Raw genomic sequence first — 90,048 nt, 5'->3', positions numbered from 1 at the left:
GTCGGACAGTGTGCGTTAGAAAACAGAGAAATACATCTAGAACAAGTCCCCGATAATTACATTAAGATAACTTCAGGACTGGGCGCAGCTTCACCTAAAAATATACTTATTCTACCCGTTAAATTTAACGACCAGGTCCTAGGCGTAATAGAACTGGCCTCGTTGGACGAATTCAGCCCCAGTCACAAGGAATTCCTGCACCGGGTTTTAAACATAATGGGCATCACCATCAACCGTATTGCCAATCATATGCAGGTAGAAAAATTACTCAAGGAATCCCAGATATACACTGAGGAACTGCAAACCCAATCCGAAGAACTACAGCTTCAACAGGAAGAATTAAAAACCTTTAACGAAAAGCTAGAAGAGCAGTATAAAGAATCTAAACAAAAAACGGTTGAGCTGGAAAAAGCCAAACTTTCTCTTGAAGAACAAGCACGTCAATTGGCATTAAGCTCCCAGTATAAAACAGATTTTCTTTCCAATATGTCGCATGAACTGCGCACACCACTGAACAGTCTTTTGGTGCTGGCTCAAATACTGGCTGAGAATAGTGCTGGTAACCTAACGGCTAAACAAGTTGAGTATGCGGAAACAATTATGTCCTCCGGCAAGGATCTCTTAAATTTAATTAACGACATTTTGGATTTATCTAAGGTAGAGTCGGGTAAAATGGAAGTTCACCCGACTGAGGTACCTCTAAACGCTATAGAAGACTTTGCCAAACGCAACTTTCTTCCATTAGCCCAAACGAAAAAAATAGACTTTTCCGTACAGCTAGCCGACGACCTGCCGGAGGTTATCTACACTGACGAACAAAGACTACGTCAAATACTTAAGAACTTATTATCGAACGCTTTTAAATTCACGGAAAAAGGCAGTGTTCTGCTGCAAATCAAAAAAGCGACGATGCCAGCTACCGCAACTCCTATGCTGGCTATATCGGTTACCGATACGGGTATTGGCATTCCAGAAGAAAAATATAACATTATATTTGAGGAATTTCAGCAGGCAGATGGAACCACTAACCGCAAGTATGGTGGTACTGGCCTGGGTTTATCAATCTCAAAAACAATTGCCGAGCTGCTCGGAGGTTTTATCAGATTGGAAAGCCAGGAAGGTAAAGGCAGCACTTTTACTTTATTCATACCGCTAGTAGCTTTTGACACCATGAAAGAAATTATAATAAGCGAGGCAGCAGCAGGCACGGAAGAAGAATTAAGTGATGATATAAATCAGCCGGAACTAGATCATCCTCAGGGTCCGCTGGAAGGGCGGAAAATATTAATAGTGGATGATGACCCGCGAAATGTTTTTGCCCTAACTGCTCTGCTGGAAAACCATAAGATGGATGTATTATTTGCTGTCGATGGTAAAGACGGCATTAAAACCTTGCTGGAAAACCCGGATATTGACCTGGTGCTAATGGATATAATGCTGCCCGAAATGGACGGCTATGAGGCGATGAGACGTATCCGGCAAATGCCTCAATATCAAGCCTTGCCCATTATAGCTCTGACGGCCAAGGCTATGAAGTACGATCGGGAAAAATGTATTAATGCCGGAGCATCCGACTATATCAGTAAACCGGTAAACTTAAAGCAACTTCTGTCCTTGATTAAGGTTTGGTTATATAAATAGGTGGTTTATTTTAAACCCTGAATGGGGGTAATATAATTACTCGTTGCGAAAGACTCCTAGCGTTTTCCCCAATGCTATTGGAGACTGCGGGTGGGCACTGCTGGTTTTGATTGTGTTTATATTATCTGCTCTTTTCTAAATAACTCAATTTCTTCTGATGAATAACCCAAATGGGCAAGAATCTCATTTGTATGTTCTCCAATTTTAGGAAAAATAGATTTAAACTCACCGGGTGTATCTGAAAATTTTATCGGCAGGCCTGCCAGGACCATGTCCTTCCCGGAGTCTTCGAAATCGGGCAACTTAATGATCATTTCTCTGTTTAACACCTGTGGATGCTTGCTTACCTCATCTAAGTTAAGTACCGGGGTCAGACAAATATCAGCGTCTGCAAATATTTGTATCCATTCAGCCTGGGTTTTGCTTTTCATAACTTCTCTAATGCCGTTGATCATTTCTTCCTGGTAAGCCGGCTCCAACTGAATGGGTATATATTGGGGCTTGTTGATGCGTTGGCAGAACTCCCGCCAGAATTTTCCTTCAATCGCCCCTAAACTTAAGTATCTATGATCGCTGGTTTCATAAACCTGGTAACAAGCAAAACCGCCGGTTAAAAAGCCTGCTCCTCGCTTAGGAAGCGTTCCCCAACCGGACCAATCCGCTAGAGTATAGGGTAGCAGGCTTATAAGCCCGTCCAGCATAGAAATGTCACAGTACTGTCCCCGACCGGTGTTCTGACGCTGGTACAAGGCCATAAGAATCGCAATGGCTGCATACAGAGCTCCACTCATACCACCCAACTGAACCGCAGAAAGAGCCGGTATGCTGTTTGAGGTCCCTGTCAAATCGGCAATACCGGCTAAACTAACGATATTTATGTCATGGGCGGCGTTTTTATTTATCGGACCAGTCCCGCCATAACCACTTAGGGCGCAATAAATCAGACGTTCGTTTACCGGTCTGAGATCTTCATAAGCTAACCCCAACTTTTCCATCATACCTGGTCGATAATTATGTACTAATACATCACTGTAGGCCACCAGTCTGCGCAAGATGTCTTTACTTGCTAACTTTCTCAAATCCAGTGTAATACTCTTTTTATTCCTATTAACAACATAAAATCTAGCTGACTGTTCCTTAATAAAGGGCTGCATCCAGCGCCCCCTATCTCCACCACGATTTTCAACCTTGATAACTTCTGCTCCATAATCCGCTAGTAACTGAGTGCAAAAAGGACCAGGCAGTACCATCGACAAATCCAATATTTTAATACCCTCTAAAGGTAAACCCACCAAATCCCCTCCCTTTTTTGATGTTAAGTGAATATGCTAAGCTAAGAATATTGCTCCGGTATTTGTTTGAAGTTGAACATATCATAATATATATTATCAATATCAATATTACTTAACAACAGCCTATAGAGAAATTAAAATCCTCAGCATTTTTCTCATGTATCAATCTAGTTATTATTTATAAAGAGAAAAAAACAATTATAACCTAAAGAAATAGGGGATTGTGCTATTGAAATACTTGCCTTTAGCCTTACTTTGGATCGCCTGGGCAACATTACACAGCCTAATGGTTTCTCATTGGGTTACCCACCTGGTCAAAAAAAAATTTGGCCATAATTATGATTACTATCGTATTCTCTATAATGCAGTTGCTCTGACCACCTTTATTCCCCTTTGGGCTTTCTCGGAAAGTCTGGATAGCAAGTTAATTATTGTCTTTAATCCGCCCTGGCATATCCTGCAAGATGCTTTGCTGGCCTTTTCTTCAATTATTTTGATTTGGTCATTTAGACAATTTGATTTCCTTGAGTTTTTGGGTTTAAGGCAATTTATGCCTAAATGCAACTGCCAGGTAAAATTACCAGCGCCGGCTATAATTACTAAAGGTCCTTACAGGTTGGTGAGACACCCCGTATATTTTGGGTTATTAATTTTTATTTGGAGCCTGGACGCTACCCGGGCAGAATTCATAACCCGTATTATATTAAGTATTTATATTTTAATTGGCTGTCTATTAGAAGAGCACAAGCTGGTGGATGAGTTAGGAACTGCCTACCAGGAGTATCAAAAACGGGTGCCCATGCTAATTCCCTTTTTAAATAGGTTTTGGCCATCGCTATGGAGCAGGTAAAGGTACATACTTAGCCTCGGCCTTGTGCCGGGTTTTTTTCATTTCAAAATTATTCACACCACACCACAAATCAACATAGTGCTACGTATAAAAACCTAGGGGGTGTATTTGCATGGACCTGCTAGCCTTAATAGGATTTGTAACATTGCTGGGTATAATTGGATTGTTCATCATCGCATATCACTATGACAATAACGTATAGTATTGAGTCCCGTGAATGAGAGGATGAATACTTTGACTGTCACAAAAGATAAAATTGCTGGACACTTTAGAAAATATAGTAAATTTATAAGCGCAATTAACCTAGGTAGTTCCCGGTTAAACGAGGATGAAACACTAATTATCCAAAAGTTAGAAGCAGAAAATAAAAGACTAAGAGAGGAAATAGAAAAAATTAAAAAATCATCAAAAGCCTTAGAAACCTTCTTTAACCAAATACCCTCCCCAGTTTGTATCCTGGATAAAAATTATAATTTTGTCCGTGTAAACGAAGCATATGCAAAAGAATTTTCTTACAACATTTCTGAACTTTCAGGTAATAATTATTTTGATTATTACCCTTTCATCACTAAAGAAATTTTTGATGACGTTGTAAGTACAAAAAAAACTTATCAAGCAATGGGAAAACCTTTCTTAACTCCAGACCATCCTCAAAGAAGGCTTACTTATTGGAATTGGACACTTCCACCTGTGCTTGATGCATAGACTATAATGAACGTGATGAATTTATTGAAGCAATCGCCCGAAAAGGTTATATAAAAAATTTCGAAGCCAAATTTTATGAAAAATCAAGAGAAATAAAGACGGTTTTGTTGCCAGCAGCTATCATAATATGGAACAATGCAAAATGTATACTTGTAATAGTTAATGATATTACAGAATTAAGACACTACCAACATGAAATGGCACGTTTAGACCGTTTGAACCTGGTAGGACAAATGGCGGCAGAAATTGGACATGAAATTCGCAATCCGATGACGATTGTCAGAGGGTTCCTGCAATTGCTCGGGGGCAAGGAAAGGTATGCTCTAGATAAGGAATACATGGATTTATTGATAGAGGAACTGGACAGAGTTAACTCGATTATCGCGGAGTTTCTATCATTGGCAAAAGATAAGACTGTGAAATTGGAAAGTCAATGTTTAAACAAGATAATAAGGACTTTCTTTCCTTTGCTCCAGGCTGATGCTTTGAAACAAGAAAAAAATATTGAAATGGAGCTTGGTGATATTCCCCCTATAGTTATTGATAAAAACGAGATAATCTAACTTATCCATAACCTTGTCCGTAATGGTCTTGAGGCAATGTAGCCGGGTGGACTTTTATCCATTAAAACCTACAAGAATAATGACGGTATAGTTCTGGCTGTGCAAGACCAGAGTACAGGGATACCACCAGAAGTACTGGATAAAATAGGCAAACCATTCTTTACAACCAAAGATAACGGTACTGGCCTGGGACTGGTTGTTTGCTACAGCATCGCACAGAGACATTATGCCAAGATCAATATTAAAACTGGTCCCACAGGTACAACGTTTTTTGTAATATTTAATACATAAGAAAAAATCGGCAACAACGCTCTTAAAAGAATTGCAATATTATGCCTTTCTTCCGACCACTTGGTTTATCATGTCGGATTCGGTTAGCCTGGCAGGTAATTAATTAGCCTTGTTTTTGATCGGAGGCTAATTTTTTTCGTATTAAATTATAACCGGTGACAAACTGCTGCCCTGACCTGGTGTTATCCTTTAATCAAGCCAAGAAACAGACAAATATATGGGAAAGGATGTGCACTCATGAAGAGAGAACAAATTATAGGCGGTATCCTGGGAGTGATCACGGGAGATGCCCTGGGCTTACCGGTGCAGTTTTTATCCCGGCAGGATGTTCAGAAAAACCCGATTAAAGAAATGACCGGTTACGGGACCTTTAATACACCCCCAGGGACCTGGTCGGACGATTCATCCCTGACCCTGTGTCTGGTTGAAACCCTGAGCAGCCAAGGCTACGATTTAACTGCCATCGGGCAAAACTTTGTTCGCTGGTTTGCAGCAGGCCATTGGACTCCCTTTGGGCGGGCCTTTGATATCGGTGGGGCTACCTGGGAGGCCATGGAGAACCTGAGCTCAGGGGTGGAGCCCCTACTGGCCGGGCCGGCTGGTGAGAGAAACAACGGTAACGGCTCTCTGATGCGAATTTTGCCCGCAGCCATTTATTTTGCCGGCGAGGAGGACAGTGAGCTGGTGCAAAAAATCTGCGCCATTTCCCGTATTACTCATGGTCACCCCCGCAGCCAGCTGGCCTGCTGCCTGTATGCCTTGCTGGTCAAGGAACTGCTTAACGGTAAGTCGCCTGTCGCTGCTTATGCTGCGCTACAGCAAAAAGCAGCCACAATCTTCCCTGGCAAGGCTTTAGCCGGGGAGTTGCCCCATTTTGAACGTGTACTCGCCGGCACACTGCCGGTTGAGCCGGAAGAGAGGATTAAATCTAGCGGTTATGTTGTAGATACGCTGGAAGCGGCGATTTGGTGCCTTCTCAACGAGTCAAGCTTCGCGGCTACCCTGCTAACAGCGGTGAATCTGGGTGAAGACACTGATACCGTCGGAGCTGTAACCGGCGGCCTGGCTGGCGTATATTACGGGTTAACATGTATCCCGGATGTATGGCTTAAGGCGATTATCCATATCGACGAAATCAAATCCTTATGCGCTCAGTTTGTGAGCAGCATCAAGCGGGTTCATTAACACCGGGAGCCTAATCCTCCGGCAGGTGCTCATCGCTAAAATAGATGAAAAAGATATGTAGTCCTGGTATAATAAGCTGCATAACATATCATGGCAATCACAGCAATTGCCTACTAATAACTTTAGAAAGAGTGATGCCTGCATGTTCAGCAAGGAAAGCCTGTTAAAGTCCGCCACCACCTGTGGCTTACTGGAGGAGGAAAATCCCCATTTTATCCCGGAAACCTTGGGGGTGCTAAAAAACCTGGCCGATGCGGCTTCAGAAACGATCTATGAGCACCCTGATGATAACGGTTTATCCATTCAGGTGATCCAAAATGCCTTCCATTATGTTTTTGCCAAGAGCGTTGAGATCTATTTTCTCTGGCAGGCCGCAGATGGTAAAGATGTAACCTTGTTATTCTCCGAAGCCGACCTGTTAAACGGCAGAACCGGGGCGTCGGTTCCGCCAAACGCGGCCGACTTTATGAATACTGCGATGGGTATGTGCACGGGGATGTTCAACGCATTTCAAGAGTGGCTGAAAACCAACCAGGACTTGTTCCAGGGCGGGTTCCTCGACCTTTATGACGAGTTAAACGAGGCCTTGAACTGGTCGGCCAGAATTGGCCTTTCCTACGCAATGACCCATTTTCACGGCGATAGGTAAATATTGGGGCCGGCTTGGTTGCTTTTACCACCTTTTACCTCTTTATTACTCATATACCGCCAGTACCCGCCTGGCAAAAGCGCAGATGTCCTCTCTCAACCAGTCCGGCTCCAGCACTTCCACCATATTGCCCCACTGGATGATCCAGGTGGTAAGCTCCTTGATACCGCAAACCTCAAAGGATATGACCACGGCACCATCGGGTGCTTCGGCTTCGACAGCCTGGGAAGGATGGTAAATCAGGTTTTTTACCCGGTGAGCCACGGACGGGTCAAACCTCAGCCTGACCCGGCAAACATCTCCATCGTTGATTACTCCCCAACTGTGGGCCATAAAATCTCTCAAGGAAAAACTAGTGGGATACTGGTAGTAATCCGAGGTGTAGGGGAATATATCGTTGATTTGGTCCACCCGGAATACCCGCAGATCCTTTCTAGTCAGGCAATAAGCCACTAAATACCAGTTGTGCCGCTTACAGATTAACCCGTAAGGTTCCACCACCCGTTCAGTGTTCTGCCGGCTGTGGCTGACGTAATACCATAGCTTAACCCGGTAACAATCCCGCAAAGCCTGCACCAGCTTGGCAAAAATCTCGCCGACCCTTGCCGGGTCCGCCAGCTGTTCCTCCACCAGGTGGATGCGCTCCTGCAGCTGCTCCACCGGCAGGCTCCGGGGCGCGTACTTATACTTAAACAGCGTACCCAGCAGCGCGTCCTTGATCTCATTGGTGTGGCCGGCCAGAGCGGAACCCTTTTGCTGCAGAAGGCTGAGTAAAATAATCAGCGCTTTTTCCGGGCTGATCGATGGTAAGTAACCGACATCCAGGCGGTACAGGCCTTGCCCGGAGTTGCTCTTTTCCGGCCTGAGTAGAGGGACGCCCATGCTATTTTCAATTTCATCCAGGTAGCGCAGAATACTCCGCCTGGTTACCTGACAGGCCTCGGCCATATCGGACAGGGTTATGCCGCCATACGGGCTCCTTTTGTTGAGCAGTTCAAGCAATTTGGCCATGCGCAGTGCTTTAGTATTATCAGCGCTGGACATAAAATAACCCCCTTGTAGATGGAGTTAACACCTCTAAATGGGGATACGACCAAATCTTTACTTTTCCTTCTTTGTTGTAGTTTTTTCGCAGAAAATATCGCTCTTGTCACCCGCTGGACCTCACCGCATTTAAGCTAGATCTATTATAATAACGATAATTAATTTATATCAAACTGTTTCCGATTAACGATGCCTGGCTACACATACAAAGGAGGCGGGTGCAATGATAAAAAAATACGGGTTCCTGCCGTGAAAAACAGTGTTTATGCCGAGGAAAGAGGTCCTTACCATGCTGAACACTTTAGAATATCTGCCACGTTTGCGGTGAGTATGAGAATACGCACATCTGGTATTTGTATCAGGGCGCTCCCTAAGCTGCGCTAAAACGCTGCTTCACCAATTTGTTGCTGTCGGATAACAGTTAAAAAAAAGCTGTCCAAGCTGTTATTAAAATGGCATAATTATAGAAAAGATCCAGCAACATAACAATTGGAGGAGACTAATGCAATTATCAGCTAATGGCCAAAAGGTATTTGATGCTAGATACGCCGGTAAAGACGAAAACGGCCAGATCAACGAAACCTTTCCCCAAGCTGTCCACAGGTTAGCGACTACAGCCTCTATTGTGGAACAGGACCAGCACTACTGGACAACTAAATTCACCGACGTGATCGGCAATTTATTATTTGTACCCAGCACCCCCATCTGGGCTAATGTTGGCAAGACAGACAGGCCCTGGCAACCGGGGGCATGTTTTGTACTCGCCGTGGAGGATAGCCTGCATTCGATGTACGACGTGCTGCATCAGACAGCCATGATCTTCAAATCCGGCGGCGGTACGGGCTACAATTTTTCCAGCATCAGGCCCAAGGGTGACCTGGTACACTCCACCAAAGGCCAGGCCAGCGGGGTGGTGGAATTGATCAGGCTTTATAACGCTTCGGCCAATATGGTGATGCAGGGTGGGGTACGCCGGGGCGCTTCCCTGGGTATCCTGAATATTGATCACCCGGAAATTAAAGATTTCATCAATGCCAAACTAAACGGCGATTTAACTAATTTTAATTTATCCGTGGGCGTGATAGATGCCTTTATGGATGCTTTAAATCAGGGGGCGGCCTGGGAGCTTAAATTCAACGGCAAGGTCTATGAAACTATCGCTGCCACAGAACTCTGGGATATGCTGATCTGGGCCGCCCATGCCTGCGGTGACCCCGGGATTATTTTTCTGGACCAGATCCAGCGGGCTAACCCGGTACCGGGTAAGGTGATGAATGCCACCAATCCCTGCGGTGAGCAGCCTCTTTATCCCGGTGAATCCTGCCTGCTGGGCAGTGTTAACCTGGCGAAAATGGTTAAGGCCGGCGCAGTAGACTGGGATTTGCTGCGTGACACGGTAAGTTTAGCGGTTAAATTCTTAGATAACCTCATCGATGTAGCGGAATACCCCTTACCGTTAGTTGATCAAAACACCAAGTCGACCCGCAAAATAGGCCTGGGTTTCACCGGCCTGGCTGATGCCCTAATTATGGCGAATTTAGCCTACGACAGCCCGGAAGGACGCTCCTTTGCCGGCGAGCTAACCCGGTTTATCCAGCAAACGGCCCATGAGACTTCCCGAGAATTGGCCGAGGAAAAGGGTTGTTTCCCGGACTGGGAAAACAGCATCTATTATCCCCACGAAAAACGCCGCAATGCTGCCTGTATTACCATCGCGCCTACGGGCAGCGTAACCGCCATGGCGGGCTGCGAGGGATACGGCGTCGAGCCAATTTTTGCCGTGGCTTATACCAAGCAAACTAAAGTAGCCGGTGATTTTGAGGTGTTTTCCCCGTTATTTTTGGAAGCGTGCCAGAGAAGGGGCGTGACCGCAGATGTGTTAACCGAGGTAGCCCAAAGGGGAACCTGCCAGGGGGTAACCGGTATCCCCCGGGACATCCAGCAGATCTTCAAGGGTGCCCAGGATATTGCGCCGCGGGATCATATTAAAATGCAGGTAGCCGTGCAAAAAAATACTGACAATGCTGTATCAAAGACCATCAACTTACCCAACAGCGCTACGGTCAACGATATCGACAAAAGCTACCGTTTAGCATATCAGCTGGGCTTAAAAGGGATCACAGTGTTCAGGGATGGCTGCAAGGAAGGGGTAATTACCGTTGGCGAAGGGAAGCCCCGGACAGCCGCCAGCGTCACCAGAGGTGAGATCATCCCAAGACCCCAGAACACCATCGGTAAAACCTACCGGCTGGATACCGGCTGCGGAAAATTATATTTAACGGTGAACTGGGATAACAACGGTAACATCATCGAAACCTTTATCACCACCGGCTCAGACGGCGGGTGCCTCGTGTACACTGAAGCAACCTCCCGGCTAATCAGCCTGGCGATTCGCGGTGGCATATCGGTGGATAAAATAATCGAACAGTTGCAAAGCACCCACCCCTGCCCGAACTACATGATGGCTCGGGGTAAAGGCAAGCAGTTATCACCCGGCAAATCCTGCGCAGGGGCTATTGCCAAACAGTTAACCGCTATATTAAGGGAGGAAGGACTGGCTCATGAACAACCGCCGGTCCAGTTTGAGCCATCAGGCCAGCTATGCGAAGTATGCGGCACCGTTATGCTGCCGGTGGAGGGCTGTTATAGCTGCCCTGAGTGCGGCAATAGCCACTGCTAATTTATGCACAGACACCTGGCAAAAAGGGAGCAGGCGGGTTCCGTAAAAGAATACCCGCCTGTTATTTAACACCTGCATTTCAACCTGCTTTGGCAGTTGACCAACCATACCTCTTGTAGTTAGCTAAGGGATAGCTGTTGGGTTAGCTGTTGAGATACAATCGTTATAGATGCCCAAGGGTGCTTGTTTTAAGGCTAACATTACGCTTAATTTTAACCACTCTGATAGCGCCTTCTTTTCTCCGGTCTGGAAACTCTCGGCATTGTTATGATATAAACAACAGATATCTTTTCTTGTATGCTTATTTATTAGTTTTCTGTATTTCCAAATAGGTTATGTTTGATACTTGCAGTCAGTAATTGTCAAACCAATTGATGCATAAATTTTTTGATAATTGCGTATTAATTGACAAATAGTTTTTAGGGGCTCATCTCGATATCAACTCCTCCTCATTGCCTGTAGTTTAATCGACTACAGGTTTTTTTATGGGAGTTGCAATCTACCGCAAAAGTTCGAATAAACCTCATGGTTTTACTTGAAGTTTCCTTATGAAAATTATAAGCCTTAACTACAGTTTTAGGCTATTGCCAACGAAAGCAATACCCTTTGCAGCATTGGCTCCTGAGTCCGATCAGTAGCTAGTAGCTTTTAAAGGAAATAATGCGCATTTAGCGAATTAAGATATGAACATACTATACCGCCATCTTAGTAACTGCTAACTATTTCTTATGGTAAAAAACCAACCAGGGGTTGGGTTAATGATGAAAGAGGAATAGAGCTATGATCAAACTTCTTCATCTAGCGGACCTGCACCAGGGCTGGGAGCCAAAGTATTTGCCTGAGGACAAAAAACAGCTCCGCAGGCGGGAGCGGGACCGGCTGCTGGAGAAAGCGGTGGACTACGCCCTGGCACCCGGCCATGACATTCAGGGGTTGCTCATTGTGGGGGATTTGTTTGAAAAATTTAAGCCGGAGTACGCCCTGGTGCGGGAGACAATGCGGCAACTGGGTCGCCTAACCACCCGGGGTCTGCTAGTGGTCACGGTTCCGGGCAACCACGATGAGATTACCTACCGGGAATCAGTTTACCGCACCCAGGGTGACTCCTGGCCTGGCCTGCTGGTGACCAATCCCCTGCCGGAACACTGCCTGAGCTGGCCGCTCCAGGGCACCACCGTACATATTTACTCCCTGGCTTACACCGGCGGCCTCACCAAAGTTGATGCCCTAACGGCTTTTCCCCGGTTCCCCGAGCCGGGCTTTCATATTGGCGCCTTTCACGGCTCACTGGACTGGGAGGGACTTGGCGACCGTAGCCTGCCCCTTACTTCAACCAGCCTGGCCGGTGCCGGTTATCACTACCTGGCGCTGGGCCACTACCACCAGTTCAGCAGCCGAGCCGTTGGCGATGGCCTGGCGGTATACCCAGGCGCAGTGGAATTCAAAAGTTTCAGTGACACGGGCACAGGTCACTTCACCGTCGTTTGCTGGGACGGTCGCCAGGTCACCCTGGAAAAACCACCGGTATCCCTCAGAAAATGGCAGAAGGTTACGTTGGATATCTCCCTGTGCGCCGATTACACGGCTCTAAAAAAGCAGTGCCTGGGCTACGCTGACACGGAAAAAATACTTCAGCTAACCTTGACCGGCACCCCCAGGTTCCACATCCCGGAGGAGCAACTGCTGGAGGAGCTGGCCGAATCCTTTTTCCACCTGGAATTAAGCAACGGAATCCAGTATTTCTCGGCTAATTTCCTGGACGCTATAGCCAGCGAACCCACAATTCGTGGCCTGTTTGCCAGGCACATTCGAGCCAAGCTGGCCACCGCCGACGACGCCCGCCGTCGCACTGTATTGGAGCAGGCGCTGCTGCAAGGCCTGTCAGCACTGGATGAAGGAAGCTAATAGCAAAGTCCAAACCTTACCTTGACTTTAACGGATATATACATTAATCTGTTATTGTCGAAATAAGCAAGATAATTTTTTTTAAGTTAAAACATTCTCCGAGTCTGTAACACCTGTAAACATATATCGTTTTGGTGTACAGACCGGCAGGGTATATCGGGAAACTGGTATGCCTCCCTTGTGGAAAGGAGAACTGAGTCTTATTTGGAGGCTTAAAGCTTTGTCCTTTTAGCATGGGGACAAAGCTTTTATTTTTATTTCGTAGCTAGCAATCAGCGAGTCTGCTGCCTAAGACTTGATGATATAGTTACTAACCAACGGGTACAAAAGGAGGGCTTTATCATGTTTTGTACATAAAGAAGCAAAGTTCTTTGGCGGTGATTATCATTGCTCCTATCCTGATCGTTTGAAAGGAGGTCTTTAAGATTCTATATATATCTGATGCTACCATCGATCAATACATTAAAGAAGACGTACCCTACCTTGACTTAACTACTTATACCCTCGATTTAGCCGGGAAAAAAGGTAAAATTGAATTCATTTGCCGGGAGGAAGCAGTTATTTGCGGTACGGAAGAAGTGCTGAGAATCTTTAGAAAGCTTAATATTTTACCTTCAAGGCATATATCTTCAGGGACAAAGGTCCAACCGCAAACCAGCATTTTAGCAGCCGAAGGCAATGCGGAGGATTTGCACATGGCCTGGAAAGTAGCCATGAATATCTTAGAGTATTCGTCAGGCATTGCTACCAGGACCAATAAAATTCTAACCAAAGCCAGACAAGCTAATCCTCACGTGGAAATTCTTACGACCCGCAAAATTTTTCCTGGAACCAAGGAACTGGCCATCAAGGCGGTGCTGGCCGGTGGTGGACTACCTCACCGGCTGGGTTTGTCGGAAACTGTTTTAATCTTTAAGCAGCATCTGAATTTTATCGGCGGTATTGAAGGGTTGATACCCAGGTTAAGTGAACTCAAGACAAAATTAAACGAGAAGAAAATAATTGTCGAAGTTGAAACAATAGAAGAAGCTTTACTGCTCTGTCAGGCGGGATTAGACGGGCTGCAATTTGATAAAGTGGCCCTGCCGGCATTAAATAAGGCAGTTGAATTAATTAGAGCCAAAAATAACCGTATCGTATTGCTGGCTGCGGGTGGTATCAATGAACAAAACGCTGTATTATATGCCGGAACAGGTGTCGATGGCTTAGTTACCACCTCGGTGTACTTTGGTAAGCCGGTTGATATAGGTACTATAATCGAACAAGTTTAAGCGTAGCAAGCTTGTTGCAGAAAAAGATGGAGGTTGCTCAATGTCCAGATTATTAAAAATAGTAAGTTTAATTATGCTTGTGGCTCTGGTGTTTTTCAGCGGCGGATGTTCATCTTCAGAAAAACCAGAGGATAGAGCCACTAAGGCCAATAATTTAGCCAATACAGGCAACAGTGTAAAAGAAAGTATTACTGTTTACTCCGGCGCTGGTTTGCGCAAGCCTATTGAGGAACTGGGCAAGATGTTTCAGGAAAAGACCGGCGTCGAGGTGCAATTCACTTATGGTGGAACTGCTCAATTAATCAGCCAAATTCTCATGGTCGAAAAAGGAGACGTTTTTTTGCCGGGTGACATCGAGGAGTTAAAGCCTTTGCGGGAAAAAGACATAATTGCGCATGAAAAATCAGTAGTCTTCCACATTCCAATTTTAGCCGTGCCTCAAGGTAACCCAGCCAATATAAAATCTCTCGTTGATCTTACCCAACCAGGAGTAAAAGTTGTTTTAGGCGATCCGGAGGCTAACCCGATCGGGAAACTTGCAAATAAAGTACTGAAAGATAAAGGCCTATTTGCACAAATAGAACCAAATGTTGTCGCCAGGGCAATGACCGTTAATGAAATGTTTGCCTATATTGCCATGCAACAAGTAGATGCTTCTATTATCTGGGAAGACAATTTAATAGGTAATGAAAAAATTGAAATGGTGCCAACTGAAGAGTTTAAGAACTATGTCAAAGAAGTGCCGGCTGTTTCTCTGCAATATTCAGAGCATCCCCAGCTAGCCGAGCAATTTGTAGATTATGTTGCCTCTAAAGATGGCATAAAAGTTTGGCAAAAATGGGGGTTCAAGCCGACTGCGGAGGTTAAGTAATGGCTAAAAAAAGATGGTGGCAAGAAAAGTTTAATTTACTAACAGCCTCCTTTACTTACTTAGTATCTTTCTTTATTTTAACTGCTATATTTACAGTAGTTATAAAAGGCTTTAACAGTATAGGGAAAGTCATCTTTACTCCTGAGATTCAGTTCGCTATAAAACTTAGCCTGTACACCTCGCTGATTTCCACGGCTGTTTGTATCCTGATCGCCATACCGGTTGCTTATTCCTTGGCCAGGGCAGATATACCATTTAAATCTATGCTTAACACGGTTCTCGATCTTCCCTTAGCACTGCCGCCCGTTGTATCCGGTGTTTGCCTGCTGCTGGTTTTTGGTGCAACGGAATTTGGCTCCTGGCTTGATGATATGGGTCTAAGTTTCGTCTTTACAGTAAATGGGATCATTATTGCTCAGATTTTTGTTAACTTGCCTTTTATGATTAGAGTATTAAAATCTACTATTCTGGCAGTGAACCCGCGTTTGGATTTTATTGCCCGCACTTTAGGCTGCACCCCAACCCAGGCTTTTATTAAAGTAACCCTGCCGCTCTCAAAAAACGGCATTATTGCCGGTACTATCATCACCTGGGCCCGTGCCCTGGGGGAATTTGGCGCAGCTTTGATGCTGGCAGGGGCAACCCGTTTTAAAACGGAGACTCTGCCTATTTCACTGTTTTTAAATATGTCTACCGGTGATTTGGATGCTGCTATGGCTGCCGCTAATATATTGATTATTATTTCGGTAGTATCCTTATTTATCTTTAATAAATTCGGTGGAGACTTTATCGGCGGCTCTCGCGCAAGTTAAAAAAACAATCCGGTTAATTGGAGGTAACTATGATTGCATTAAAGAATGTTTCCATCTCCCTTGGAGATTTTTCTTTAAAAGATGTAAGTTTGGAAATACCGGCAGGTGAATTTTTTACCATTTTAGGACCCACCGGTACCGGAAAAACAGTAATTTTAGAGTTAATTGCCGGGTTATATCAACCGGATAATGGTCGTATTTTAATAGATAATAAGGATGCCGCCCAAATAACACCTGAAAAAAGAGGGATTGGTTTTGTTTACCAGGACTACGCCCTGTTCCCACACCTAAACGTCTATAAAAATATTGCCTTTGGTTTACAATTAAGGAAACTCCCTAAAGAGGAAATTCAAAAGGCAGTTGGGGAACTAACAGATATGCTTGGTATCACACATCTCTGTCATCGTTATCCCGGTACGCTCAGCGGCGGGGAACAACAGAGAGTATCCCTGGCCAGGGCTTTGGTTTTAAAACCAAAGATTCTATTGATGGATGAACCTTTAAGCGCCCTGGATCCAAACACTAAAAAGCTGTTATGTCAAGAGTTAAAAAGAATCCACGCCACTTATCAATGTACGGTAGTGAACGTTACCCATGATTTTAATGAGGCCAGCCTGTTATCTACCCTGGTCGGCATTATTTTAGATGGCCAGGTGCGGCAGGTTGGCAGCCCGGACGTGGTTTTTACTCACCCTATTGATCCCAAAGTAACGAGCTTCCTGGGCATTGCTCCGAAGGTTACATATGCTTAGTCGCTAATGTCGACCATATAAGAGGATTATTCCGGAACATTATAGAATGATTGCATAAAGACCTCGAAGCAGATACACCCAGTGTCAGACGCAGGAGCAGGTATTGCCGCGCTAGAAGGAATGTGGGTTGATGGTCGGAAACACAGTGGTGTTTGAAAAACTAATCTTACAGGGTTTTGGTCCCTACCGGGAAGCCACCACCTTTACCTTTACCCAGGGCATCAATGGGTATATTGCCGCCAATGAAACAGGTAAGACCACCATGATGGCTGGCCTGCTGGCCACCATCTTTGGCCTGAGCCACAGCCGCCGCGGCTCCGCTTTAAACCTGGACAAGTTACGCAACTGGGATCAGCCGGCTGCCTGCCGCGGTGAGTTATTATTGTCCTCCGCTAGCCAAAGGTACCATCTGCTGCGCGATTTTGACAATCATCATGTCGCTCTCTGGGAGCTGCAGGACGATCAAGGCCAGCGCCGGCTGGTAGTGGAAGGACAGCATAACCCGGAGGCCCGCAGGCCCCTGCGCGGTTATGAAGAGGCAGTGCACCGGATCCTTGGCATCAGCAACCAGGAGCTTTTTGAAGCGACCTTCTTTGTCGGCCAGCCCATGCCGGAGGTAAGCCGGATCAGTACCGACCTCCAAGGCTTGCTGGCGGGAGGTAAGAGCGCTTCTTTTCAGGGAGCACTAGCCATTCTGCTGGCCAAGCTAAAAAAACTGACCAAGTACACCGGTCCCAACAAGCTTGGGGTCACGGCCAGAAACATGAGCAAAGACGGTGTCCTGGAACAGCTTGCGGGAGAAATCCAGGTTTTAGAAGAGCAAATTTATGCCGCCCGGCATGCCGCCGACAGCTTGATTGATACCCAGCTTAAAATTCGGGCAGTAGAGGAAGAGAGCAGCCAAGCCAGACAAGCACTGGAACAAAATAACCGTGCCCTACAGGCCTGGTCGGGCTGGCAGCTGCTGGCCGGCCAGTACGCCGCGGCGGCAAAGGAACGGGCAAGTTTAGAGTCTGCAATTGTGGAAGTAAATAAATTAATTAGTGAACTGGCTGGGCTAGATAAAGTATTGCAGGAGCAGTACCCAGAGTTTTCCCAGACTGGCCCGGAGGTGGCGGAAGGGTTAGAGCAGCTGGTTTACCTCAACCGGGAAATTGGTCAAGCTACGGCGGCATACGGCCATTGGCAGAACAGCCGACAGCAGCAACTAAAGCGACAGGCTGAGCTTACTGCCTCAATCACTAAATACCAAAGCTGGGACCAGCTTGGTGCTGACCCGGCAGAAAAAATCAGAGTGACCCGGCGCACCGCAACAGCTTGTTTAAAGAGTTGGACCAGCTTGCAGGCTGACCGCCAAAAATTAGCCGCACTGAATCAGCGGCTGGCGGACCGCTACAGAATTTTTGGTGCCGCATCAGATAGCGAACTGGCTACGATCAGCCAACTCAACCAAACCCAGGCCACGCTGTCTGCTGAAATACTTAAAGCTGAGCAGGCTTATAAATATGCAGCCCAGAAAATCGAAAAATGGAAGGATGCCCAAAGAGAACATCTCGCTAGTTTCGCTGATCTGCAAGAGCTGCCGCCCGGGGCTGCCGAAGCTGCAGCAGCTAAATGGCAGCTCCTCAAACAACAGCGTAAGCTGGACCAACAGCTGCGGGAACTTAGTACGTCCACCCAGGTGCCAATGGGAGCATGCCTGGTCGGTGGGGCGGTCCTGGCTACAACGGTCTTTTTCCTGCTGGGTACAGACAACCCGGCCATACTGGTGGTGGGACTGGTACTAGCTTTCCTGATGGGCATGGCAGGAGTAGGATTGTTTTATGAGCAAGCCAACGCAGGACTTACCGGCAAGCATCAAGCTGTGCAGCATGAGCTGGCTAGACTGCAGGAGCAGTTGGAAGAATATGATCATCAGCTGGGCACTTTTGCCCGGGCAGATGACCTGGGGCTTGCCCAGTTAATAGAGCGTTATAAACAGTATGCAGAGTCGGAACGCCGATTAAAGACCATCCAGGAGGAACTATTGGGCATAGACCTGGATACTCTGGAACAGCAGTGGCTGGCAAAGAAAGCAGCCCTGGCAGGCTTCCAATCCGCCATCAAGAAATTCACTGACGCCTATGGGGATGTTCAGACCGCCTACCACGAATGGAAAGATTTAGTCAAAGAACAGCAGCGGTTGGCCACGACTACCGATCAATTCGCTCAAGCCACCTTCGGCTGCCGGGCAGCAAACGCCGAGTTAGCAGAGTTGAATGATGCCGGCAACGATGAGCAATGGCGAGAGCTGGCGGCTGTGCTACAAATCCTACAAGAAAAAAAACCTGCCGGGGGTATTAAAACTATCGGGGACTTGATTAACCGGCTGGGTGAACTTGCCGACACCTGGTGGCAAGCACGGGAAGCTGAAACCAAGCAGCTGGTTATATTAAGGAAGGAACAAGAAACGCTGCAGCACCAGCTGATTACTACCGAAAAACTTATCGAGGTGGAAAAAGGAAAAATAACCCGGTTGCAGCAAGAGCAGCAAGATTGGGAGAAAAGCTTGCGCACGGTACTGCAAGCCAATGGGAACAGCCCCGAGCGGGCCATTAAGCAGTATAATAAGCGCCGGCAGCTAGTAAGGTGCCGGGAGGATACCTACACCAAGCTGGCCACGCTGCTGCACAATTATCAGGCCGCCGACATAAACCAGCTAATGGCTAAATACCAACTGGCCAGTGACCAGGTAACCAGCCGAATGCTGCAATGGCAGCAACACAGCGACCGTTTTCCCGGGCTGCCGGCGCCGGCCGAGGCCGGTGACCAAGGCTTAGTTCAGCAAAAGCTACTGGAAACAGAAGCTGCCATACAGGCCATCGATAACCAGATCGGTGTTTTAGACACCCGGCGTTCCGAGCTCTACCGACGACTGGCCCGGTTAGAGGGGATAAACCCGGTAAATATAGCTGCCGCTGAGGTGGACCTGCAAGCCTTGAAAACCGAGCAGGACCGCCTGTTGCTGCAGGCCGAGGCTTTGGCCATAGCCCACCAGGAGCTGAGGGCGGCGATTGTTGAATACCAACAGACCTACCAGCAGCGATTAGAGGAAAAAGCCACCGTTTACTGCCAGGAGATCTCCGGCGTGCTGGACCGGCAACTGGTGCTGGACGAGCAGCTCAATCCGGGCATCAAGGAAGGCGGACGCCCGGTTGCCCTGGAAAGCCTGAGCAAAGGTGCCCGAGACCAGGTTTACCTATCACTGCGCTTCGCCATTGCAGATTTGTTGGCAGAGGAGGTAAAACTGCCCCTGATCTTTGATGACCCCTTCACCAGTACCGACTCAGTTAGGTTGGCCAGAATTCAAGGCATCCTGGCCAGCCAGGCAGCGGTACGTCAATTTTTTATCCTGGCTCATGATTCACAATACGCCAGCTGGGGCCAGAACATTGAGATCACTTGACTGAAGCCGTTCGGCGCACTATACAACAGTTAATCAGGGCTGCTTTTTTCAGCAGCCCGTCTATCCTATAATCCTATTTAAATCTGGAATCCTGGTTAATCAACTCAATTAGTTTAACCAAATTAGCACCATTTTCTAAAAGCATATTTTTTTCCTTTTCACTCAACTCAGAAGATTGGTTTTTGACCGATTGAATTGATAAATCGATAAATTTAAGCCATTCATTTAAATAGGTGTCATAGTCATATATACCATGGTCATTAAAATTCTGTTTAATTTCACTCAAACGCTGCCTGGCACTATCAAAAGCATTAACATCGTGTTTGTTAAACCCGGATTCCATTTCATGTAACATGTTTTCAAAATTCTCCAAAACAATTACCTTAGATAATAAACTGCCTTGCTGGTTGATGATGGACTGCTTTCCAATGTAAGCGTTTTTACCATCCCAGTTAACTGGTACCTTTAGGCACTCGGAAACAAACCTGACCGGAATGTATACTCTGCTGTCATAGTTTTTGGGTGCAACGTCCAATTCGACAACCTCATTGCCCACTACTGCCCGGTTATTCTTAACTGATAATACAATGATCGTTTCACCAGTGATGGTGATTGAGCCTGTTGCAGCATCCCAATTTACCGTCGAGCCAAGGTTTTCCGAGACCACCCTAACCGGGACCAGTGTTCTGCCATCAACCAGTTTGCTATCCACAGCCATGCCGTTAACAAAAGTAGCAGCACTGGCAATAGAGCCAAAAGCCAACAGCATCATTAAAGCCAATATAACTGTGAATTTACTTTTTATGTTCATCGCCTCCAATAAATCTTCTTATACATTCAGCTTGCGCTAAATTAAAGCTCGCTTAAATCCCCAAGGTATCCCTCCTAGTAATTTTATCTTTTGTTCCTAAAGCCACCTGCCGAGATTTCCAACCTATAGACCTGCTTACGGTATTTCATGTTCGTCGCGAGACGGAGCATTTGTTTTCGCAGTTAACCGAATTAATTGCTCTAGCTTCTCGATGATCTCCCGTTCATTTTGCGCCTTTTCCTTCATAAAGTTAACTGCGGTTAGCAAAAAATATATGCCTAAACCAAACAGCAGTAATGAACCGGCAACGTATAATAAAACCAAGATCATGGTACCACCGGACATCCAACCACCCACCATCTTAATACCCCCTTCAGAATCAATGTTATAGTAATTTTAAACAACCTACTATGGTATTCCTGCATGGGTAAATTATTCTGAAAATATAGTAACCTGCAGCAGGCTCCCTAAACAAGCCATAATCTTAGCTAGCCGACCTTTCGCCCCCAAATTCCACGCATATTCATTGGAAAAATAACGTATAATTGTGTTAATATATTATTGAGCACAATTTTGTACACAGGTGAGAGATATGAATATCATACGGGTAGGAGACAAGGTTTTAAACACCGACCGGATCCACCGAATGGTGGATCAAATACTGCAGCTGAGGCATGAAGGGCTTTCCCAGCAGGAAGTAGCCGACCGGTTAGGTGTTGACCGGACTCTCGTCTCGCGTTTGGAAGGTCTGGGGGAAATTCGCAAAGGTCCTCAGGTGGCGGTAATCGGTTTTCCGCTGGCCAATGCCAGGGAATTAACCGAAGTGGCCCAGGCCGGAGGTGTGGATTTCATCCTCCTCATGACCGAAGAAGAACGCTGTAACTTCGTGCAGGAACAAAACGGGGCTGCTTTAATCAACTATATCATGGATGTATTTTCTCAAATTAAGAGCTACGACTCGGTCATTTTCATCGGTTCGGATATGCGCATTAAGATGGTGGAAGCCATTCTTGGACCTAAGATAATTGGCTGGGAGATTGGGATTTCACCCATTAAAAAAGACTGTTGGATTGACCCTGAACAATTACACAAGCTTATCCTGCATTTAAAGAACGCCGGTTAATTACTTTTTTCATTAAACTGCTTACACTTTTTTCGATGACTGTTGGTAAGGAAAGCATAGTTTGTCTTAGTTTTGAAATCAAAAGATAAAGAGGTATTCATAATGCATAACTTTTCTAGGTACGTCAACCCTCATCTGGGCGATCTGCTGGAACAGGTACATTTAGACAAAACCTATATCCGAGGGGAAGGGCATTATCTGTTTGATTCAGAAGGCAAACGCTATCTTGATTTTATTGCCGCCTACGGGGCACTGCCCTTTGGCTACAATCCCCCGGAAATATGGCAGGCTATTGACGAAGTCCGGACCAGCGCAGAACCAAGCTTTATCCAGCCCTCTGTTCTGGAGGCTGCCGGTGAGTTGGCCAGGCGTCTAATTGAATTGGCTCCTGAAGGTCTGCAGTATGTCACTTTTACCAACAGTGGAGCCGAAACAGTGGAAGCCGCTATCAAGATGGCCCGCTCAGCCACCGGCAGACCGGGCATTTTAAGCACCACCAACAGCTTTCACGGCAAAACCCTGGGCGCCCTTTCGGCCACCGGTCGGGAATACTACCAGCTGCCCTTTGGTGCGCCGGTGGAGGGTTTTAAAAGCATACCATACAACGATCTGGCCGCACTGGAACAAGAACTGGAGAACAACAACGGTCGCTACGCTGCTTTGCTCCTAGAACCGATCCAGGGTGAGGGCGGCATTGTCGTACCCAGCTCGGGCTATTTAGTCCAAGCTAGGGAGTTATGCCGACAGCACGGAGTGCTGTTTGTGCTGGATGAAATCCAAACCGGACTTGGCCGCACCGGCAGGCTTTTTGCCTGCGAAGAGGAAAACCTTTGCCCGGATATGCTGCTGCTGGCCAAAGCGCTAGGCGGTGGCATCTTCCCCATCGGAGCCTGCCTCAGCACAGCAGAGGCCTACAGTAAAGATTTCGCCGAGCGGCACTCTTCAACCTTTGCCGCCAACACCCTTGGTTGCCGTATTGGTCTCAAAGTATTGGATATTTTAGTCAGGAACGACCAGTCAATGATTCGGCGGGTGCAGGACAACGGCCGCCGCCTGCGGGAAGCCCTGGAAATGCTGCTACAGCGTTATCCCCGGGTAATAAAAAGCATTCGCGGCCGCGGTTACATGCTAGGCGTTGAATTCGATCTATCCAGAGCCGACTTTCCCAGTAGCTATTTAAGCGTGCTTTCCTATCAAGATAATCTTACACCGCTAATCGCCAGTTACCTGTTAAATGTAGAAGGGTTACGGGTTGCACCAACGCTCAACGGCAACAAGGTGATCCGACTGGAGCCTTCTCTGACCGTTACCTGGGAGGAATGCCAGGTCGTCCTTCAGGCTTTGGAAAAGGTGAGCAACGTGCTGGATAAGGGCAATACCCCTGAGCTGCTGCGCCCGATAATTGGCCTGGGCAATCAGCCCATCATCCACAAGCCCCGGGAGGAAATGTACCCCTGGGATCGCTACCAGCCCACCGGTCACTCTGAGGAAGGCCGGTTTGCCTTTATCATACACCCGCTAGACTTATACCAGTACCCACTGTTCGATCCCAGCCTCAAGGGCATTGCTAGCGACGCGCTGCAGAAGTTGGCCGAGCTTGGCAGCCAGCAAATGAAACCTTTTGTTATGGGCCGGACCGCGGTGGTTTCCCGGGCTGGTCGACGTGCTTACGGCGAGTTTATCTGCCTACCCCACACGGCCAAGGAAATGCTGGAGCTTAATACTGAAGTAATTAACCAGGAACTGGAGAAAGCTCTGGAGTTAGCCCAACAGCGGGGGGCATGCATTGCGGGACTGGGAGCCTATACCTCGGTAGTATCCCGGGGCGGCCTGCTGCTGCAGGGCAAAGTCCTGCCCCTGACCACTGGCAACAGCTACACCGTGGTGGCAGGGGTGGAGGCTATAAAACTGGCTGCCCGGCGTTTTAAAATGGACCTCAGCCAGTGTTCCGCCGCGATCATCGGCGCTACCGGGGCTATTGGCCGCACCCTGGCCATATTGCTGTCCGAAGAAATGCAGAACATCATCCTGGTTGGCAATGCCCGCCATCCCCAGGCCAGCACCCGCCGCCTCCGCCAGGCCGGGGCATATTGCTGCATGCACCTGGCCGAACAGGCCAGCCGCGGCTGGCAACCGGCGCCGGACAGCTTTGGTGCCAACCTGCTGCTAATGGACCTGCCACCGCTGGGCACCCCGGTGGATAACTGGCTTCCGGTGGTCGCGGAACTGGAGCAGCAAGGACGGCTGGTTATCACTACCGACATTGCCCAGGCGCTGCCCAGAGCTCAGGTAGTGTTGACTGCCACCAGCAGCGTGGATGAGCTGGTTAACCCCAGGTGGCTGGCCAACGGGGCCATTGTCTGCGATATATCCAAACCCTCCAATGTTAGCCCCACCGTTCGGCAAATTAGGCCTGACGTACTTGTGATTGACGGCGGGGTGGTAGCCGTACCCGGCCGCCCGACCCTGGGGTGGAATTTTGGTTTTGAACAAGGCCTGGGCTACGCCTGCATGGCCGAAACCATGATGCTGGCCCTGGAGCATCATTATCAAGATATAAGCCTGGGCTCAGACCTATCCCTGGATAACATGATGTACTTCAGGGAGCTGGCGGTCAAGCATGGTTTCGAACTCGCCCAGCTGAGGAGCTTCGAGCAGCCCCTCAGCGAGCAGGAATGGGAGCGGGTAGCAAAAGCCCGCAGGCAAAAAGACCACCTCATTAACATTGCGCGTTAATTTAATATTACCGGCTAAGCATCCAAAGCGGCTGTCCACCTATCCGGTAAAGAGTTGCACGGCCGCTTTTTTCATATTGAGCAGGGTAGTGAGTAACTTGGATATTAAAACAATTTTACATAGTCAGCGTGAGTATTTCCTAAGTGGGAGCACTAGACCGATATCCTTCCGCCTTGCCAGGCTTAAGGATTTAAAGCAGACCATTATCCGCCGCGAACAAGAAATTATCCAGGCACTGAAAAAGGATTTAAATAAAGCGACTTTTGAAGCTTACGCCACAGAAATAGGCCTGACCCTTGAAGAATTAAAATATACCATTAGACATCTCCCCGCCTGGGCTAAACCCCACAAAGTAAAAACAGGGATGGCAAATTTCCCGGCGAAAAGCTACATTATCCCTGAACCGTATGGTATTGCCCTGATCATGTCACCCTGGAATTATCCTTTTAATCTTGCTCTTACCCCCCTCATTGGTGCCATAGCCGCGGGTAATTGCTCCATTATCAAGCCTTCCGCTTACGCCCCGCACACCTCATCGGTGGTAGCTCAAATCATCGGGGACTGTTTTGCTGAGAAATTTGTAGCCGTGGTGGAGGGGGGGAGGCAGACGAATCAAGACCTGCTCAGCGAAAAATTTGATTATATTTTTTTTACCGGAAGTGTAGCGGTTGGAAAAACCGTAATGCGAGCTGCAGCTGAACACCTTACGCCCGTGACTCTTGAGCTGGGGGGGAAAAGCCCGTGTATTGTGGACCGGGATGTAAATATTGACCTGGCGGCCAGGAGGATTACCTGGGGCAAGTTTTTAAATGCAGGTCAGACCTGTGTGGCTCCCGACTTTCTCCTGGTACACAAGAGCATCAAAGATGAACTGTTATACCGCATAAAAAAATACATTACTATTTTTTATGGCCGAAACCCCTGCAGCAACACCGATTACCCCAAAATAATCAACCAGCGTCATTTTAACCGTTTGCTGAATTTGCTTAAACGGGGTGACATAGTAACCGGCGGTCAATATAGCAAAGATAAACTCGTTATCGAACCGACCGTTATTGAGCACATCACCTGGGAGGATCCCGTCATGCAGGAAGAGGTCTTTGGGCCAATCCTGCCGGTGCTGGAATATGAAAATCTAGCAGAAGTTATTGCTGAGCTCAGCCGTCAGCCAAGCCCCCTGGCATTATATTTTTTTTCCACCAATCGAAAAAATCAACAAAGGGTCGTAGAAAACCTGTCCTATGGGGGCGGATGTATCAACGATACCGTTATGCATCTGGCGACTCCTTATCTGCCTTTTGGCGGTGTCGGCAACAGCGGTATGGGAGCCTACCACGGCAAAACCAGCTTTGATACCTTTTCCCACACCAAAAGCATCCTTAACAAATCATACTTATTAGATATTAAACTCAGATACCCTCCTTACAATAAAAACAAGCTAACCATACTGAAACATATTTAATACTGACGAGTAAAAAGGAATAGCCGGTAAAGCTATTCCTTTCCAATCATATTAGCAACCATCCCGGCCAAACTCAGCGAGGAGGTCAAGCCCGGCGATTCGATACCAATTAAGTTGATTAAGCCGGCCAGTCCATGCTCCACCTCATGCCGCACCACAAAATCCCGCACCGGATCCCCGGGCCCCTGGATTTTAGGCCTGATGCCGGCTATTTCTGGCTGCAGGTCAGCCAAATCGATAAAGGGCAGGTAAGATTTAATCGCCCGATAAAATTCACTGGCATGTTCCTCATCAACACTGTAATCCAAATCCTGCACATAAAAGGCGCTGGGCCCAAACCTCAGCCGGCCGTCCAAGGCTTTGGTGGCGTGAATACCCAAGCCCTTTAATTCCTTAAGCGGCGGTGGATAAATTAGCCTGCTCACCAGACCGGACTTGGCATTGGATACACCGAAATATTCCCCTTTACAGGGATAGATGCGGTACCCGGCCTGCTCAACATCCAACCCCAGCCAGGAAGGGATTTTATCTGCCCATAAACCTGCACTATTAATTAACCAATCACAATAAATCCAGTCACTTTGGCCATCGGGACCACGGTATGTTAACCGGTAACCGGCGCCACTCCGTTCCACCATTGTCACTGCATGACGATAGGCAAACATCGTCCCCTGACAGCGGGCCTGGTATTCCAGGCGATACATCAGTGCGTGGGAGTCAATTACGCCTGTCGATGGTGACAAAATTGCAGCTACCGCTGCAACATGCGGTTCCAGCTGCCTGACTTGGCCTGCCTCCAGTAGCTCGAGGTCGGTAACCCCATTTGCCAGCCCCTGGTTTAAAATTGACTCCAGTACCGGTACTTCCTCAGCCGTCCGGGCAATGATTAATTTACCTAAACGCTTATGTGGAACACCCCATACCTTACAGAACTGATATAGAAGCCGGTTGCCCTCCACGCATAACCTAGCCTTGAGACTACCGTCAGGATAGTACATCCCGGCATGAATAACCTCGCTGTTCCGACTCGAGGTTTCCATGCCAAACTTGTGGTGCCGCTCCATCACTACGATAGCTTGCCCAGTCAAACTGTTAGACAATTCCGCAGCCACCGCCAGACCCACCACACCGGCACCTATAATTACTATATCCACTCGATGCATGTTAATTATCCTTTCCGGGGTACAAGTTTTATACAATAAATTGTAGCATACCGGGCAGCGATATAAACAGGTTGGCTGTTAAACAAAAAGAACGGAAAGCCTGAAGTAATCATTTTAGTAATACAGCAGCCGAACGAGAAGCCAAGCGTATACATATTAAACTAAACCTGTATACGCTTATTCAGCCTTAAGCGTTTGATAAAAAATGACCTCATAAAAAAATATAAAAATTTTCTCAATTATTTTATTATTTGGAGGATATATAAAATTCACGTAGAATATAATAATTAAGAAGCTACAGGGATAAAACCCGGAAATTTTTATTTGTTAGGCTTTTCCTGGTTGTAACCTTAGCTCTTAGCTGAATTCCATAACTACCTCCTCTCCTCCCGGCTGGAAAGCCGGATTTTTTTGTCTGCGAAGCAATACGGGTATTTACTAAAATTTCTGTATTTCATAACCTTATATGTTTACCAGATTGAAAACAAGGTAACGTTGGCTTAAATATTTACGGCAAAAGTTGACAAAAAAATCCTCAGGCAGTTGGGCGTGAGGTTTTGTTGAATTACAAAAAAGCCTGCTGAGGACGCCTGAACCGGACAAAAAAAGTAGTCCCCGAAGGACTAGTGTCCACCTTAATGACCGCGTTGTACCTTGCAGCAATACTGTAGCAAACCGCCAGCCCCAGACCTGTCCCTTGATCCTTGGTGGTAAAAAAAGGTGTGCCCAACTTCTCCAAGGAACCGGGTTCGATGCCTGTACCCTGATCCTGCACGCCCAGGACAACCTCTTGGCCTTCCAAATATGTTTTTATAGTTAAATTGCCGCCGGGGGACATAGCTTCCAGGCCATTGCGAACCAAGTTTAAGATCAGCTGGCGCATTTCTTTTTCATTAAGGTATAAGTCCGGTATATCCGTGAGCTCCAGGTTAGTATATTTCTCGCTGTTCGCAGCGTCGGCCTGCATCAACGGTAGCAAGGTTTCAATAATCGTATTGAGATTCAGTTTCTCAACATCAACAGCTTTATTTTTAGCCAGGTAAAGAAATTCTGTAATAATGGAATTGGCCGAATCCAATTCCTTGATCATCAGCTCCAGGTAGTCCCTGAATTCCATAAAAGAGTCTTTACTTTGAAATACCTGCAGAAAACCGCGTACTGTGGTCATTGGATTTCTAATTTCGTGAGCAATACCGGCAGCCATTTCCCCAATCAAGTTCAGCTGCTCCAGACGAACCATTTCTTTTTCCATTTGTTTGCGCGCTTCCTCCGCCCGCTTGCGCTCCGTCATTTCCTGTTTCAGCTTTTCATTGGCTTGAATAAGATCGGTAGTACGCTCTGTCACTAGCTCTTCCAGTTGGGCACGGTGTTTTCTCAGCTCATACTCGATTTGTTTGCGCTCGGTAATGTCGATGCCGGTACAGATGATGTACTCCACCAAACCCTGGTTATCAAAAAGGATGGTATTAGACCAGGCAATCACCCTCCGGTCACCATTTCTATTGACCAGGCATGCCTCATGTTCAACAGACTCCTTACTGGTTTTTAAAACCTCAAAGACACGCTGAAACACTGCCACCTCTTCCGAAACAAGCAATAAATTCCAGATATGTACACCTATTACCTCGTGGTCTGAGTAACCGGTAATTTTTTCGCAGGCGCGGTTAAACTTAATAATTCTACCCTCGCTGTCAGTGACCAGAACCAGTGCACCAGCGGTATTCACCACGGCAGAGGCAAACTTTTTTTCATTTTCCAGTAAAACCTCTTTTTGTTCGCGAATCCGCAGTTCACGTCGCAACAGGAAATATAATAACAAGCCAGTACCGCTCACATAAACCCAACCTTTATAAGTTTGCATTACCGTAAGTTGTTTTATATCGCTGGCCAGCAGATAGAGCAGCAAGCTGTCGGAAAATGCAACCCAAATAATGCCAATCATAACATAGACTAAGCTTATTCTTATCGCCGGCTTTATAATTAGCTTCATATCCATTAACCCCGCCTTTTTTGAGTGTATCAAAAACCGGTGTCCGGCTACCTCAGGGTGTAAAAAAATATATCCTTTTTTATTTTTTCATTAAACACATATACACAAATTTCCTTCAGGAAATATATCGAAGATTGTCTATTAAGAAAAATTTTTCCATGGAAATACTTAACACATAAATAGTATCACGGGCTACCCAATATTGATGACATTTTTATAACAAAATGCTATTTTATTGTTGACTAATGTTGTAATTTGTCGTATTATACATGTAAACTCATTTTTATTTCCTCAATCTCATGTGCCCTTTTACTGGCAGCTATATGGCTAGGTAAAAGTGGTATTTTTTTTAATAACCTTTTTAACATACCAGGCATAATAAGTATTATATCCCCTAACTTTTTATTGCAGAAACTATCTCCTTTGCTTACTGGCTGCTCAGGCCAGTTTTTTTTGTGCCTCCCTTTGTGTACGACCATCCTTCCCGTACTGCACCGGTTAAAAAGTCACTATATTAAACAGGGGGTTCGACCATTCTTTGTGTTATCCCATTTATACAAGTTTATTTAAGAAGGCTATTTCATGCTCACTACGTTTGCCAAACTTGTAGCCCAACTGGTGGAAGGAATTTTTACCGGCTAATTGTGCATTAACCTGGCTAAAGAGACTCATGCCATGAGAAAGGCTGTTTGATGTAACCCCATATATGTCTACGGAAAATCCCGCAAGGATATTGTTTTCGCAAAATATGTTGATCACGAAACATTAGAAGCCCACAGACAGGCTCCTCACGTAAGACCGCTGCAGAAGCAAATTGTGTAAGAAAAAAGTACTGATCTCCTGTACGAAGAAATAATCGTCCAACTGCTCAAAGAACTTGTTATTAGGTTAAGAAAAGAGGTTGCTCAGCGTGCAAATTAATCCGCTGTTTTTATCCACCGGTATTGTCAGTTTGCTTAACGGTGACGTCCAGAGTGCCCTGGCCTTTATCGGCCACACTTTCCCGGTTATGCCCCAATGGCCGCAATTGCCCAGGCACACCGCGTTTGAGGAATTAATCTGCCTTTGTAGCTGCAGACCTAGAGCAAATAATTAACAGGCCATTTTTGCCCCGCTGTGGTACCGGCAGTATAACCGTTGCTAAGGGAGAAACCGTCTATAAGCTAAGCAATACCGTCTGCCAGGAATTGAACCATAAATATTCCTTGCCAGGCTGATATATGTCAGGATATAATAACCGTGCCACTAAGACCAATAAACCTTAAGGGGTGGTTAAAATGCCTGTAAGCGATGAGTCGGTCAAAATTGAATTTACCGCACAGGCCAGAGCCTATATTCTCGAACGAGGCGACAGCGTAACTGTGGAAATAGAAACAACTTACATTTGAGCCAGCTGCAACCGGGAGCCTGTCGTGTTTACAGGCCTACCGCGTGTTCCCGAGAAATATGATCAAGTGCTGGCTGACGACATTAAGGTTTACATTGCGCAGGATGCCAATATTGCCCCGGAAGGGTTGAAAATATCTTTGGGTAACTGGAGGGGATTCCCCACTCTGGAGGTAAAGGGGCTGCTTACTTACTAAGCTCATGTTAACTAAGGTACCGGACTTTTACCGGTACCTTTCGTTTAGCCTTGTATTTCATATAGCTGTTGATACCGGCTCTTAGCAAGCTCTTGCTGCCGAGCACCCTGGCCACATTTCGGCTTCAATAGAGAACAGTGATTAGAACAACCATCGCAAAAAATATTGGCGAGAAAATCATTAAAAGTAACCCCATCACCATCGTCACCTGTGCCTGCTGAAACGCCATTATCCTGACCTGTCTCAGCCGGATACTCAGCTACGGGAACACGGCCACCCGGTATGCGGTTGGCATAGCTTTCCCGGGGGTAAGCATAGTAATAACGGTGACCATGTTCGTGACGCTGCAGGAGAGGTTCCCTGACTATCCTGACTTGCTCAGCATCCTCGGTTGAGCTTACAGCAATTTGAGCATATAGAAAGCCTGCCACCAATATCAGGACTCCCACACCTACCATCACCATGACAAATTTTGGTATTTTCAGGGCAGTGCCCAGTTTACCCACAGCATGTACAATAAAGCGCCAGTGCAGGGCAAAATGAACGCCAAATAGCCCGAGACAGAAGTACGCTACCTATTTATGCACGATCACTAAGTTACGATTCATATCCGCTGAATACGAGACAAACAGCACCCGCGAGATTTCAATTCCCGTCCATAGAATTCCCGTCCATAGATGGTTATAACACAAATGAATGAAACGGTATTCAATACATAACACAGCTTAGTCTTGGTCTTATAAGCCAGGGTAAACAGGTTCCGAGTAGTTTTTTTCACCCACGACCAATTCAGCAGCACATGCATTGTAAACAAGAAACCAATGCTTAAGCCTAGAATTTCATGCCACGCCATACCGGTACGCTGAGGCTCGATTAAGATCAGAAATAAAGCTGCAAGACCGACATCAAGCATAAATTTAGTCAAGTTTTATCAGGCATATGATTCAATTCCTTTCTGTTAATCGTGATGCAGCTAGTATAACTTGTTTAGCGAAATTTATCTAAAAGCCGTTTAAGGTTAATTTCAGGTTTCTTAATCATTAGCTAAGTGTTTTTTTCGCCAAACTGAGCAAACTAGCCAAAAAGGAGGTATTTTACTTGTTCTATGATAAATATAACCTGCGCCAAAATGCTGATTTAGCCATGCTAACCCTTGCGACTATAGCTTTAACCGCCCCGTTTATCTATTATGCTAAAGATATTGCCGATTCGCTCCGGGTTATTGCTGGGAGGAAATAGGAGCATGACGACAATGGCCGTCTTAACCGACGGCTATTTCTTATTCAAATACCGTAAATTTTATGCTGCTGCAAAGGATTCTCATGTTAGATTTAGAATATTTCTATGCATAACGCGGACATAACAATTAGCTCAGATGATGAATATAAGGGGGGTACATGTGTAATGCGGAACAATATCCTGGAAAAATTAGAAGCCATTGAAAAGCTGGTCAGAGAAGTGAGGCAAGAACTTTTACTGAACAGCAATCTGATGCTTGACTCCGCCCCTGTACGTGATGAAATACTCGCCCATACCATATCTTTCTTCCTTGATAACGAAGTGGAAGTAGAGTACAACCTGGATGACATGGAGCTTAAGGAGCTCAAGGAACTAGCGGAGGAATTAGAGATTGACCTGCCCAGGGATGTTCAAAAAGAGGAAGTAATATTTGCCATTATGGAATTGTACAAAGCACAAACCTCAGCCAAGTAATTTACTTTTCTTCAACCTTAAATACCCCACCCTTAAATTTTGCCCCGGCCTGATGTCTGATAGTTCTATCTGGGCAAGGTAAAACAAGAAATTAGGTGATAGCATTCACATAATATGCCGCTACTGCCTTTGCTTTGATTAATCACGATAAGGTAGTATATTCAGGCAATGGTTGGATATTTAGCGTTTTATATAGACGGTCGTAAGCATTTATCTCCAACTCCACAGCATATTTTTTTGTTATTAATTGACGGGCCTGGTTACCCATAGCATATCGAAGAGAAGGATTTTGTATTAATTTTAAAGCCGCTGCCGCCAGCTCTGCTGGAGAATTAATATAGTAGCCCTGGATGCCGTTCATGATAATATCCAGGTTACCGGGGACAGCTGTTAAAATACAAGGTTTCCCCAAATACATGGCTTCAAGAGCTCCCTGAGGCTGTCCCTCCGCATGGGAAGTATTAAGAACAATATCTGCGATCTGCAGAATGCCCTTCATTTTTTGGTGCGGTATTTCACCAAAATAATGAGCCCAGTTTAATGTGCTCAGGCGCGATTTTAGATGTGCTGTATAATTAACATCGATGGCAGCCCCCACGATGAGCAAACGTAAATGAGGATATTGTTGGTAAACAATTTCAAGACCATCCAGAGCTAAATCAATATTTTTTATTGGCCTTAAACCACTGGGCAATACAAATACTGTCTCATACAAAGATAAACCCAGTTGATGTCGTGTAACCAACGGTGCCGAAGGCAGTTCAACACCCTGGGGAATAACCACCTGGCGGGACTGTAGGCGGGGTTCTATGGCTGTGATCTGCTTTCCCAGATGGGGATTAAAGACAACTATCTTGCTCGCTAGAAACATAGTCTCTAGTGTTTGCTTGCTAAGGGGGCCCAATAAATCGCAATTAATATCGGTACCGGTGGTGGTTAATAGTATCGGAATATTTTTTATTAGTGGATGATTTACTACCCTTGAAAATTGCCGTGCATGATACCCGTGAACTAGGCTATAACAATTAATGTCAAAGCAGCAATCAAGCTGAAATTCCCAATCCGGCTCATCCATAGAGATTAAATCTATCGCATAGCCCTTACGTCTAAGACCGGTAAATAGCCGGGTTGCCGTTACGCTATTGCCGCGCTGGCTATGTAAATAGGGAGTGACCATTAATATGCGGTCCATTTTTAATAAACTCCTGTCATTAAAAGTGAAAACATCTCAGTTCGGCTTTCAATACCTGGATACACTCACAGTATTGCCCTTTACCACCCATAATCCCTCGATGTAATTAAGAGCCCTTATGGCTTCATCAAATTGGATATCTTCAAGCTGGGAAGCATGTAATCGCAAAGCATTTATTTTTTTGTTCTATATAGTGCGTTATATCTTCTGCATAAGACACATTCTGCAATGGGGTCCATATTCTCATAAGCCAGTATGATTTTAACTTCCCAGGGCAGACCCTGACACTCTTGAAATCATAGTTAGAGTAGGTGAGACTCCCCGCTTCACCTGATGTCATATAAACGGTAATTACTGTATGACCCTGCTAACATGTTTTGCAATACTTCCGCCGCACCCTAATAAATCATCATCTGGATGAGGTGCAAATACATTATTTTTTCATACAAGCCTTCTCAGAAAATATTATCAGTAGTATTTTAATACTTCCAGCTTTTATTTGAAATTATAGCAATATTTTTACAAGTCATTGTTAAATGGGTTCAAGATTACCTCTGATGGTCACGACCTAATTCTGTTTTATTATAAACGCTAAGGCCAAGTTATAAGGGTTTAGTTCGCACATTTTCTGGTTGGCGGTTGGAAGCTTAGCTGGAGTTAATATGACCAGTACTCTAAACGTTAACCGTAAATTTAATCCCTTGCATAAACTTTCCTATACCTAAGATATATTATAAGATATATTATTTAAATGAATAATGATCAGCTTCGTTAATTACTTTTGCTTTAACTGTTCAATATTATAGTTCTTACAACGGCTATTGCTTTTTATTATGATGATTAATTTGCACAAGGTAAATGCATCAACGGCATGGAGTAAGAATAATAGGAGTGTTTGATGAGTGAAGAAAGGCAGGCAGATTATGTATTGGATTATAGGGATTTTTATTTTTCTCATCCTGGGGATTCTGATCTGGTTCTCGATTCCTTACTCACCAATGAAAGCAGAATTTGCGCAATTGCATAACCAACAAAACTCAAAAATGCAGATTCAAAATCAGGTTTTTAAGCAAGAAGATATCGCTGACCTTCCTATGCCCGTGCAAAGGTATTTTGAGGTTTGTGGGTTTATAGGGCAACCCAAAATGTCCAACATGAAAATCTCGCATAATGATGTTGACTTCATTCTATCCTCGAGCATGCCTAAATTAAAAATTAAGTGCACACAGTTTAACTCGGCAGAAAAACCGGAAAGAGTCGCTCTAATTGATACACATCTGTACGGGATCCCCTTTGAAGGGATTGATGCCTATCAAGCCGGCGTTGGTTCCATGAAAGGAGTCATCGCCAAGGGAGTCACTTTATTTAACCAAACTGGTGCAGCGATGAACAAATCCAGCCTCGTCAATTGCCTGGCCGAGAGTCTTTTTATGCCTAACTTCGTTTTACAAGACTTTGTAAGTTGGGAAAGTATTGATGAAAACCACGTCAAGGGTACAATTGCATATTATGGATTATATGCCAGTGGCATATTTACCTTTGATAAAAATGGTTTTCTTGAGACTTTTACTACCGATGACCGGTTATATGTCGATACCAACGGCAATGTGAAGCAGGTTAAATGGTCGGCAATCTGCGGTGATTACCGGGAGGTCAACGGCATTAAACAACCAAAATCTTTACAAGCAGTCTGGCATTTGGTAGAGGGGGACCTTGTTTACTTTGACGGGCACGATACCTTTATTCAATACAATGTGGCTGAATGAGACCAATGCTTGAATATCATAAGCACGAAACGGTTCTGTTTAGGTTGAAACACAATGTCATATAATTATTCCTCGCTTATTTTTTGCCACTGGTTGAATAGGCCGGTTTTCTCAACATTGAAAACATATAAACAATCTCCGTTTAATATGAGGAAAGTGAAAATGACTAAATAATTTAGTATATTTTAGTGATACTGGTATCAATCCCCTTTTGTACTTAATAGTATGGTAATAGTTCAAAAGGAGGAGATTTTTATGTCTAAACCATCAGATCAACATCAACCAAACACATATCCCGACGCACAAGCACGCCTTCATGTACATGATTATTCCGGAAAAACCAGCTGCGATGAAGGACATAGCCATTTGCACCCGGGTGTTTCCGGACCACCAATCCCATACGGCCAAAGCCACATTCATGAAGTAAGAGGATTAACAACTTTTGACTTTCATCATCACCATGCTTACTTCGCTTACACAGGCCCGGAGATTGAGTTGTCGACTGGATATCATACACATTATATTTCTTTTAGGACCAGTCGGAATTTTGGCCATGATCACCAGGTAGAAAGTTTTGTTCAAGTAACGCCTGAAGAAACGATAACACATCCTGAGCCCTACGATAAAAAGCCATAATTGAACAGGAGTAAATACCCGGGCAACCCCGGGTTTTATTTTTGCATGGGAATGTTAACCCAAAAATATATCGGTTAAACTAGTTAGAAACTGCTTATAATATAAGATACTGACTAATAAATTAATGATGGCGCTCAAATTTGTTACTTATATATTGGCAACGAAAAACAAAAAACTTCCGAAACCTCGGAAGTCCTATCATTACTGGCGGGAGTGTGTGAGAATCGAACTCACCAGGGACGGGATCGCCGCCCCACTAACTGGTTTTGAAGACCAGGGGCACCACCAGGCACCATCCACCCCCGTAACTGATTTTGCGATAATAAGTATTATAACAAAGTTAATTTAATTAAACAAGGTTAAGTATAAACAATTCTGATTGCTTTTACTAGAAAAATATAATAATCTATTAAATGTAATCTGGTGCGTTATGTATTATTTGCGCCTGTGCTCGTTTTTCTTAACCTCGTTACTTTTTACCCTGGTAACAATGTGGAGCAAAAAACCGGCTTATTATCGTCAAAGAAGGAAAATTGTTCTACTTCGTCGAAGGGTTAAGTTGGTATAGCCTTCTTTCACAAATAAGTAGGTGATCAAAACTAAATGATATTTGATTTCTTCAGCGAAATAAGAAACGAATTAAGCGTTGTGGAAGAAGAGCTCATTAAAGCTGTTCGTTCTTCCGACCCGTTATTAACGGAAACCGCTACCCACTTAATTAAGGCAGGGGGCAAACGCCTGCGGCCTGCTTTTTGTCTGCTGGGCGGCAAATTTGCTAACTTTGAGCTGAACAGAATAGTCCCTCTGGCAGTGGCCTTAGAGTTAATTCACATGGCTACCCTGGTACACGATGATGTAGTGGACGCTTCATTAACCAGGAGAGGACAGCCCACGGTTAAAGCGCAGTTGGGGAACCGCATATCCACCCACATTGGCGATTACTTACTGGGCAAATCCTTAATCCTCATTTCACTGTATGATGACCCTTTGATCCCCAGGGTACTGGCCGAAACCAGCGTTAAAATGAGTGAAGGGGAAATCCTCCAGATTGCCACCACTTATGATCTGGACCAAAATATCAAGGACTATTTTTATCGCATTAACCGCAAAACCGCCCTGCTGATTTCCGCGTCCTGCCAGTTGGGAGCAGTAGCCTGTGGCGCTCCGCGGCAACTGCACCAGACCCTGCGGCGTTTCGGTCATTATATAGGCATGGCCTTTCAAATTACCGACGATATTCTGGACATGACTGCCGAGCAAACCAAATTAGGCAAGCCGGTAGGAGGCGATTTAAGACAGGGCATTATCACGCTGCCGGCCATTTATGCCTTAAGAAAAGGCAGCGTACGAAACCGATTACAGGAAATTATTAGCAAAACCGATAAGAGTGATCAGGAAATCCATGAAGCCATTGACCTGATTATCGGGTGCGGTGGTATTGATTATGCAGACGCTATCTCCGACAAGTATATTGCTAAAGCCAAAAAGGAATTAGCAGGGCTGCCTGATGTGCCCGTAAAAAAGACAATGCAAATTATTGCCGAATTCATTGGTATTCGGAGTTTTTAATCCGAAAACAGTATGGTTTAGTGTTAAGTAAAGATTCACCTGGAGCGTATATATATATATGGAACTTTACCCTATCTTCCTCAAGCTTCAAGATAAAAAATGTCTGGTGGTGGGCGGCGGTAAAGTAGCTGAGCGCAAGGTGCAAGCCCTGGCCCGCTGCGGCGCCCAAATTCATGTGGTCAGTCCCCAGTTAACCATAGGTCTGCAAAATATGGCCGAACGCGGCTTGATTAACCATCGTTGCGGTTATTATCAAACCGGTGACTTAATCAATACTTTCCTGGTGATCAGCGCCACGAACGATGATACTGTCAACCATGCCGTGGCCGGCGATTGTCTGAAGCGCAATATTCTAGTTAACGTAGTGGATGACCCGCCACGATGTAATTTTTTTGTCCCCTCCGTAGTGCACCGGCGTTCTCTCAAGCTGGCGATTTCCACTGGAGGCAACAGTCCCCGGCTGGCAAAAATGATCCGCCGCAGCCTGGAGCTGGAATTTGGGCCGGCTTTCGCTGAATTTAACGACTATCTCGGCTCGGTACGCAAACAGGTTCATGCACAGGTGGCGGATCCCGTCCAAAGAGAGCAGATCTTGAAGAATTTAGTGGACGAAACTACATATATATTAGTTAAACAGGGGAAGCTTGAGCAGGCAAAGGAGCGGGTCAACCATGTTTGTCATTTCGATCGGTGTCAATCATAAAACTGCTCCGGTGGAAATCAGAGAAAAACTTTCTTTTTCAGACAATGCCCTCCCGGACGCCCTGGCCAGGCTGCTTAACTACCCGGTTGTTTTGGGCTGCGTAATTATTTCCACCTGCAACCGCACGGAAATATATGCACATGTCACCGATGTGGAAAGCGGTCTAGAAACTATCCGCATGTTTTTGCAACGTAAGTCGGGTGTAGAGCCGGCTTTGATTAAAAAGTACACTTATACATCCGCTCAGCATAAAACCGCCCGGCAACTGTTCAGGGTGGCGGCAGGCCTAGATTCCATGCTACTGGGCGAAACCCAGATTCTAGGCCAGGTAAGAACAGCTTTCCAGCTAGCGCAGAAATTTCAAGCCACCGATAAAGTAATTAATACATTATTTAGACATGCCCTTACGGTGGGCAAGCGAGCCCGTACCGAAACGGGCATCGACCGACATGCCGTTTCCATCAGTTATGCTGCGGTGGAACTGGCCAAAAAAATTTTTCAGGACCTTACCGGTCGCTCGGTGCTGATTATCGGGGCCGGCAAGATGGGTGAATTAACCGCCAGGCACCTGGTAGCCAACGGCGTTTCCGGAGTGATTGTATCCAATCGCTCCTACCACCAAGCCGCTTACCTGGCCGGCCAGTTCGGCGGCCGGGCGATAAAATTCAAAGAACTGCCGCATTACCTGAAGGCGGCCGATATTGTAATCAGCTGTACCGCCGCTACCCACTATGTAGTTCGGGCGCCTGAAGTGCAAAAGCTGCTGGTCCACAAACCCGGCAAAGCCATTATGTTCATTGACATAGCGGTACCCCGGGATATTGACCCGGAAGTGGGCAGCCTGCCAGGTGTTAAGCTTTACGATATCGACGACTTGCAAAATGTGGTGGACAATAACCTCATGGAACGCAAACGGGCTGCTCTCCTGGCGGACGCCATCATCGACGACAAGGTGGAGGAGTTTGCCCGCTGGCAAGGGGAACAGTATGTCGTGCCTACTATTACCGCGCTGAAAAAACAGGGCGAGGCCGTTAAACAGCAGGAACTGGACCGGGCTCTGGGTAAACTTGGTGCTTTATCTGTACATGACCGCAAAGTTATTGAGACCATGGCCAATACCATTGTTAGCCAACTGTTGCACACACCCATTACAAAGCTAAAGGAATTTGCCATGACAGGGAAAGGTCCGGTTTACCAGGAGGCTGTGGAAAGATTATTCGACCTGGAAGACCTGGAGCAGGCAGGCAGGCCGGCAATCCCGCAGCCGTTGCAGGCAAAGGAGCAGCCCAAGGCAGCAGGCCGGCATTAATTATTTAAATTAAGTTTGTTCAGTATCGGGTGCGGGCTTAACAATCAGCCACACCCGAAATTTTATTAACTATCTACCTGTAGGTATCGGAGGCTGTTATGGTTAACCAAGTCATAATTGGGTCCCGGGACAGCGACCTTGCCATGTGGCAGGCCTCCTGGGTGGCGGAGGCGCTTCAACAGGCTTACCCGGACCGCAGTTTTCAAATTAAAGGCATCAAAACAAAAGGCGACAACATTTTAGATGTAGCGTTGGCTAAAATCGGAGACAAAGGCCTGTTTACTAAAGAACTGGAGGCAGCGCTATTAAACGGCACAATTCATATGGCTGTGCACAGCATGAAGGACCTGCCCACCCAGCTGCCCGAGGGTCTGGATATTGGCGCAGTTTGCGAACGGGAATACCCGGGTGATGTTTTAATCTCCCGCAATAACCTGCAGCTGGCGGATTTAAAAAAGGGAGCCCGTGTCGGTACCAGTAGCCTGCGGCGCCGCGCCCAGCTGCTGCATTACCGGCCGGACCTGCAAATGGTGGATATCCGCGGCAACTTAAATACCCGGCTGCGCAAATTCAAGGAGCTGGAGCTTGATGCCCTGGTGCTTGCTTATGCCGGTATCAAGCGCCTGGGTTTCGAAGAACTGATTACCCAGTTAATTCCCTTTGACATATGCCTCCCGGCTGTGGGACAGGGTTCACTGGGTGTGGAGCTAACCAGCACGGACACCGCCACCCGTGCTATGCTCGCCCACCTGGACCACCGCCCTTCTCGGACCGCCATTGCAGCGGAGCGGGCTTTTATGCAGAGACTGGAAGGGGGCTGCCAAGTTCCCATCGGCGCTTACAGCCAGGTTGAGGGTGAGTTGCTTACCCTGACCGGGACAGTGTTTGATCTGCACGGCCAAACTATGCTGCGTCACAGCATAACAGGATCGGCGGTCAATGCCAAGCAGTTAGGCATCCGGCTGGCAGAAGTACTGATCGACCACGGGGCGGAAAAGATATTACATCAGGCCAGACAGGAGTTCGGAAGATATGACAAATAACAAGGGAACCGTATACTTAATCGGTGCCGGCCCGGGCGATCCGGGACTGCTTACGGTTAAAGGGCTGGAGTGCCTTAAAAAGGCTGACGTAATTGTCTATGACCGGCTGGCCGGGCGACGGCTACTCAAACAGCGCCGCCCGGACTCCGAATGCATTTATGTCGGTAAATTACCCGATCGGCATACTCTGAAGCAGGGGGAAATCAACCGGCTGCTTGTAGATAAAGCCCGGCAAGGCCTAACCGTAGCGCGCTTAAAGGGTGGCGATCCCTTTGTTTTTGGCCGGGGCGGCGAGGAGGCCGAAGCGCTAGCCCGCCACGGGATCCCCTTTGAAATAGTTCCCGGGGTCACCTCAGCCATTGCTGTACCGGCTTACGCGGGCATTCCGGTGACCCACCGGGACTTTACCTCCACCTTGGCCATTATCACTGGCAACGAAGACCCCGGCAAGGAAACCTCCAGTATCCAGTGGTCAAAAATCGCCACCGGGGTGGGCACCTTAATATTTTTAATGGGCATGAGCAATTTACCAAACATCACCCAAAAGTTAATTGAGCACGGCAGGGCTCCTGAAACCCCGGCAGCACTGATCCACTGGGGCACCCGCCCGGAACAAAAAACCCTGGTAGGACGTCTGAACAATATCGCCCGCCTTGCAAGTGAGCAAAATTTCAAAAACCCAGCCATTATCATCGTGGGTGAAGTGGTACAGCTACGAGATAAATTGAGTTGGTTTGAAAATAAGCCTCTATTCGGCAAAAGGGTACTGATCACCCGCTCCCGTGAGCAGGCCAGCAGCTTAGCCGGGGTAATTGAGGGATTGGGCGGTGAGCCGGTGGAGTTTCCCACCATCGCCATCGTTCCGCCCGAAGACAACTCGCCCTTGGAACAGGCCATAGCCCGCTTATCCTCATATAACTGGCTTATTTTTACCAGCGTCAATGGGGTATCCCACTTCTTTGATACCCTGCGCCGGTTAAACAAAGATATCCGCGTTTTAGCAGGCCTTAAAATTTGTGCTATTGGACCTCAAACAGGTCAAGCGCTGCAAAAAATGGCCCTGCAAGTGACATACATACCCACGGAATTCCGGGCCGAGGCCATTGTCGAGGGGCTGCAGGAGCAATTAACGACAGGCGACCGGGTATTGTTGCCCCGGGCAGATATAGCCAGAAAAATACTGCCCGAGGCGCTGATCAGTCTGGGCGCCCGAGTGGATGAAGTAACAGCCTACCGCACTGTGCTCGGTACCGGCGATGCCGCGGCCATCCGTGACTCTATGGCTAAAGGGGCTATTGATTTAATCACCTTTACCAGTTCCTCCACGGTGCGCAATTTTGTCTCTTTGCTGGATACAGCAAACCCGGCCCAACTGGTGGGCAGTGCCAAAGTAGCCAGCATTGGTCCCATCACCTCCGCCACGGCCCGGGCACTGGGAGTTCCTGTACACATTGAAGCGCAGGAGTATACCATTAACGGCCTGGTCCAGGCTATTTTGGCTGATTGCAGTTCCGGCCAAGCATAATAACTTAGTCCGTCCGTAATGGACCGGCTGAGCTTTGCAGCTGAGCCATGGAAAGGTGAGAAGTAGACTTTTAAAGATAAATTCACCCATGCAGCATGTTCATACTGGAAATTTAATTTATAATAAACTAAGATATACAGACAGCATTATCAACCGACCCTGTATAGAGGAGAAAATTATGATCAGCGTTAGCAGATTGCTTTGCGGAGCAGAACATTACGGTGATTCACTGCGCTACCAACATGATGCTGGCAGCCAGCGGGACGGCACCACGACCGGGCGCGGTCCGGTGGTGGTCTGGAACTCAACCCGCACCTGCAATTTAAGATGCCGTCACTGCTATTCCAGTTCGACCGATCAAACCTATGACAATGAACTCACCACCACCGAGGCTAAAAAATTCATTGATGACCTAGCTGCCTTTCATGTTCCGGTAATCCTTTTTTCCGGTGGCGAACCTTTGCTACGCCCTGATTTTTTTGAACTGGCTGATTATGCCCGCCAGCACCGCATTCGCTGCACCTTATCCACCAACGGTACTCTGATCACACCTGATATGGCCGAACGCATCAAGGAGGTAGGGGTCAGCTACGTGGGCATCAGCTTGGACGGCATCGGTGACAATAACGACCGATTCCGGGGCCGCCAGGGAGCCTTCGAGGCAGCTTTAAACGGCATCCGCGCCTGCCGGTCCATCGGCCAGCGGGTGGGCTTGCGGTTTACCATTAACCGCCACAACCTCGACCAGCTGCCGGCGATCTTTAAATTGATCGAGGATGAAGATATACCACGGGTATGTTTTTACCACCTGGTATACAGCGGACGGGGTAGTAAAATGATTAACGAAGACGTAAGCCACGCCCAAACCCGGCAGGCCATGGACTTGATCATGGATCGTACCCTCGATTATCACCACCGCGGCTTAAACAAAGAGATCCTGACGGTGGACAACCATGCCGACGGCATTTATATCTACCTGTCACTGCTGCAAACCGAGCCGGACCGGGCCGAGCAGGTTCGCCTGCTGCTCATCGCCAACGGCGGCAACCGTACGGGCATAGCCATAGGGGCGGTGGACTGGTCCGGCAATGTATACCCCGATCAGTTTACCCGCCAGCACCTGCTGGGCAATATCCGAGACCAGTCCTTCGGGGAGATCTGGCAAAACGCAGATAACCCGGTCCTGCAAGGGTTAAAGGATCGTAAACCGCTGCTTACGGGGCGCTGCGCCCGGTGCCGCTATCTAAATATGTGCAACGGCAACTTCAGAACCCGGGCTGAGGCGGTGCACGGAGATTTCTGGGCGTCCGATCCCGCCTGTTACCTATCGGATCAGGAGATTTTGCTAGCTGAATAGCACTGTGACTGCACAGCATCTTGCCCTGCATTGGTCGGGAAAAGATCTTATTGCTTTATAACGCCTTTAGTTAGGAGGTAGCCTATGTATTTTCCAGTTGCCAGGCCGCGCCGCCTGCGATCCAGCGCTACTATGCGGCGGCTAGTCAGGGAAAACTACCTGCGTGTGGATGACTTGATATATCCTATATTTGTTACCTGCGGCCGGGATGTGCAGGAACCTATCGAATCGATGCCCGGCATTTATAGATTATCCATCGACCGGCTGCTGGCCGAGGTTGCCCTGGTGCAATCCCTGGGCATCCCGGGTATACTGCTTTTCGGTATCCCGGATAGCAAGGATGCTGTCGGCAGCGGTGCTTATGCTGACGACGGAATTATTCAGCAGACTGTTAGTATAGTTAAAGATAAATACCCTGATTTACTGGTAATCACTGATGTTTGCCTGTGCGAGTACACCGACCACGGACACTGCGGTGTTGTTCAGGAGGGCAAGGTTTTAAACGACCCCACCCTGGAGCTTCTAGCCCGCACCGCGGTTTCCCACGCCCGAAGCGGGGCGGACATCATCGCCCCTTCGGATATGATGGACGGGCGGGTGCGGGCTATTCGCGAATCTCTTGACAGCGCTGGGTTTACAGACACCCCAATCATGTCTTACAGCGTTAAATACGCTTCTGCCTTTTACGGGCCCTTCCGGGAAGCAGCCGGCTCAGCCCCACAATTCGGCGACCGTAAATCCTACCAAATGGACCCGCCCAATATAAGGGAAGCCCTGCGGGAAGTCGAGCAGGATATCGCCGAGGGAGCAGACATGCTAATCGTTAAGCCAGCCATGGCTTACCTTGATGTAGTCGCGTCAGTGCGGGAAAACTTTGACGGCCCGCTAGCGGTTTACAACGTCAGTGGAGAATATGCGATGTTGAAGGCCGCGGCCCAGCTGGGCTGGATCGATGAACGCAAAACCACCCTGGAATTGCTCACCGGCATGAAAAGGGCGGGGGCTGATATCATTATTACTTACCATGCACTGGACGTCGTGCGCTGGTTAAACGAAGAAGTTTAAAACAAGTTTTAAATAGAAAGGAACAAAGCAGCTATGCTGGTATCATGGAACACCACCAACGCCTGCAACCTGTACTGCAAGCACTGCTACCGGGACTCGGGTGCCCGGGCAGAGGAAGAGCTTAATACTGAAGAGGGTAAAAAGCTGATTTACGAGATAGCCGGTGCAGGTTTTAAAATCATGATTTTCAGTGGCGGCGAGCCGCTGATGCGGGACGATATTTACGAGCTGGTCGAATACGCCGCCGGCGCCGGGCTGCGTCCTGTGCTGGGTTCCAACGGCACGCTGCTTACTCCGGAGGCAGCCGCCCGGCTAAAAGCATCGGGTGCGATGGCAGTGGGAATCAGCCTTGACAGCACCAATCCGGCCAAGCATGATGATTTCCGGGGCGTAAACGGTGCCTGGCGGGGAGCGGTGGGCGGTATACTGGCCTGCCAGAAGGCCGAGCTGCCCTTCCAGATCCACACCACGGTAATGGACTGGAACAGTAGTGACATAGAAGCCATCACCGACTTGTCCGTCGGCCTGGGTGCCCGGGGCCACCACATCTTTTTCATGGTACCCACCGGCCGGGCGGTAAACATTGAAGCAGAAACACTGCGCGCCGAGCAATATGAAGACTTACTGAGGCGGATTATCGTTAAGCAGGGCCAGGTGGATATCGAGCTCAAACCTACCTGTGCGCCTCAGTTCATGCGCATCGCCAGGCAAATGGGAGTGGATATGCGTTTTAGCCGCGGCTGCCTGGCCGGAACGGCTTACTGTATCATCAGCCCCCGGGGTGATGTACAGCCTTGCGCTTACCTTAATATACCCCTGGGCAATGTGCGCGAGACCGGGTTTAAGGAAATCTGGCGTAACAGCGAAGTGCTGCAAAAGCTGCGCACCATGGAATACAGCGGTAGCTGCGGCACCTGCCAGTTCACCAAAATCTGCGGCGGTTGCCGGGCCAGGGCATATTATTACCACGGTGATTACATGGCCGAGGAGCCCTGGTGTCTTTATCATGGAAGAAAGGGATACTAGCCCATGAGTGTTGAGCAAACCGATAAACAACTACTGCACCTCATCCAATCCAATTTCCCGGTGGTGCCGCGTCCTTTTGCGGAGATTGGGAAACAACTGGGCATCAGCGAGCAGGAGGTGCTGAAGCGCATCGCCCGGCTTCAGCAGAAGGGCATCATCCGGAGGCTGGGCGCGCTGTTTGATTCCCGTAAAGTAGGCTATACCGGTACCCTGTGCGCCCTGCAGGTAGCCGAAGCGGATATTGACCGGGTAGCCTCAATAGTCAACAGTTATCCGGGTATTACCCACAATTATCTGCGCAATCACCACTATAACATGTGGTTTACCTTACTGGCCCCGTCGGAACAGCACATCAAAGAAATCTTAACTGAAATTAAACAAAAAACCGGTTTGACGGATATACTTATTCTGCCGGCCATTAATATTTTCAAAGTACGTGTTAATTTCAACCTGTCCGAGGTGCAGCATGCTGACTGAACTGGAAAAACAAATTATCAGGGAACTACAGCAGGGACTGCCACTGGTGGTCAGACCTTACCTTGCGCTGGCTAAAAAGCTGAGCTTATCGGAAGATGAGTTAATGGCTAAAATAAATGAGATGATCACCAGTGGCCTGATTCGCCGTTTCGGGGCGGCCATGCACCACCAGAAGCTGGGCTACACCGCCAACGCCATGGTGGTATGGGACGTACCCGACGAGCTGGCCGCAGATACCGGCCGGCTGTTGGCTGGGATGGCCGAAGTGACCCATTGTTACCAGAGGTCCCGGCAGTCCGGCTGGCCTTACAACCTGTTTACTGTTATTCACGGGCAAACCCAAGAGCAGTGTGAGGAGCTGGCTGCTGTGATGGCCGAAAAAATTGGTATACCCAATTATATGCTGCTTTTTAGCACCACAGAGTTAAAAAAGAGCAGCATGCAATATTTTGTTGATTAGGGTGGTGATTTAAGTGCACAACGGGTTTACCAAATCAGCCCAGTTATTTACAGAGGCCGTCAATTATATTCCCGGCGGCGTCAATAGCCCGGTACGCGCCTTCCAAGCGGTAGGAGGCAAGCCGGTATTCATCGCCAAAGGCGAGGGGGCCCTGCTCACCGATGTGGACGGCAATACCTACATAGACTACGTGGGCTCCTGGGGACCACTTGTGCTTGGCCACCGGCATCCTGAGGTGGTTAAAGCGCTTCACAATTGTCTGGAGAAAGGTACTAGTTTCGGTGCACCCACTGAGCTGGAAACTCTGCTGGCCAAAATGATTGTGGAAGCCATGCCGTCTGTGGATATGGTCAGGCTGGTTAACTCGGGCACCGAGGCGACTATGAGCGCTATCAGGCTAGCTAGGGGTTACACCAGACGCAATAAAATCATTAAATTTGCCGGGTGCTATCACGGGCATGCCGACTTCCTTCTGATTCAAGCAGGCTCCGGCGCTTTAACCCTGGGCGTACCCACCAGCCCGGGCGTTCCCGCGAGCACTGCTGAACACACGATTATCGCGCCTTATAACGACCTGGACATAGTGCAGGAAATTTTCCGCCGGGCAGGCGAAGATATTGCCGCGATTATCGTCGAGCCGGTGGCCGGTAATATGGGAGTTGTTCCGCCTGCGCCCGGTTTTTTGGCGGGCTTGCGAGAATTAACCGCGCAATATGGGTCCCTGCTCATTATCGATGAGGTCATGACCGGTTTTCGCGTGGCCTACGGCGGCGCCCAAGTGCTTTATGACGTGGAGCCTGACCTCACCACCCTGGGCAAAATCATCGGCGGGGGGTTGCCCGTGGGCGCTTATGCCGGTAAAAAGGAAATCATGTACGCGGTAGCCCCGGCGGGACCGGTCTACCAGGCGGGCACTCTGTCCGGCAACCCGCTGGCAGTAACGGCCGGTATCGCCACCTTACAGCTGCTACGCCGGCCAGGTGTTTATGAGACCCTGGAGCAAAAGTCCGCACGCCTGGAGCAGGGCTTACGGCAAGCGGCAGCAGAAGCCGGACTGGAGCTGACCTTCAACCGGGTGGGCTCCATGTTCTGCACGTTTTTTACGAACCAGCCGGTAACTGATTACGATTCAGCTACCCGTTCCGACACCAAACAGTTCGCCCGGTTTTTTGCGGGCATGCTGCAAAAAGGGGTTTACCTGGCCCCCTCCCAATTTGAAGCCGCTTTTATGTCCCTGGCTCATAGTGATGAGCAAATTGACCAGACCATCAAGGCTGCCCGCGCGGTATTTAAAGAGCTAGTTTAGCCACCCGCGCGGGCATGCCGTTTAACAACAAAATTACCAATGTTCAACCTATAGAAAGGTAGATAAAAAGAATATTGACATCCAGTTGTACACATGTTATAAAGGAATTGTATATTATGTGAAAATTATAACAATTGCAAAACCAGCCGTATGGTAACAGCAATATAATGTCACTTATTTAGTTCAGCTAAAGGAAAATTGCTGTATCTAGCATATAGCGGGAGCGGAGGTGACATTATTGAAAACATTACGGGTTCCGGAAGCAACCGTAACCAGAATGTCCATTTACTCCAGGTTCCTGGAAAGATTGGATAGAAACGGCATAACCACGATTTCATCCAATGAAATAGCAGATGGTGTTGGTGTAAGCCCCGCCCAGGTCAGGAAAGATTTAGCTTATTTCGGTGAATTCGGCACTAGGGGAGTAGGTTATAACGTCCAAACGCTGTTAAAATACACCCTAAGAATACTCGGTCTTGACCAGACGTGGCAGCTAGCCATTGTGGGGGCTGGCAACCTCGGCCAGGCTTTGACTACCTCCCGAGGGTTCAACGCGCGTGGCTTTCATGTTGCCTGCGTGTTTGATCATGACACCAGGCGGGTAGGTCAACGAATTGGTCAACTACTTGTACAACCTCTAGGTCAGTTACCCGAACTAGCTCAAAAAGAAAATATTCGCATCGGGGTAATCACCGTGAACAATAGTATGGCCCAGGAAGTAGCCAATATCATGGTTCAAAGCGGCGTACAGGCAATTTTAAATTTTGCACCGATAACACTGCGCGTACCGGCGAATATAGAAATCCGTAATGTGGACTTATCCATTACGCTGGAGCTGTTAACCTTCAACCTAGGCCTCAAGGCTGCCCAGAGCCTGTAGCCTGCTTTTGAGGAGATGAAAACCATGGCTGCATTGCATACGCTCGACATTAAAACCGCTCAGCGTGAACAGTTTATTGATATAACTGCTGAAATCAGCGCACTTATCAAAAAAAGCAGCGTTACCGAGGGAGTCTGCCATATTTATGTGCCCCATACCACTGCAGGTGTGACAATTAATGAAGGGTACGATCCCAGCGTAATTGACGATATCCTAATGCAGCTAAATAAACTGGTGCCTCATCATGGCAGGTATACCCACCAGGAGGGGAACTCGGACGCCCATATAAAAACCTTGCTCACCGGCACCGGGCAAACTGTGCTGTTCACCAAAGGAAAACTGCTGCTGGGCACATGGCAGCGCATCTTTTTCTGCGAATATGACGGTCCCCGTCAACGCCAGGTTATTATTAAAATCTACACCGAATGAAAAATTATCAGACGATTGGTTGCATTTAGCCGTTGACATTATTAAATTTTTAGAGTAAAATACCTTTTGTTCGGTTAATCGGGATGTAGCGCAGTTTGGCTAGCGCGCTTGCCTTGGGAGCAAGAGGCCGGGGGTTCAAATCCCTCCATCCCGACCATTTTATATGTAGAATTCCAATATGGAGGGGTTCCCGAGTGGCCAAAGGGAGCAGACTGTAAATCTGCCGGCGACGCCTTCGCAGGTTCGAATCCTGCCCCCTCCACCAACCATATTGGGGCGTAGCCAAGCGGTAAGGCAACGGGCTCTGAATCCGTCATTCGATGGTTCAAATCCATCCGTCCCAGCCAAATAAAGCCGGTATTCGCAAGGTTTGCGGGTACTGGCTTTGCCATTTGCAGCGTATCTTCCGGAACAGTAGGGATGTTTAGTTTAGAACCTCAAAATTAAGAAATTATTAAAATTTTTCAATAATTATATAATTTATAACTTTAAAACCACTTATTACCTTGCCAACACACTCTTATAGTGCTAAAATCCTGTCTTTGACACTTAAAGAAGATAAAGAGCCTGAAATCCCTTGAGAATAGTGGGATCCAGGCTTTTATTATTCGTACAAAAATGCGTAATGTTATCTAGTTTTCGTTAGCTTAAAAATATTTTTTATATGCTTTAAAGTGACGATTTCGTAGTCCGTGCGGAAACCGAACGCTTCGTGTAAAGCATCGGTAAAGTCAGTTCTGGTATATATCGGCTCATAGCCTTCATTTTTTAATTCCTTAAAGTTCATTTTTCTTAAACTTCGGATAATAGTGTCGGATGTAAACTGCTCATTTAATTTCTTTTCCAGAACCCTGTAGATAACCAGCGCAATAAAACAGGTTGTAAAATGCGCAGTGATTCTGTCATCCCTTTTTAGATACACAGGCCTAGCTTTAAATTCGCTTTTCAGGATTCGGAAGCATTCTTCGATTTCCCAACGTCTTCTGTTGATTTGTGCAATTTCAGCAGCATCCTCATCCAAATTCGTGCATACAGCATAAAAACCATCATATACTGCTTCGCTTTCAATCAGGCTGGTATTAAGACTGTAGACTTCATTTTCAGCAACTTCTCCGTCATCGGTGCAGGTCTTTTTTTCAATAAACCGCTTGTAATCATTCTGCCGATGTTTTTTAATTTTCGAAGGATTTGTATCGAGAGTCTTAAGAGCCCGTTCAACTTGTGAAACACGAACTTTGCTTTGGTAGTTTTTATATTTGATGGAATAGGTAACAATTAATTTTTGCTCCAGACCACCCTCTTTAATCCAGCGTTCTTTATAGAATATTTTCTCTTTGTATTTGTTTTCATCCAGTTTACGAATATCGTAAATTCTTGTATCGTTAGCCATACGCCAGCCCTCGGGATCTAACGCCCATTCCTTGAGGAAAGATTTAAGCTTTTTAATGGATTGGGTAGTAATGAAAGCCCTGTCGGCCTTATCGTTAAATAACCTATTGCTTTTCGAGGCAAGCCCGGCATCTGTGCAGACAATAAACCTCGATAGCTTGAAATCGGACAGAATCTTTTTTTCTAAAGGTTTCAGTGTAAGCTGCTCGTTTAAGTTTCCTTCAGTAATACTAAAAGCAAGAGGTACGCCGTCTCCATCCATGAAAAGACCCATTTGAACTATAGGGTTTGGTTTGTGATCCTTGGCAAACCCATATTGCTTTAAACCTTCTTCCTGTTCAATTTCGAAAAAATAATTGGTGCAGTCATAATAGAGGATACCGGTATTGCGCTTGGAAAAAGCGAGGCTGTTTCGGTATAGGGATGCCTGAATGAAATCAGTTTCCTTAGCAATGACCTCGAGTGCCCGATAAACTTGGTGTAGTTCAAAATCCGGCGGTTCAAGCAATTCAGATGATAGTTCATATGTAGATAGCTTTGAGGAGGGAAAAAGAATTCTGCCGTAAAGCAGCCTTGAGAGAATAGAATCCAAATTGTATTCGAATTTGTATTTCCCCGAAATTTCACTGCAGATTTTATCAAGCCCGAGCTTGTGATAGAGTTTCTGAAGAAAAAGATAACCTCCGTTAAAGGTTCTTTGTTCACCCTTTTTAATCAATTTAGAAGGCGAGTACTTTGCAATTACTACAGGCTCCTTGCCCTTTTCTTCCAGTCGGTTTAATTCTGCAATATATTCTTTTGCCCATTCGATAGGATCTTGGCCGTTTAGTTTCTTTTCTAATTCTTTAAATGTGCCAAGTTTCTCAACAATTTTGGAAGTGCGTTTATTATTTTCGATGACATCTTTAATCACATAAAGAGAAGTAGCATTTTTAGATTTTGAAAGCGAGAGTCTCATATGAACAATCCCTCCAATCCCTTATATTATAGCACATTACGCAACATTACGATTAATAAACTTTGTAAATTTGGCAAAAAAAATAAGCTCTTTCAAGGCTTATAGCGTTTATTTATTTGATTAAGTGTCAAACACCCGCCAAATAAAGCTGGTATTCGCAAGGTTTGCGGGTACTGGCTTTGCCATTTGCAACGTATCTTCCGGAACAGTAGGGATGTTTAGTTTAGAACCTCAAAATTAAGAAATTATTAAAATTTTTCAATAACTATATAATTTATAACTTTAAAACCACTTATTACCTTGCCAACACACTCTTATAGTGCTAAAATAAATTATATTTTAAAAATTCCGTCTTCTGCAATTCTACATTTTATACTCCTCCTCTACTTTTTTTCCTGTAGTTTTAACTACAGCTTTTTTTTGGGTCGGCGCAGCCTCAGGTTAGTCAAAGCAGTATTACAACTCCGTTATTCTTAATAAGTTAACTCAGCTCGGCCGATGCATAAAAATTAGCCTGCAGCAGTTACTAACCGCAGGCTCATATGACCAAGCAAAAGCTGTACTTGGTGCTTGTCTGTCTAGGAGAAGTCACCGTCTATGAACTAAGTGCTATAAAACATACTGTTTAATGCGAGATATAATGATGTAATCTGGCTTGTTTACGTACTGGGCTGGTTTACCCCGCTTATTTTCTGCTTTTTTTTCATATTGGCGGCTTTGCCCATATCCCAAACTTGGCGATAGCCTGTATTCTTAGCTAATATGCCCCTCACTTGTTTCGCCAAATTTTACACCTCCCGACAAAAAATTTTATCTGTTGCTGTCTATAGCATAATTGTTTTCCCAGATATTATGTATAATGAAGTCGAATTTCATTCTTCTCGCCTGGAAATTCGTTAGTTAAGACATCAGGAAGTTATAATATATGCTCACTGCAAAGCGACCAAAAGGCCGACTTGACTGGTCATAAGTTGCTATCTCTGTCGAAAGCAGCTTAATATCTTGGCAAAGGATTTACTCATTTTGATTTGCTCATGTTGTTGACATACACATTTAACTATGTTAATATAATTTTTGCGCGGAAGAAGTAGCGCATATATAACAAGCGGCAATGGCGGAATTGGCAGACGCGTAAGATTCAGGTTCTTATGAGCGCTACGCTCGTGGAGGTTCAAGTCCTCTTTGCCGCACCAACAATTACTCCGGGGCATACCGGGGTTATTCTTTTTTGGTTGGCGCTAGTGCGAAAGGTTATAGTTCCAGCTAATCCAACATTAAAAATAATATTGAGCGCATTTGGCTAAAATGCTATAATGACTAAGCAATCAGAATGCGGCAGTGGCGGAATTGGCAGACGCGTAAGATTCAGGTTCTTATGAGCGCTACGCTCGTGGAGGTTCAAGTCCTCCCTGCCGCACCAACAATAGCTCCGGGCAATCCCGGGGCTAAATATTTAAGTAAAAAAAGTCCGGCTTCCAAAGCCGGACGGGGAGAGATAGAACTCACCAAAGCGGAGTAGTATTAGTATAACCGGTAATTTAAAGAACTATGCGTGGACCGAATGCCAAGCAACTTTCTCCAAATGGTGTTGTAGGAAAAAACCAAGGTAAAAAAAACACCTGAAAACTCGAAATATGACGAAAGATTGCAGTCATAAATAAAGGACAACCCCTACTATATGTATAGTATGGCAAATAAGTAGGGGGGTTTTACATGATTAAAAAAAATATTTATTGGATTATCATAATATGCTTTTCAGCCCTTGTCTCAGGAAATGCACCGACAGCAACCGCCGCAGATAGTGACACGGACAACCCCAACCAATATATTTTTTTATTTTACGTGGAGGGTTTAAATGACACCGAGCTTGACGGCTCGGGACTGCCCAACATGAAAAAGCTGAAAAGCACCGGCATTAGCTACCAGCATGTGACCAAAACAATACCGGCCGAAGAACAGGAAGCCTTCTTATCGTTAACTCGGTCATTGTCAAATAATAATATCGATTGCCTGGCTGTTGATGGTGGGAAGAAGTTAACCACTGCGCTGGCCAAGAAAAACGGTCTGGAATTAATTTCGGAAAAAAATGATCAGCTGGCTGTGGACAGGTTATTAGAGAAAATCAAGGGGCAGCCTGACCAGTTTACGGCTATCTACCTGGATGACGCCAGTCAAACAGAAAAGCCGGGGCGCAAGTGGTCAACTGCCGACAACCAGGTGGGCAGGGTCATCAACCAGTTGATGCGCTCAGACAAGCTAGCCAACACGACTATTATCATAACCGGCGGTGGTGACACGCCGCCCCTGGTCATCTTCAACAATGGCCAAAATCAGCCGGAAAGTTATTATCACTGCCGCCAGCTGGATATTGCGCCAACGATTTGCAAAATATACGGCATTACACCGCCGGCAGCAATAACCGGGAGTGTACTTTACGAATGCCTGTCACAATCATCGAGCAAAGCATTAACCAGTAACCTGAAACTTAGAATTAATGATTTGCAAAAGGAAACCCAGCAGTATAATCAACAAATTATACTGCTTCATAAAGAACGGCAAACAGTTATAGCACAGCAAGCTGATTTAAAGAAGGCTAGAGAAGATATCCAACAAATTATTTTGGCCAAGGACAGCACCATAGAACGGTTGAGTTTACAAATCAAAATCTTAAAGATTTTGGGTACGGTTATTTTAAGTATATTATTAATCGGGTATATATTTTTATATCGATGGCTTCGTAAAAAGTATCTTCTTTTTTAAATCACCTGTTCATCGGCATACCTTAAGAAGAGGCAGCCAAAATTAAGCTGGTGGTAGAAATGAAAGATATGATTCGCAAAAATATCGACCGACGACGTATTTTACGAGCTTAACCACAAGCTGGATAATTTTTAGCATTACAGAGCTATGGAAACTTACTCTTAAACAGTGCGTTCCGTCTGCAGCCTGATACATTAGCACAATACCCAGATTGCCGGCCATACGCTGTATGTTTTTGGCGGTAATAACACTATTGCGGCTGGGTTCCAGCACCAACAATACATCCACTCCCCAGTCTGTGCCCCGAATTAAATGTCCTATGCCGGCGCCTATATCTAAAATAACGATATCCTTTTGGTCCAGTAGCCGTGGCCGCAGCAAATATATTATTAAACAAAGAAATTTACTGTGATTCCTTTTTGAAAACTTTCTACGTTAAATAGGCCAAATAAGGAATAAAATAATCGATGCTGATACGAAAAGACGGTAATTATTAACCGTCTTTTCTAGAATTAGTATTACTTGACATCCGCAGTATTCTACTAATAAAATAATTTGACAGTCAAAGTTGTAAACATTATACTATGGGTATATAGACAAAATCTCGGTAATTGTTACAATAATTTAGCTATTTTGCGTTTATTCGCCATAGTATTACATTTCCTAGCCAACCAATGATTGCCTTAATAGATTAATCAACTAGCATAATCAACATAAATTACCGGGATTACATATGAACTGGATAACCCTTACAGGTAATCTGGTTTGTTTATTACTGTTTTTTAGCCCTGGCGCAAGTTTATATTGTTATGCTATGACGTCTAATCTAGTAGAGAACGGATGTGATGCTTCAAATGAGTGAGAAACCTGCAAAGGTTGGTGCTGTACTGGTAGTTGGCTCAGGTATTGCCGGTATTCAGGCATCGCTTGATTTAGCGGAATCAGGGTATTATGTATACCTAGTAGAGAAAAATTCCGCCATTGGTGGTATCATGCCTGCACTGGACAAAACTTTCCCCACCAACGATTGCTCGATGTGCATCCTGTCTCCCAAGCTAGTTGACTGTGGGAGACACTTGAATGTTAACACCATTACCAATACCGAAGTATTGGACATTCAAGGCGAGCCAGGTAATTTCAAAGTCACCCTTAAGCAGAAGGCACGTTACGTTGACCCAACCAAATGCACCGGTTGTGGTTCCTGTTCCGAGCAATGCCCTGTTAAAGTGCCTGACGAGTTTAATCAGAGGTTAAACAATCGCAAGGCCATCTATAAGCTATATGCTCAAGCCTTTCCTAATGCATATGCTATTGACCCTACCAAATGTCTAAGAATGAAAAAGCCCAAGGCCTGTGGCAAATGCTTACAAGCTTGCCAGGCTGGTGCCATCGACCATACCATGACCGACCAAATCATGGAAATTGAAGTAGGTTCGGTTATCCTCTGCCCAGGGTTTGAAAAATTTGACTCTAGCCAGCTAGCCTACTATGGCTACGGCAAACACCCCAACGTGGTCACCAGCATGGAATTTGAGCGTCTCCTAAGTGCTTCCGGACCCTTTGGCGGGCATTTGCAACGCCCTTCCGACGGCAAGGAACCCCATAAGATCGCCTGGATTCAATGTGTTGGTTCCCGTAACTGCCGCATCGATCGCGGATACTGCTCTTCGGTATGCTGCATGTACGCCATTAAAGAAGCCGAAATTGCCAAAGAGCACTCCCCTTACCCCTTAGAAACAGCTATTTTCTTTATGGATATGCGCACATATGGTAAAGATTTTGAGCAATATTATCATAAAGCTGAACATGAAGTAGGTGTCCGGTTTATTCGTTCCAGGGTTTACGAAATTGTCGAAGCCGGAGACGGTAGCGGTAATTGTCGTATTAGATATGCCGACGATGCTGGCAACATCACTTACGAAGACTTCGATTTGGCCGTATTATCCATCGGGCTGGACCCGCCTGCCGATATGATAGAGCTAGCCGGTAAACTGGGTATAAAATTAAATAAGTATAATTTCTGCCAGAGCGCCCCCTTAACCGGTGTAGGCACCAATAGACCGGGTATTTTTGTGGCAGGCGCCTTCAGCAGCCCCAGGGACATTCCAGAAACCGTCATGCAGGCCAGCGCCGCAGCAGCGGATTCGGCAGCCGGTTTGGCAGAGGTGCGCAGCACTCTGACAAAAATTAAAGAATACCCGTCTGAAATAGACGTGGCCGGTGAAATTGTACGCACCGGTGTATTTGTGTGCCATTGTGGCATAAATATTGGCAGCGTGGTCAATGTACCATCAGTTGCTGAATACGCCAGAACACTACCAACCGTAGTTTTTGCAACTGATAACCTGTACACCTGCTCACAGGATACATCAGCTCAAATTAAAGATGCCATCCGTGAGCATAACCTGAACAGAGTAATTGTGGCTTCCTGCAGTCCCCGGACCCACGAGCCCATGTTCCAGGAGACATTAAAAGAAGCGGGGCTCAACCCGAATTTGTTTGAAATGACCAATATCCGCGACCAGTGTTCCTGGGTGCACATGCATGAGCCCGAAAAAGCCACTGAAAAAGCCAAGGATTTAGTGAAGATGGCTGTCTACCGGGCTGCCCTTCTGGAACCGATTAGTTCGGTTAGCTTGGACATGAATCACGACGCCCTGGTAATAGGCGGCGGTGTGTCCGGCATGACCAGTGCAGTAAACTTATCAAAACAAGGATATAAAGTATTCCTGGTGGAGAAGGCAGACGTACTAGGAGGCACGGCCAACCGTATTCGCTATGGAATGAACGGCGAAGATATACCGGCTTTTGTTAGCAATTTAATTAATCAAGTTACCACTGATGAGAAAATCACCGTCTATACCGGTGTTGAAATATCCGACGTACATGGTTTTGTGGGCAACTTTGAAACTACCATCAGTAGCGGCGAAGTACTCAAGCATGGTGTAACGATTATTGCTACCGGTGCTGATGAATACAAGCCTACTGAATACCTGTACGGGCAAAACGACCGGGTTATAACGCTCCTGGAAATGGAAGCTTTACTGGCCGAGGTTGATAACAAGGTTCGAGACGCTAAAAATATTGTCTTTATTCAGTGTGTCGGTAGTCGTGAGCCCGAGCGCCCTTACTGCAGCAGAATATGCTGCACCAAATCCATTAAACAAGCGCTGCTGGTCAAGGAAGCCAATCCCGAGGCCAATGTTTACGTGTTATACCGGGATATCAGAACTTATGCTTTCTATGAAGAACTTTACACCGAAGCCCGTAGGAAGGGGATTATCTTTATTCGCTATGAATTGGATAATAAACCGGTCGTAGAAGCAGCCGACAACGGTTTGAAGGTTACGGTAACCGACCATGTGCTGGGCATACCCATAGAAATAGAGGCAGATTTAGTCGCACTTGCTTCCGCTGTTATGTCGCCTAGGGAAAACAACAGCAAGTTGAGCCAATTCTATAAAGTGCCTTTGAATCAGGATGGTTTCTTCCTGGAAGCGCATATGAAGCTGCGCCCGGTTGATTTTGGTACTGACGGCGTATTTATGTGCGGCTTAGCCCATGGGCCCAAAAACTTGGAGGAGAATGTCAACCAGGCTAAGGCTGCTGTGGGACGTGCCTGTACTGTGCTGGCTAAGAACACCATTACGGTGGAAGGCAAGAGCGCTTTTGTTAACAAAAATAAGTGTACAGGCTGTGGCGAATGTGAAAATGTTTGCCCGGCCAAGGCTGTACAGGTTGACCCGGAACAAAGAGTGGCCGTGGTTAACGATGCCCTGTGTAAAGGATGCGGTGCCTGTGCATCCTCTTGCCGCTGCGGAGCCATCAACATCAAGGGCTGTACCAACCAACAATTAGTCGCTATGTTAGACGCGCTATAGATGGGGGAGGGAAATGGATATCATGGAATATGAACCTAAAATTGTAGCATTCTTATGCAACTGGTGTAGTTATGCCGGTGCAGACCTGGCCGGTATAGGTCGTATCCAGTACCCGCCCAATATCCGGGTGATACGTGTACCTTGTTCCGGAAGGATCAACCCTTTATTTATTATAAAAGCACTTCGGCTCGGAGCAGATGCAGTGCTGACCTCCGGGTGACACCCCGGTGACTGCCACTATGTAAGTGGCAACGTGGTAGCCCGCAGGAAATTTGCTTTATTAAAAGAATTACTGGAGTATGTCGGCTATGATGAAGGCCGGGTTAACTTTACCTGGGTATCCGCGGCCGAAGGTGGTCGTTTTGCTGAGATTGTCAAAAAAGTCACGGAAAATACAAAAAAACTTGGTCCCAACAAGGGCCTAACTGATAGTAAAGCGGGGTGTTGCGGATGTCAAAGCTAGCCGAGCAAATCAAAGGTGCCGCTAAAAAGCTGCTGACCGAAAAGAAGGTTGACCTGGTGGTCGGCTTTACCGAAGGCAGTCTCCCGCTACGCGGCACACCGTTTTTTGCTAGGACCCCCGAAGAAGCTGATCAACTGACCTGGAATCTGGACTGTGAAAATAACCTGGCCAATTACTTGCGTAAAAAACCAGGTAAAGTAGCTGTAGTGGCCAAGGGCTGCGACGTGCGGTCTATTGTGGCCTTGATTAAGGAAAACCAGCTTAACCGGGACAATCTTTATATCATTGGGGTGCCCTGCAGGGGTATGATTGACCGCAGAAAAGTAGCTGAACTGCTGAGTGGCCAGGAGGTTTTGGCCATCGAAGAAAACGGTGATACCTTGGTTATAAAAGGCAATAACAGCAGCGTAACCGCCAAGGTAGCCGACCTGCTGCACAATTCCTGCCGGGATTGTAGTTATGGTAACCCGGTAATTTATGATGAGCTAATCGGTGAATTGCTGCCCGAGAAGGAAGCTGCTGATTTTAACGAAATTAAAGCATTTGAAGCAAAAACCACCGCAGAGCGCAGGGCCTTTATGAACAGTGAATTCAGCAAATGTATCAGGTGCTATGCCTGCCGGAACGCTTGCCCCATGTGCTACTGCGAAGAGTGTTTTGTAGACTGCAACCAGCCGGAATGGATCGGTAAGAGTGCTTATAATGTAGAGGATAACATTCTCTTCCAAGTAGTCAGAGTGTTCCACTTAGCCGGACGCTGTGTTGATTGTGGTGCTTGTGAGCGGGCCTGCCCAATGGGCATTAACCTGCGCCTGTTAACCCGTAAAACGGTTAAAGACGTTAAAGAGCTGTTTAACGCCGAGGCCGGGGTTAACCTTGAAGATAAGCCGGTTCTGGCTACATTTACCAACGACGATCCAGAAGCTTTCTTGTTGAAGGAATGAGGTGAAACTGATGATAATTAGCAAAAAAGACATACCCGGCTTCCTGGATAAATTAATTAGCGAATATCAAGTTTTTGCCCCTGTGCAAGAAGGCTCTTTCACTCTATTCAAACCAATTAGTTCCGGCACCAACGCTGATTTGACAGCTGCTAATACCAAACTTCCGGCCAAAGAAATATTTTTCCCACAGTCGGAAAAACTGTTCAGCTACAACGCTACCGAGGAAGGTGTCAAGGTAGAAGAGGTCCTTGATGAACAGAAAAAAGTCATTTTCGGCGTCCGCCCCTGCGATGCCAGAAGTCTTGTTTTGCTGGACAATGTATTTGATAACGATAAATTCCAGGATCCTTATTACTTAACCAAACGGGCCAATACCATCATGATCGGCATCGGCTGCAACACCCCCCTTAGCACCTGCTTTTGCACCTCGGTAAACGGCAGTCCTTTTGACACCAAAGGCCTGGATTTACTGCTGGTGGATATAGGTGATGCTTACGTAGTGGAAGTGGTATCGGACAAAGGCAAGTCACTGGCTGAACAGGCTGGTTTGGCCGCTGCTACGGATGCAGACAAGGCTGCCGCCGCTAAGATAAAGGAAACCGCCACGATAACTTGCCAGGTGAATACCGACGGCCTCAAAGAGAAGCTGGATACTAACTTTTATTGGCCCATCTGGGATAGAATTCACGAAAAATGCCTGGGCTGTGGTGCCTGCACCTACCTGTGCCCAACCTGCCACTGCTTCGACATAGTGGACGACGCCAAGGACTGCAATGGATGCCGGGTGCGCAACTGGGATTCCTGCGCTTTCCCGATTTTCACCTTGCACGGTTCCGGCCACAACCCACGGACCAGCAATAAAGAACGCTATCGCCAAAGAATCATGCATAAGTTTAAATATTTCGTTGATAACTTCAATGAAATCGCCTGCGTTGGTTGCGGCAGGTGCATTAATAATTGCCCCGTTAATTTGGACATCAGGGCAGTCCTTGAAGATGTTCGGGGCTCGGAAGCGAGGTTGGATAGCTAATGAAAAATCCATATCTACCGCTACCTATGAAACTGGTGAAAAACTTTACTGAAACTGAAGATAAGCTCATCCACACCTTTACCCTGCAGTTTTTAAGTGAGGAAGACGAAAAGAGTTTTCCGTACATGCCGGGGCAGTTTGCCGAGCTGTGTGTATTTGGTAAAGGAGAAGCGCCTTTCGGCATGGCTTCTTCTCCAACTGAGCCTGGTTTTCTAAAATTCTCCATTGCTAAAGTGGGTGTTGTTTCTACTGCTCTTCACATGATGGAAGAGGGAAACATGGTTGGTGTGCGCGGACCTCTGGGTAACTACTACCCGGTTGATGAACTTAAGGGTAAAAATGTGGTTATTATTGGCGGTGGTTTCGCGTTTACTACTTTGCGCTCGCTGGCTACCTATATGCTGCAGCCCGAGCATCGTGGTGATTATGGAGACATCACCGTGATTTACGGGGCCAGAAATCCCGGTTTGCTACTATATAAAGAAGAGCTGGCTGCCTGGGAACAGAATCCAAACATTAACTTAGTAACCACCATTGACAGCGCGGTGGACGGCTGGAATGGCCGGGTAGGCTTTATCCCCTCCGTTACCGAGGAGGTAGCCCCCAGTTCCGAAAATACCTATGCTATTGTATGTGGACCGCCGGTAATGATTAAATTTACCATGCCTGTGTTGGAAAAGCTCGGTTTTCCGGACGAAAGAATCATTATGTCCCTGGAAAACCGCATGAAATGCGGCATTGGCATGTGCGGCAGATGTAATGTTGGTGGCAAATACGTCTGTAAGGATGGCCCGGTATTTACTAAAGCCCAACTCAATGAACTGCCCGGTGAATATTAAGCAGCTAATTAAGTTCAATTAATATAAATTGGCGTCTCTTTAGTTGTTATTAAAGAGACGCTTCAACAGATAACCACTTGCTATTTCGTATGTAAGATTAAGAGGGGAGGGTCAAAATTGGAAGCTGTGAAAGCTGTCGATTTCAACCCCAAATTTAGGGATAAAGTTGCCGAACTGCTGAAGAGCTACGACTTTAGTAACTGTCTGAACTGCGGCATGTGCACAGCAGGTTGCCCGTATACCGACCTTGTGGAAAGCTTTGATCCCCGTAAATTTATCCGCAAAGTACTGCTGGGCATGGAAGAGGCAGCATATGCCGACCCGTACATGTGGTTCTGCAACATGTGCGAACACTGCACTGTCGAGTGTCCCATGAACGTTAACATAGCCGCACTGGTCAAGTCGATCCGCAGCATGTGGGACAAGGACAAGATTGCCGGCCGCCTGCAGGAGTTGGACAAAGAGCGTACTGCGTCCGACAACCTGCCCTCGACGGGTCTGGTGGCCTTAGTGGATGTCAACAAGTGTGCTGCCTGCCTTACCTGCGTACGGTTATGCCCCGTGGAAGCGCCCCAGATACATAATGGCGCGGCGGTAATCGATCCCGTACTGTGCAAGGGCTGTGGCATTTGTGCGGGTGAATGTCCCAATAAAGCCATTACAGTCCTTGGGTACTATGAGCTCATGCTAAAAAATATGGATAGCTTAATTGCTGGATGGTCTATTTAAGGAGGTGCATTGAGGTGCCAGAATTTGAGCCAAAAATTGTAGCTTTTTGCTGCCGCTACTGCGCTTATACAGCTGCAGACCTGGCTGGTTCGATGCGGTTGCAGTATTCTCCCAACATCAGAGTGGTGGAAATGCCATGCTCCGGTACCATTGAACACGGATTGATTTTGAGTACCTTTGAAAAGGGTGTCGACGGAGTATATATTGCCGGCTGCAATCTCGGTGATTGTCACTTTTTAAAGGGTAACGTACGCGCGATTAAGCGGGTGGCGGCAGTGAAAAAGATACTCGATGAGATTGGTTTAGGTGGCGAACGACTGGAATTTTTCCACGTGCCTGCTTCAGAAGGGACGAAATTTGCTCAGGTAGCCAATGAAATGACAGAACGGATCCGCCAGCTCGGACCTAGCCCCTTGAATAAAAACGCGGCCGGTAACGCACAGAAAGAAGGTGGCCAAACAGCATGATAGTAGCACAACAAAAACCCGTTAGTGAAATTGCGCAAATGATAAGTGACTGTAAAAAGGTGTTGTTCCTGGGCTGTGCAGGATGCGTAACGGTTTGCCTAGCCGGCGGTGAAAAGGAAACCGATGTTCTGGCCTCGGCTATACGCATTAAACGCACTCTGGAAAGCAATCCTCTGGAGGCCACTACTTTTACCTGCACCAGGCAGTGCGACCCCGAGTACATCGTGGGTATTGATAACCTGGTCAAGGATGTCGACGCCATTGTATCTCTGGCCTGCGGTGTTGGCGTGCAATATTTAGCCGAGCGTTTTAAAGATAAATGGGTGGTACCGGCCCTTGACACCAAGTTCATCGGAGGTTCTGTGGTGCACGGCCTGTGGGAAGAAAAGTGCGGGTTGTGCGGGGAATGCATTTTACACCGAACTGGCGGCATCTGTCCCATCATCCGCTGCTCCAAGAGCATATTAAACGGTCCCTGCGGCGGGTCTCAGCACGGTAAGTGTGAAGTAGACAAAGACGTCGACTGCGCCTGGCAGCTAATTTACGACCGTATGAGGGCACTGGGCAAACTTGATAAACTGATGGAAATCCAGCCAATCAAGGATTGGTCCAAATCACGGGACGGCGGGCCACGTAAGGCTATCAGGGAGGATGTGATGATCGATGAGTAACCTAAGTAAACTTCAGCAAGTACTTGACAGCGGTCAATTCACGGTAACTGCAGAAATCGGGCCGCCCAAGCATTCTTCAGCCGAGGGTATTCGCCATCACGCCGAAATGATGCAAGATTACGTGGACGCCACCAATATTACTGACAACCAGACAGCAATTGTGCGGATGTCCAGCATAGCCGCCGGTGTACATGTGCTAAATAGCGGCATTGAACCGATCATCCAGATGACCTGCCGAGATCGCAACCGGATTGCTATGCAGTCAGATTTATTGGGCGCCTACAGCCTGGGTATGCGCAATGTACTTTGCCTATCAGGCGATCACCAGAAGTTTGGCAACCATCCCACGGCCAAAAACGTGTATGATGTCGATTCCATGCAATTAATTGAAAATCTACGCCGTATGCGGGACGAAAAGGTGTTTTTCTGTGGTGAGGCTATTAAGGAAGCTGAGCCCCAGTTCTTCATCGGGGCAGTGGCGAACCCCTTTGCCGATCCCTTCGAATTCCGGGTGGACCGCTTGGAGAAGAAAGTGAATGCCGGTGCCCAGTTTATCCAAACCCAGTGTATCTTTGATATGGAACGCTTTGAGCGGTTCATGGAAATGGTACGGGAGCGAGGTTTAGATCAACGGGTGCACATCCTGGCCGGAGTAACCCCGATGAAAAGCTGGAGGGCCGCCAGTTATATGCAAAACAACGTCAGTGGTATGATCGTACCCGACGAGTTGGTGGAACGGCTTAAAAACGCTGAAGATCCCAAACGCGAAGGTTTAGATATTTGTATTGAACAAATTAAGTATATCAAAGAAAAAATTAAGGGCGTACACGGGGTGCACATCATGGCTATCGCCTGGGAAGAAGTGGTCCCAGAAATTGTGGAAAAATCAGGCCTGTACCCACGGCCTAAGGTGGATTAAGCCATTTTATAACACGATTAACTGTATGTTCAATAACGCAAAGACCCTCTTGAAGAGGGTCTTTTTAATTTCTAACAAGGCATTTTGACTTCTTTGTAGTAAATTGCAAGCAGGACATTTGCTATGCGAAGAAAAATATAATGATACAAAACCCAAATTATTGCGATAAGCAACCCTTTTTACATAATCAAATTGCAGACAGCTCTGACCTGACTGCGATTTGGTATATTTTTTACATGTTAAATAGATATCATGTTTCTTAAGAACTGCATAAAATGGGCAATGGTACGCGGTAAAAAACCACTATCTAACAACAAACACCAATATAACCGCAAATATAACTAAACTCGTGTGCCAAAACGTTGGCTAAGCTGAAAGCTTAATATACTCGACGAACATCATATAATTATCCCGAATCCAAGAGGTGAGAAACTAAAATGGAAGATATTCTAGCAAAGCAGCTTAACCCTCAATTCAGAGAGGAAGTTGCAGAACTGCTGAAGGGTTACGACTTTGCTAACTGCCTGGCCTGCGGCATGTGCTCGGTTGGCTGCCCGTATGCCGATCTGGTGGAAAATCATAATCCACGTATTTTTTTACGTAAAGTACTGCTGGGTATGAAAGAGGAAGTATATGCCGACCCGTACATCTGGTATTGCAATATGTGTGAGCTTTGCACTATTGAGTGCCCCATGAATGTAAATGTTTCAGCTCTTGTGAGAGCACTTCGTGGTACCTGGGACAAAGACAAAATCCCCGGCTATCTGCAGACCATTGTCAAAGAGCACATCGCGTCCGGCAACCAAATGAATGTTAGCCAGGAAGATTACGAAGATACCCTGGAATGGATTGAAGAGGAACTACAGGTGGAGCTGGGGGACGCTAATTATAAAATCCCCCTTAATAAAAAAGGCGCCAAATATTTCTACGGGTTTAACGCCCGGGATATTAAGTATTATCCTAACGAACTGCAGACCACTTTAAAACTGTTTTATGTGGCGGGCATTGACTATACCATCAGCACTAAACGCTGGGACGCCACCAATGCCGCCCTGTTTACCGGTCAAACCGATGACTTTTTAGCTATTTCCATGCCCCTGTGGCAGGAAGTAGCCGCTCTGGAATGTGAAGAGTTAATTGTCACCGAGTGCGGGCACGCCTTTCGTTCCATGAAGTGGGGCCAACGCACCTACTGGTCAGGTAAACCATTCCCGATACGCCATATTATTGAGCTACTTAACGAGCTGGTCAAAGAAGATAAAATTAAACTGGACCCCGAGGCCATAACTGAGGTAGTTACTTATCATGACCCGTGCAACACAGCTCGCAAAGAAGGCGTCTACGCAGCGCCCCGTGAGCTGCTTAAAAGCTTTGTCAAGAATTTCGTGGACATGAACCCTAACGGCAGAATGAATTATTGCTGCGGGGCAGGCGGCGGTGGTATGGCTATGCCGGAATACAATGAGGTGCGCAAAGCCAAAGGCCGACGAAAAGTGGAGCAGGTAGTTGCCACCGGTGCGGAAATTGTCATTGTGCCCTGTCATAACTGTATGGACCAATTTAATGATTTAAACAAATGGTACCCGGAAAAGGCCAGATCTCAGAATATGCACATCTGCGATCTGATAGAAAAAGCCCTGATTATACCGAAAAAATCTGTGAATAAGCCTGTGTTCTGCATCAATAGGCGTGCTGGCACCCCATTACACTGAATTAAATACTTAAGTGTTAATTTATTTGTTTAAACAATCAATTTTTTTACCGACCAGCATATTTATATATATCCTAAGCTAACAAGCTTAAGACAAAGAGATTTAATAAAGAGTGTTCAGTAATGATTACGTATGCGTATGGCAGCAAGACGCTCTGCAAGGAGAGGACGGGTTATTCCTTGGGCAAAAATAAGATTGGCGCGGTAATGGTGGTAGGAGCCGGTATTGCCGGCATTCAGACATCTCTAGACCTGGCTGATTCCGGTTACTACGTTTACCTGGTGGAGCAGTCACCGGCCATCGGAGGCATTATGCCGGCGCTGGATAAAACCTTTCCTACTAACGATTGTTCCATGTGCATTCTATCCCCTAAAATAGTTGAATGCGGCAGGCATTTGAATATTGAAAAGCACATGTTAACCAGTATTGTGGACATCCAGGGTGAACCGGGCAATTTTAAAGTAACCCTGCATAAAAAAGCCCGTTTTGTGGACTTGAATAAATGTACCGCTTGCGGTGATTGTGCCATGGCCTGCCCAGTGGAGGTACCCAATAACTTTAATGCCTACCTGGAAAATCGCCAGGCTATTTATAAAACCTATCCCCAGGCTATGCCGGCTGCTTATGCCATTGAAAAGGCTGGTATCCCACCTTGCCGGGCCGCCTGCCCAGCAGGAGTTAACGTTCAAGGTTATGTGCAATTGATTAAAAAAGGTGACTTTTTGGGCGCATGGTCTTTAATTTACCAGGATAACCCTTTTCCGGCGGTATGCGGTCTGGTCTGCGCCCATCCTTGCGAAAACCGGTGTTATAGGGGCAGGCTGGACACTCCGGTGAGTATCAAGAACTTAAAGCTAGTAGCTGCTGAACAAGTATATGCCGGCAATCTCGATGAGCTTCCTTTACCCGCCAAGGCTACCGAACGTGGACAGAAGGTGGCGATTATCGGCAGTGGCCCGGCAGGCTTGACCGCTGCTTACCATCTGGTGAAACGGGGTTACCGGGCGGTGGTCTTTGAATCTGAGCGACGTCCCGGCGGCATGATGCGCAAAAGCATACCTGAATACCGACTACCCAGGCACTATCTGGATACCGAAATACATCTGCTGAAAAAATTGGGCGTAGAAATCAGATGTAAACATCGCTGGGGTACGGACTTTTCAGTAACCGGACTAAAAAAAGAATTCGATGCTGTTTTTATCGCCGTCAAAACTCCTAAATCCTCGCAACTAGGCACGCCCGGCAAGGAATTAGCCAAAGTCATGCACCACTACATCTACCTGTCCGCCGATGATCAGGTTTTATTAAATGACGACGGGCGGCTGCAGATAGACCATTATACCCTGGAAACCAGCCTGGAGGGAGTGTTTGCCGGCGGGGATAATGTCACCGGCCCCCGGAATGTGATCTCAGGAATCGGGGTAGGTAAGCGGGCAGCGGAATCCATAGACCGCTATTTAAACGACATCGAACAAAGAAAAGACCGGATCTTTAAAGTATCCGTGAATAAAATTGCCCCACCCGGAAAACCTGTTGTAACCGGAGTAACCCAGAACACACCGGCATCGCTACCTTTTAGCCCGGTGGAACCGAGTGAGCAGGGGTTTGCCAAGGAAACTACCAGGCTAACACCTGAGCAAGCCATCGCCGAGGCAGGGCGTTGCCTGAACTGCGGTATTTGCTCTGAATGCGGTGCATGTGAAAAAACCTGCCTGAGTCAAGCCATTAACCTCCACGCTACGGATGCATACTTGGAACTGCAAGTTGGTGCAATTATCTTATGCCCCGGAGTCCAAGCTTATGATCCCAGCCATTTACTTTACCTAGGCTACGGCAATTATCCCAATGTAGTGACCAGCGTCGAGTTTGAACGAATTTTAAGTGCCTCAGGTCCTTACCAGGGTCACCTGCTGCGCCCTTTTGATCACCGGGTACCCCGTAATATTGCCTGGATCCAGTGTGTCGGTTCCAGAAACAACCGGGAAAGCCACGGTTATTGTTCCTCAGTCTGCTGCATGTCTGCCATCAAAGAAGCAGTGATCGCTAAAGAGCACAGTGAACAGCCGCTCGCTGCCACGGTTTTTATGATGGACATGCGATGCTACGGTAAGGATTTCGAAAAATATTACCGGCGAGCTGAGCAGGAGTATGGAGTAAAGTTTGTACGCTCTCGAATCTATCAGATTGAGCAGGTTAACCGTCCTGATAAAAACCTGCTCATTCGTTACCAGGATGAAAACGATAAATTCTTAAGCGAAGAGTTTGATTTGGTAGTACTTTCCGTGGGTCTGGAGCCATCTATAGAAGCCCGAGGATTGACGGTAAAAACAGCGGTTGCAGTCAACCGGTATGGCTTTGTACAACTTGCTCCCTTTACGGGGGTAAACACCTCCCGGCCTGGGATTTTTACCGCCGGGGCATTCAACGCACCCAAGGACATCCCCGAAACTGTCCAGCAGGCCAGCGCAGCAGCCTGTGCGGCCGGTAGCCTGCTCAGCGAAGTGCGCGGCACGCTAGTTAAAAAACGAGCATTTCCGGTCGAACGGGATGTGTCAGGCGAAATACCTAGAATTGGAGTTTTTATCTGCCGCTGCGGCAGCAATATCGGTGGCGTGGTCAGGGTGCCCGAAGTAGTGGCAGAAGCTCAACGATTACCTTATGTAGTGTATGCTGAGGATGAATTGTATGCTTGTTCTCAGGGTACCCATGCCAAAATTCGGGCAGCAATTCAGGAGCACAACCTGAACCGGGTAGTGGTCGCCTCCTGTAGTCCCCGAACCCATCAGCTGCTGTTTCAGGAAACACTGCAGGAGGCCGGCTTAAACAAGTTCTTGTTTGCCATGGCCAACATTCGAGACCAGTGTTCCTGGGTGCATATGCATGAGCCCGAGCGGGCAACGGTAAAGGCTATCGATTTAACAAGAATGGCTGTGTATAAAGCCGCACTGCTGCAACCCCTCGGGCAGGTATCCATTGGTATTACCAAGTCGGCACTAGTCATCGGCGGCGGTGTAACAGGAATGGTCAGCGCCCTCGCTCTGGCAGAAATGTGCTATCCGGTCAGCCTGGTGGAAAAATCCAGCGAACTGGGTGGCATGGGCAAACGCCTTAAGCTGGGTTTTGCCGGCGAAAATGTTGAAGCGTTTGTTAATAGTTTAATTAAAAAAGTAGAGCAGCACCCGCTGATTAAGGTTTATAAGTCAGTTAAACCAGCTGAAGCGACGGGATATGCAGGTAATTTTACCACTATTTTAACCAGTGGCACGACAATTAAACACGGTGTAACCATTGTAGCGATTGGCGGGCAGGAGTACCAGCCCAATGAATACCTCTACGGCCAAAGTAACCGGGTGATGACATTGCTGGAAATGGAAGAAGTCATGAACCGAGGCGGCTTAAAGAACGCACACAACGTTGTACTGATTAACTGCGTAGGTTCGCGGGATAACGAACGGCCTTACTGTAGCCGTATTTGCTGCAGTAAATCAATCAACTTAGCCATCAGGTGCAAAGAAAATAATTCTGCCGCCAATGTATTTGTACTGTATCGGGATGTCCGCACATATGGCTTTTTGGAGGATTGTTACCTCGAGGCTCGGGTCAAGGGAGTTATCTTTGTCCGATATGACGAAGAGCACAAACCACAGGTGGTAAAGAACAGCCAGGGCATTATTGTCACGATACGAGATCATATCCTGGGCAGGAATATTATCATTAACGCCGACGTGGTGGGACTGGCTGCGGCCATCCTGCCGCCGGAAGATAACATTCTTTTGAGCCGGCTGCTTAAATTACCCCTCAATGCTGACGGTTTCTTCCTGGAAGCCCATATGAAGCTCCGCCCGGTGGATTTTACTTCCGAAGGCATTTTTATGGCCGGTATTGCCCACGGACCTAAGAATCTAGAGGAGAATATTGCTCAAGCCAAAGCAGCTGCAGGGCGGGCGGCCACCATCTTAAGCAAAGAGAGTCTGGCTTCGCTGGGTCTGGTTGCCACGGTGGATCCCAACAAATGTGCAGCCTGCCTTACCTGTGTTCGCTTATGCCCCTTCCACGTACCCAGGATAAGTTTTAGCGTAGCCGAAATTGAACCTGTTTTATGCCAGGGTTGCGGCATTTGCGCCGGCGAGTGCCCCAATAAAGCCATTACGCTGCAGGGTTGCAGTGAACAGATGCTAAATCATATGCTGAATGGCTTATGTGAGCCCGGCGATGCTTTGCAATAATTAATTAACAAGAGACCCTGCCCAGAGGGTCTCTTGTTAATTAACCAAACAATGCTCGAAAAATATATACCGCCAGACAATTTAAAACACCGCCAGACTGTAGAGTTTGAATAATGGCACTATCTACAGAGAATTATCAAGACAGCTGTCTCTGGCTGGCTTTTTTTGTCAGAGATGAAATAAAGGAATTTAGCCGTCTTTGCCGTAAAATATTAGAGGGCAATTTAACCGTGCTAGGAAATTTCAGACAAGGCGCTGACGGTAAGCCCAGCTAAAAGAGTGGACAAACCCACCAATCTGCCATAAAATATGTCTAGGTCAAAAGAAGGAGAGATACCAGATGGTCCCAAGAGGCACAGTGAGTACGGTAAAAAATTATAAACGGGGCAACATAACTGCAGCTTTTGGTGTGGACCTGTTTATCCATGGCTCAACCTCTATTCCTAATTTATTATTAAAATTGTATAAAGACATGGGCATATCTGATACGGAAATGATGCTGCTTATTCAATTATTCAGATTATTTACTGAAGAAAACAATTATCTACCGTCAGCAGATTTGCTTTATGAACATTTATCCGGTAATATTGCACAAATTAACCGTGACCTGGAAAATTTAATCAGCAACGGCATGCTAAAAATAACCGACTTCTACGATGCAGAAAGAGACATTGTCATACAAGGCTATGATTTTGAACCTATATTTGAAAAGCTGTCGGAAATATGGGCTTGTGCCAGAGTAAAGCAACATGAGGCCATTAAAAAAATTACCGAAAACAAATTAAAAAAGCCGTTTAACTTATATAAGAGCTTTGAAAAAGAATTTGGCCGCCCCCTTTCGCCAATGGAAATTGAACAAATTGCTAGGTGGTCACAAAAAATGCCCCCTGTTATGGTCCTTGAAGCACTACGCCGGGCTGTTATGCTGGGCAAACATAATTTTAAGTATATAGACAGTATTTTACTGGAATGGGAAAAGAACAATTTTCTCACACCGGAACAGGTTGAAGATTATGACCGGCAGTTTAAAATGAAGCACAACGATAACAAAAAAACACCATCTAACGGCAGGCGCAAGACCAATCAAAATGATGATAAAAAAAATATGCTCGAGTCATTATATATGAGTTAAGGGGTGGGTAGCATTTGGCTTATTTATGTAATAAATGCGCCGACCGTGGACTGATTATTCATGATGGTGTTGCTGAGCCCTGTAGCTGTGTTAAACAGCGGAATATCAACAATAAAATAAGGGCTGCACAGATCCCACCCAGATTAGTTAATTATACCTTTAACCGTTTTAAACTTGATTTTTATTCACGGACTCAAATTGATCCGGTAAAGAAAACTTCCTTTTATGATTCCGCTTGGGTTACCCTAAAAGCAGCCAAGGATTTTACCCGCCGTTATTTAGAGGATCCACATACCAATGGCTTATTATTAACAGGTCCGGTAGGCAGCGGCAAAACTTTTTTAGCTTGCTGTATAGCTAATGCCCTTTTGGCTGAAGGTAAAACTGTTCTTTTTATCGTAGTGCCAGATTTGCTGGAACAAATTAAAGCTACCTACGATGCAAAAAATGAAAAGGATGTTACGGAATCGGAACTGTTAGATACAGCCAGGGAAGTGCCTTTGCTCATTCTGGATGACCTGGGAGCCCATAACTACACAAACTGGACACGTAATATAATATTTACCATTATTAATCACCGGCTCAATTTTCTTTTACCCACCGTGATCACCACCAATAACAGCCTTGGAGAATTAGAGCAATTCCTGGGCGACAGAACAACCTCTCGCATTATTCAGATGTGCCACCCCTACCGCCTACTGGTAGACGCTGATATCCGCATGCAAATAATCAGCCAGCACAGATAACCTAAACATATTTTCTCATAATACGGACAAGCGTACATGCTTGTCCGTATTTTATGGTTATAATTACCAGTATAGAATATATATATATTGTACAAAATACTTTTTGGTCAGAAAGGAGGAAAAAATGAACACTCATTTTTCCAAGCTCACCAGTATTTTGCTATTCGCACTCTGTCTGCTTTTGAGCAATGGTCAGGGTGCCCAAGCTGGTGTGGAAAAAGAAGTGGCCGGAGGGTCAAACAGCATAACGGTTAAGTATACGGTGCAGCCTGGTGACACTCTATCCAAGATCGCTAAGTCCTTTGATATTGATGTAAACAAATTAATACGTGCCAACAACCTGGAAACGTCGGTTTTAAAACCTTGCCAGGTATTAACCATTCCACCACTGGACAAAGCCAGCTCGGCCAATGTTAGCCGGGGTGATGTGTCCAGGGAAGACCTTATGGTTTTAGCCAGGGCTATATATGCCGAAGCCCGGGGAGAAAGTTTTGAAGGTCAGGTGGCCATTGGGGCTGTGATCTTAAATCGCACCCGCGACCCACACTTCCCCGATAGTATCAGTGAAGTGGTATTCCAGCGCAGCCACAAAGGGTACCAGTTCTCTCCTGTTGGCGACGGCACCATCAATTTAAACCCTGACGAAACGGCCATTAAAGCGGCCATTAAAGCACTGGAAGGGCATGATCCCACCAACGGGGCATTGTTTTTCTATAACCCCCGAATTGCTTCTGACCAGTGGATTAGAACCTTGCCAGTAATAACAACCATAGGCAGACATGTGTTTGCCACTAAAACGTAAACATATTCCTTCAAATAAATAATACGTTTAGCCAGTCAAAACATTATTATGAAACAAAAGAGAAAAGGCATCCCCCCAAATAGCATCATTGGTACAGGGGGTGCCTTTTTCTTACAGATTAGCAGATCTCTTCTGCTTGAATATCCACGATTGTTACATTAACAAAATTCACTGTTAAACCAGTCATATTTTCCAGCTGTAATTTAACCACCTTCTGTAATTCTTTGCTAATGTGGTCTAGTTTATAATTTATACTTACCACCACTGATAGCTCAATAGTTACGTCTTGGTCATCCCTGATAATATGGGTATGCTTAACCGCCACCACGCCGGGAACAGCCAAAGCCGCATAATTCACTATAGCCACCAGAGCTCCCTGGGATATGCTGAACTTACCGTATAAGGTAAAGGTAGGCCTCACTACTGACTGTTCCGACCAGCTGCGCCGGTCCTTTTGTCCATGACGGCGCATAAAAACCTGCAAAGGGTGAATTATACTTTCGGGAAAACTTTTTTTTACTTCAACAATCGGTGCCGGAATGACATGCTTGCTGTGCTGAGTGCGCATTATACGTGCTTTTCTAATCTCCTTGGCCGAGGCGATTTGATCAATATTAATATATTCTTTGATCCCGGGCAACCCCAAGCCTTCGGTAATTTTATTCGTCATGCCCTTAGAGGTGCCTAGAATTAATATTTTTTTCGGAGCTTGCCCGGCTATAGCATCAACGGCAGTTTTTCTATGCTCCGGTTCAGTAAAAAGAGCTGCTTTTATGGCTCCGATCCGGGTGGGTTGTTTCTTGGCGGACATACCGGCAATAATTTTATTTCCTTTGATAACTAATCCGTCATCGATAATGATCTCACAACCCAAACGGGCTGCTAGCATAACTGCCCGGTAGCTTTTACCCGTGCCGCTGGGACCCACCAGTGCGTAAACTTCCAACCATATCCCTCATTCCTCAGTGTTTATTGCTAACCTGCACCAAAAAATATATACTTTGATCTAAGAGTTGTCGAGTTTGTTTATTATTATATATTATCAATATACATAAATTACATACCTATGCAATTTTATTTCAAAGGATGGAAAAAGGCATGGCTGCACTTTTTTTAGAAATATTACAAAAAGAATTTGACTTCACCGAGGAAGATACCAAATTAATGAGCAGAACCTTACGCCAGCAAAACCGTACCGACCGCAGGTATTATTTCCAGAACATCAAAGTTCGAGAAAAAAAATTCATTAATAGCTTAAAACAACATTACCAAGCCCTTGGGTCTGATGGACAAAAGCAATGGCTGGACGCATTACTACAGAGTATGTTGGACCGAGGCGGTGAACCGGATCTCAGCGACGCCTTGGTCATGAAAATAATCGGGCCATTGACAGTGTACAACCAGTTACGCTTAAAATCCGAAAGCGAAGGTGTCAAATTAAAGCTGTTGGTCAATTTTGGAGGGATGGGTACCGTTATTATGCTGGTCGGCGCTATAACTGCTCTGGTTTTATATTTGCTGGCACGTTAAATTAATTAACTTCAGGGAGCTGTTGCTTTTGTGTCCTGAAATCCACGAATAGCAAAGCGGTTAAAGTTTATCTGTCCACCACCCGGAGGAAATGCTTTAAAAGCTGTAAAAAAGGAATGTCTCAGTCAAAGCTGGCCGAAAGCAGGTACTTGACCGTAACAATCCTGTAGGTACCGGGCTGTACACCGGCCGAGGAATTGCTGAGTCCGGAGTAGTGAAAAAAGCCGGCTTTAAGCCCGGCTTTTAAGTGATCCTGTATACCCAATTGGAACCGTTGTTATTATCCCAGTTTTGAGCATCATCCCGGAAGCAAAAATTAAACTGATTGTCTTTAACATCAACAGTATGCTCCCAGCCTTCGCTGGACTTTTCCATCTGATAATCTTTGACATCGTTCCATTCCTTGGCTCCGCCAAAAGCGGCATGCATCCAGATCTGATTAGCACCGTTATGACTCAACATGCCGGTGTACCTAATCCGTATTTCTTTGCCATCCTGTGTCAACGGTTTAACTTGCACCCCCTGAATAGACGGGGAAAAGATAAATGGACTTAATGTACTCATAGGCCACCTCCTTTTTTCTGTTCACGATTAGTTTAAACAAAAATAATCTATTTATTAATTTTACGGGCAAAAAGTGGCGACTTAGTTGTTCAAGAGCAATAACCACTACGTACTGGCCCGATTACATACTGCCGACTGGGCAACCAGCCCTTTAAACGAGCGATATGACAAGCTGGCTCTAGCTGTCAGGCAGTGATGTGAACCGGCCAAGACGATGCATGCTACAACCGACGAGACTGTTTTTTTGCTTATTACAGCTAATAGACGGCATTTACCTGTCTTTTACGGTTAAAGCTTTATTCCGCTTTTGCGGGACGGTTACAAGCAACACTCCTAATAAAATGAGTACTCCGCCAATAAAGAAATTCAAATCCAAATGCTCATCAAGCCATAACCAGCCCAAGAAGGAGCCCATTACTGGTTGGAAAAAAAAGAACAATGAACCAATTCCTGCATCCATTAGTTCCATACCCTTGTTCCACAGTAAGTAAGCAAAGGCCGTTGCTACAATACCTATATACAAAACTCCCCAATAAACTAAGTAGTTATTAAAGATGAGCCGGCTCGTTTGCAGTTCCCAGATCATGAACGGGGTTGTAAAAATAACAGCGAATAAGATAGCATAAGTAGTAATGGTTAGCGTGGAAAATTTGTAAGAAGCTAGTTTAACATATACAGACAATAGAGCCCAGGTTATTGCAGCAGCAACAAGAAAGACATATCCCCAAATGTTATAGCCCAGGTTGGAATTCCAACCTATAATAATTGCAACACCAAAAGTAGCTATGATTAGAGAAAGAAACTTACGAACAGTAAGTGTTTCTTGTAAGACAAAGCGAGCAAATATAACCGTAAAGGCCGGGGTTGCCGAAGTGATAAGAGCACCCGTATGGGCATCTGAAAGTTTTGTTCCAATAAATTGACATGAAATCGATAAAAAATATCCGACGAACCCAATCCAGGCCAAAAGCAACCAGTCACCCCTGTCAAATTTGGTAGGTGTGTCTGTTTTACGCTGTACTATTTTTAAAATTATATATAAAAAAACAAACGCTATACTATATCTTAGCCAAACAAGGGTCAAGGGAGGGATAAAGTCAAGTACATATTTACTTACCACATACAATGCGCCCCAGATAGTAGCTGCTGAGGATAAACATAATGCCCCTAATACGGTGTTGCACATTTTATTTTTTCCTCCGTCATTTTAATGAATTAAATCAGTAATCTTCTAAAACGGAGCAATTCAAAAGCTTAGCTGGTTATTACCGTCCCATGAATGAACTGTAATACAAGACCTTTCGGGCAAAATATTTTTTTATTATAACATAATAGTTTAGAGTTGAGATCAAGCTAAGTGTATGATTATGCATCGCTAGTGTCATCGATATAATCTCGTTTTAGGTATAAAAAAACAAACCCGTTTGTAATAACAGGTTTGTTTTGGTGGTCGGGGCGACAGGACTTGAACCTGCGACCTTACGGTCCCGAACCGTACGCGCTACCAAACTGCGCTACGCCCCGGCATTGATCATTTTCAAACAAACATTATGATAACAAAACCCAACCCTATTGTCAACGACAAATTAACCCTTAGTTTAACACCTGGGCTAGTTGATCATTTTTATTTTCACTGTTTAGCTATTAATGCTATAATGTGCATAAGTTGTTTATTTTTCGCATTAATTCTTGTCATATTTGTAGGAGGGAGTTATTTTGAATATTTTAATCATGGGTCCTCCCGGAGCCGGCAAAGGCACTCAAGCCGAAGTTTTAGTCAAGGAATTAAACATTACCCATATCTCTACCGGTGACATGTTCCGGGTAGCTATACAAGAAGGCACTGAAATGGGTATGAAAGCTAAGGAGTATATGGATAAGGGTGCTCTGGTTCCTGACGAAGTAGTTATTGGCTTGGTAAAGGACCGCCTTGCCAAACCGGATTGCGCCGGTGGTTTTTTGCTGGACGGCTTTCCCCGCACCCTTAAGCAGGCCAAAGCTTTAGACGCCACCCTGCGTGAAATGGGTATTAGGCTGGATGGTGTAATTAACATAGAGGTGCCCCGGGAAAAATTGATAGCACGCGTTACCGGCCGCCGGGTCTGCCGCAGCTGTGGAGCCAGTTACCATGTGCTCTTTAACCGACCCGAAGTAGAAGGCAAATGCAACAGCTGCGGCGGTGAGCTGTACCAGCGTAGTGACGACAACGAGGAAGCGGCAGGTTATCGCCTGGATGTTTACGAAGCCCAAACCCAACCGCTGGTTGATTATTACGCTACCCAGGGCTTGCTCAGGGATATTAACGGTGATCAGGATATTAATAAAGTACTCAAGGATATATTAGCTAGCTTAATAAAATAATTCTAACAGCCCCTGTATTATGATTGTTCTTTAAAACTTATTAATACCTGTACTTAACAGGGGAGCAGTTCAATAAGCGGGGGCTGTATGTAATAATAGTAATAAATATGATACAATACATCCCTTGTGCTTAACCCCAAACTATACCTCTCACATTAGAGCCACCCGCAATTCCTGCATTCCCTAATATACCAAATATGTATGCATTTCTACTCAAAGCAGTTTCCGCCAGGCTAGACTAATTTAGACAAAAGATTCTTACTTTTTTATGCATGCAGGAATGTTGATGATTTTTGTCGAAGGACTAATTTTATTTATGCTATTGTACGGAGGTGAAATTTTTATTAGCTGGTTACAATTGAAAAATGAGGAGGATACTAATGAATAAAAAATTAAGCGCTTTAATCACCATGTTGGTTTTTTCGCTGGTTATTCTGGCAGGCTGCGGTTCTTCCGGCTCCAGCGATGACACAATCAAAATTGGCTTTTTGGGAGCCAAGACTGGTGGACATGCCAGTTACGGTCTGGAAACTCTCAAGGGTATGAAAATGGCTGAGGAAGATATTAATGCAGCCGGTGGTCTTTTAGGTAAAAATGTGGCTATTGTAGAAACTGACCACGGCAGCAAAAACTCCGAGGCTTCAACGGTAACCGATAAGTTAATCAACAATGATAAAGTTGTAGCGATCGTTGGCGATCCAACTACTGGATTAACTAAAATAGCCGCCCCTATCGCCCAGGATAATCAGGTTGTACTGCTTTCCGCGGGTGCAGTTGGCACTGGCGTGGTAGAAATCGGTGACTATATTTTTAGGGATACCCTACTTGACGCACTGGCGGCTCCAGCTGTGACCAAGTACTGTGCGGAAGAACTTGATTGGAAAAAAGTAGCACTAATTACTTCAGTTAATAACGATTATAGCGTAAGCCTAAGCAATATCTTTAGAGATGCCTTGAAGAAATACAATGTAGAAATTGTTACCGAACAGCAGGTTAAAGATGGCGATACAAACTTTAGCGCCCAGGTAACTAACCTCACCGACCAAGAATTTGACGGCATTGTTTTCACCGGTTACTATACTGAAGGCGGCCTGTTAATGAAGGAAGTGCGTAAACAGGGCTTGAAACAAGTAATGGTGGGCGGTGATGGTCTGCTGTCTCCGGTGTTATGGGAAATGGGTGAAGCAGCTGTAGAAAGCAGCATGGTCTATACTGGATTTGCACCCGATCCCAATACCGATAACGAAAAAACCAAAGCTTTTATCGATAAATACAAAGCCAATAATGGCAACAAATTGCCCGATATGTTTTCCGCCCAGGGCTATGATGCAGTAATGCTGATTGCCGAAGCCATTTAAAATGCTAAAAGTTCAGATCCCAAGGTGTTCAGGGACAGCTTGGCTCAAACTAAGGATTGGCAGGGAGTAACCGGTACCATTACCATTAGAGAAAACCGTGAACCCATCAAGAGCCCGGTTTATTTGCTCAAAGTGGCACCCACGAGCAATGGAAGCGATTGGGAATGGGAGATTCAAGCTGCTATCCCGATTTCAGCGGAATAATCAGATATCAAACTGGCGGCCATCGCTATGCGATGGCTGTCCCATTGTTAGAGGAGGAATGCTATGTTTTGGCAGCAGCTAATTAATGGGATTACCCTTGGATCTACTTATGCACTGATTGCCCTGGGCTATACTATGGTTTACGGTATTATCCAGTTGATTAATTTTGCCCACGGAGAAATTTATATGATTGGAGCCTTTGTTGGTGTAGTGGCAGTAACAGTTTTTCAATTAAACATATTTATTGCCCTATTTGTGGCTATGACTGTATGCATCATCATCGGCGTATCAGTAGAGCGCATAGCTTATAAGCCACTGCGCCGCTCCACCCGGCTGGCTCCGCTTATTTCCGCCATTGGTGTATCTATATTTTTACAAACTCTCATGACTTTAATAGCCGGGCCTCAGGCCGTGGGATTTCCCCAAGTTATTAATGATCAGCTTTATCATATCGGCTCGGTAACAGTTTCCAAGGTACAAGTCATAATTTTAATCCTGGCCAGCGCTTTGATGGTCGGGCTGCAACTAATCATTAAGTATTTAAGGATTGGTAAAGCCATGCGAGCCGCTTCGGAGGATTACGATACGGCCAGCTTGATGGGTATTAACGTAAACAGAGTGATTTCATTTACCTTTGCCCTCGGTTCCGCACTGGCCGCAGCCGGAGGCGTGATGGTGGGTATGTATTTTAACAGCATTCATCCACTGATGGGTGTTATGGCCGGAACCAAAGCCTTCTGTGCGGCAGTGCTGGGCGGCATCGGCAGCATTCCTGGTGCTATGCTGGGCGGTCTTTTCCTGGGCGTAGCTGAGGTAGGAGGAGTGGCTTTAGGATACGGTGGGTACCGCGATGCTATAGCCTTTACCTTATTGATACTAGTATTGCTATTCAAGCCCACCGGTTTGCTCGGACGCCCCATACAAAGGAAGGTGTAACACCAGAGTGGATAGTTTACTAACCAATTATATCAGCCCTTATTATATAAAAATTTTTACCCTGGTCGGCATTTATATTATTATCGCTCTGGGACTCAACTTTATCTCAGGCGTGACTGGTCAGCTTTCCTTCGGTCATGCGGCCTTTGTCAGTATAGGCGCCTACACGGCAGCCATTCTAACCACCAGGTTGCAACTGCCTTTTTTACCCTCGCTGCTAGTCGGCGGTTTACTTGCCGCTGTGGTGGGCATATTACTGGGCTTTCCCATTTTGCGACTTACCGGTGACTACCTGGGCATTGCTACTCTGGGCTTTGGAGAAATAGTAATTGTTGTCTTTCAAAATATGGATATTACCGGGGGCACAATTGGCCTGTCGGGAATAGCCAAAAATACCAGCCTGTCCCTGGTTGTGCTAGTAGTTATATTTACAATTTGGAGTATGTATAGACTGGAAAATTCCCGCTTCGGCAGAGCACTGATGGCTATCCGTGAGGATGAAATAGCCGCCAACGTGATGGGCATCAATATCACTGCCTATAAAATACAAGCCTTTGGCATCGGGACTTTTTTTGCAGGTATAGGCGGCGGTCTTTACGCACACATGATTCAATATTTAAATCCCACCGATTTTGGTTTTTCCCGATCCTTCGAATATCTAACCTTTGTGGTGCTGGGCGGGCTGGGTAGTATCCCAGGCACTATTCTGGGCACTACCGTATTAACACTAGCCCCCGAGTTCTTACGCTTTGTTGCCGAATATCGGATGATGATCTACGGTGCCTTAATGGTGATCATGATGATTTTCAGGCCCAGAGGTTTGCTGGGAGGGGTTAATTTAAGTAAGAAAATCCGTGCCTTAAAAAACAAAAAAAAGACAACTATACCAAGTGACGCTAGATAACAGGGAGTGTTACTATTGTCTGAGTTATTGAAAATTGATAACGTAACTATAAATTTTGGTGGTCTAACTGCAGTGGACAGTCTGAACATGACTTTAACCGAAGGAAACATCAGGGCTTTAATCGGCCCCAACGGGGCCGGTAAAAGTACCATATTTAATCTGGTCACTGGAATTTACACGCCATCAAAAGGAAGGATTATTTTCCGAGGTCAAATCATCAATAAACTGCCCCCCCATAAAATCACCGGCAGGGGTATAGCCAGGACCTTTCAAAATATCCGTCTGTTTAGCGAGCTATCAGTTATAGACAACGTCAAAATCGGTTATCATTGCCGTTCCCGCGGCAGCTTTATAGATGCTTTATTGCGCAGCCCAGCAATTAAAAGAGAAGAGGCCCATACCCATGAGCGAGCTTTGACTTGCCTGGCCTTAATGGAACTGGCAGACAAGGCAGAAGAAGTGGCCGGCAACCTGTCTTACGGTGAACAGCGCAGACTGGAAATAGCCCGGGCTCTAGCCACCAACCCTGCCTTACTATGTCTTGACGAACCTGCAGCGGGCATGAACCCAATAGAAAAGGAAAAACTAGCTAACATAATTAGAAAGATCAAAGAAATGGGTATTACAATTTTTCTAGTCGAACATGACATGAAATTTGTCATGAACCTGGCGGAAAAAGTAACTGTACTGGATTACGGCAAAATAATTGCCAGCGGCACACCGGCTGAAGTACAACGTAACCCGGCGGTTATTGAAGCTTACCTGGGAAAGGAAGTAGTATAAACACATGCTCTGCGTGGAAAATCTACATTATTCGTACGGCACCATCAATGCTTTAAGCGGCATTTCCTTTCAGGTTAACGAAGGGGAAATTGTTGCCCTGATTGGCGCTAACGGAGCAGGGAAAAGCACTACCTTGCTCAATATTTCCGGCCTGCTGCACCCGCAAAGCGGCCTAATTAAATACCAGGGCGTAGACATCAGCAAACTACCGCCGCATAAAGTTGTCGAAGCAGGTATATCACTGGTACCAGAGGGGAGAAGGGTTTTTTCCCGAATGACTGTACTCGAAAACTTGGTCATGGGTGCATATCTCAAAAAAAGCAGAGTCGAAATAAAGGAGTCCATTGAAAGAGTCTTTGACCGATTTACCCGTCTTAAGGAGCGCAGAAATCAGCTAGCTGGCACACTAAGCGGGGGAGAGCAACAGATGCTGGCCATTGGCCGGGCGCTGATGTCCAAACCCAAACTGCTTCTAATGGACGAACCTTCGATGGGCCTTGCCCCCATGCTGGTGCAGGAGATATTTTCCATCGCCAAGGAGATTAACCAATCGGGCACCACAATTCTATTGGTTGAGCAAAATGCATACATGGCCTTATCTATAGCTCAACACGCTTATGTTTTGGAGACCGGTGCCATTGTGCTCCAGGGCACAGCCGAAGAAATTGCCAACAACCCCGAAGTAAAGAAAGCCTACCTGGGCGAGTGAGACTGACAATACTTTAACGTAAATCAGACTAACCATTATAACCCTAAAAAATTTTTACAATAGTAAGCTAGCTATTTCTTTGATAAATAGGTAAAGTTAAGATAACAATATACAAAAAACGATATTGGGGGTTAGAAAAGTGAGTTTATACGATGTAACCATCATCGGAGGCGGTCCGGCTGGATTGGCCGCAGGTATCTACTCTGCCAGGGCGGCTTTAAAAACACTGCTGCTGGAAAAGGGTATGCCCGGGGGCCTGGCTGCCAGTACTGAATTTATTGAAAATTACCCGGGGTTTGCCGAGGGCGTAGGCGGCCCAGAATTAATGATGCAGATGGATGCCCAAGCACGCAGGTTTGGCACCGAGGTACAATCAGCCACCGCTGAAAGGATCGAAGCAGGTGAAGGCTGTTTTACTATACATACCGATGAAGGAGTTATTACCACTAAAACTATTATCCTGGCCACCGGTGCTCAATCGAAAAAGCTTAATATTCCGGGTGAAGAAGAATTCCACGGCCGCGGTGTTTCCTATTGTGCCACCTGTGACGGTGCTTTTTTTAGAGACAAGGAAGTTGCCGTTATTGGCGGCGGCAACTCAGCGATAGAGGAGGCACTATATTTAACCAAATTTGCCAGTAAGGTGCATATCCTTCACCGCCGAGGCGAGCTAAGAGCTACAAAAATATTACAGCAGCGGGCACTGGAGCATGAGAAAATAGTTATGCACTGGAACAGTGTAGTAGAAAGTATTTCTGGCCAGGCCACCGTTAATGAGATAACTGTCAAGGATGTTCGTAGTGAAGAAACCAAGCCACTGGCTGTGCAGGGTATTTTTATTTACGTTGGCACCCAACCGGTATCCGCTCTTGTAACCGGGTTGATTAAACTTGACGAGCGTGGCTATATCATAACTGATGAAAACATGCATACCTCTCAGCCGGGCATTTTTGCCGCCGGCGACATCAGGCAAAAATTCCTTCGTCAGGTAGTCACCGCTGTAGCGGATGGTGCCATAGCCGCTGTAACCGCAGAGAAATATATCGAAGATCTACAAAAAAAATAACTGCAGGCATCTCTACAGCAGCCAGCCCTCCCGGGTAACGGGAGGCTTTTTACTGGCCAATTGACTTCGTTAAACAGGAATTCGATTCTTAACGGAGAAACCTGCAATATTAGATCTTCTCTACAACAAATAAATTGATCTGATATGCCGATGTACACAACATTAAATCGTACACCGGTCAAGGTTCATTTGCTGCCATATATTGGCGTCAATTTACCAAGCAAGGAGAAAACAATGAAGATCAATCAATTACCAACTATCGACGAAAACAAAATGAACGCTCAAGCTGTTCTGACACATTTACAGCAGCTAATTAGAGAATTTCAAAAATCCTCCATCTTCGCTGTCCAGGACAACAGTTACGCCGCTTATCTACACGGGCAGATTTACGGGCTTGCCCTGGCCTTGCGTTTGCTTTACCCTGGACCTGGTAACTGGGGGGAAAGAGCAGCCCTGCTTGTTAGGCCGGTACTTACTGAACATCAATGTGATTGCCCGGAAGAAAACCACTAATTAACGTTTTTGGCACGGGGTCATTATCTCATCTGGGATGTAAATACCCTTGTCTTGTAACGCCTGGTTGTATGCAACCAAACTGCCCCTCCGTACATAAGCTAGCTCATACTTAGTCAAGATGGTGCCGGTGGTGTAGACAAGCACGGTTGCAGCAGTATCCCGCGCCAGCTGTTTAATATCCGGATGATTTGACCAATACTGCAGTAGTGCTTCTGTTTCACCAATTATATCTCCAACATAAATATATACTGTTGGCTGGCACTGGATAACGTCCCCACCAGATTTGGCTAATCCCTGAGCATTGAGCAGCTGTTCCAGGGCACTGTGTAACCTCGCAGCCACATTACCTGGCTCCCCCTTGGCTAGTGTCTTTATCTCAACACAGACAACCATAGTGAACTTGTCCTGACCATGGGACATAAACAAACCGGCCGCGCAAGGCGGGAGCCAGTCCCTCACCAGTGGCCGGGTAAAATCAACCACCTGCCCGGCTTGGGCATAACCTGCGGCGATCCCCAGCTCATGCACAGTTTTTAAGGAGCATTGAGCATCCTTTAATTCGGACAGCTTGGCCTGCCAACCGACACAATCCTTAACCACCTCAAGTTCGCTAGCTATAGCTGCGGCAGTTAAGGCATAACGCCCGGGCAAACCTCCTCCCGCAATCTCAATACTAATCGCTTCATCCCTGCCTTTATACCATAGTTCGGCTATATACGCTATTCCCAGTGCTGAAAAATCTATGCTCCGCCCAAAACCTCCCTGTCCAAACTGGCCATCCTTGATTACCTTAAGGTTTTCTTCAAGCCAATCTTTCCCCAGTATTAATTCCAGATTATCAAGGGCTTCGGCTATATTTACTATTTTCTGCGGCACGCTATCATCTCCCACGTTTAATGTAGCCTGTTCAAGCAGGATAAAGCAGGTACAGCAAGAATACATGTAATGAAGAGCATGTATTTATGGATGTGAGAGTTCTTTGAATTTTATACTGAGTTTTATAGCATGTGACCTGGAAACCACCGGTCTTGACCCGTCCAATGATCAAATAATTGAAATAGCCTTCGTTAAGGTACTGGACGGCCAAATAAAGGAAACTTTCAGTACCCTGGTCAATCCCGGATGCAAAATTCCACTAAAAATAAAACGCCTGACTGGGATAACTGATGAACAACTTGCAGTTAGCCCAACGTTGGAGCAGGTAACCCCCGAGTTGCACCGTTTTATGGAGCAATGTCCGCTGGTGGGACATAATATTGATTTTGATCATGCCTTTTTGGCAGCCAAATTAGGGCATTTACCATTTACCCAATATTTGGACACCCTGGAGCTGGCACGTTTAGTTATGCCCAGTGCCCCCAGTCACAGCTTGTCCAATCTAGTGCAAGCCCTGAAGCTGGAACAAAAACCTCCACACCGGGCATTGGATGATGCCCTTGCGGCTACCGCACTGTTCTTTGCCTTGCTGGACAAGGCTGCCTCTTTCGAGCTTGAGCTTCTCCTGCAGTTTTTGCCCCTTTTACAACAAGGCGGTTCTCAGCTTTCATCAATTTTTTCAGACCTGATCAAAGATAAAATAAAAACCATACCCAACGACAAGATCAGTAAAGGAAAAGGCATAGGCATACCAATCAAAGAACCGATTTATCTTGAACCTGATTCCAACATTATAGACTCGGACACCTTTGACCAACCGCAAAATCAGCTGGATTACCTCCTTGGCCCGCAAAGTCCTCTGAAGCGGCTACTGCCCAACTACCAGTTTCGCAGGGAACAGATCAGAATGGCAGAGGCCGTAGCCAAAACCTTGGAAGAACAGAAAATCTTATTAGTTGAAGCAGGAACCGGCACCGGCAAGTCCATGGCCTATATGCTGCCTGCACTGCTCTGGGCTATCGAGCACAATGAACGGGTGGTCATCGCCACCAACACTATCAATTTACAGGAACAAATCTGGTTAAAAGATCTGCCGCTGCTAAAAAGTTTGCTCGGACTGCCTTTTCAGGCGGCGCTACTTAAGGGACGGGCTAATTATCTTTGTTTGCGCCGGCTGATCAATTTGCTTACCCACGCCGCATCCTTAACGTCCAGTGAGGCAATGCTCGTAGCCCGCATTCTCGTCTGGCTGCAAGACACGGATTGTGGTGATAAAACAGAATTAAACCTGTATGGGCCTGATGATGAAACCTGGATGCAGTTATGCTCGGAAAGTGAGACTTGCCTGGGTAATGCCTGCCGCTTGTGCAGCCGGTATTGTTTTGTCACCAAAGCCAGGCGCACGGCGGAAAATGCCCACTTGGTTATTATAAACCATTCACTGCTCTTCGCCGATATGGTGACGGAAATTAATATCCTGCCAAACCACGGTGCTCTGATAATTGACGAAGCCCATAATATCGAGGAAACTGCAGCTAAATACATGGGCAAAAAAGTATCCCGGGCTAAAATCATGCAGTGGCTCTCCATAGCAGGCAAGAATTTAAAAAAGTTAAACGAACTGGTCCCGCCCCAGAGTGGTCAGCGCTGGCTTGAGGCTATCAATCAAGCCGAAGCAGCAAGACACGAGCTTCTGAAGAATATCAATACTTTCTTTTACCTGTTTGTGCAAAGTATCAACAAATATTATCCTAACCAGGGATTTTATCAAAATAATGTGCGTTTACACCGGGAAACCGGCCTGTTAGAGGAGATCGAAGGTGAATACCAGAACATGCTTTACTACCTGAGGCATTTCCTTGCTAATCTCAAAGCTCTGGTTGACTGGATGGAAATATGGACAGCTACCAATAACGCCTGGGAAGATAAATTGATGGACCTTTCAATCAGTATTAATTCCGGCAGCGTCTACCTGAGTGATCTGGATTTCATCATTAAAACACAGGACGAGAATTATGTATGCTGGGTCGAAGCACCTAACCCAATGGCACTGGGCAAAGAAGGCTATCAGTGCATATTGCACGCCACACCGATAGATATCAGCACCATTCTTCATGAACGGTTGTTTAATCAGCCCAAAACCATTGTACTTACCTCGGCAACCCTTACGGTGAATAAGAAGTTCGACCACTTTATGCAGCAATGCGGACTCAATCTTATACCTGACAGTACACTTGTGCGAATGATTGCGGAGTCACCGTTTAATTATGAACAGCAATGTTTGCTTTGTGTGGCGAAGGATTTCCCCAACTATAACGAAAGCAGCGCATCTGATTACATGGCAACATTAATTAATACTATTTACCAGCTATCCATCGCCACGGCAGGCAGGACACTGGTATTATTTACCTCCCACAAGCTTCTGCGGGATACGTATTATAAAATCAAACCGCTTCTTGACGAAGCGGATATTTGCGTGCTGGGGCAGAGTATCGATGGCGGGCGGACCAAACTGGTCAATGAGTTCCATCAAAACAAGCGCAGCGTTTTGTTTGGCGCATTTAGTTTCTGGGAGGGCATAGATCTTCCGGGGGATACCTTAGTGAATGTAATTATTGTTAAATTGCCCTTTGCACCGCCCAATGATCCCATACTGGAGGCACGCAGCGAAAAAATGGCCACACTTGGGTTAAACAGCTTTTATAGCTTAAGCCTGCCCAACGCAGTCATCCGCTTTAAACAGGGATTCGGCAGGTTAATTAGAAGTGAGCAGGACAGAGGGGCAGTAGTTATACTCGATAAGCGTATCATCGAAAAAAGATACGGTAAAATATTCTTAAACTCTCTTCCTGTTAAATCGCATCTACGGGGCACAATTCATGAAATCAGGCAAAAATTAACTGCCTGGATATAAAAAACTACCCAACTTTATTAGCACATATAAGACACCTTATCCATATTATTATTATAAATAACAAAAACCGGCCAAAGGAGATGATAGTTTTGCGAGTTTATTATGTAAAGCTCCCAAATTTTTTACGTAGTTGGTTAATGAAAATCATCAAGTAACAAGAAAAGCGTGCCCATTCGGTTCTCTCTGCGCGCGTTTTCCAGTACTATAATCCTTAGCGCTTGCCATAAATATGGCAAGCATAATTTCCTAAAGTATCAAATAGGAGCAGGCTGTCAGCCTGCCCCTTAACTTTATATATTTACCTGTATTTTGACATCACCTTGAAAAACCAACGCCAAGTACACCTCCAACAGCACCAGCCAGGCAGGATATAACCGCTTTTTGCAGCGAAACTCCGGCAGTTAAAGAAGTGTGCAAAAGAAAATGTCCTATCAACCAGCTTAACAGCATAAATAGTAACGCTACGCCAATACCATGCACCAAACCCTTACATCCCGCCCAGCGAGCAGCCAAAACACTGCCGGCAAATATACTAATATAATATAGAATACTTGATGTCAAAGGCAATGTTGTTTCACCTATTGAGGTGACATAGTAGATAATTCCCAGTAGGGCGCTGCCTAGCACTGTGATAATCAGCGCCGCCAGCAAACCTTTAAAAATAGCGTTTAAACTAAGCGGCGAAGAAGTTGTCTTTTCATTTTTGAAATTTGCCAATATATTCACACCTCCCTGTTTATTGTAAATTTTATGTTATTAATAACTGAATATGCTTAAAAGATGAAAAGCCGGCTTATTTGCCGGCTTTTTCATCATGCTCGGTATGGTCGGTAAAATCATGCTCCCACTGTCCATCCAGGTTAACCTGCGTAGCTGAACCGGTCGGTTCAACTACAAAAGTATTACCTGTTTCTTTGGAGCTTTTATTTTTTCTTTTGTCCAATTTAGCCACCTCCTTAGTTACCGCATCATTATTATGCATAGTAAAACTAAACTCCATACTAGCATGCACATAATATTACCATATTTTTACATCCTTATGGCAGGAATTGGTGGTTAGGTCAGCGAACTTTACCAGTAATTCAAAAAAGGGGGATGTTCTCATGGAACATATTAGAAAAAAGCTGAGGAGTATTCAGTTCGATATCGAACTACTATATTGTATGGCTGTAATCATGGAAAAACTTGGTGCCCTGAGCAAGGCTTTAAGCATAGTGCAACGGGCGCTCACCAGTGCCACGAATAAACAAAAACTATATGTTCAGGCCAGCCGCCTTTATTTAAAGAAGGGACAGGTGGACCAAGCGGTCCTATGCTGGAAAAAGGCAGCTGGCCAGGAAAATTTAGGTATTTTTTTATACTGGTTGAATAGATGTAAAAAGAAACCGTACCGGGGACAACAGCTGCACACGTTCCAGTGGTTTCAGCAACCAGTGGAACAAAATTATGGTTACTTGCATACTGCTACGGCTCAGAATTACGGATTGAAGCTGCTGGAAAATGGCCGTCTGACGGATGCCTTAGCAGCTTTTCTGCAGGACTTAAGGGAAAATGGAGGCAACGCTGGTTTATACTTCAATATCGGGCATACCCTCAGCAAATTAAACAGACACTTAGGAGCACTTGTCTATTACGAGAAAGCACAAAACAGCGCTCTAAACACCGTCGAGATGTTCAATAATAAAGGTTATAGTTTGTTTATGCTCAACCGGTTCGAAGAAGCCCTGGCTTGCTATGAAATAGCCCGCTGGTTAGCTCCCCGCGACTATGCTATCTTAAATAACCTGGCGGCTTGTTATGTAAAAACAAACCAGCCCGATAAAGCGGTCAATTATTTGCAAAAAGCCGCTCAAAGCTACCCCGGCGATGCCACCCTGGAAAACAATCTCGCTATGTGCCTGGAAGCCACCGGTCAAAAAACTGAGGCTGTAAAGCACTATGATTTGGCGCTACAATATGCTAATCAAGAGGAACATAAAAAAATGATGACCTTAAATAAAATAAAATGTTTAATCACCCTGCATAGATACGAGGAGGCGTTAGTACTTTGTGACGGACAACCGGAAGCCAAGCTGGATGTAGAATGGTGGAGCATCAGAGGTGAACTGCTCAGTAAACTGGGCAAAATCACCGAAACCACCGATAACTATCGCAACTCTTACTCAAGTTTGACAGCACTATCCAAAGGAATTCAGTAAAATCAACGGTTTCCGGGCACACCAAATAGACGTACCACTACAATATTCCTTTATATGGTAGATTTGTATCCTAGTATCCTTTTTGGCGGTCTGGCACCAACAGCCTTAAAAATATCAAAGATATTGCCCTTTAACTCTGTGCGCAAAATAAACTCTTCCTGACCGATGGTAAATTTAACAG

Annotated in this window: 78 protein-coding genes, 7 tRNA genes, 1 pseudogene and 1 riboswitch; of the genes and pseudogenes, 68 read left to right on the top strand and 18 right to left on the bottom strand. The window is 46.2% G+C overall.

Annotation, left to right across the window (positions count from 1 at the left end; genetic code table 11):
• The coding region (locus SPSYN_RS12475) for an ATP-binding protein (protein ID WP_161822792.1) at positions 1-1,641 on the top strand (1,641 nt) is incomplete at its 5' end.
• A gap of 116 nt (positions 1,642-1,757) precedes the next feature.
• On the opposite strand, the gene SPSYN_RS12470 is transcribed toward SPSYN_RS12475, so the two are convergent.
• Positions 1,758-2,933 carry a CaiB/BaiF CoA transferase family protein gene (locus tag SPSYN_RS12470; RefSeq protein ID WP_161822791.1) on the bottom strand — a complete coding sequence of 392 codons (1,176 nt, stop codon included), beginning with the start codon at positions 2,931-2,933 and terminating at the stop codon, positions 1,758-1,760.
• A 229-nt stretch (positions 2,934-3,162) separates the two neighbouring features.
• Here SPSYN_RS12470 and SPSYN_RS12465 point away from each other — a divergent pair, with 229 nt between their 5' ends.
• The 6 genes from SPSYN_RS12465 (at position 3,163) to SPSYN_RS12445 (ending at position 7,176) form a co-directional block, all read left to right on the top strand.
• A complete protein-coding gene (locus SPSYN_RS12465) occupies positions 3,163-3,783 on the top strand; it encodes a methyltransferase family protein (RefSeq protein WP_161822790.1) in 621 nt (206 codons plus the stop codon).
• 234 nt (positions 3,784-4,017) lie between these two features.
• Positions 4,018-4,488 carry a PAS domain-containing protein gene (locus SPSYN_RS12460; RefSeq protein WP_161822789.1) on the top strand — a complete coding sequence of 157 codons (471 nt, stop codon included), beginning with the start codon at positions 4,018-4,020 and terminating at the stop codon, positions 4,486-4,488.
• Between the two features lie 107 nt (positions 4,489-4,595).
• Entirely contained in the window at positions 4,596-5,051 is a 456-nt protein-coding gene (locus SPSYN_RS16050; protein WP_243153037.1) for a histidine kinase dimerization/phospho-acceptor domain-containing protein, read from the top strand.
• 60 nt (positions 5,052-5,111) lie between these two features.
• Entirely contained in the window at positions 5,112-5,342 is a 231-nt protein-coding gene (locus SPSYN_RS16045) for an ATP-binding protein (protein ID WP_341478881.1), read from the top strand.
• Positions 5,343-5,579: 237 nt separating this feature from the next.
• A complete protein-coding gene (locus SPSYN_RS12450) occupies positions 5,580-6,527 on the top strand; it encodes an ADP-ribosylglycohydrolase family protein (RefSeq protein ID WP_202623823.1) in 948 nt (315 codons plus the stop codon).
• Positions 6,528-6,669: 142 nt separating this feature from the next.
• Positions 6,670-7,176 (top strand): hypothetical protein, encoded by a 507-nt coding sequence (locus tag SPSYN_RS12445; RefSeq protein WP_161822788.1) that lies wholly within the window; start codon positions 6,670-6,672, stop codon positions 7,174-7,176.
• Positions 7,177-7,221: 45 nt separating this feature from the next.
• Here SPSYN_RS12445 and SPSYN_RS12440 read toward each other — a convergent pair whose 3' ends face one another.
• On the bottom strand, positions 7,222-8,220 hold the full coding sequence (locus tag SPSYN_RS12440) for a helix-turn-helix transcriptional regulator (RefSeq protein WP_161822787.1): 999 nt from the start codon (positions 8,218-8,220) through the stop codon (positions 7,222-7,224).
• Positions 8,221-8,722: 502 nt separating this feature from the next.
• On the opposite strand from SPSYN_RS12440, the gene SPSYN_RS12435 reads away from it, so the two are divergent.
• The 7 genes from SPSYN_RS12435 to SPSYN_RS12405 all read left to right on the top strand — a co-directional run bounded on the left by SPSYN_RS12435 (position 8,723) and on the right by SPSYN_RS12405 (position 19,956).
• A complete protein-coding gene (locus tag SPSYN_RS12435) occupies positions 8,723-10,900 on the top strand; it encodes an adenosylcobalamin-dependent ribonucleoside-diphosphate reductase (RefSeq protein ID WP_161822786.1) in 2,178 nt (725 codons plus the stop codon).
• Between the two features lie 780 nt (positions 10,901-11,680).
• The gene (locus SPSYN_RS12430; protein WP_161822785.1) at positions 11,681-12,805 is read left to right on the top strand and encodes a metallophosphoesterase family protein; all 1,125 of its coding nucleotides are present in this window, start codon (positions 11,681-11,683) and stop codon (positions 12,803-12,805) included.
• An 84-nt stretch (positions 12,806-12,889) separates the two neighbouring features.
• Positions 12,890-13,012, top strand: a riboswitch (molybdenum cofactor riboswitch).
• Between the two features lie 218 nt (positions 13,013-13,230).
• Positions 13,231-14,076: a ModD protein gene (modD, locus tag SPSYN_RS12425; protein ID WP_161822833.1), complete on the top strand. Its 846-nt coding sequence runs from the start codon at positions 13,231-13,233 to the stop codon at positions 14,074-14,076.
• Between the two features lie 40 nt (positions 14,077-14,116).
• On the top strand, positions 14,117-14,947 hold the full coding sequence (gene modA / locus SPSYN_RS12420) for a molybdate ABC transporter substrate-binding protein (protein WP_161822784.1): 831 nt from the start codon (positions 14,117-14,119) through the stop codon (positions 14,945-14,947).
• Positions 14,947-15,759 (top strand): ABC transporter permease, encoded by an 813-nt coding sequence (locus SPSYN_RS12415; RefSeq protein WP_161822783.1) that lies wholly within the window; start codon positions 14,947-14,949, stop codon positions 15,757-15,759. Before modA ends, SPSYN_RS12415 begins: the two co-directional genes overlap by 1 nt.
• A gap of 29 nt (positions 15,760-15,788) precedes the next feature.
• Positions 15,789-16,511: an ABC transporter ATP-binding protein gene (locus tag SPSYN_RS12410; RefSeq protein ID WP_161822782.1), complete on the top strand. Its 723-nt coding sequence runs from the start codon at positions 15,789-15,791 to the stop codon at positions 16,509-16,511.
• Between the two features lie 127 nt (positions 16,512-16,638).
• The gene (locus tag SPSYN_RS12405; RefSeq protein WP_161822781.1) at positions 16,639-19,956 is read left to right on the top strand and encodes an AAA family ATPase; all 3,318 of its coding nucleotides are present in this window, start codon (positions 16,639-16,641) and stop codon (positions 19,954-19,956) included.
• A gap of 73 nt (positions 19,957-20,029) precedes the next feature.
• Here the strand turns inward: SPSYN_RS12405 and SPSYN_RS12400 are convergent, their stop codons facing one another.
• Both SPSYN_RS12400 and SPSYN_RS12395 read right to left on the bottom strand, forming a co-directional pair.
• Positions 20,030-20,767: a copper amine oxidase N-terminal domain-containing protein gene (locus SPSYN_RS12400; protein WP_161822780.1), complete on the bottom strand. Its 738-nt coding sequence runs from the start codon at positions 20,765-20,767 to the stop codon at positions 20,030-20,032.
• A gap of 135 nt (positions 20,768-20,902) precedes the next feature.
• Entirely contained in the window at positions 20,903-21,127 is a 225-nt protein-coding gene (locus tag SPSYN_RS12395; protein WP_202623822.1) for a hypothetical protein, read from the bottom strand.
• Positions 21,128-21,359: 232 nt separating this feature from the next.
• On the opposite strand from SPSYN_RS12395, the gene SPSYN_RS12390 reads away from it, so the two are divergent.
• The 3 genes from SPSYN_RS12390 (at position 21,360) to SPSYN_RS12380 (ending at position 26,088) form a co-directional block, all read left to right on the top strand.
• Positions 21,360-21,890, top strand: a complete 531-nt coding sequence (locus tag SPSYN_RS12390) for a helix-turn-helix domain-containing protein (protein ID WP_161822779.1) — start codon at positions 21,360-21,362, stop codon at positions 21,888-21,890.
• A gap of 102 nt (positions 21,891-21,992) precedes the next feature.
• On the top strand, positions 21,993-24,626 hold the full coding sequence (locus tag SPSYN_RS12385; protein WP_161822778.1) for an aminotransferase class III-fold pyridoxal phosphate-dependent enzyme: 2,634 nt from the start codon (positions 21,993-21,995) through the stop codon (positions 24,624-24,626).
• A gap of 97 nt (positions 24,627-24,723) precedes the next feature.
• Positions 24,724-26,088, top strand: coding sequence for an aldehyde dehydrogenase (locus tag SPSYN_RS12380; RefSeq protein ID WP_161822777.1), 1,365 nt, complete (start codon positions 24,724-24,726; stop codon positions 26,086-26,088).
• 32 nt (positions 26,089-26,120) lie between these two features.
• On the opposite strand, the gene SPSYN_RS12375 is transcribed toward SPSYN_RS12380, so the two are convergent.
• On the bottom strand, positions 26,121-27,251 hold the full coding sequence (locus tag SPSYN_RS12375; protein WP_161822776.1) for an NAD(P)/FAD-dependent oxidoreductase: 1,131 nt from the start codon (positions 27,249-27,251) through the stop codon (positions 26,121-26,123).
• Between the two features lie 565 nt (positions 27,252-27,816).
• Positions 27,817-29,241: a two-component system sensor histidine kinase NtrB gene (locus SPSYN_RS12370; protein ID WP_161822775.1), complete on the bottom strand. Its 1,425-nt coding sequence runs from the start codon at positions 29,239-29,241 to the stop codon at positions 27,817-27,819.
• A 910-nt stretch (positions 29,242-30,151) separates the two neighbouring features.
• Between SPSYN_RS12370 and SPSYN_RS12365 the strand changes: the two genes are divergently transcribed.
• Together SPSYN_RS12365 and SPSYN_RS16270 are read left to right on the top strand one after the other, a co-directional pair.
• The gene (locus tag SPSYN_RS12365; RefSeq protein WP_161822774.1) at positions 30,152-30,337 is read left to right on the top strand and encodes a hypothetical protein; all 186 of its coding nucleotides are present in this window, start codon (positions 30,152-30,154) and stop codon (positions 30,335-30,337) included.
• 181 nt (positions 30,338-30,518) lie between these two features.
• On the top strand, positions 30,519-30,824 hold the full coding sequence (locus SPSYN_RS16270) for a CC/Se motif family (seleno)protein (protein WP_279279289.1): 306 nt from the start codon (positions 30,519-30,521) through the stop codon (positions 30,822-30,824).
• Between the two features lie 44 nt (positions 30,825-30,868).
• On the opposite strand, the gene SPSYN_RS12355 is transcribed toward SPSYN_RS16270, so the two are convergent.
• Complete coding sequence (locus tag SPSYN_RS12355) at positions 30,869-31,255, bottom strand: hypothetical protein (protein ID WP_161822772.1); 387 nt, start codon at positions 31,253-31,255, stop codon at positions 30,869-30,871.
• 667 nt (positions 31,256-31,922) lie between these two features.
• Here SPSYN_RS12355 and SPSYN_RS12350 point away from each other — a divergent pair.
• On the top strand, positions 31,923-32,063 hold the full coding sequence (locus tag SPSYN_RS12350; protein WP_161822771.1) for a hypothetical protein: 141 nt from the start codon (positions 31,923-31,925) through the stop codon (positions 32,061-32,063).
• A 165-nt stretch (positions 32,064-32,228) separates the two neighbouring features.
• A complete protein-coding gene (locus SPSYN_RS12345; RefSeq protein ID WP_161822770.1) occupies positions 32,229-32,537 on the top strand; it encodes a Rho termination factor N-terminal domain-containing protein in 309 nt (102 codons plus the stop codon).
• Between the two features lie 142 nt (positions 32,538-32,679).
• Here SPSYN_RS12345 and SPSYN_RS12340 read toward each other — a convergent pair whose 3' ends face one another.
• Complete coding sequence (locus tag SPSYN_RS12340) at positions 32,680-33,729, bottom strand: glycosyltransferase (protein WP_161822769.1); 1,050 nt, start codon at positions 33,727-33,729, stop codon at positions 32,680-32,682.
• Between the two features lie 902 nt (positions 33,730-34,631).
• Between SPSYN_RS12340 and SPSYN_RS12330 the strand changes: the two genes are divergently transcribed.
• Positions 34,632-35,495, top strand: a complete 864-nt coding sequence (locus SPSYN_RS12330; RefSeq protein ID WP_161822768.1) for a DUF6544 family protein — start codon at positions 34,632-34,634, stop codon at positions 35,493-35,495.
• Between the two features lie 255 nt (positions 35,496-35,750).
• Positions 35,751-36,131: a YmaF family protein gene (locus SPSYN_RS12325; RefSeq protein ID WP_161822767.1), complete on the top strand. Its 381-nt coding sequence runs from the start codon at positions 35,751-35,753 to the stop codon at positions 36,129-36,131.
• A gap of 205 nt (positions 36,132-36,336) precedes the next feature.
• Here the strand turns inward: SPSYN_RS12325 and SPSYN_RS12320 are convergent.
• Positions 36,337-36,435, bottom strand: a tRNA-Sec gene (locus tag SPSYN_RS12320).
• 302 nt (positions 36,436-36,737) lie between these two features.
• Here SPSYN_RS12320 and SPSYN_RS12315 point away from each other — a divergent pair.
• The 16 genes from SPSYN_RS12315 (at position 36,738) to SPSYN_RS12240 (ending at position 49,627) form a co-directional block, all read left to right on the top strand.
• Positions 36,738-37,700, top strand: a complete 963-nt coding sequence (locus SPSYN_RS12315) for a polyprenyl synthetase family protein (RefSeq protein WP_161822831.1) — start codon at positions 36,738-36,740, stop codon at positions 37,698-37,700.
• Between the two features lie 58 nt (positions 37,701-37,758).
• Positions 37,759-38,403, top strand: a complete 645-nt coding sequence (locus SPSYN_RS12310) for a precorrin-2 dehydrogenase/sirohydrochlorin ferrochelatase family protein (RefSeq protein WP_161822766.1) — start codon at positions 37,759-37,761, stop codon at positions 38,401-38,403.
• Complete coding sequence (hemA, locus tag SPSYN_RS12305; RefSeq protein WP_161822765.1) at positions 38,372-39,712, top strand: glutamyl-tRNA reductase; 1,341 nt, start codon at positions 38,372-38,374, stop codon at positions 39,710-39,712. The genes SPSYN_RS12310 and hemA overlap by 32 nt, the downstream gene beginning before the upstream one ends.
• Positions 39,713-39,810: 98 nt before the next feature.
• Positions 39,811-40,755, top strand: coding sequence for a hydroxymethylbilane synthase (gene hemC, locus SPSYN_RS12300; protein ID WP_161822764.1), 945 nt, complete (start codon positions 39,811-39,813; stop codon positions 40,753-40,755).
• Entirely contained in the window at positions 40,745-42,280 is a 1,536-nt protein-coding gene (cobA, locus tag SPSYN_RS12295; RefSeq protein WP_161822763.1) for a uroporphyrinogen-III C-methyltransferase, read from the top strand. Before hemC ends, cobA begins: the two co-directional genes overlap by 11 nt.
• Positions 42,281-42,458: 178 nt before the next feature.
• On the top strand, positions 42,459-43,637 hold the full coding sequence (nirJ1, locus tag SPSYN_RS12290) for a putative heme d1 biosynthesis radical SAM protein NirJ1 (RefSeq protein WP_161822762.1): 1,179 nt from the start codon (positions 42,459-42,461) through the stop codon (positions 43,635-43,637).
• A gap of 84 nt (positions 43,638-43,721) precedes the next feature.
• Entirely contained in the window at positions 43,722-44,702 is a 981-nt protein-coding gene (hemB, locus tag SPSYN_RS12285) for a porphobilinogen synthase (RefSeq protein WP_161822761.1), read from the top strand.
• Positions 44,703-44,735: 33 nt separating this feature from the next.
• Entirely contained in the window at positions 44,736-45,728 is a 993-nt protein-coding gene (gene nirJ2, locus SPSYN_RS12280; RefSeq protein WP_161822760.1) for a putative heme d1 biosynthesis radical SAM protein NirJ2, read from the top strand.
• 3 nt (positions 45,729-45,731) lie between these two features.
• A complete protein-coding gene (ahbA, locus tag SPSYN_RS12275; RefSeq protein ID WP_161822759.1) occupies positions 45,732-46,205 on the top strand; it encodes a siroheme decarboxylase subunit alpha in 474 nt (157 codons plus the stop codon).
• Positions 46,195-46,665: a siroheme decarboxylase subunit beta gene (gene ahbB / locus SPSYN_RS12270; RefSeq protein ID WP_161822758.1), complete on the top strand. Its 471-nt coding sequence runs from the start codon at positions 46,195-46,197 to the stop codon at positions 46,663-46,665. Before ahbA ends, ahbB begins: the two co-directional genes overlap by 11 nt.
• Positions 46,666-46,678: 13 nt before the next feature.
• The gene (gene hemL, locus SPSYN_RS12265; protein WP_161822757.1) at positions 46,679-47,971 is read left to right on the top strand and encodes a glutamate-1-semialdehyde 2,1-aminomutase; all 1,293 of its coding nucleotides are present in this window, start codon (positions 46,679-46,681) and stop codon (positions 47,969-47,971) included.
• Positions 47,972-48,209: 238 nt separating this feature from the next.
• Complete coding sequence (locus SPSYN_RS12260; RefSeq protein ID WP_161822756.1) at positions 48,210-48,851, top strand: redox-sensing transcriptional repressor Rex; 642 nt, start codon at positions 48,210-48,212, stop codon at positions 48,849-48,851.
• Between the two features lie 24 nt (positions 48,852-48,875).
• Positions 48,876-49,280, top strand: a complete 405-nt coding sequence (locus SPSYN_RS12255) for a secondary thiamine-phosphate synthase enzyme YjbQ (protein WP_161822755.1) — start codon at positions 48,876-48,878, stop codon at positions 49,278-49,280.
• 79 nt (positions 49,281-49,359) lie between these two features.
• Positions 49,360-49,437: transfer RNA gene (locus tag SPSYN_RS12250), tRNA-Pro, on the top strand.
• Between the two features lie 23 nt (positions 49,438-49,460).
• Positions 49,461-49,545, top strand: a tRNA-Tyr gene (locus tag SPSYN_RS12245).
• Positions 49,546-49,552: 7 nt separating this feature from the next.
• Positions 49,553-49,627 (top strand) — tRNA-Gln (locus SPSYN_RS12240).
• 281 nt (positions 49,628-49,908) lie between these two features.
• On the opposite strand, the gene SPSYN_RS12235 is transcribed toward SPSYN_RS12240, so the two are convergent.
• Positions 49,909-51,627, bottom strand: a complete 1,719-nt coding sequence (locus SPSYN_RS12235; RefSeq protein WP_161822754.1) for an IS1634 family transposase — start codon at positions 51,625-51,627, stop codon at positions 49,909-49,911.
• Positions 51,628-52,286: 659 nt separating this feature from the next.
• Positions 52,287-52,412, bottom strand: coding sequence for a hypothetical protein (locus SPSYN_RS16265; RefSeq protein WP_279279287.1), 126 nt, complete (start codon positions 52,410-52,412; stop codon positions 52,287-52,289).
• Positions 52,413-52,732: 320 nt separating this feature from the next.
• Between SPSYN_RS16265 and SPSYN_RS12230 the strand changes: the two genes are divergently transcribed.
• From SPSYN_RS12230 to SPSYN_RS12145, 18 genes are all read left to right on the top strand, one after another.
• A tRNA-Leu gene (locus tag SPSYN_RS12230) sits at positions 52,733-52,820 on the top strand.
• A 139-nt stretch (positions 52,821-52,959) separates the two neighbouring features.
• Positions 52,960-53,047, top strand: a tRNA-Leu gene (locus SPSYN_RS12225).
• A gap of 293 nt (positions 53,048-53,340) precedes the next feature.
• Complete coding sequence (locus SPSYN_RS12220; RefSeq protein ID WP_161822753.1) at positions 53,341-54,387, top strand: LTA synthase family protein; 1,047 nt, start codon at positions 53,341-53,343, stop codon at positions 54,385-54,387.
• A gap of 854 nt (positions 54,388-55,241) precedes the next feature.
• A complete protein-coding gene (locus SPSYN_RS12215) occupies positions 55,242-58,268 on the top strand; it encodes a CoB--CoM heterodisulfide reductase iron-sulfur subunit A family protein (RefSeq protein WP_161822752.1) in 3,027 nt (1,008 codons plus the stop codon).
• Between the two features lie 22 nt (positions 58,269-58,290).
• Entirely contained in the window at positions 58,291-58,731 is a 441-nt protein-coding gene (locus tag SPSYN_RS12210) for a hydrogenase iron-sulfur subunit (protein WP_161822830.1), read from the top strand.
• The gene (locus SPSYN_RS12205; protein ID WP_161822751.1) at positions 58,719-59,675 is read left to right on the top strand and encodes a 4Fe-4S dicluster domain-containing protein; all 957 of its coding nucleotides are present in this window, start codon (positions 58,719-58,721) and stop codon (positions 59,673-59,675) included. The genes SPSYN_RS12210 and SPSYN_RS12205 overlap by 13 nt, the downstream gene beginning before the upstream one ends.
• A 10-nt stretch (positions 59,676-59,685) precedes the next feature.
• Positions 59,686-60,705, top strand: a complete 1,020-nt coding sequence (locus tag SPSYN_RS12200; protein ID WP_161822750.1) for a 4Fe-4S dicluster domain-containing protein — start codon at positions 59,686-59,688, stop codon at positions 60,703-60,705.
• Positions 60,705-61,544, top strand: a complete 840-nt coding sequence (locus tag SPSYN_RS12195; RefSeq protein WP_161822749.1) for an FAD/NAD(P)-binding protein — start codon at positions 60,705-60,707, stop codon at positions 61,542-61,544. Before SPSYN_RS12200 ends, SPSYN_RS12195 begins: the two co-directional genes overlap by 1 nt.
• A gap of 126 nt (positions 61,545-61,670) precedes the next feature.
• The gene (locus tag SPSYN_RS16360) at positions 61,671-62,273 is read left to right on the top strand and encodes a 4Fe-4S dicluster domain-containing protein (RefSeq protein WP_341478880.1); all 603 of its coding nucleotides are present in this window, start codon (positions 61,671-61,673) and stop codon (positions 62,271-62,273) included.
• Positions 62,274-62,287: 14 nt separating this feature from the next.
• Positions 62,288-62,740 (top strand): hydrogenase iron-sulfur subunit, encoded by a 453-nt coding sequence (locus SPSYN_RS12185; protein WP_161822748.1) that lies wholly within the window; start codon positions 62,288-62,290, stop codon positions 62,738-62,740.
• Positions 62,737-63,411, top strand: a complete 675-nt coding sequence (locus SPSYN_RS12180) for a methylenetetrahydrofolate reductase C-terminal domain-containing protein (RefSeq protein ID WP_161822747.1) — start codon at positions 62,737-62,739, stop codon at positions 63,409-63,411. The genes SPSYN_RS12185 and SPSYN_RS12180 overlap by 4 nt, the downstream gene beginning before the upstream one ends.
• Positions 63,404-64,330, top strand: a complete 927-nt coding sequence (locus tag SPSYN_RS12175; protein WP_161822746.1) for a methylenetetrahydrofolate reductase — start codon at positions 63,404-63,406, stop codon at positions 64,328-64,330. Before SPSYN_RS12180 ends, SPSYN_RS12175 begins: the two co-directional genes overlap by 8 nt.
• A gap of 437 nt (positions 64,331-64,767) precedes the next feature.
• Positions 64,768-66,042, top strand: a complete 1,275-nt coding sequence (locus tag SPSYN_RS12170; RefSeq protein ID WP_161822745.1) for a (Fe-S)-binding protein — start codon at positions 64,768-64,770, stop codon at positions 66,040-66,042.
• Between the two features lie 206 nt (positions 66,043-66,248).
• Positions 66,249-70,268, top strand: a complete 4,020-nt coding sequence (locus SPSYN_RS12165) for an FAD-dependent oxidoreductase (protein WP_243153042.1) — start codon at positions 66,249-66,251, stop codon at positions 70,266-70,268.
• 113 nt (positions 70,269-70,381) lie between these two features.
• Positions 70,382-70,543 carry a hypothetical protein gene (locus SPSYN_RS12160; RefSeq protein WP_161822743.1) on the top strand — a complete coding sequence of 54 codons (162 nt, stop codon included), beginning with the start codon at positions 70,382-70,384 and terminating at the stop codon, positions 70,541-70,543.
• A gap of 65 nt (positions 70,544-70,608) precedes the next feature.
• Positions 70,609-71,400 carry a DnaD domain-containing protein gene (locus SPSYN_RS12155; RefSeq protein ID WP_161822742.1) on the top strand — a complete coding sequence of 264 codons (792 nt, stop codon included), beginning with the start codon at positions 70,609-70,611 and terminating at the stop codon, positions 71,398-71,400.
• Between the two features lie 14 nt (positions 71,401-71,414).
• Positions 71,415-72,146: an ATP-binding protein gene (locus SPSYN_RS12150; protein WP_161822741.1), complete on the top strand. Its 732-nt coding sequence runs from the start codon at positions 71,415-71,417 to the stop codon at positions 72,144-72,146.
• Positions 72,147-72,270: 124 nt separating this feature from the next.
• Positions 72,271-72,948, top strand: coding sequence for a cell wall hydrolase (locus SPSYN_RS12145; protein ID WP_161822740.1), 678 nt, complete (start codon positions 72,271-72,273; stop codon positions 72,946-72,948).
• Between the two features lie 118 nt (positions 72,949-73,066).
• Here the strand turns inward: SPSYN_RS12145 and SPSYN_RS12140 are convergent, their stop codons facing one another.
• The gene (locus SPSYN_RS12140; RefSeq protein WP_161822739.1) at positions 73,067-73,894 is read right to left on the bottom strand and encodes an Asp23/Gls24 family envelope stress response protein; all 828 of its coding nucleotides are present in this window, start codon (positions 73,892-73,894) and stop codon (positions 73,067-73,069) included.
• A gap of 152 nt (positions 73,895-74,046) precedes the next feature.
• Here SPSYN_RS12140 and SPSYN_RS12135 point away from each other — a divergent pair, with 152 nt between their 5' ends.
• Positions 74,047-74,478, top strand: coding sequence for a hypothetical protein (locus SPSYN_RS12135; protein ID WP_161822738.1), 432 nt, complete (start codon positions 74,047-74,049; stop codon positions 74,476-74,478).
• 243 nt (positions 74,479-74,721) lie between these two features.
• Here SPSYN_RS12135 and SPSYN_RS12130 read toward each other — a convergent pair whose 3' ends face one another.
• The 3 genes from SPSYN_RS12130 to SPSYN_RS12120 all read right to left on the bottom strand — a co-directional run bounded on the left by SPSYN_RS12130 (position 74,722) and on the right by SPSYN_RS12120 (position 76,566).
• On the bottom strand, positions 74,722-75,042 hold the full coding sequence (locus SPSYN_RS12130) for a carbohydrate-binding protein (RefSeq protein ID WP_161822737.1): 321 nt from the start codon (positions 75,040-75,042) through the stop codon (positions 74,722-74,724).
• 271 nt (positions 75,043-75,313) lie between these two features.
• The gene (locus tag SPSYN_RS12125) at positions 75,314-76,228 is read right to left on the bottom strand and encodes a DMT family transporter (protein WP_161822736.1); all 915 of its coding nucleotides are present in this window, start codon (positions 76,226-76,228) and stop codon (positions 75,314-75,316) included.
• Positions 76,229-76,489: 261 nt separating this feature from the next.
• Positions 76,490-76,566, bottom strand: a tRNA-Pro gene (locus SPSYN_RS12120).
• Between the two features lie 192 nt (positions 76,567-76,758).
• Here SPSYN_RS12120 and SPSYN_RS12115 point away from each other — a divergent pair.
• The 8 genes and pseudogenes from SPSYN_RS12115 to SPSYN_RS15785 all read left to right on the top strand — a co-directional run bounded on the left by SPSYN_RS12115 (position 76,759) and on the right by SPSYN_RS15785 (position 83,876).
• The gene (locus SPSYN_RS12115; RefSeq protein ID WP_161822735.1) at positions 76,759-77,403 is read left to right on the top strand and encodes an adenylate kinase; all 645 of its coding nucleotides are present in this window, start codon (positions 76,759-76,761) and stop codon (positions 77,401-77,403) included.
• Positions 77,404-77,783: 380 nt separating this feature from the next.
• A pseudogene (locus SPSYN_RS12110) lies at positions 77,784-78,965 on the top strand (ABC transporter substrate-binding protein).
• 63 nt (positions 78,966-79,028) lie between these two features.
• Positions 79,029-79,901: a branched-chain amino acid ABC transporter permease gene (locus SPSYN_RS12105; RefSeq protein WP_161822734.1), complete on the top strand. Its 873-nt coding sequence runs from the start codon at positions 79,029-79,031 to the stop codon at positions 79,899-79,901.
• A gap of 7 nt (positions 79,902-79,908) precedes the next feature.
• Positions 79,909-80,805, top strand: coding sequence for a branched-chain amino acid ABC transporter permease (locus SPSYN_RS12100; protein ID WP_161822733.1), 897 nt, complete (start codon positions 79,909-79,911; stop codon positions 80,803-80,805).
• Between the two features lie 15 nt (positions 80,806-80,820).
• A complete protein-coding gene (locus SPSYN_RS12095; protein ID WP_243153034.1) occupies positions 80,821-81,588 on the top strand; it encodes an ABC transporter ATP-binding protein in 768 nt (255 codons plus the stop codon).
• 4 nt (positions 81,589-81,592) lie between these two features.
• A complete protein-coding gene (locus tag SPSYN_RS12090; RefSeq protein WP_161822732.1) occupies positions 81,593-82,297 on the top strand; it encodes an ABC transporter ATP-binding protein in 705 nt (234 codons plus the stop codon).
• A 139-nt stretch (positions 82,298-82,436) separates the two neighbouring features.
• Positions 82,437-83,363: a thioredoxin-disulfide reductase gene (gene trxB / locus SPSYN_RS12085; protein ID WP_161822731.1), complete on the top strand. Its 927-nt coding sequence runs from the start codon at positions 82,437-82,439 to the stop codon at positions 83,361-83,363.
• 234 nt (positions 83,364-83,597) lie between these two features.
• Complete coding sequence (locus SPSYN_RS15785) at positions 83,598-83,876, top strand: hypothetical protein (protein ID WP_202623829.1); 279 nt, start codon at positions 83,598-83,600, stop codon at positions 83,874-83,876.
• Here SPSYN_RS15785 and SPSYN_RS12080 read toward each other — a convergent pair whose 3' ends face one another.
• Positions 83,877-84,755: a hypothetical protein gene (locus SPSYN_RS12080; RefSeq protein WP_161822730.1), complete on the bottom strand. Its 879-nt coding sequence runs from the start codon at positions 84,753-84,755 to the stop codon at positions 83,877-83,879.
• A gap of 103 nt (positions 84,756-84,858) precedes the next feature.
• Here SPSYN_RS12080 and SPSYN_RS12075 point away from each other — a divergent pair, with 103 nt between their 5' ends.
• The gene (locus SPSYN_RS12075) at positions 84,859-87,669 is read left to right on the top strand and encodes a helicase C-terminal domain-containing protein (protein ID WP_161822729.1); all 2,811 of its coding nucleotides are present in this window, start codon (positions 84,859-84,861) and stop codon (positions 87,667-87,669) included.
• A 315-nt stretch (positions 87,670-87,984) separates the two neighbouring features.
• Here SPSYN_RS12075 and SPSYN_RS12070 read toward each other — a convergent pair whose 3' ends face one another.
• On the bottom strand, positions 87,985-88,386 hold the full coding sequence (locus tag SPSYN_RS12070) for a TIGR04086 family membrane protein (protein WP_161822728.1): 402 nt from the start codon (positions 88,384-88,386) through the stop codon (positions 87,985-87,987).
• A 76-nt stretch (positions 88,387-88,462) separates the two neighbouring features.
• Positions 88,463-88,612 (bottom strand): LAS seventeen-binding protein 3, encoded by a 150-nt coding sequence (locus tag SPSYN_RS12065; RefSeq protein WP_243153033.1) that lies wholly within the window; start codon positions 88,610-88,612, stop codon positions 88,463-88,465.
• 160 nt (positions 88,613-88,772) lie between these two features.
• On the opposite strand from SPSYN_RS12065, the gene SPSYN_RS12060 reads away from it, so the two are divergent.
• Positions 88,773-89,867, top strand: a complete 1,095-nt coding sequence (locus tag SPSYN_RS12060; protein ID WP_161822727.1) for a tetratricopeptide repeat protein — start codon at positions 88,773-88,775, stop codon at positions 89,865-89,867.
• Positions 89,868-90,048: the final 181 nt, after the last annotated feature.

Source organism: Sporotomaculum syntrophicum (assembly GCF_009932395.1).
Taxonomy (GTDB): domain Bacteria; phylum Bacillota; class Desulfotomaculia; order Desulfotomaculales; family Desulfallaceae; genus Sporotomaculum; species Sporotomaculum syntrophicum.
Note: the sequence above shows the minus strand (reverse complement) of the source record. Positions and strands in the feature narration are given on the sequence as shown.

Coding starts and splice junctions, on each gene's coding strand:
- SPSYN_RS12450 (WP_202623823.1), top strand. CDS start 5,580: ATGAAGAGAGAACAAATTATAGGCGGTATCCTGGGAGTGATCACGGGA.
- SPSYN_RS12445 (WP_161822788.1), top strand. CDS start 6,670: ATGTTCAGCAAGGAAAGCCTGTTAAAGTCCGCCACCACCTGTGGCTTA.
- SPSYN_RS12440 (WP_161822787.1), bottom strand. CDS start 8,220: ATGTCCAGCGCTGATAATACTAAAGCACTGCGCATGGCCAAATTGCTT.
- SPSYN_RS12435 (WP_161822786.1), top strand. CDS start 8,723: ATGCAATTATCAGCTAATGGCCAAAAGGTATTTGATGCTAGATACGCC.
- SPSYN_RS12430 (WP_161822785.1), top strand. CDS start 11,681: ATGATCAAACTTCTTCATCTAGCGGACCTGCACCAGGGCTGGGAGCCA.
- modA (WP_161822784.1), top strand. CDS start 14,117: ATGTCCAGATTATTAAAAATAGTAAGTTTAATTATGCTTGTGGCTCTG.
- SPSYN_RS12415 (WP_161822783.1), top strand. CDS start 14,947: ATGGCTAAAAAAAGATGGTGGCAAGAAAAGTTTAATTTACTAACAGCC.
- SPSYN_RS12410 (WP_161822782.1), top strand. CDS start 15,789: ATGATTGCATTAAAGAATGTTTCCATCTCCCTTGGAGATTTTTCTTTA.
- SPSYN_RS12400 (WP_161822780.1), bottom strand. CDS start 20,767: ATGAACATAAAAAGTAAATTCACAGTTATATTGGCTTTAATGATGCTG.
- SPSYN_RS12395 (WP_202623822.1), bottom strand. CDS start 21,127: ATGGTGGGTGGTTGGATGTCCGGTGGTACCATGATCTTGGTTTTATTA.
- SPSYN_RS12390 (WP_161822779.1), top strand. CDS start 21,360: ATGAATATCATACGGGTAGGAGACAAGGTTTTAAACACCGACCGGATC.
- SPSYN_RS12385 (WP_161822778.1), top strand. CDS start 21,993: ATGCATAACTTTTCTAGGTACGTCAACCCTCATCTGGGCGATCTGCTG.
- SPSYN_RS12375 (WP_161822776.1), bottom strand. CDS start 27,251: ATGCATCGAGTGGATATAGTAATTATAGGTGCCGGTGTGGTGGGTCTG.
- SPSYN_RS12370 (WP_161822775.1), bottom strand. CDS start 29,241: ATGAAGCTAATTATAAAGCCGGCGATAAGAATAAGCTTAGTCTATGTT.
- SPSYN_RS12345 (WP_161822770.1), top strand. CDS start 32,229: ATGCGGAACAATATCCTGGAAAAATTAGAAGCCATTGAAAAGCTGGTC.
- SPSYN_RS12340 (WP_161822769.1), bottom strand. CDS start 33,729: ATGGACCGCATATTAATGGTCACTCCCTATTTACATAGCCAGCGCGGC.
- SPSYN_RS12325 (WP_161822767.1), top strand. CDS start 35,751: ATGTCTAAACCATCAGATCAACATCAACCAAACACATATCCCGACGCA.
- SPSYN_RS12310 (WP_161822766.1), top strand. CDS start 37,759: ATGGAACTTTACCCTATCTTCCTCAAGCTTCAAGATAAAAAATGTCTG.
- hemA (WP_161822765.1), top strand. CDS start 38,372: ATGTTTGTCATTTCGATCGGTGTCAATCATAAAACTGCTCCGGTGGAA.
- hemC (WP_161822764.1), top strand. CDS start 39,811: ATGGTTAACCAAGTCATAATTGGGTCCCGGGACAGCGACCTTGCCATG.
- cobA (WP_161822763.1), top strand. CDS start 40,745: ATGACAAATAACAAGGGAACCGTATACTTAATCGGTGCCGGCCCGGGC.
- nirJ1 (WP_161822762.1), top strand. CDS start 42,459: ATGATCAGCGTTAGCAGATTGCTTTGCGGAGCAGAACATTACGGTGAT.
- hemB (WP_161822761.1), top strand. CDS start 43,722: ATGTATTTTCCAGTTGCCAGGCCGCGCCGCCTGCGATCCAGCGCTACT.
- nirJ2 (WP_161822760.1), top strand. CDS start 44,736: ATGCTGGTATCATGGAACACCACCAACGCCTGCAACCTGTACTGCAAG.
- ahbA (WP_161822759.1), top strand. CDS start 45,732: ATGAGTGTTGAGCAAACCGATAAACAACTACTGCACCTCATCCAATCC.
- ahbB (WP_161822758.1), top strand. CDS start 46,195: ATGCTGACTGAACTGGAAAAACAAATTATCAGGGAACTACAGCAGGGA.
- SPSYN_RS12255 (WP_161822755.1), top strand. CDS start 48,876: ATGGCTGCATTGCATACGCTCGACATTAAAACCGCTCAGCGTGAACAG.
- SPSYN_RS12235 (WP_161822754.1), bottom strand. CDS start 51,627: ATGAGACTCTCGCTTTCAAAATCTAAAAATGCTACTTCTCTTTATGTG.
- SPSYN_RS12220 (WP_161822753.1), top strand. CDS start 53,341: ATGATTAAAAAAAATATTTATTGGATTATCATAATATGCTTTTCAGCC.
- SPSYN_RS12215 (WP_161822752.1), top strand. CDS start 55,242: ATGAGTGAGAAACCTGCAAAGGTTGGTGCTGTACTGGTAGTTGGCTCA.
- SPSYN_RS12205 (WP_161822751.1), top strand. CDS start 58,719: ATGTCAAAGCTAGCCGAGCAAATCAAAGGTGCCGCTAAAAAGCTGCTG.
- SPSYN_RS12200 (WP_161822750.1), top strand. CDS start 59,686: ATGATAATTAGCAAAAAAGACATACCCGGCTTCCTGGATAAATTAATT.
- SPSYN_RS12195 (WP_161822749.1), top strand. CDS start 60,705: ATGAAAAATCCATATCTACCGCTACCTATGAAACTGGTGAAAAACTTT.
- SPSYN_RS12180 (WP_161822747.1), top strand. CDS start 62,737: ATGATAGTAGCACAACAAAAACCCGTTAGTGAAATTGCGCAAATGATA.
- SPSYN_RS12175 (WP_161822746.1), top strand. CDS start 63,404: ATGAGTAACCTAAGTAAACTTCAGCAAGTACTTGACAGCGGTCAATTC.
- SPSYN_RS12170 (WP_161822745.1), top strand. CDS start 64,768: ATGGAAGATATTCTAGCAAAGCAGCTTAACCCTCAATTCAGAGAGGAA.
- SPSYN_RS12165 (WP_243153042.1), top strand. CDS start 66,249: ATGGTGGTAGGAGCCGGTATTGCCGGCATTCAGACATCTCTAGACCTG.
- SPSYN_RS12160 (WP_161822743.1), top strand. CDS start 70,382: ATGGCACTATCTACAGAGAATTATCAAGACAGCTGTCTCTGGCTGGCT.
- SPSYN_RS12155 (WP_161822742.1), top strand. CDS start 70,609: ATGGTCCCAAGAGGCACAGTGAGTACGGTAAAAAATTATAAACGGGGC.
- SPSYN_RS12145 (WP_161822740.1), top strand. CDS start 72,271: ATGAACACTCATTTTTCCAAGCTCACCAGTATTTTGCTATTCGCACTC.
- SPSYN_RS12135 (WP_161822738.1), top strand. CDS start 74,047: ATGGCTGCACTTTTTTTAGAAATATTACAAAAAGAATTTGACTTCACC.
- SPSYN_RS12130 (WP_161822737.1), bottom strand. CDS start 75,042: ATGAGTACATTAAGTCCATTTATCTTTTCCCCGTCTATTCAGGGGGTG.
- SPSYN_RS12125 (WP_161822736.1), bottom strand. CDS start 76,228: ATGTGCAACACCGTATTAGGGGCATTATGTTTATCCTCAGCAGCTACT.
- SPSYN_RS12105 (WP_161822734.1), top strand. CDS start 79,029: ATGTTTTGGCAGCAGCTAATTAATGGGATTACCCTTGGATCTACTTAT.
- SPSYN_RS12090 (WP_161822732.1), top strand. CDS start 81,593: ATGCTCTGCGTGGAAAATCTACATTATTCGTACGGCACCATCAATGCT.
- SPSYN_RS15785 (WP_202623829.1), top strand. CDS start 83,598: ATGAAGATCAATCAATTACCAACTATCGACGAAAACAAAATGAACGCT.
- SPSYN_RS12060 (WP_161822727.1), top strand. CDS start 88,773: ATGGAACATATTAGAAAAAAGCTGAGGAGTATTCAGTTCGATATCGAA.